General features: G+C 42.4%; 94 protein-coding genes and 7 pseudogenes (2 of these 101 running past the window's edge). 51 read left to right on the top strand and 50 right to left on the bottom strand.

What is annotated here, in order from left to right:
* From B1L02_RS20615 to asd, 5 genes are all read left to right on the top strand, one after another.
* Positions 1-6, top strand: the 3' portion of a protein-coding gene (locus B1L02_RS20615; RefSeq protein WP_010378710.1) for an energy transducer TonB. It extends 600 nt beyond the left edge of the window; the window shows 6 of its 606 coding nt (coding positions 601-606); its start codon lies beyond the left edge, outside the window; it ends in the stop codon at positions 4-6.
* Between the two features lie 21 nt (positions 7-27).
* The gene (locus B1L02_RS20610) at positions 28-1,338 is read left to right on the top strand and encodes a tetratricopeptide repeat protein (protein WP_088532643.1); all 1,311 of its coding nucleotides are present in this window, start codon (positions 28-30) and stop codon (positions 1,336-1,338) included.
* 191 nt (positions 1,339-1,529) lie between these two features.
* Positions 1,530-3,200: a hypothetical protein gene (locus B1L02_RS20605; protein WP_088532642.1), complete on the top strand. Its 1,671-nt coding sequence runs from the start codon at positions 1,530-1,532 to the stop codon at positions 3,198-3,200.
* A 77-nt stretch (positions 3,201-3,277) separates the two neighbouring features.
* Entirely contained in the window at positions 3,278-5,965 is a 2,688-nt protein-coding gene (locus B1L02_RS20600; RefSeq protein ID WP_088532641.1) for a TonB-dependent receptor domain-containing protein, read from the top strand.
* 444 nt (positions 5,966-6,409) lie between these two features.
* Positions 6,410-7,525, top strand: a complete 1,116-nt coding sequence (gene asd, locus B1L02_RS20595) for an aspartate-semialdehyde dehydrogenase (protein ID WP_069019193.1) — start codon at positions 6,410-6,412, stop codon at positions 7,523-7,525.
* Between the two features lie 179 nt (positions 7,526-7,704).
* Here the strand turns inward: asd and B1L02_RS24760 are convergent, their stop codons facing one another.
* Complete coding sequence (locus B1L02_RS24760; RefSeq protein WP_223192183.1) at positions 7,705-7,902, bottom strand: hypothetical protein; 198 nt, start codon at positions 7,900-7,902, stop codon at positions 7,705-7,707.
* A gap of 233 nt (positions 7,903-8,135) precedes the next feature.
* Here B1L02_RS24760 and B1L02_RS20585 point away from each other — a divergent pair, with 233 nt between their 5' ends.
* Entirely contained in the window at positions 8,136-10,130 is a 1,995-nt protein-coding gene (locus B1L02_RS20585; RefSeq protein WP_088532640.1) for a methyl-accepting chemotaxis protein, read from the top strand.
* A gap of 6 nt (positions 10,131-10,136) precedes the next feature.
* Positions 10,137-10,580, top strand: coding sequence for a GNAT family N-acetyltransferase (locus B1L02_RS20580; protein ID WP_088532639.1), 444 nt, complete (start codon positions 10,137-10,139; stop codon positions 10,578-10,580).
* Positions 10,581-10,982: 402 nt separating this feature from the next.
* Here the strand turns inward: B1L02_RS20580 and B1L02_RS20575 are convergent, their stop codons facing one another.
* The 4 genes from B1L02_RS20575 to B1L02_RS20560 form a co-directional block, all read right to left on the bottom strand.
* On the bottom strand, positions 10,983-12,209 hold the full coding sequence (locus B1L02_RS20575; protein ID WP_223192184.1) for an FG-GAP repeat protein: 1,227 nt from the start codon (positions 12,207-12,209) through the stop codon (positions 10,983-10,985).
* 212 nt (positions 12,210-12,421) lie between these two features.
* On the bottom strand, positions 12,422-12,922 hold the full coding sequence (locus tag B1L02_RS20570; RefSeq protein ID WP_088532637.1) for a DUF4240 domain-containing protein: 501 nt from the start codon (positions 12,920-12,922) through the stop codon (positions 12,422-12,424).
* 155 nt (positions 12,923-13,077) lie between these two features.
* The gene (ilvN, locus tag B1L02_RS20565; RefSeq protein ID WP_088532636.1) at positions 13,078-13,575 is read right to left on the bottom strand and encodes an acetolactate synthase small subunit; all 498 of its coding nucleotides are present in this window, start codon (positions 13,573-13,575) and stop codon (positions 13,078-13,080) included.
* Positions 13,575-15,296 carry an acetolactate synthase 3 large subunit gene (locus tag B1L02_RS20560; RefSeq protein ID WP_010605491.1) on the bottom strand — a complete coding sequence of 574 codons (1,722 nt, stop codon included), beginning with the start codon at positions 15,294-15,296 and terminating at the stop codon, positions 13,575-13,577. Before B1L02_RS20560 ends, ilvN begins: the two co-directional genes overlap by 1 nt.
* 365 nt (positions 15,297-15,661) lie before the next feature.
* On the opposite strand from B1L02_RS20560, the pseudogene B1L02_RS25245 reads away from it, so the two are divergent.
* Both B1L02_RS25245 and B1L02_RS25240 read left to right on the top strand, forming a co-directional pair.
* A pseudogene (locus B1L02_RS25245) lies at positions 15,662-17,952 on the top strand (immune inhibitor A domain-containing protein); the annotation flags it as partial.
* A gap of 15 nt (positions 17,953-17,967) precedes the next feature.
* Positions 17,968-18,633 carry a PKD domain-containing protein gene (locus B1L02_RS25240; protein WP_420541217.1) on the top strand — a complete coding sequence of 222 codons (666 nt, stop codon included), beginning with the start codon at positions 17,968-17,970 and terminating at the stop codon, positions 18,631-18,633.
* 15 nt (positions 18,634-18,648) lie between these two features.
* On the opposite strand, the gene B1L02_RS20550 is transcribed toward B1L02_RS25240, so the two are convergent.
* The 6 genes from B1L02_RS20550 to B1L02_RS20525 all read right to left on the bottom strand — a co-directional run bounded on the left by B1L02_RS20550 (position 18,649) and on the right by B1L02_RS20525 (position 25,990).
* Positions 18,649-19,656 carry an isocitrate dehydrogenase gene (locus B1L02_RS20550; RefSeq protein WP_010377116.1) on the bottom strand — a complete coding sequence of 336 codons (1,008 nt, stop codon included), beginning with the start codon at positions 19,654-19,656 and terminating at the stop codon, positions 18,649-18,651.
* Between the two features lie 196 nt (positions 19,657-19,852).
* Positions 19,853-21,544, bottom strand: coding sequence for a hypothetical protein (locus B1L02_RS20545; protein WP_088532635.1), 1,692 nt, complete (start codon positions 21,542-21,544; stop codon positions 19,853-19,855).
* Positions 21,545-21,699: 155 nt separating this feature from the next.
* Complete coding sequence (locus B1L02_RS20540) at positions 21,700-22,098, bottom strand: DUF3192 domain-containing protein (RefSeq protein ID WP_088532634.1); 399 nt, start codon at positions 22,096-22,098, stop codon at positions 21,700-21,702.
* A gap of 138 nt (positions 22,099-22,236) precedes the next feature.
* The gene (gene xni, locus B1L02_RS20535; RefSeq protein ID WP_088532633.1) at positions 22,237-23,007 is read right to left on the bottom strand and encodes a flap endonuclease Xni; all 771 of its coding nucleotides are present in this window, start codon (positions 23,005-23,007) and stop codon (positions 22,237-22,239) included.
* Between the two features lie 5 nt (positions 23,008-23,012).
* Positions 23,013-24,356: a nucleotide 5'-monophosphate nucleosidase PpnN gene (gene ppnN, locus B1L02_RS20530; RefSeq protein WP_088532632.1), complete on the bottom strand. Its 1,344-nt coding sequence runs from the start codon at positions 24,354-24,356 to the stop codon at positions 23,013-23,015.
* A gap of 101 nt (positions 24,357-24,457) precedes the next feature.
* Positions 24,458-25,990 (bottom strand): GGDEF domain-containing protein, encoded by a 1,533-nt coding sequence (locus B1L02_RS20525; protein ID WP_088532631.1) that lies wholly within the window; start codon positions 25,988-25,990, stop codon positions 24,458-24,460.
* Between the two features lie 178 nt (positions 25,991-26,168).
* On the opposite strand from B1L02_RS20525, the gene B1L02_RS20520 reads away from it, so the two are divergent.
* A complete protein-coding gene (locus tag B1L02_RS20520) occupies positions 26,169-27,947 on the top strand; it encodes a M61 family metallopeptidase (RefSeq protein ID WP_088533134.1) in 1,779 nt (592 codons plus the stop codon).
* A gap of 90 nt (positions 27,948-28,037) precedes the next feature.
* Here the strand turns inward: B1L02_RS20520 and B1L02_RS20515 are convergent, their stop codons facing one another.
* From B1L02_RS20515 to hisG, 11 genes are all read right to left on the bottom strand, one after another.
* Positions 28,038-28,586, bottom strand: a complete 549-nt coding sequence (locus tag B1L02_RS20515; RefSeq protein WP_045990127.1) for a YkvA family protein — start codon at positions 28,584-28,586, stop codon at positions 28,038-28,040.
* 195 nt (positions 28,587-28,781) lie between these two features.
* Positions 28,782-29,543: a glycosyltransferase family 25 protein gene (locus B1L02_RS20510; protein ID WP_088532630.1), complete on the bottom strand. Its 762-nt coding sequence runs from the start codon at positions 29,541-29,543 to the stop codon at positions 28,782-28,784.
* Positions 29,544-29,846: 303 nt separating this feature from the next.
* Positions 29,847-30,347, bottom strand: a complete 501-nt coding sequence (locus B1L02_RS20505) for a hypothetical protein (RefSeq protein WP_088532629.1) — start codon at positions 30,345-30,347, stop codon at positions 29,847-29,849.
* 221 nt (positions 30,348-30,568) lie between these two features.
* Complete coding sequence (gene hisIE, locus B1L02_RS20500; RefSeq protein ID WP_088532628.1) at positions 30,569-31,180, bottom strand: bifunctional phosphoribosyl-AMP cyclohydrolase/phosphoribosyl-ATP diphosphatase HisIE; 612 nt, start codon at positions 31,178-31,180, stop codon at positions 30,569-30,571.
* Positions 31,177-31,950 (bottom strand): imidazole glycerol phosphate synthase subunit HisF, encoded by a 774-nt coding sequence (gene hisF / locus B1L02_RS20495; RefSeq protein ID WP_088532627.1) that lies wholly within the window; start codon positions 31,948-31,950, stop codon positions 31,177-31,179. Before hisF ends, hisIE begins: the two co-directional genes overlap by 4 nt.
* Positions 31,932-32,666, bottom strand: coding sequence for a 1-(5-phosphoribosyl)-5-[(5-phosphoribosylamino)methylideneamino] imidazole-4-carboxamide isomerase (locus B1L02_RS20490; protein WP_088532626.1), 735 nt, complete (start codon positions 32,664-32,666; stop codon positions 31,932-31,934). The genes hisF and B1L02_RS20490 overlap by 19 nt, the downstream gene beginning before the upstream one ends.
* Before the next feature lie 12 nt (positions 32,667-32,678).
* Positions 32,679-33,269: an imidazole glycerol phosphate synthase subunit HisH gene (gene hisH, locus B1L02_RS20485; RefSeq protein ID WP_088532625.1), complete on the bottom strand. Its 591-nt coding sequence runs from the start codon at positions 33,267-33,269 to the stop codon at positions 32,679-32,681.
* Positions 33,266-34,327, bottom strand: a complete 1,062-nt coding sequence (gene hisB, locus B1L02_RS20480) for a bifunctional histidinol-phosphatase/imidazoleglycerol-phosphate dehydratase HisB (RefSeq protein WP_088532624.1) — start codon at positions 34,325-34,327, stop codon at positions 33,266-33,268. Before hisB ends, hisH begins: the two co-directional genes overlap by 4 nt.
* A complete protein-coding gene (gene hisC, locus B1L02_RS20475) occupies positions 34,324-35,391 on the bottom strand; it encodes a histidinol-phosphate transaminase (protein WP_088532623.1) in 1,068 nt (355 codons plus the stop codon). Before hisC ends, hisB begins: the two co-directional genes overlap by 4 nt.
* Complete coding sequence (hisD, locus tag B1L02_RS20470) at positions 35,384-36,679, bottom strand: histidinol dehydrogenase (protein ID WP_088532622.1); 1,296 nt, start codon at positions 36,677-36,679, stop codon at positions 35,384-35,386. The genes hisC and hisD overlap by 8 nt, the downstream gene beginning before the upstream one ends.
* 4 nt (positions 36,680-36,683) lie before the next feature.
* Complete coding sequence (gene hisG, locus B1L02_RS20465) at positions 36,684-37,583, bottom strand: ATP phosphoribosyltransferase (RefSeq protein WP_088532621.1); 900 nt, start codon at positions 37,581-37,583, stop codon at positions 36,684-36,686.
* Between the two features lie 335 nt (positions 37,584-37,918).
* On the opposite strand from hisG, the gene B1L02_RS20460 reads away from it, so the two are divergent.
* Positions 37,919-38,164, top strand: a complete 246-nt coding sequence (locus B1L02_RS20460; protein ID WP_088532620.1) for a hypothetical protein — start codon at positions 37,919-37,921, stop codon at positions 38,162-38,164.
* Between the two features lie 93 nt (positions 38,165-38,257).
* Here the strand turns inward: B1L02_RS20460 and B1L02_RS20455 are convergent, their stop codons facing one another.
* Positions 38,258-39,262, bottom strand: coding sequence for a tetratricopeptide repeat protein (locus B1L02_RS20455; RefSeq protein ID WP_088532619.1), 1,005 nt, complete (start codon positions 39,260-39,262; stop codon positions 38,258-38,260).
* Between the two features lie 278 nt (positions 39,263-39,540).
* Here B1L02_RS20455 and B1L02_RS20450 point away from each other — a divergent pair, with 278 nt between their 5' ends.
* The 4 genes from B1L02_RS20450 (at position 39,541) to B1L02_RS20435 (ending at position 43,075) form a co-directional block, all read left to right on the top strand.
* Positions 39,541-39,885 (top strand): hypothetical protein, encoded by a 345-nt coding sequence (locus B1L02_RS20450; RefSeq protein ID WP_088532618.1) that lies wholly within the window; start codon positions 39,541-39,543, stop codon positions 39,883-39,885.
* 334 nt (positions 39,886-40,219) lie between these two features.
* Positions 40,220-42,058 carry an ATP-dependent DNA helicase gene (locus B1L02_RS20445; RefSeq protein WP_088532617.1) on the top strand — a complete coding sequence of 613 codons (1,839 nt, stop codon included), beginning with the start codon at positions 40,220-40,222 and terminating at the stop codon, positions 42,056-42,058.
* Positions 42,048-42,734, top strand: coding sequence for a tRNA (adenosine(37)-N6)-threonylcarbamoyltransferase complex dimerization subunit type 1 TsaB (tsaB, locus tag B1L02_RS20440; RefSeq protein WP_088532616.1), 687 nt, complete (start codon positions 42,048-42,050; stop codon positions 42,732-42,734). Before B1L02_RS20445 ends, tsaB begins: the two co-directional genes overlap by 11 nt.
* A 44-nt stretch (positions 42,735-42,778) precedes the next feature.
* Entirely contained in the window at positions 42,779-43,075 is a 297-nt protein-coding gene (locus B1L02_RS20435) for a hypothetical protein (RefSeq protein WP_088532615.1), read from the top strand.
* A gap of 77 nt (positions 43,076-43,152) precedes the next feature.
* Here the strand turns inward: B1L02_RS20435 and B1L02_RS20430 are convergent, their stop codons facing one another.
* Positions 43,153-44,445, bottom strand: coding sequence for an alkaline phosphatase (locus B1L02_RS20430; protein ID WP_088532614.1), 1,293 nt, complete (start codon positions 44,443-44,445; stop codon positions 43,153-43,155).
* Positions 44,446-44,633: 188 nt separating this feature from the next.
* Here B1L02_RS20430 and B1L02_RS20425 point away from each other — a divergent pair, with 188 nt between their 5' ends.
* The 3 genes from B1L02_RS20425 (at position 44,634) to rnd (ending at position 48,559) form a co-directional block, all read left to right on the top strand.
* Positions 44,634-45,506 carry an alpha/beta fold hydrolase gene (locus B1L02_RS20425; protein WP_088532613.1) on the top strand — a complete coding sequence of 291 codons (873 nt, stop codon included), beginning with the start codon at positions 44,634-44,636 and terminating at the stop codon, positions 45,504-45,506.
* Between the two features lie 192 nt (positions 45,507-45,698).
* Complete coding sequence (gene fadD, locus B1L02_RS20420; protein ID WP_088532612.1) at positions 45,699-47,351, top strand: long-chain-fatty-acid--CoA ligase FadD; 1,653 nt, start codon at positions 45,699-45,701, stop codon at positions 47,349-47,351.
* Positions 47,352-47,428: 77 nt separating this feature from the next.
* Entirely contained in the window at positions 47,429-48,559 is a 1,131-nt protein-coding gene (gene rnd / locus B1L02_RS20415; RefSeq protein ID WP_088532611.1) for a ribonuclease D, read from the top strand.
* A gap of 82 nt (positions 48,560-48,641) precedes the next feature.
* On the opposite strand, the pseudogene B1L02_RS20410 reads toward rnd, so the two are convergent.
* Positions 48,642-51,709: pseudogene (locus B1L02_RS20410) on the bottom strand (efflux RND transporter permease subunit).
* A 1-nt stretch (position 51,710) separates the two neighbouring features.
* Positions 51,711-52,790 (bottom strand): efflux RND transporter periplasmic adaptor subunit, encoded by a 1,080-nt coding sequence (locus B1L02_RS20405; protein ID WP_088532610.1) that lies wholly within the window; start codon positions 52,788-52,790, stop codon positions 51,711-51,713.
* 100 nt (positions 52,791-52,890) lie between these two features.
* Between B1L02_RS20405 and B1L02_RS20400 the strand changes: the two genes are divergently transcribed.
* The 18 genes from B1L02_RS20400 (at position 52,891) to B1L02_RS20315 (ending at position 67,777) form a co-directional block, all read left to right on the top strand.
* On the top strand, positions 52,891-53,805 hold the full coding sequence (locus B1L02_RS20400) for a LysR family transcriptional regulator (protein ID WP_088532609.1): 915 nt from the start codon (positions 52,891-52,893) through the stop codon (positions 53,803-53,805).
* On the top strand, positions 53,771-54,091 hold the full coding sequence (locus B1L02_RS20395) for an MGMT family protein (protein ID WP_088532608.1): 321 nt from the start codon (positions 53,771-53,773) through the stop codon (positions 54,089-54,091). Before B1L02_RS20400 ends, B1L02_RS20395 begins: the two co-directional genes overlap by 35 nt.
* An 80-nt stretch (positions 54,092-54,171) precedes the next feature.
* Positions 54,172-54,744 (top strand): LON peptidase substrate-binding domain-containing protein, encoded by a 573-nt coding sequence (locus tag B1L02_RS20390; protein ID WP_088532607.1) that lies wholly within the window; start codon positions 54,172-54,174, stop codon positions 54,742-54,744.
* Between the two features lie 60 nt (positions 54,745-54,804).
* Positions 54,805-55,425, top strand: coding sequence for a sigma-70 family RNA polymerase sigma factor (locus tag B1L02_RS20385; protein ID WP_010377183.1), 621 nt, complete (start codon positions 54,805-54,807; stop codon positions 55,423-55,425).
* A complete protein-coding gene (locus B1L02_RS20380) occupies positions 55,422-56,072 on the top strand; it encodes a ChrR family anti-sigma-E factor (RefSeq protein ID WP_088532606.1) in 651 nt (216 codons plus the stop codon). Before B1L02_RS20385 ends, B1L02_RS20380 begins: the two co-directional genes overlap by 4 nt.
* 15 nt (positions 56,073-56,087) lie before the next feature.
* Complete coding sequence (locus B1L02_RS20375; protein ID WP_088532605.1) at positions 56,088-57,047, top strand: YbgA family protein; 960 nt, start codon at positions 56,088-56,090, stop codon at positions 57,045-57,047.
* A 2-nt stretch (positions 57,048-57,049) separates the two neighbouring features.
* Positions 57,050-58,429, top strand: a complete 1,380-nt coding sequence (gene phrB, locus B1L02_RS20370; RefSeq protein WP_088532604.1) for a deoxyribodipyrimidine photo-lyase — start codon at positions 57,050-57,052, stop codon at positions 58,427-58,429.
* 5 nt (positions 58,430-58,434) lie between these two features.
* The gene (locus tag B1L02_RS20365) at positions 58,435-58,860 is read left to right on the top strand and encodes a nuclear transport factor 2 family protein (RefSeq protein ID WP_088532603.1); all 426 of its coding nucleotides are present in this window, start codon (positions 58,435-58,437) and stop codon (positions 58,858-58,860) included.
* Entirely contained in the window at positions 58,857-59,573 is a 717-nt protein-coding gene (locus B1L02_RS20360) for an SDR family NAD(P)-dependent oxidoreductase (protein ID WP_088532602.1), read from the top strand. The genes B1L02_RS20365 and B1L02_RS20360 overlap by 4 nt, the downstream gene beginning before the upstream one ends.
* Positions 59,566-60,819 carry an NAD(P)/FAD-dependent oxidoreductase gene (locus B1L02_RS20355; RefSeq protein WP_088532601.1) on the top strand — a complete coding sequence of 418 codons (1,254 nt, stop codon included), beginning with the start codon at positions 59,566-59,568 and terminating at the stop codon, positions 60,817-60,819. The genes B1L02_RS20360 and B1L02_RS20355 overlap by 8 nt, the downstream gene beginning before the upstream one ends.
* 14 nt (positions 60,820-60,833) lie before the next feature.
* Complete coding sequence (locus tag B1L02_RS20350; RefSeq protein WP_232003233.1) at positions 60,834-61,547, top strand: DUF1365 domain-containing protein; 714 nt, start codon at positions 60,834-60,836, stop codon at positions 61,545-61,547.
* Position 61,548: 1 nt separating this feature from the next.
* Entirely contained in the window at positions 61,549-62,811 is a 1,263-nt protein-coding gene (locus B1L02_RS20345; RefSeq protein ID WP_088532599.1) for an SAM-dependent methyltransferase, read from the top strand.
* Entirely contained in the window at positions 62,783-63,307 is a 525-nt protein-coding gene (locus B1L02_RS20340) for a DUF2878 family protein (RefSeq protein WP_088532598.1), read from the top strand. The genes B1L02_RS20345 and B1L02_RS20340 overlap by 29 nt, the downstream gene beginning before the upstream one ends.
* 154 nt (positions 63,308-63,461) lie before the next feature.
* Entirely contained in the window at positions 63,462-63,737 is a 276-nt protein-coding gene (locus tag B1L02_RS20335; RefSeq protein WP_088532597.1) for an HU family DNA-binding protein, read from the top strand.
* Between the two features lie 150 nt (positions 63,738-63,887).
* The gene (locus B1L02_RS20330; protein ID WP_088532596.1) at positions 63,888-64,364 is read left to right on the top strand and encodes a hypothetical protein; all 477 of its coding nucleotides are present in this window, start codon (positions 63,888-63,890) and stop codon (positions 64,362-64,364) included.
* Between the two features lie 137 nt (positions 64,365-64,501).
* Positions 64,502-66,334 (top strand): protein translocase subunit SecD, encoded by a 1,833-nt coding sequence (secD, locus tag B1L02_RS20325; RefSeq protein WP_088532595.1) that lies wholly within the window; start codon positions 64,502-64,504, stop codon positions 66,332-66,334.
* A gap of 1 nt (position 66,335) precedes the next feature.
* A complete protein-coding gene (gene secF / locus B1L02_RS20320) occupies positions 66,336-67,247 on the top strand; it encodes a protein translocase subunit SecF (protein ID WP_088532594.1) in 912 nt (303 codons plus the stop codon).
* Between the two features lie 101 nt (positions 67,248-67,348).
* On the top strand, positions 67,349-67,777 hold the full coding sequence (locus B1L02_RS20315; RefSeq protein WP_088532593.1) for a hypothetical protein: 429 nt from the start codon (positions 67,349-67,351) through the stop codon (positions 67,775-67,777).
* A gap of 54 nt (positions 67,778-67,831) precedes the next feature.
* Here B1L02_RS20315 and B1L02_RS20310 read toward each other — a convergent pair whose 3' ends face one another.
* From B1L02_RS20310 to B1L02_RS24750, 4 genes and pseudogenes are all read right to left on the bottom strand, one after another.
* Positions 67,832-68,200 carry an MliC family protein gene (locus B1L02_RS20310; RefSeq protein WP_088532592.1) on the bottom strand — a complete coding sequence of 123 codons (369 nt, stop codon included), beginning with the start codon at positions 68,198-68,200 and terminating at the stop codon, positions 67,832-67,834.
* A 135-nt stretch (positions 68,201-68,335) separates the two neighbouring features.
* Positions 68,336-71,517, bottom strand: a pseudogene (locus B1L02_RS20305) (efflux RND transporter permease subunit).
* A 2-nt stretch (positions 71,518-71,519) separates the two neighbouring features.
* On the bottom strand, positions 71,520-72,449 hold the full coding sequence (locus tag B1L02_RS20300) for an efflux RND transporter periplasmic adaptor subunit (protein ID WP_232003232.1): 930 nt from the start codon (positions 72,447-72,449) through the stop codon (positions 71,520-71,522).
* Positions 72,450-72,481: 32 nt separating this feature from the next.
* Positions 72,482-72,694, bottom strand: coding sequence for a hypothetical protein (locus tag B1L02_RS24750; RefSeq protein ID WP_232003231.1), 213 nt, complete (start codon positions 72,692-72,694; stop codon positions 72,482-72,484).
* A gap of 203 nt (positions 72,695-72,897) precedes the next feature.
* Between B1L02_RS24750 and B1L02_RS20295 the strand changes: the two genes are divergently transcribed.
* Both B1L02_RS20295 and B1L02_RS20290 read left to right on the top strand, forming a co-directional pair.
* On the top strand, positions 72,898-73,821 hold the full coding sequence (locus B1L02_RS20295; protein ID WP_088532591.1) for a GGDEF domain-containing protein: 924 nt from the start codon (positions 72,898-72,900) through the stop codon (positions 73,819-73,821).
* 132 nt (positions 73,822-73,953) lie between these two features.
* Complete coding sequence (locus tag B1L02_RS20290; protein WP_088532590.1) at positions 73,954-75,660, top strand: alkaline phosphatase D family protein; 1,707 nt, start codon at positions 73,954-73,956, stop codon at positions 75,658-75,660.
* Positions 75,661-75,725: 65 nt separating this feature from the next.
* Here the strand turns inward: B1L02_RS20290 and B1L02_RS20285 are convergent, their stop codons facing one another.
* Positions 75,726-76,670: a hypothetical protein gene (locus tag B1L02_RS20285; RefSeq protein WP_088532589.1), complete on the bottom strand. Its 945-nt coding sequence runs from the start codon at positions 76,668-76,670 to the stop codon at positions 75,726-75,728.
* Between the two features lie 96 nt (positions 76,671-76,766).
* Positions 76,767-77,345 (bottom strand): annotated as a pseudogene (locus tag B1L02_RS20280) (alpha/beta hydrolase family protein); the annotation flags it as partial.
* A gap of 416 nt (positions 77,346-77,761) precedes the next feature.
* Between B1L02_RS20280 and B1L02_RS20275 the strand changes: the two are divergent.
* Positions 77,762-78,994: a DUF642 domain-containing protein gene (locus tag B1L02_RS20275; RefSeq protein WP_088532588.1), complete on the top strand. Its 1,233-nt coding sequence runs from the start codon at positions 77,762-77,764 to the stop codon at positions 78,992-78,994.
* 208 nt (positions 78,995-79,202) lie between these two features.
* Here B1L02_RS20275 and B1L02_RS20270 read toward each other — a convergent pair whose 3' ends face one another.
* Positions 79,203-81,899: an ATP-binding protein gene (locus B1L02_RS20270; RefSeq protein ID WP_088532587.1), complete on the bottom strand. Its 2,697-nt coding sequence runs from the start codon at positions 81,897-81,899 to the stop codon at positions 79,203-79,205.
* A 51-nt stretch (positions 81,900-81,950) separates the two neighbouring features.
* Positions 81,951-82,478, bottom strand: coding sequence for a hypothetical protein (locus tag B1L02_RS20265; RefSeq protein ID WP_088532586.1), 528 nt, complete (start codon positions 82,476-82,478; stop codon positions 81,951-81,953).
* A gap of 599 nt (positions 82,479-83,077) precedes the next feature.
* Between B1L02_RS20265 and B1L02_RS20260 the strand changes: the two genes are divergently transcribed.
* The 5 genes and pseudogenes from B1L02_RS20260 (at position 83,078) to B1L02_RS20240 (ending at position 85,631) form a co-directional block, all read left to right on the top strand.
* Positions 83,078-84,286, top strand: a complete 1,209-nt coding sequence (locus B1L02_RS20260; RefSeq protein ID WP_088532585.1) for a tyrosine-type recombinase/integrase — start codon at positions 83,078-83,080, stop codon at positions 84,284-84,286.
* Positions 84,287-84,322: 36 nt separating this feature from the next.
* Entirely contained in the window at positions 84,323-84,796 is a 474-nt protein-coding gene (locus B1L02_RS20255; RefSeq protein ID WP_088532584.1) for a response regulator, read from the top strand.
* 15 nt (positions 84,797-84,811) lie between these two features.
* Positions 84,812-85,027, top strand: a pseudogene (locus B1L02_RS25235) (winged helix-turn-helix domain-containing protein); the annotation flags it as partial.
* Positions 85,024-85,266 carry a hypothetical protein gene (locus B1L02_RS24065; RefSeq protein WP_088532582.1) on the top strand — a complete coding sequence of 81 codons (243 nt, stop codon included), beginning with the start codon at positions 85,024-85,026 and terminating at the stop codon, positions 85,264-85,266. The pseudogene B1L02_RS25235 and the gene B1L02_RS24065, both read left to right, overlap by 4 nt.
* Positions 85,209-85,631: a S41 family peptidase gene (locus B1L02_RS20240; protein WP_088532581.1), complete on the top strand. Its 423-nt coding sequence runs from the start codon at positions 85,209-85,211 to the stop codon at positions 85,629-85,631. Before B1L02_RS24065 ends, B1L02_RS20240 begins: the two co-directional genes overlap by 58 nt.
* A gap of 102 nt (positions 85,632-85,733) precedes the next feature.
* Here the strand turns inward: B1L02_RS20240 and B1L02_RS20235 are convergent, their stop codons facing one another.
* A complete protein-coding gene (locus B1L02_RS20235; RefSeq protein WP_088532580.1) occupies positions 85,734-87,287 on the bottom strand; it encodes a methyl-accepting chemotaxis protein in 1,554 nt (517 codons plus the stop codon).
* Positions 87,288-87,523: 236 nt separating this feature from the next.
* Between B1L02_RS20235 and hemH the strand changes: the two genes are divergently transcribed.
* Entirely contained in the window at positions 87,524-88,543 is a 1,020-nt protein-coding gene (hemH, locus tag B1L02_RS20230) for a ferrochelatase (RefSeq protein WP_088532579.1), read from the top strand.
* Positions 88,544-88,598: 55 nt separating this feature from the next.
* Here hemH and B1L02_RS20225 read toward each other — a convergent pair whose 3' ends face one another.
* The 4 genes from B1L02_RS20225 to B1L02_RS20205 form a co-directional block, all read right to left on the bottom strand.
* Positions 88,599-91,145, bottom strand: coding sequence for a putative bifunctional diguanylate cyclase/phosphodiesterase (locus B1L02_RS20225; RefSeq protein ID WP_088532578.1), 2,547 nt, complete (start codon positions 91,143-91,145; stop codon positions 88,599-88,601).
* A 175-nt stretch (positions 91,146-91,320) separates the two neighbouring features.
* On the bottom strand, positions 91,321-92,724 hold the full coding sequence (locus tag B1L02_RS20220) for a YfcC family protein (RefSeq protein ID WP_088532577.1): 1,404 nt from the start codon (positions 92,722-92,724) through the stop codon (positions 91,321-91,323).
* Between the two features lie 94 nt (positions 92,725-92,818).
* Positions 92,819-94,408, bottom strand: a complete 1,590-nt coding sequence (locus tag B1L02_RS20215; RefSeq protein ID WP_088532576.1) for a sensor domain-containing diguanylate cyclase — start codon at positions 94,406-94,408, stop codon at positions 92,819-92,821.
* 475 nt (positions 94,409-94,883) lie between these two features.
* On the bottom strand, positions 94,884-96,068 hold the full coding sequence (locus B1L02_RS20205) for an ectonucleotide pyrophosphatase/phosphodiesterase (protein ID WP_088532574.1): 1,185 nt from the start codon (positions 96,066-96,068) through the stop codon (positions 94,884-94,886).
* A 249-nt stretch (positions 96,069-96,317) separates the two neighbouring features.
* Here B1L02_RS20205 and B1L02_RS20200 point away from each other — a divergent pair, with 249 nt between their 5' ends.
* Genes B1L02_RS20200 through B1L02_RS20190 form a run of 3 tightly spaced genes read left to right on the top strand, consistent with a single transcriptional unit; the run spans position 96,318 to position 99,216 of the window.
* Positions 96,318-96,863, top strand: coding sequence for a GbsR/MarR family transcriptional regulator (locus tag B1L02_RS20200; RefSeq protein ID WP_010605404.1), 546 nt, complete (start codon positions 96,318-96,320; stop codon positions 96,861-96,863).
* Between the two features lie 15 nt (positions 96,864-96,878).
* On the top strand, positions 96,879-98,225 hold the full coding sequence (locus B1L02_RS20195; protein WP_088532573.1) for a cytochrome ubiquinol oxidase subunit I: 1,347 nt from the start codon (positions 96,879-96,881) through the stop codon (positions 98,223-98,225).
* Positions 98,218-99,216 carry a cytochrome d ubiquinol oxidase subunit II gene (locus B1L02_RS20190; protein ID WP_088532572.1) on the top strand — a complete coding sequence of 333 codons (999 nt, stop codon included), beginning with the start codon at positions 98,218-98,220 and terminating at the stop codon, positions 99,214-99,216. Before B1L02_RS20195 ends, B1L02_RS20190 begins: the two co-directional genes overlap by 8 nt.
* Positions 99,217-99,401: 185 nt before the next feature.
* Here the strand turns inward: B1L02_RS20190 and B1L02_RS20185 are convergent, their stop codons facing one another.
* Complete coding sequence (locus B1L02_RS20185) at positions 99,402-100,418, bottom strand: lytic murein transglycosylase (RefSeq protein ID WP_088532571.1); 1,017 nt, start codon at positions 100,416-100,418, stop codon at positions 99,402-99,404.
* Positions 100,415-100,696 (bottom strand): YcgL domain-containing protein, encoded by a 282-nt coding sequence (locus B1L02_RS20180; RefSeq protein ID WP_088532570.1) that lies wholly within the window; start codon positions 100,694-100,696, stop codon positions 100,415-100,417. The genes B1L02_RS20185 and B1L02_RS20180 overlap by 4 nt, the downstream gene beginning before the upstream one ends.
* A gap of 135 nt (positions 100,697-100,831) precedes the next feature.
* Between B1L02_RS20180 and minC the strand changes: the two genes are divergently transcribed.
* From minC to minE, 3 genes are read left to right on the top strand one after another with little or no spacing between them, the layout of a single operon-like run.
* The gene (minC, locus tag B1L02_RS20175) at positions 100,832-101,536 is read left to right on the top strand and encodes a septum site-determining protein MinC (protein WP_088532569.1); all 705 of its coding nucleotides are present in this window, start codon (positions 100,832-100,834) and stop codon (positions 101,534-101,536) included.
* A gap of 5 nt (positions 101,537-101,541) precedes the next feature.
* Positions 101,542-102,351: a septum site-determining protein MinD gene (gene minD / locus B1L02_RS20170; protein WP_088532568.1), complete on the top strand. Its 810-nt coding sequence runs from the start codon at positions 101,542-101,544 to the stop codon at positions 102,349-102,351.
* A gap of 1 nt (position 102,352) precedes the next feature.
* Positions 102,353-102,613 carry a cell division topological specificity factor MinE gene (minE, locus tag B1L02_RS20165; protein WP_010372964.1) on the top strand — a complete coding sequence of 87 codons (261 nt, stop codon included), beginning with the start codon at positions 102,353-102,355 and terminating at the stop codon, positions 102,611-102,613.
* A 133-nt stretch (positions 102,614-102,746) separates the two neighbouring features.
* On the opposite strand, the gene rluF is transcribed toward minE, so the two are convergent.
* The 9 genes and pseudogenes from rluF to glgB all read right to left on the bottom strand — a co-directional run.
* Entirely contained in the window at positions 102,747-103,733 is a 987-nt protein-coding gene (rluF, locus tag B1L02_RS20160; protein WP_088532567.1) for a 23S rRNA pseudouridine(2604) synthase RluF, read from the bottom strand.
* Between the two features lie 65 nt (positions 103,734-103,798).
* Positions 103,799-104,872, bottom strand: a complete 1,074-nt coding sequence (locus B1L02_RS20155; protein WP_088532566.1) for an ABC transporter substrate-binding protein — start codon at positions 104,870-104,872, stop codon at positions 103,799-103,801.
* Complete coding sequence (locus B1L02_RS20150; RefSeq protein WP_223192188.1) at positions 104,865-105,962, bottom strand: DUF418 domain-containing protein; 1,098 nt, start codon at positions 105,960-105,962, stop codon at positions 104,865-104,867. The genes B1L02_RS20155 and B1L02_RS20150 overlap by 8 nt, the downstream gene beginning before the upstream one ends.
* Entirely contained in the window at positions 105,962-107,179 is a 1,218-nt protein-coding gene (locus B1L02_RS20145; RefSeq protein ID WP_088532564.1) for an EAL and HDOD domain-containing protein, read from the bottom strand. Before B1L02_RS20145 ends, B1L02_RS20150 begins: the two co-directional genes overlap by 1 nt.
* Before the next feature lie 258 nt (positions 107,180-107,437).
* A pseudogene (locus tag B1L02_RS20140) lies at positions 107,438-108,972 on the bottom strand (glycogen synthase).
* A 16-nt stretch (positions 108,973-108,988) separates the two neighbouring features.
* Positions 108,989-110,263 (bottom strand): glucose-1-phosphate adenylyltransferase, encoded by a 1,275-nt coding sequence (glgC, locus tag B1L02_RS20135; RefSeq protein ID WP_088532563.1) that lies wholly within the window; start codon positions 110,261-110,263, stop codon positions 108,989-108,991.
* Positions 110,264-110,294: 31 nt separating this feature from the next.
* Positions 110,295-112,778 carry a glycogen/starch/alpha-glucan phosphorylase gene (locus B1L02_RS20130; RefSeq protein ID WP_088532562.1) on the bottom strand — a complete coding sequence of 828 codons (2,484 nt, stop codon included), beginning with the start codon at positions 112,776-112,778 and terminating at the stop codon, positions 110,295-110,297.
* Entirely contained in the window at positions 112,771-114,822 is a 2,052-nt protein-coding gene (glgX, locus tag B1L02_RS20125; protein ID WP_088532561.1) for a glycogen debranching protein GlgX, read from the bottom strand. Before glgX ends, B1L02_RS20130 begins: the two co-directional genes overlap by 8 nt.
* Positions 114,816-115,343 (bottom strand): annotated as a pseudogene (gene glgB, locus B1L02_RS20120) (1,4-alpha-glucan branching protein GlgB) (it continues 1,712 nt past the right edge of the window). The gene glgX and the pseudogene glgB overlap by 7 nt, the downstream one beginning before the upstream one ends.

Raw genomic sequence — 115,343 nt, 5'->3', positions numbered from 1 at the left:
GGCTAACCGCCATTAAGGATTGCGATTATGAAAATATTTAAAAAAATTACGTTAATAAGTGCGTTATTTAGCACAGGTTTAATAGCACCGAGTCTCATTTCGGTCATACCAAATGTTAATTTGGCAACGGCTTATGCAGACTCAGAAACTAAAACCAAGCGTGTGCCCGCGCTACGCGAAAAAGTGTATAGTCAACTGGCTCGCGCGCAAAAACTTGCAGACGACGGTCAAGTTGCAGAAGGCCTCGCCGCATTAGATTCGGTGAAAGAACGCGTTTCGAGTATGAATAGCTACGAAGTGGCCATGATGTATAACTTCTATGGTTTTATTTATTACAACGAGAACAAGCTCGACAAGGCCATCGAATCTTTCAAAGCCGTTATTGCTGAAGAATCTATTCCTGAGTCCCTGCGTCTTTCTACGACATTTAGTTTGGCTCAATTGGCCATGGCAAACAATGATTTTGAAAGTACATTATCATTCCTTGATCAGTGGAACGAAGTTAATACGCAGGCCCCAAAAAGTAACTTTTATATTTTAAAGGCGCAAGCACAATATCAACTAAAAAAATATAATGATGCGATAAACAATATAAATACTGCGATTGATTTAGTTGAAGCCGACGGTGAACTACCAAAAGAACACTGGTTAGTTCTTCAACGTGCGATATATTACTCATTAAATCAGCCGAAAAAAGTAGCGGATGTTTTAGAGAAAATGGTTACCCTTTATGACAAACCACAATACTGGATCCAGCTTGGTGGTATGTACGGTGAGATAGGTGCCGAGAAAAAACAGCTTGCAACATTTGAAACTGCGAAGCAAAGGGGCTTTATAAAATCAAAATCTGATTATATGCAACTTGCTCAAGTCTATTTAATGAACGCCCTGCCTTTTAAAGCAGCGGAAGCACTCGATAACGGAATAAAAGCAGGTGTCGTTGAAGACAGCGCCAAAAACTTAACTTTTATCGCAGAAGCTTTCGTTCAAGCAAGAGAAGATAAAAAGTCACTACCTTTTTTCCTAGCTGCAACTGAAAAAGTTGAACATGGCAATTTAGATCAGAGACTTGCAGAGATCTACTTAAATCTTGAAAAATATGATGAAGCCGCAGATCACGCCCGACTTGCGCTCAATAAAGGCGATTTAACGTTTGAGTCTAACGCCTATGTTGCACTTGGAATGGCACAGTTTAACCTGCAAAACTTTGATGCGTCTATATTGGCATTCGAACAAGCGGAAAAGCACAAAAAATCAGCAAACCTCGCTAAACAATGGATTAAATATGTGAAGCGAGAAAAAGTTCATGCTGAAACATTAAAACAAGCTTTATTATAATATTTTATAATCGCAACACCAAAGCCGCCTTCGGGCGGTTTTTTTATTTTTAAAAGTTCCAACTTTCATTATGAAGATTTAATTACAATCATTTTGTGTAATCTTCATGTAATAAAACCCCATTAATTTAGTCACATCATTTAAACACAGTAAAAAAATAATTTTTTAAAAGTCTACTATTGGAGTTAGCAATGGAACTAAAAAACCTCTTCAGAGTCTCTGCAATCGTCGCTGCTATGGCACTTACTGGTTGTGGTGGTGACATCGAAGTTACACCTACTGTAAACGATAACAGCACTAACAATTCAAACAATACAACAAACAATGGCGATTCAGGCGGTGATACAGGTGGCGATACTGGCACAACTAACCCTTGTACAACTCGCGCTGTAGGAAGCACTGAAGTTCAAGGTACGTTCCAAGCACCACACTGTGTATACGGCACTGACTTTGCTTCTAAATCACTAGAAGTACAAGCTGATGTGACATTCAAAAAACTTGAGAATGGCGGTGCTCACGTATTTAAAGGTGCACTTTTAATCGGTAAAGATTGTAACACGTCAACAGGTTGTACAATCGAGGCGAACGGCCCAACACTAACTGTAGAGCCAGGTGCAGTAATGGCATTCACTTCTGGTGAGTCTGTGGTTCGTATCGCGCGTGGTGCGAAAATCAACGCAGTTGGTACTGCAGCTGAGCCAATTCGTTTCACTTCAGCAGCAGAATTTGACGCATTTAACCTAGCAGGTATCGGTCCACAGTTTGCTGACTGGGGTGGTATCATGGTTAACGGTTTTGGTATCACAAACGAATGTACTGATGCAGAGCGTGATGGCGACCTTTGTAATGCAGATTCTGAAGGTGTAACAAGCTACTATGGCGGTAAAAACAACGCAGATAGCAGCGGTCAAATCAAATATGCACACATTTGGTATGCAGGTTCTGGTCCTCGTGATGGCGGCCCTGGGGACGACTTAAACTCACTAACACTAAATGCTGTGGGTTCTGGTTCAAGCTTTGAATTCCTTCACATTCACCAAGGTTTTGACGATGGTATCGAATTCTTCGGTGGTGCTGCAAACATCAAAAATATCGTAGTAACAGATACTCAAGATGATGGTATCGACGTTGATGCGGGCTGGCAGGGTAAAGGTCAGTTTATTGTTGTTAAACACGGTACGATTCAAACAAAGCGTGACGTTACTTATGCTGATGACAACGGCGACGCAGTACTAATTCCTGCTGGCACAGAAGGCTTCATGGGTAACAATGGTTTTGAAACCGATGGTGAAAAAGCAGCAGGCCCTGATTACAGCCAAGCACCAGCATCTACGCTTAATTTTGCAAACGTAACTGTGTTAACGACTGATGGTAACTCAATTCGTGATGATGACGAATCACAAGGTATGAAGTTTGACGATGCTATCCGTGGTATGTATTACAACGCATTAGTAGTTAAATCATCAGCTGCGAATGGCACTGAATGTTTAGAGTTTAAAGATGATAAGGCTGCTGCAAACGCTGAAGCTGATACGCTTAACTATGTAAGCTCTGTACTTGCTTGTGCTGCAAACTTTAAAAATGGTTCTGACCCATTACCTGCAGGTGAAGGTAAAGAGGACTGGTTTGTTAACGCAGGTTCTAACCAAATTCTAAACGGTGCAGCTGACGTACTTGCAGCAGACGGCTTCTCAACAAATTCAAGCTCTACCGCTATCACTGTTGAAGCAAACGACCTAAGCAGCCTAAATGACAACTTCTTCACGACTGTTGATTACATTGGTGCGGTATCTGATAAAGATACATCTTCTGAATGGTATCAGTGGGTTAAGAAAGCAATTGAGGCTTCAAACGCTGACTAATTATCCGTAATGACCTTAGTTATTACAATTAAGGCGCAGTCATTGCGCCTTTTTTATGATTTTTGGCAGGATTGCATATGGATACTCAAATGAAATTTAAAAAAGTTGCTTTAGCCATCAGTACGGCACTCACAGTCGCAACTTCTCTACCAAGTGTTGCAGAAGAAGAACAGGCAATCGAAGAAGTTGTTGCGGTAGGTACTCGTTTGCAAGGTAGTGCTGCGGCGGTAATTGAAGAACGTAAAAACCAAGCCTTCGTTGCGGATATCTTAGGCGCAGAGCAGCTATCTAGAACAGGTGATAGTGATGCAGCATCCGCGCTACGTCGAGTTACCGGCCTTACGTTAGTTGACGGCAAGTTTATCTATGTTCGTGGCCTAGGTGAGCGTTACTCAAGTGCTCGCCTAAATGGTGCCGCAGTACCGAGCCCGGACTTAACCCGAAACGTTATTCCACTCGATATTTTTCCAGCAAGCATTATTGAAAGTCTAGCGGTACAAAAAGCTTATTCTCCGTCAATGCCTGCTGCATTCGGTGGTGGTAACATCGATATCCGTACCAAGTCTGTACCATCGGAGTTCACCGCAGGTATTGAGGTAGGTATTGGCCAAAACTTTAATTCTGATAAAGGCTTTACCTACAGCGGAACCGCGGAAGGCATACCTCAAGTGCTACAAGATGCGGTTGTAAGATATCGTGGTAACTTTGACATCGGTGAAGTTGTAGACAAAAACGGGTTCAAAGATAAAGACGGACTAACACGTGCGGATCAAGCAATTGACGTGATCAAAGGTTTTGTGTCATCACTTCCACGCGATATTCAAGTCAAAGAAGAGTCGCTAGATCCGAACTTTGATGTAAAAGCCAACATTGGCAATAGTTTCCAAGAAGATTGGTTAGGCGGCACGGTAGGTTTTATGCTTGCGGGTTCCTATGACAACGACTGGAATTATAGTGACCGCACAACAGGCGTTATTGACGACACATTAGCTGAAAACTGTACTTCAAAACTAGAAACCGCAGAAGACACAGCCAATTCCTGTTATGTGACACTTAAAGAATCTAAAGTAACGACTGAGACTGAACGCCTAAATGGTGTATTCAATATCGGTTACCGCTTAGATCAGCATAGTATTACTTATTCTAAGATTTATCTCGAAGATAACGAAACCGAATCAGAGTTTTCCGTATTACAAAGCCCTAACGGCAGTACCGTTAGAACTATCGCGGGAACAGGCGCGGCACAGCGTTCACATCAGTTTGATTACGAAGAACGCACGTTGGATATCGACCAAGTGATTGGTCAACACACGTTCCTCGATTACTGGGGTATTGGCTTTGACTGGCAGTATACAGAGTCAAAAGCGCAAACCGATATTCCAACTGAAATCGACTTTAAGTTTATTGATAACTATAACGAAGATGGTTCTTACAAAAACTCCATCGTTACCGGTGATGATAACCGTATAACGTACGCCTTTACCGACATGGAAGACAACGTAAAGTCTTACAGCGGTAATGTCACCTTACCGTTAACCTTCGAGGGCATAGAAATTACCCTTAAAGGTGGTTATGACTTTATGGATAGAGCGCGTGTTTACAATACCAGTAACTTCGTTGTAAACAACAAAAGTGGTATATCCATCCCAGTAAACTTTGATGAGTCTGAGATCTATGGATTATCGGGTTATCTAGACGATGAGTTTTTGAACAACAACACTTTCTTGTTGACCTTCAACGAACCTCAGGCACCAGCGGCGGACGATTATATCGCGGCGCAAAAGATTGATGCGGGCTATGGTGAGTTTGATATCTTCTTCGACAATACCTGGCGTATTAGTGGTGGTATTCGTTACGAAGACTTTAAACAAGTGTCACTTGCAACGTCGAGTCTGATCTTCGACCGCATAACGATGGAAACGATTTACGATGAAGAGCGTATTTTAGCCGGTACAGTTAACGAAGATAACTTCTTTAACGCACTATCGCTAACGTACCTTTCAGACAGTAACTATCAAGTACGTTTTGGTTATGGTGAAACCACAGTACGCCCTGACTTACGTGAGTTAGTACCGGTTGCCTACTATGATCCACTAACCGATATCCGCACCTTCGGTGTAGCTGGCCTAAAGAGTAGCGACCTGAAAAACTATGACGCGCGCTTTGAGTACTATATGGATAATGGCGACAACTTCTCAGTTGCGGCATTCTATAAAGACATCACGGCACCAATAGAAACCATCTTACGGGTTGGTGATGAAGACTATACAGCAACCTTCGTAAATGGTGAGGAAGGCGAAGTATACGGTATCGAAGCCGAGTGGTTATATGACTTATCGGGCCTTGCGAGTGGCTTCTTTACGTCAGGTAACATCACCTTAAGTGATTCTGAAGTATCGATAGATCCTGCTCGTGCTGGTAACTTAACCAATCCAACAAAGCGTATGACGGGTCACTCAGAGTACGTAGTTAATATGCAATTAAACTATGATTCGGCTGATGGCCAACATAGTGGTTCATTAGTGTATAACGTCTTTGGTGAGCGTATTTTGGCTTCTGGGATTGGTGGTAGAGATGATGCTTATGAGCAACCATTTCACTCACTTGACTTAGTATATACTTGGTATCCAGACTTTAACTCTAAAGTTAAATTTAAAGTCAAGAACTTGCTAAATGAAGATCAAGAAGTAACTCAATCTGACGTGGTAGTAAGACAAAAAGATGTCGGCACCTCTGTTAGCCTGAGCTACAGCTACGAGTTCTAAAGAACAACTAAGCTTTAACCAAAGCCAAGGCATGCCTTGGCTTTTTTGATCTTTATCAATCTTCGAGATATTTTTTCCTACTAATTCATTATTTCATGGACTAAGTTCTGTAACTTTGTGTATAGTTGGTCTATATATAAAAATATATCCAAATACTTCAGTAGGTTACTAGGTTGTTAATATACTTGTCATATTTAACCAGTAACATTATTTAAGAGCTTTAAAAACAAAACCATAGCTCGTTACGTACCGAGTTCTTGTTGACGCAAATGCGTTTAATTAGGACAACCTTTACATGTTGTATCCAAACCCCGCCATGCGGGGTTTTTTATTTATTAAAATCCTCATTTCTAGCTAGTCCACCTCGTATTCTTTTGCTATGGTAGCCATCTAGACATACGACTCACGCAATGATCCGTATAATCAAGAATTAAGGCACATAACATGAAAAAAGTAGGACTCGTCGGCTGGCGTGGAATGGTTGGCTCCGTGCTAATGGAGCGTATGCAGCAAGAAAATGACTTTGATGTCATTGATCCACACTTCTTTACTACCTCACAAGCAGGTCAACTTGGCCCCGTTGTTAAAGGTGGTGGTGAGCCAAAGCCACTTCAAGACGCAAGCGACATTCAATCACTGAGCGAAATGGATATTATCATCTCCTGCCAAGGCGGAGATTATACCAAATCTGTATATCCTTCATTGCGTGAACAGGGCTGGGAAGGCTATTGGATAGATGCAGCCTCAGCACTTAGAATGGAAAAAGACAGTATTATTGTGCTTGACCCTGTCAATAAAGATGTCATTCAACAAGGTCTTGAACAAGGCGTAAAAACCTTTGTCGGTGGTAACTGCACGGTTTCTCTTATGCTACTTGCGCTTGGTGGTTTGTTCGAGCAAGACTTAATAGAGTGGGTGAGTCCAATGACCTATCAAGCGGCATCAGGTGCAGGCGCAAGAAATATGCGTGAACTCATCACTCAAATGGGTGAGATCCACAGCTCCGTTAAAGCACAACTCGACGACCCAAGCTCAGCCATCTTAGAAATCGATAAGCTTGTGGCAGAAAAAATCAAAGATGAATCTTTACCACAAGATCAATTTGGTGTGCCGTTAGCCGGCAGCTTAATTCCATGGATTGACGTTCCAATGCCGTCTGGTCAAAGTAAAGAAGAGTGGAAAGCACAAGTAGAAGCAAACAAAATCCTTGGCTCGTCAAAGCAGCCCATTCCTATCGACGGATTGTGTGTACGAATTGGCGCGATGCGCTGTCATTCACAAGCGCTCACCATCAAGTTACGTGAAAATCGAAGTGTCGAAGAAATAGAGGAAATTCTAGCGGCACATAATGAATGGGTTCGCGTTATTCCAAATGAGCGTGATATTACGGCAAAAGAGCTAACTCCGGTAAATGTTACTGGCACACTGAGTATTCCTGTAGGCAGGATAAGAAAGCTCACAATGGGTGAAAAATATATCAGTGCATTTACTGTCGGTGATCAACTTTTATGGGGGGCGGCAGAGCCACTTCGTAGAATGTTAAGGATCATTACAGGTTAATTTCTAAAGGCGCCTTCGGCGCCTTTTCTTTTTTAATCGATGACTTTTGTAAGACTGATTAAGGCGTTTTCATTCTCACCATCGTGACATCGAGTATCACCGCTGTCTCTATTTTCGATGACTAAGCGATATACGGTGCGGTATTTTTCACCTTCGCGGATAGCATCTAAAACCGGAGCCTATAGGTAGTGCTGTTCTGGATAAATAATAACAGGCTCAAGATCGACTCCGGACTCACGCTCAAACCTAACTTCGTAGCTATTATTACCATTTGAATAAAGGTCGTACACGATGCCTTTACACCTAAATACAACCGCATATGACTTCAACGAGATAAGCGCAAGGCTCACTAACATTAGTTTGATTAATCCTTTCATACATTCCTCTATTTAATTTTGACGCCAATACCATTATCAGCAACAAGAATGTAGCAACACTGCATTCCCATCTATTTTCAAAAAAATTACTTTAAATAACATCTATCATATCCTTACAACCTCGAAACGCTAAATCCATCACGAAGTTTGTTACAAAATATCTCACATTAATTTTGTTGGACTATAGTTACCTTGATTAAACAATAATCTACGCTCGCACTACGGAGAGACGAATGGGTATTTTGAAAAGATTTTCAATTATGCAACTCACGATGATAAGTTCTATCTCGTTACTTGCATTTTTACTATTTTTAGTTGGCAAAAACGTTTTAAATAATTGGAAACTGTACAATGCCGCCGATCAAAATATCAACTATGTCGTTTTACTCGACGCCATTGAGAAAGTAGCGCATCACCATGCGGTAGAGCGCGGCTTAACGGCTGGCTTCCTTGGTAACCCTACCAGTGATAACAAAAGAAAAGTCGACGAGCAACGAGAAATTGCCGATCAAACAATATCAACGCTTAAAAGTGTTCACTCTTCACTGTTTCTTAAAGATAAAAATGTAAAAAAGTGGCTTCCGTATATTTTTGAAGTAGAAGCCAACAAAAACCGCATAAGAGATGAGGTCGACAGAAAAAATGGCGGTAATGCCTTTGCTTACTACAGCAAACTCAATCAAGTTTCACTAAACACGGCTGCAAAAATTCAAGCCTATGTATCAGATAGGACCTTATCGTCGGAACTTTCCATTGCGTTTCTTATCGCACAGAGTAAAGAGCGCCTTGGTCAGATCCGTGGCAAGGTTAATGGAGCGCTTGCAAAGAAAGCAATGTCAAACACCATTAAGGACGATATTAAATACTATCGCCAACAGCTAGAGATGTCATTACATCAATTAGAAACTGCACTTGAAGGTACTCAACAAAACAATTTAAACGAATTTTTATCTTCAAGGGAAGCGAAAGAGTTCAAGCGTACTTTGGATAAACTCACCACTCAAGGGAACATTGATTTCGATGGGTTACCGTCAAGTAACGAGTGGTTCGCAACCGCATCTAATTTAATTGGCAAACTAAAAATCAAACTTGACTCGGTATGGGAAAAAACTGTTAAAGATAGTAAGCAGAACAAATCTGATATTGCCTTTGAAAGCAGTTTAACGTTCGTGCTCTTCGTCATCGTGCTTGGTTTTATCGTGCTGATCAATTTCCATTTAATCCGTTCGCTGAGATCTCAGCTCTCACAGTTAACGCACATATTAAAAAAGGTAGCGGAAGATGGGGATTTAACTTTGGATATGCGTTTAAACACAAGTGATGAGTTAGGACAGATTTCCGAGTCGGTATATAACACAATCAATGCTTTCAAAGACTTGATGGTAGGCCTGGCTAAGTCGGTAAAGGTAGGTACTAAGCTTGGCGAAAAGATGCATATAGCGGCCTCTAACGTCAATGAGGATGCACAAAAAACCCAAGGGATGGCATCTTCCATTGCGGTTGCAATAGAAGAAATGGCCGCAACTAGCCAAGAAATCGCAAAACTCGCGCAAGATACGCTTGATGCCAGCGACCAACTCAACATCGAATCACAGCAGTTACTTGCAGACAACCAAAAGAACTTAGACACCATGAAAACCCTCTCGACGAGTATGAACGCCGTCGACGAGATGGCCGCGAGTATGGAAAAGCAAGTGTCTGAGATAAATACTATCTTGGATTCAATTCGCAGTGTTGCCGAACAGACTAATCTACTTGCGCTCAATGCCGCAATAGAAGCAGCCCGCGCAGGCGAGCATGGTCGTGGCTTTGCAGTTGTAGCCGATGAAGTGCGAGGACTTGCAAACAACAGTAAACAATCTTCTGAGCAAATTTCCACACTGTTACTTAGCCTGTCAGAGATAAGCCAAAGCGTTGTTAAGTCAATCAAAGAAAATACACAGCTAACACAAAATACCATGAACGAAGTAGAAGAAACGCGTAAAATATCGCTCAAAGTAAACGAACACAGCGCACATGTTGAAAAACTCACGACCTCAGTTGCCACCGCAGCCTGCGAACAATCAGAAGTCGCCGCCGATATATCACAAAACACCGCCGCAGTGCTTGACGCTGCAAACCATGAATTAGATACATCGAAAGCGTTAAATGAGTTGTTTAAAGATATGAAATTAAACAGTGATACGCTGCAACGCACAATGGATATATTTAAAATTGATAAGAGCTAGCAACATATGAATATTCGAGAGTTCAGCGAGGAAGACTATCCAAGAGTTTTGGAGATCTATTCAAAATCTAAACTGGATGAGCTTCGTTTTGAGAAGAAGACATTTAAGCTCTTGCCCCTAGAAAATGATGAAAAGAGATTGTCTGCGCTTAGGGAATCAAAGATATACGTTTTTGATGATGGGAATATTCTTGGGTTTGGAGCAATATTTGGGTCAGAGATTAGAGCGCTATTTGTTTGCCCTAGTGCTAGAGGAAACGGAATCGGAAGACAAATACTTGAATTCCTTTTATCACAACTATGCGGCAGGGCTAATCTTTTTGTCGCCAAGACAAATGAGCCAGCAAAGAACCTCTACAAGGCTTACGGATTTGAAGTGTCTGATGAATTTCTCACTGAATATAATGGCGAGCCAGTGTATGCGAATGAAATGGTTCGTATAAATGGATAGTGCTAACAAGACAAAGTAATATGACCCTCAGATAGGTTGAACGTATACTTTAGCTTTTTAGCTAATGTGTGTCGCAAACGAAAGTTAGCGCTGATAAGGTCGCAGGAGTCAAGTATAAGTAAAGCAGAGCAAGGGAGTTCTAAAGCTTAAGGTCAAAGGCTAGTTAAGCCGGTTAGGTTAAATGTATAACAAACACATGAAATAAGTTCCCTATCGGTCGCCCGACGCGCAAAAAACCGTGAGCTTTTATGTGATCATACCGAATGTCTTCTTTAAAGCCTTTCTAGTTGCTTGAACGATTCAGAATGGCACCAAGCCAACAGTTAAATAAGAGTCTATCAATCAACTCTGACAGCCAAAGTCTGAGCTTAACAAGCCAAGCTCAGACATTACAAATCGCTATTATTCCACCAAATCCAGAATATAGGCGGCACCTGAGCCTTCTCCTTTGTCATCGCGGTGGGGAGTTGCGATGATGGCGGTGTTATTTGAAACCGCAATATTCCAACCAAACCTATCTTCTGGCGCGGCGTCATTGGCAAATATCTTAGACGCATATTGCCATTGGTCTTGTTGTTTTTTGTATAGATAAAGTGCCCCCGCGTTATTACCTTTTTCATCATGGTGCATCGCGGTGACAAACGCCATGTCCTTACTTAACGCAACACCGCGTGCAAATCTATCATCCGTTTTGGCGTCTGGTGCCACTAATTTTTGAATTTGCGTCCATTTATCATTTGTTCTCTCAAACAGATAAGCAGAGCCGGCATCTTTACCTATACCGTCGATATCATCTCTTCTAGCAGAAATAAGGGCTGTATCTCCAAAAATAGCCACGCGAACACCAAAAATATCGGTGTTTCCACCATCATTTGCCATTAGTTTTGCTTGCGAATTCCACTTTTTACCATCGAATTGATACACATAAACAGCACCAGCTTTTTCTGCTTTTTCATCATTCAAATCTGCGCCGACTAAAATGGTATCGCCATCTATTGCTACGCTAATTCCGAATAGGTCTCCATCAGCGCCATCCCTTGCCGTCAACTTTGACTGAAAATGCCAGCTATTGTTTTCTCTCGCGTATACATACGCTGAGCCTGAGTCTTTGTGTGGCGCATCGCTGTGTGGTGCACCGATCACTAAAAATTGCTCGGTGAGCGCAATACTTTGTCCAAAGGCATCACCCGCTTTTGCATCGTTGGCGGTTAAAATTTGTTTTTGTATCCAGCTATTTTCTGTGCGCTCAAAAGCAAACACCGCACCGGCATTTTCTCCTTTATCGTCCCGATTTATCGCACCAAGCATGGCAATATTATTCTTAAGGGCAACATTGCCGCCAAGCGTGTCGCCGGCATTGGCAGGCTGCGCGATGAGCTTTGCTTGTTGCTGCCAGCCAGACGCACCTAGCGTGTATAGGTAAGCCGCACCAGTATCCTGACTCATATTAGCATCCACTTTGTGGGCACCAACTAATGCAGTTGTGCCGTCTATCGCTACGCTATAACCAAACTGATCTTCTGCTTTACCATCATCGGCTAACAACTTTTGCTGCACAGCCATACTTTGACAGGCTATCACTAACGCTAAACTAGGGAAGTATTTTAAAATAGAGGGGGCTTTCATCATTATTCTTTTTGTTTTCGATATAGGGAATAAACATAGTATTCCACTGATCAAGACTTAACAAGAGGTTGTGTTTTAGCAAAGGCGTTTTGGTAAGTTAGCGAGAAGGATTGATGGGCTATATCGAGTTGTGGCATTTTGCGATGGTAATAATGAGTTTCAGCATCTAAAGCTAGAACAACCAAAACCCATCATATAAAACAATAAACTAAACCTTATCCAAGCCAATATTGACCAAAAAGTTGAGGTAGTTCAGCCTTTAACTGTTTTGGTTTATTTTTAAACTTTTTACCTTGCGGCGGAAAGTTCACGACACTGTGATACGGGAGTTCGTCCTGATTTTTTTCTTCAAAAAGCAACCCAGCAACTAAATCTAATTCGTCAATAAACGGGTAGGGCAGGTCGTCTTTATTGGGAATCGCAAACTTATTGGCTAATTCGTCTGGTTCCGCAGTAAGTACACTTACCGCTTCAGGGCCGCGACTGATGATCCAATTACAAAAGTCTAAAAAATCATATTCGCTATTACAGCCTGCAATCACGTAGGCCACTTTCCAGTTATCCCAGTGCCACAGAGCCCTTAGTTCTTTGGTATATAATGCATCGAACTGAGCAATTTCTTCTGAAATCAGCGGAGATAAACGCGTTTTTAAATATTCATTATCGTTTGAATGATCGGGGGCGGTGACAAGCTGCCAGAAGCGTTCGAGTTCCATGTGCATAATCTAACTTGATAAAAACGAGATTATAGCCAGTAACCTAATGAGAGTAAATCGAAGCCGCCATGCAAAATAACCGAAGCGGGTTGTACGTAAGACAACGTGCTCACCCGCGCAAAAAGATCACAGTGACAGCTAAAAGGTGAGTGGTTTTATCCTTTCAGTGCTTTGTCACCACGGCCAATACCTACTGCACCAGAACGCACAAGTTCAATAATGTCGCTTTCGTGACGTAATAGATCCAAGAAAGATTCAAGACGGTCGGCTGAGCTTACCATCTGTAATATATAACTTTGCTTGCCCATATCTATAATGCTGGCTTGGAACACCTCAGCAACACGATTGATAGCCGCTCGTGTTACTTCGTCTCTGGCATAGACTTTTACCAATAAAAGCTCTCTTTCAATATGCTGCATATCACTTAAATCTATGACCTTAAGCACATCCACCAGCTTGTTAACTTGCTTGGTGATTTGTTCAACAATGCGGTCATCGCCTTGGGTCGTGATGGTGATACGAGATAGCGTTTTGTCTGCAGTCGTACCCACAGTTAAGCTGTCAATGTTATACGCACGCTGAGAAAATAAACCCACAATACGAGAAAGAGAGCCTGGTTCATTCTCCAATAAAATCGATAATATTCTTCTCATTATGCTTTTACTCCTTTTTTCAACCACATCTCGTCTATCGCACCTTGCTTAATTTGCATTGGATACACATGTTCTGACTCATCGACCAAAATATCTAAAAATACAAGTCGGTCTTTAATCGACATTGCTTTTTCCAGCGCCGCATCAAGTTGTTCTGGTTTATCAACCCGAATACCGATATGACCATAACTCTCTGCAAGCGCAACAAAATCGGGCAGTGATTCCATGTAAGAACTCGCATGACGTCCCTCATACATCATATCTTGCCATTGGCGTACCATACCAAGCGAGCGGTTGTTTAACGAGATGACTTTGACAGCAAGGCCGTATTGCAAACAAGTTGAAAGCTCCTGAATATTCATTTGGATTGAGCCGTCTCCAGTTACGCACAATACTTCGCTTTGCGGGAATGCCATTTTTACGCCCATCGCAGCAGGTAAGCCAAACCCCATGGTGCCAAGTCCGCCTGAATTAATCCATTGACGAGGCGATTTGAACGGATAGTACTGCGCAGCAAACATTTGATGCTGTCCTACATCCGAGCAAACATACGCGTCACCGCTGGTCATTTGGTATAGCTTTTCGATAACCGTTTGCGGCTTGATTTTTTCTACACCCGCAGTAAACGACAAGCATTTCTGAGCGCGCCATGTTGTAATTGCTTGCCACCAATCTTCTTGTGCAGCGCGGTCGATGCGCTTCTCGCTTTTTTCGATACCGCGTAGCAATTGCTCCATCACCGTATCTAAGCAGCCCACAACAGGAATATGCGCTTGAATGGTCTTAGAAATTGAAGTTGGATCCACATCAACGTGAACAATTTTGGCATCCGGACAAAACTTCTTAACGTTATTGGTTACACGGTCATCAAAACGCGCACCTAATGCTAAGATAACATCGGCATTCGCCATCGCCTTATTCGCTTCAAGACTACCGTGCATACCTAACATGCCAATAAAGTTAGGATGTGTGCCACTGATCCCGCCAAGACCCATTAAGGTATTGGTGATAGGCGCATTTAGTTTCTCAACCAACTCAGTCAGTTTTTCCGAGGTATTCGAAAGAATAATGCCGCCGCCAGAATAGATAACCAAACGCTTCGCTTCAATAATGGCTTCGACCGCTTTGCGGATCTGCTTGGAATGCCCCTTTACACTCGGGTTGTAAGTACGCATATCAATCTGTTCAGGCATCTGATAATCGAATTTAAGCGCAGGGTTCAAAATATCTTTTGGCAGCTCAACCACAACAGGTCCTGGTCTACCAGAGTTTGCTAGATAAAATGCCTTAGCTAATACTTCTGGGATTTTTGTCGCGTCGCGGCAGTTAAAACTGTGTTTAACGATAGGGCGAGAGCAACCTACAATATCCGTTTCTTGAAACGCATCATCGCCGATTAGGTTTGAAGGTACTTGCCCTGAGAGTACGACCATTGGGATTGAATCCATATAAGCGGTCGCGATCCCTGTAATGCAGTTAGTGGCACCAGGGCCACTGGTCGCTAGGACAACACCGACGTCTCCCGTAGCTCTGGCATAACCGTCTGCCATGTGGGTCGCTGCTTGCTCATGTCTAACTAAAATATGTTCAATATCTGATTGCTGAAACAACGCATCATAAAGATCAAGAACCGATCCTCCGGGATAACCAAATATGTATTTTACCTTTAATGCGCTCAATGCTTTTACTACTAGCTCGGAGCCGTTGTATTGCTCTGCCATTACCTCATTCCTCGTTGACTGTGCGTGCCTGTTATATTTCTAAAATCAAAAAAAAACCCCGCTGGTTGCGGGGTTTGAGTATTTCTTTCAAGTAATAGCTCCCCGCTGAACTCTATGAAGAGACCAGTACCACCACGAGAACGATTAGCTGAAAGAAATTAGTCATTATCTTGCCTTTAAGTTGATTTCAAAGTTAGCCTACACAGTATTAGATATAAATTCCACCTTTCCACCTTTCAATTGTTGAAATATTACATTTCAATTTAAAATTCACCACCAATTAGATTTTTTATTTAGCAGAACTTATACGGGAACAAAGCGATAAAAATGCTAAACTTAATGCTCAATTAGACAGGGATTCTTAGATGAATATTTTTAAGCTAAGCGTATTGGCATCGACCATACTGCTATCAAGTACAGCGTCAGCGCAGGTACTCTATAAAGATCAGGTTATCTATTGGCAGGAGAAAAAGCTTGGCCGCACGCTCAGCGAATACGAGCGAAAAATTGCGCTTGAGCAATTTGTCAAAACAAAGCCCATTGCCAGCCAAATAAAAACACCTTATGCAATTAAAAACGTGCACCTTGGCAATACTAAGTTAGGCAAACAATTTGCGGTGGGTACAGCACAAACACTTAATGAAGCCAAAATTCTTGCTATTTTGGTCGATTTTCCCGACTTGCCTAACGACCAGAACCGACTAAACCCGGGTGATACGGATATGTACTACTCAAGCTATCCCGCGTCTCATTACCAATCATTATTGTACTCAGATAGCGGCTATAACGGACCGAACAATGAACCGTTACAATCCGTTACCCAGTTTTATCAAGCGGCCTCAGGCGGTAGTTTTAAGGTATCTGGCAATGCATTTGGCTGGGTAAGAGCCGCTCAAAATGCAGCCTACTATGGCGAACAAGAAGGCGATACCCGAGACTTACGACCGGAAGAGTTAGTGTTCGAAGCGGTAAGCAAAGCTGTAACTCAATTTAATATCGACTTATCTGAGTACGATAAAACAGATTTGAACGACATAGATGGTGACGGTAACCGCCTTGAGCCTGACGGCATTATCGACCATGTCATGTTATTTCATTCCAGTATTGGTCAAGAAGCGGGGGCGGCGTATTAGATACTGATGCAATTTGGTCACATCGCTTCTTCGTATTTGATGAAAACAACCAACCTAAGGCAATTCCAGATACCAACTACAAGATTTATAACTACACCATAAATCCTATTGATGCTGCAATCGGCGTAGTTGTCCATGAGTTTGGTCATGACCTCGGATTACCGGACGAATATGATTTAAATTCCAATGACATAGGTGAACCCGTTGCGCTTTGGTCAGTCATGTCTTCAGGCAGTTACTTAGGTCAATTAAGTGGCTCACAGCCCACCCAGTTCTCCCCTAAAAGCCTTGAGTTTTTACAACAAAATTATGCAGGTAATTGGTTAAAGCAAACTGAGTACACGTTTGATGATTTGAGTACAGAACAAACGGTAACGCTCACAGATATTGGGGTGAACAATGGTACCACGAATCAAATAAAGATAAATTTGCCAGCACAACTAGAGGAATTTATAACACCTCTGGATGGGAACTATCACTATTACTCTGGACAAGACGACAAACTCAATAACCAAGCAAGTTTTACCGTAAGCTTACCTAACGCAGCCGAAATTTCATTATCCATGCTTGCAAATTATAGTATCGAGCTTAACTACGATATTTTCCAAGTGGCAGTAAATGGACAGCCAATTGCTGGCAATACCACAAAATCGAATCATCCAAATTATACCAGTGTCACTAATTACATGGATGGCGAGTCGTCGGCTTTTGGGGCTAACCCAATTACGTTAGATTTTGATATCTCAGCGTACCGAGGACAAACAGTCACCGTAACATTCGTTTATCAAACTGACGATTTTGAAACACTTAAAGGGGTATTGTTAGATAACATCAAGGTGACAGCAGATGGTGCGCAAATCTATACTAATAACGCAGAGCCTACAAACGACCTTATCTACAACGGATTTCGTAAGATTTCAGGCTACAGAGCTAAACCAAGTAACGCTTACTACGCACATTTACGCTCATTTAGAGGGTTAGATGCTGGTTTGTCTTTGTCTGGTTACAATTCAGGTGTGTTGATGTGGTACAGCAACTATGGGCAAAGCAATAACTCCACTTCGTTACACCCCGGTTCTGGCGATATGTTGGTGATTGACCAAGACCAAAACCCAATTTTCAAAGCCGACGGAACAACACCTGCAACGAGTATTATTCAAATCAAAGATGCAACACTGCGTTTAGATACTCAAAAAGCAGGTCTTGGCGACCAACATCTCACGCCAATCAGTACGTTTGATGATACTCAGGATTACACCTTCTCAATCCAAAAGGAGTCAGGTGTTAGTTTGCCAGGTTTTGGTGTTCAACTTAGATTGAATACCATAGAAGAAGATGCGAGCAGCGCGCAAGTCGGTGTAGTTTATCTCAGCGACCCTAAAATTACTCACGTACAATCGCAAAACACCGTTAAGTTTAATGTCAAAGGCCTAGCATTAAACGAATCAGATAGTTTTTTGTGGAGCTTTGGCGATGGTCAAACAAGTAACGCGCTTTCACCTATACACAGCTATCAAGATACCGGCAATTATACGGTAATGTTCATACGCACCAAAGCTGACGGGAGCAGTTCAGCGTTGAGTTCTAATGTTAGCGTTGGCAACGTCGAGCCAATCCCGCTTACAGTCGGTGATGTCAAAGCAACTACAGTAGGGCAAGGCTTTGTCTTCAATGCCGAAATCATCGGTGGCAAGGCGCCTTATGAGCTTGAGTGGAACTTTGGTGACGGGACCACAGCAACATCAAACTCAGTTGAACATATCTATGAGCTAAGCGGCACATACATGGTAACGCTTAATGTAACAGATGCCGAAGGCGAGGCCGTAACTAAGTCAACCTCAGTGACGGTTGTTGTACCACTTACTATTGAAGCCACCGCGACCACATCTAACTTACAGGCAAGCTTTGTCGCAACTGCGGTAGGGGGAGATGGTAGCTATCAAGCTAATTGGGATTTCGGTGATGGCACGCAAGGAGCAGGTTTAACTGCATCACATAGCTATGCTCAAGCGGGCACATATAATGTCGTGTTAACCCTATCGGATGGCGCAGATCAAAGCGCTAAAGGCACTGTCGAAATCACCGTAACGGCACCAATAACAACACCGACGGACTCAGGTGATGGCGGATCGTCTGGAGGCAGTATAGGATGGTTTGCGTTAATCGGTGGTATGCTAATGGGGATAAGAAGAAGGTGGTGCTAGCGCACCACCCAAGGATTAAAGACGCTCAATTACCGCCTGTGTGAAATCGGTAGTGCCGTGGCTACCACCAAGATCGCGCGTTGTACGGTCGCCGCTCTTGATAACGTCAGCTACTGCACTGCGGATTTTTTCCGCTTTATCAGCTTCGCCTAAGTACTCAAGCATTTGAATTGAAGCTAAAATAACAGAAGTTGGGTTTGCAAGGTTTTTGCCAGCGATATCTGGTGCGCTACCGTGAACCGCTTCAAAGATTGCAGCGTCAGTACCAATGTTTGCACCTGGTGCCATACCAAGACCGCCAACAAGACCCGCGCAAAGATCAGAAAGGATGTCACCGAATAGGTTTGTTGTTACGATCACATCAAACTCTTCAGGAGTCATTACTAATTTCATACAAGTAGCATCAACGATCATTTCTGCTGATTCAATTTCAGGGTAACGCTCACCAACTTCACGAGCAACTTTAAGGAATAGACCTGAAGTTGATTTTAGGATGTTCGCTTTGTGAACCGCAGTTACTTTCTTACGACCTTCACGCTGTGCTAACTCATAAGCGAAAGTTACGATCTTTTCAGCACCTTCGCGAGTGATCTTTGACATTGCTTCCGCTTCGTTACCATCTTCAGAAACAACTTGACCAAGACCTGAGTACATACCTTGCGTGTTTTCACGTACGGTAATGATATCAATATCATCGTAGCGTGCTTTAGTACCTTCAAATGACTTAACTGGACGAACGTTTGCGTAAAGGCCAAAATGCTTACGCAATGTCACGTTGATTGACGTGAAACCTTCGCCAACAGGTGTAGTTAGTGGGCCCTTTAGCGTGATTTTGTTACGCTCAATTGCTTCTAGCGTTGCTGCTGGAAGTAATTCACCTGTTTTTTCTAAAGCAGCCAAACCTGCGTCTACGTATTCATATTCATAGTCGCAACCTACGGCTTTTAAGATCTCGATTGCTGAATCGATGATGCTAGGGCCAATGCCGTCGCCACGGATAACTGTGATGGTTTGCTGTGCCATGTTTTTTCCTTTATCAAAAGTTGGAATACACCCGAGAAGAATTGCAGACTAAGTTTAGTAGAAATTAACAAAGGTGTACGTTCGCTTGTTTAAGCCGCGTGTTATAGCAATTAATTAGGTCTTATTCCAGTATGGAATGAAAAAATAACATACATATGATTTATGCTTGTTATTGATAGTATTTATAGAATAAATATCACGCAATAGATGAGTAAAATCCGGTCTCTAGTAGCGCCAAATCAAACTTTTGTGCGGTAACAAAACGACTTTCAGTTAATACGTCGTCGACCAATTGTTTTTGCCACGCAGTTAAAACAAAGTTGGGGGATATCACTTTAAGTGCAATGAGTTTAACAAAAATAAACAGTTTACACTGCGCATTGGTCTGAGACTTTTTTAGCGTTTCGCTATCTAGCATTGCCTTATGAAGAATACTCTTTTCAAAGTACTGCTGATTAAAGTCTAGGTATTTATCTTTTGCTATTGCGCGGATCCCAAATAGGTTAGCAATTGATACTAGTTCTTCTGAATACTCGCGAGAATGGAGTGCTGTGGCATGTTGGATCTCTACCCCTTGTTTAGTCACTAAAAATACAATAACCGCTGCAAATGGAGACAACAAACGCTCAAATTGTTCACCATAACTTTCACCAACATATAAGGCGATGATTTGACTAATCACGCCATATTTATGCACGATATCTTCAGTGAAAGGAAGCTTATGGTTTGCTATGATTTGCTCAAGCAACACTCGCTGCGCCAGTAACCCAGCAGCATCAAGTCCTACCATGGCAAGAGAGTGCCTAACGGAGGCGGCTTTTAGATTTTCACGGTTATACTGCTTTGCTGCGATCTGCAATGCACTTGACACTGAATCGAACTCGCAAATCAGCTTTTCAAGTGCACGAATACTTTGAAATTGACTTTGAGATAAGGCTTTTACTGTTTCTAGCAGATGTAAATGTTCTGAGCCGAAAGGCATTACCGCAGGCTCAGCAGCTCGGTCCCAAATATTGTAAAGTAGCTTAGCATCTGTCGTCGCAGTTAAACCACAGTGAAACTGAAATTTACGATTGGCCTTCGCTAGCTTTTTGGTTTGCCCTTGTTTTACAACAGCAATTATTTTTTCACTACTGTTTTGTAACACCAAAAAGCCTACTTCACCTTTAATCTCACACAGCAATCCTGCGGGATATTTTACAAACGCCCCAGCAATTGCACTCAGCACTTTTAACGCAAAAGCGTAACTGAGTTTGCTATAAAGAAGCTTAATCGCTCTGTCTAAAACCACGCTTTTTTGCGTATGTGTAGGCGTTATTAAGCTTGCTAATCGGTGAGCAATTGCAACAATCAAAGAGGCATGGTCATTAAACCGCTGAGGGGTAGGAGCCAAGAGTTTGCTGTCGTAGTTTGAAAGGCGAGATAAAATTCGCAAACATTGCAAGTTCGGTGTTTGTCCATCGCTAAGTATCTTTACAGCCAGTTGATGCCGGACTTTCCAAAGCTTATCTTGCTGTGCATCTAACTTTTTACCTGCCGCGAGTTGGTCGCTTTCTCGGGCAACACATAAATAGTCTGCAAAGCTTGCAAGCAATAATTCTTCGGTTACGGCGCGTGAGAACTTTAAGTGATGACAGGCCATACAAACCATCACATTTTGGTTCATGACCAGATTGGTGTTGTAACCTAAGTTTTGCGAATACAGTCCAAGCTGACCGTGCATGCTACTGGGTGAGGACTCATAACAGTCCATATAAAGCTGCGCCAGTTTAACTAGGGTAGGATAGATAGAAGACCACTTTTCTTTGTAATAATAAAGCCGTGATACTTTGTGTGTACCTTGGGCTAACGCAAACAGCGTTTTACTAGTGACTATCCTTGCATCCATCTATTTTTACCAATTTTATTAAGTAAACGGTCTATTTTGGAGCGGGAAAATAGCCTTAGTAGCAAGACAAAAACTTTGCCATTTAGTTGCTCTAAATGAGGTGTCTTTATTAACGAAGCCAATATGGTATTTTGCCCTTCACATTGATTAGAGAATTAATCTAGTTGGTGTGGCACTTTATCAAATGTGACCCGCGCACCAGGCCCCCAAAGCTTTAAAATGCCATTTTCAAACAATAATCCAGTGCATTCATCTTCCGTAGTAATACCATCTGGTTTTACAAGCTGCGTACGGTAAAACACAATTTGTACAATCGTGTCGTCTTGTTTCTTCTTTACATATGTAAGGTCTGGACTACCCAAGGTATCCAACACGGTGTCTAACTCTGTCGGCTTTTCAAGGCTAAGGTTACGAATAAAACGGTTGTTAAACGCTTCCCGGTCCTGCCAAATCATTGCCTGTGGATCGTCTTTATAATAGTTGATCACGAGAAAAACCACAGTAACGTAAACCGCAAGGCCAAGAAATATGTACTGTAATATTTTCCTAATCATCTAACTGCTCAATAAAGAATGGGTAAAACGAATCTTGTATCTGCAAAACTGAGATACGCTTGTATGCAATATATCAAAGTCATCTACGTTCGCCTAGCGCTTAGCGACGATGTGATAAATTGTCAATCAAAAGCCCCTTCAAACCACTCGTATATCCTTCAAACTAAAACCAATTTCAATATCTCTTCTTAGTGTCACAAGCGCAAGACTGGTAACATAGTCGCTTGCCCCGGCCTCTAATTTCGCTTTAGCGGCAGGCTTTACTGTCTCGTCTGTTAGCATACTTTCAAAATCATCATGCTTTGTGACCAGCTCTTGCGCTGTCTTAACACCAATTCCTGCAACACCAGGGATATCGTTCGTCTTGTCACCACTTAATGCCCAAAACATCTCGAGCTTGCTTTGCGTGACTGAAAATCGACTTTTTATATCTTCAAGCGAGATTATCGACTTTTTGAAATAGTCGTAAACAGAGATAGCATCATTGATTAGCGGTAAGAAACCTTTATCAGTGGATACTATTGTGCAGTTAACATTGGCGGCAGCGGCTTTACAGGCAAGCGTTGCTATCACATCGTCAGCTTCATCATGTTCGGGATTAAATGATTTAACACCAACACTTGCAAAGGCCTCTGAAAACTTATCAATATTCTGATTCAGGAATTCGGGCATTGGCTGGCGGTTTATTTTATATTTTGGGTAGAAGTGATAACGCCAACTTTTATCACCATCAAAGACCGCAACTGCGTGTGTAGCCCCGGTTTTACGTAACAAGCTACGAGTAGCTTGCTCTACACGAAGACAAGAGGCCTTTATATGGGCCTCTTGTTCTTTACTACCTTTTGGTTGGTTAACAGCATAGATGCGCCTGATAAGGTTAAGCGCATCTATTAACAACAAATTATTCATTCACTCTAAGCTTTAATTTTATAACACGGTATATACTTGCTCCCAGGTAGCTTCATTCGCCCCTGAGTCACGAATGCACCTAGTAGCTTATCCATATCGGCCATCAGTGATTTATCACCACTTAATTCGTATGGACCATGCTGCTTAATTGCAGTGATACCTTCATCTTTAACGTTTCCAGCAACAATACCAGAAAAAGCACGCCTTAAGTTAGCGGCCAGCAATTGTTTTGGTTGCTCGAGGTGTAAATCTAGGCCCGACATATTTTCATGGGTTGGTGCAAATGGATGCTGAAAATCATTTTCAATCTTTAGCGTCCAATTAAAGTAATAGGCATCACCTTCAGACTTACGGTACTCTCGCACCGTTGCCATTGATTGTTTGAGCTTTTTGGCTACCAGTTCTGGATTGTCCACGATAATCTCGAACTTAGATAATGCTTCTTTCCCCAGTGTTTTTTCAACAAAAGCACTGAGCTCTTCAAAATATGCAGCCGATTCTTTAGGGCCAGTTAAGATCACAGGTAAACATTGCTTTTCGTTTTCTGGATGTAACAAAATACCCAGTAAATAAAGCAGCTCTTCAGCTGTTCCTGCACCGCCTGGGAAAATAATGATGCCATGTGCAATGCGTATAAACGCTTCTAGACGTTTTTCGATATCAGGCAAAATCACTAATTCATTAACAATTGGGTTAGGCGGCTCAGCGGCAATAATACTGGGTTCGGTAAGGCCTAAATAACGGTTATTCGAGATCCGTTGCTTGGCATGACCAATTGTTGCTCCTTTCATCGGTCCCTTCATAGCTCCGGGTCCACAACCAGTACAAATGTTTAGGCCGCGAAGACCGAGTTGGTAGCCTACTTCTTTTGTATATTTGTATTCGACCTCATTGATTGAATGACCGCCCCAGCAGACAATCATGTTAGGGTCTTTATTTACTTCAAGCGCATCGGCGTTACGCAGCATGTCAAAAACCATGTGGGTGATTTCTACCGGCGATTTATTCTCACCACGATATTTTTGACAAATAAAAAGTATGTCGCGGATCACTGAGAATATATGCTCATGAATCCCGGTAATTATTTGACCGTCGACAAAAGCTGACTCGGGGGGATTACTTAAGGCAATTTTTATTCCTCGCTCGCGTGCGAGTAATTGAATATCAAAATCTTCGTATTTATCGTAGATTTCAGAGCTGGAATCGGTATGACTACCTACATTCAATACCGCCAATGCACAATTTCTAAAAAGCCTATATCTCTCACTTGTGGTTGACTGCTGAAGTAAATCGACTTCCAATCTTGATAATAAGTTAAGAACCCCTGTTGGGTTTAGCTCTACTTGCATAGGCTTACTCCTTGTTTGTAATGCGCAGCGGGATTTTCTTGAGCAAAGTAGGAGCCAAGTACTAAGTCTTGCCACTCAACTTTGACCCGAGTTAATCCTATTTACTTAAAACACAATCTATCTCGCCCGCTATTCTTGGCTTCATAAAGCGCTGCATCAGCTCGGTCAAAGGCACTGAGCGCAGTATCCCCTTTGACAAACTGAGTAGCGCCGAGAGAAATCGTTATTTCGACTTCTTTTTCTTTGAATTTGAATGGTATAGATTTAATGACTTGCCTTACTTTTTCAAGCGGCTTTTGCGCATGGGTCAATGGCATGCCAGGCATTAGCAAGACAAATTCCTCGCCGCCGTAGCGCGCGATAAAATCGCTTTTTCTGATAGACTTTTTAAGGGCTCTTGCGATCACTTGCAAGGTTTTATCCCCCGCACTATGTCCATAACGGTCGTTGATAGATTTAAAGTGATCTACGTCGATAACAACCAGCGTCACATCTGAATCGTTTATCTCAAATAGGTGCATTTCATGGGTTAGACGCTCATCAAAAGCCGCTCTATTAGGTAACTTGGTTAAGCTATCCAATAGGCTTTTGAACTTTTGTTCGCTGAGTCGCTTTTTATAATTTGAAACTTTAGACTCTAAGGTGTTAATGCGATTATTAATTGCATCAAATGAGTCAAGCAGCGCCTCTCGCTCATTTTTTTCAAGCTTCTCGCGCGCTATCAAATCTGCACTCAGTAATTTCAACTCGTTGTCGACCAAAGCTTTTAGTTCTGTTATTGAGTTGGCGTTTTGGGTTTGCTGATTTAAGTTTTGAATTTTTGATTCAATTTTATTGTTTAACGATTGCAGCTCTTTAGATGTTGATTTTGAACGCGCCGTTGTTTCAACAATAGAGCGGTGTAGCTCTTCTAGTGTTTGATTTAATGAAACCAAAAAACCCTGCGCGGATTGACGCTCTTTGGCAATCGTTTGCGCAATAATTTTAATGATTTCTGTCGCTGCAGAATATAAATTATCTAAACTGTCGTTTTCTGCAACGCTCGCACGTATCCCTTTGACCTTTTCTATCACTTCGTCTTCGAAAATTAATTCGTTGATCAAAGCTTGAAGCTCAGCAGCTAGCTCAGGATGGCGGCTATGAGATGTTTCTTCAGTAATTTCTACTTTTGATTGTAAAACCGTATGGTAGATAGAAACCAAAGACTCCAACGCGGGGATATAAGCATTAGTAGAGTTGATATCTTCAAGTTCTACATCCAATAAGTGGCGCAACTTTCTGCGCGACTCATTTGGTAGTCCCTTTAGTTTCTGTAGTAACTTTCCACTTTGCTGAATTGCCGCTTGCAAAGCTTTTTGATTATTTGAATTGGTCACTTCTTGTGACTTTAGTGGCTCAGAAATGCCGTCAATAAAAGGCACAAGCAACTCAAAATCGACGCCTTTATTAAGTGCGATACGAAATTTAGCCAACTGATTGTCAAGTGAAACATCTTGCCCTTTGCAGGCTAGGGATAACTTTGCAGCAAACTGAGTAAGGAGTTCTACTTGTTGTTTTCTTGCATCCTCAAGCGTTTTTCTAGCCTCTATGGCTTGTTTTAATTTCTGCTCGAGCATCACGGCATTGTCAGTCACAGATTTCCAATCATAAAATAATCTCTTAGTTACTAAGTCTACAACAAATTACGCCGTTATGCGCAGAAATTTAACGTGGTAAAGTATCGGAGTTTGCTGTTTACTCATCGATATTACTTAGCGTGTAAGTCGCTGATTTGGTAAATTGATTTTATCTCGAATTACCAATACAAAAATGATGAAGAAAAGTCTTATTGCCTTAGCATGTGCAGCAACATTTAATGTTTATGCTGACGTCGACTACCGTATTTCAATTACACAGCCAGAGCACCATCTTGCAGAAGTAGAGGTTAAGTTTCCTAAGTCTTCACAATCAAGCATTGATGTGCAACTGCCAGATTGGCGCACAGGTCGCTACGAGATATTGGATTTAGCCAACGGCGTACGCTTTTTTGACGCTCAATCTCAAAACGGGAAAACGCAAAAGTGGGAAAAAATTGATAAAAATACATGGCGTGTACACCTTAGCGAACCTACCGAATTAACGGTTAAATATCAGATTTACGCCAATGAGTTAGGTCTTCGTGCCAGACACATTGACGACACTCATGCGTTTATCGACGCCTCTGGCTTTTTGATGTTTAATGAGTCTTTTAGGTCTGAGCCTGTTTCTGTTGAGCTAAACGTTCCTAAAGGCTGGCGCTCTGTCTCTGGTATGGACTTTGCCGATTCAAAACACAGCTTCAAAGCGGATAACTACGACATACTGTTAGACTCTCCAATTGAAACTGGTATTAATCAGCTGCACAAATTTGAAGTAGATGACCGCAAATATGAATTAGTTATTTGGGGCGAGGGCAACTATGATGTTGACCAAATGCTCACTGATCTCAAAAAACTCGTTCAAACCGGTACGCTTATTTGGCACGATTACCCTTATGACCGTTATGTCTTCATGGTGCATGCAACCAGCGGCCCACGAGGCGCAACAGAGCACTTAAACTCGACGATTATCCAAAGACATAGAGATAGCTTTAAAGAACGGGATGATTACATTGGTTTCATCTCTACGGCAGCACATGAATTCATCCACACTTGGAATGTCAAAAACTATCGCCCGGCGGGTATGGTTCCTTATGATTACGTCGCGCCGAATTACACAGACTTGCTATGGTTAGCAGAAGGCTCTACCAGCTATTTCGAGGACTATTTGCTACTAAGTGCAGGGATCACCACCAATGATGAATACCTTAAAATGCTTACGAAGCGTGTTAATCGTCATTTAAAAACACCAGGCCGCGATGTTCAATCTGTTGCTGCAACCAGCTTTGATAAGTGGATCAATCAAGGTGGCGATCATGGGATGAATTACAGTACTAATATCTATTCAGAAGGTGCGTTAGTATCGATGGCGCTTGACATTGATTTACTCGACAAGTCAAACGGCAAAATTAGCTACCGTGACGTTCACAAAGCACTTTACCAACAGCATAAATTGCCAAATAGCTTTACCAGCGAAGATGTTAAAGCCATCTTAAAAACACTTACAGGTCAAGACTACAGTGCTTGGTGGGATGAATATGTTGACACACCAGCTAACATAGATTTTGATAAGCTATTCGAAAAAGTTGGGCTTATTTATGATTACCCAGAGTCGGCGAAAATCATTGCCGGATTTGATGGTATGGCAAGACAAAAAGGTGAATTACTGGAGCTTACCCATGTAGCTCGAGATGGAAATGCATGGCAAGCAGGGTTAACAGCTGGCGATCTTATCGTTGCATTTGATAAACACCATGTTCGTAAGGATTTAAAAGCGAGCTTAGAAAACTTCGAGCCTGGTCAAACAATCGCGGTAGATTTTATCCGTCGTGATAAATTGATGAGTACGAAAATCAAGCTTGACCGCGACTATGATAAGCCTAAAAAGATAACATTCATACCTAACCCATCAAGCGAGCAAGCGCTACTTTATAGAGCATGGATGGGGATATCTCACCCTAATGAAGTAAAATAACGCGCTATTAAAAAGGCTGATAATTATCAGCCTTTTTTTGATCCGCAATCCTAAGCTTAATCGCAATCAGCTAACTTAGGGCGACTTAACTTACATAATACGAGAGAAGAAGCGTGAACGATTTTTAGAGCGGCTTCTACGCATAGAAGAGCGGATCTGAGAGCGTGTACCCGCAAGCCAGCTTTCACGGTCTACCTTAGCGTTATCGCCACGTCTTGCTTCTTCAGTGGCTCTAAAACCACAGAATTCACGGTATGCTTTTAAGTCTAACGATAGCTCTTGCAACACTAGCTCAATCATAATCGCATCATCAACATAACCCAATACAGGGATATGGTCTGGAACGATGTCTTCTGGCTCACTGAAGTAAGCAAGAGAAGCCATGATCTCGCGCTTTTCATCTTCAGGCATTTGCCATTCTTCGTCTAGCACTGCATCAATTAGCGTTTGTAAAGAAATTAGACGAGTGCTAACAAATTCAGGAAGGTTAGACTTTTCCATCGTTGCAACTAAATCACGCGCTTTTGCAATGATTTCGGCATCACTCACATCGCCACTTTTTTCGATCGCAGCTTTCATCATTCCACGGAAGTGTTCAAGATCTGAATCAGAGAGTTCAAAGTTGATTTCTATAGACACGTCTGTGCTCCCTCAACGTTGTTATTATTAATGGTTTAAGCAAAAAGTTAAACTTATTGCAATAATCTTAGATACTAGCATATCTTTTTCAGAAGTCTTCCCATTAATTACACTTTTAACACGAATTTTTCTCTATTACGTACAAGCATACAATCCATTGTTCAAAAGGCGCACAGCGGCTTTCATATCATATAACTAGAAGTGCTGATGATAGCGTTTGAGAACCAGTCCTCGATAAAACTTGTTTTTTACAAACTTATTTATTTGTAGCAATTGCTTGCGCCAAAAATAGCGCTTTGCTCCTGTAACACTCGGTGCTCTATCTATGGTACTCGCAAACTTTTCGCCATGACTAACTGGACAAGGACTCATTACAAATACACTCAGCTCTTTTTCCCAAAAATGTTGATAATCAATATCAATCGGTCTGCCAAAAGGGATTGATTTAGATAATATTTTCTTTGCACCCTCCAGGCTTACAAGCTGGGCGACGGTTCCCGCTGGTACCTTATTTTGCACAAATAACGATAAAGACTTATTCAGCGGGAAACTTGCTATCGGAGTACGTTTGTTTTTCTCAGATTGGAATAGTTTGATCATATCCCAATCAAATGGCAACACAGCAACCAGTTGGTCTATCTGAGCTAAGTCGTAGTGAAGTTGGAAATCATCTTCAAAGATAAAGGCGTAGGGCAGTTCTAACTCCACAATTTTGTTCAGTACTTTAATATGACTTAAATAACAACCTATCTCTCCCAACGTTAAAGGGCGAAAGTATTGCTTAGCGTTTTTAAGCTTACAATAGCTCATGCCCAACTCATCTGTGCTCAGCTCAGCACCTTTTATAGCGCTTACCCTCTCAAAAGAAAGTGAGAATTTATCAAATTGAAAAGTAGACTCTACAAGTCTATCAGTACAAGAGTCTAAATTGATGAGAAAAATATTCGGTTTGGTCACAATAGATCTTAAATCCGCTAAATGATTACATTTTGAGTGTGCGGTTTTTGTATGACAATGAAATGACGAAATTCTGACATAGAGTAGGGAGTAACCAGACTCTACTAAGAAGTACTACCTGTCGCTTGCTGCAATTTGACAAGATTTGGTGCTAACAACACTTACGTAAATCGACAATTCGAAATGAGTAAAACAATAAAGAACCTGTTAAAACTCAATAGATTAAGTGAAGGAAATTGAAGGTGAGTGAAATGCTAATAAATTGAGAAGCGGAGAAGCGGAAACTTCTCCTACCTTTGCGTTTTATTTTTCAGTCACATTAAACGTTACTACCCATGGCGTGACTTTGTCTAGGCCTTTGCCTAGTTCAATTGTGATTTTGCTAGTAGCGTTTGATGAACTAATTTGTGTATGCATTAGCGGACCATTCTGTTGGCTATCACCAACCCAAGAGTGATCTAAACATTGCTTTGCGAGACTCTGCGCATAATTATGGATTTTTACTGCGTTTTCATACTCTTTGAACTGCTCAGAACAGGTATATTTTGATTCACCAGAAGTGCTTTCTATGATTTGACATTTATTGCCAATTAAATGCGCCTTAGCCTGCCAAGAATTGATTAACTTTGCGCCGACTTCAGCGCCTTTAAGCGTAGAAAACCCGTTGGATGATGCACTTAGAAGTGCATTAAGCTTCTCACAATTAGACATATCGTCGAGCTTTTCTTGTTGCTTCGGGGTCAACGTTGAGCATCCGGCAGCAGTCAACCCTGCCAGCATTAGACCAAGTAATCTTGTTTTCATAAACCGTTCCATACTGTTCGCAATAGCACTATTAAAGTTAGACTAATATTTTGCCAGTGCATAGTTGTAAGACTATGAGAAGTTTACCTTATTTATATGAACAGGAGTTGATATTAATTACAGATTTTACCTCGATTGTAATAGGCTGGCTTGTTACAGCACGGTCTCTGTAACAAGCCAAGCAAGAGAACGACGAAGTGCTTGCTTATCCAAAACGCAAGTTACTTATGCCTATCTTTTAGCGTATTTACAACGTCACTGAGTGTAAGACCTTGTCTCTGTAGTAGGACGATAAGGTGATACAGTAAATCTGAGGATTCATTAAGCAGCTCTTCGTTGTCATTTTTCATCGCTGCCAGCGCCACCTCAACGCCTTCTTCTCCTACTTTTTGACAACTACGGCTTAAGTCTTTCGCGAATAAAGAAGCAGTATAACTGCTTTCGGGGGATGCATTTTTCCTCTGGGCTATCACGCGCTCAAGCTTGCCTAAAAATGCGAGTTCCGGCATGGTGTCCGCAAAGCAGCTTTCGCTGCCAAGATGGCAAGTTGGGCCCTGCGGTTTTGCATAGATCAGTAGGCTGTCTTTATCACAATCGGTATGCACTTCCACCAAGGTTAACACATTGCTTGAGGTTTCACCTTTGGTCCAAAGACGAGATTTAGAACGAGAATAAAAAGTTACGAGTTGCTTTTCCAGTGTCACTTCAAGGGCTTCTTTGTTCATAAAGCCCTGCATCAATACTACCCCAGTTAATACATCTTGTACGATAGCGGGAATGAGCGCTGATTTATCGAAATCTACTTCAGCAATATTTTGTTTATTAATTATCATTGTCGTGCCGCCACATCATTATTTATTAAGAACTGCTTGAGCTTTGGAATTTCAATCACACCCTTATGGAATACGCTTGCAGCCAAAGCACCGTCAACATTGCTTTGTTTAAATACCTCAACAAAGTCTTGCATACTGCCTGCGCCGCCGGAGGCGATAAGGGGTACTTTACACAGCGCTCTAATCGCGCTGAGCTGCTCGATATCATAACCGTTACGCACACCATCTTGATTCATGCAATTAAGAACAATTTCTCCAGCTCCAAGGTCTTGAACTCGTTTGACCCATTCTTGTGTTTTGTATCTAGTGCGACTTGCCGCATTCGGATCACCAGTTAACTGGTAAACTAAATACTCTTGAGTATGCTGGTCATAAAAGCTATCAACGCCAACCACCACACATTGTTTGCCAAATTCATCATGTAACTCTTTGATGAGTTCAGGCCTTGCAATCGCGGGGCTATTAATAGAGATTTTATCCGCGCCTTGCTCAAGCACTCTAGCCGCATCGGCCACCGATTTAATCCCACCTGCTACGCAAAATGGAATATCGATATGTCTGGCAATCTCCGCTACCCAATTCACATCGAGCAGACGCTTTTCTACGCTAGCACTGATCTCATAAAATACCAGTTCATCAGCACCGGCTTCACTATAACGCTGGGCAAGATCAAGAATATCACCCACCACTTCATGACCTTGGAATTTTACGCCCTTAACAACTTGGCCATTTTTTACGTCTAAACAAGGAATTATGCGTTTTGATAACATGCTAACGCCTCCTCAACGCTAAATGCACCTTCAAGGAGCGATTTGCCTAGTATCACTCCACCCACTTGTTGCTTTGCAAGTCGCACAATATCATCAAGGGAGCTCACGCCCCCTGACGCTTGCACTCTAATTTTACTGTTGTGATTAGTAATGTCTTCGTATAAGGAAAACGAAGGCCCTGTCATCGTGCCGTCCTTACTGATATCCGTGCACAAAAAATCATTCACACCTTGCTCAACATAAAAATCCAATAACTCGAAAAGGTCGACTTTTGCATCATTTAGCCAGCCATGAGTGGCAGGAGACCAGCCACTTACGGTTTTATTAACATCAAGTGCTATCACAAATTTATCAGCGCCAAACTCTTTTATCCACGCAGCAACGTCATGTTGCTTATCAACCGCCATTGAGCCTATCACCACTTGAGCAGCACCAGCTTCTAACCATTGCTTTATGTCGTCTATACTGCGAATACCACCGCCCACCTGAAAAGGTACAGATAAAGCCTTAGTCGCCGCTTGAATAGTGCGCCATTGCTTTTTACTCGGATCACGAGCACCTTCTAAATCCACCAAATGTAGCTTAGCTGCGCCTGCGTTTTGGTATTCCAGTAAACGCTCGGCTAAATCAAATGGGTAAAACTGTGCGGTTTCATATTTGCCTTGATACAAACGAACAATATTGTTCTCTAATACATCTAAAGCGGGAATAATCATTGTTCGTCCTTTTTATAGCTGCCAATTAATAAAGTTTTGTAAAAGCTGCGCACCGACCTTGCCGCTGCGCTCAGGATGAAATTGCATGCCGGCATAATTGTCGTTTGCGACAATTGCAGAAAACGGCTGGCCGTACTCACCCGACACTAATGTCGATTGATTGATGGTATGCGCAAAGCTGTGCACAAAGTACACTTGATCTTGTTCGTTGAGTCCGGCTGTTAAGGCATGAGGCTTCACTACTCGTAGATTATTCCACCCCATATGTGGTGCAGTTAACTCCTTGGTTTCTAATAACTCGACCTTACCTGAAATGCGGCCCAAACACTGAATATCACCTTCTTCAGTCGATTCACATAGCAGCTGCATCCCTAAACAAATACCCATTAAAGGTCTTTGATAGTCAGCTATTGCCTCTGCCCAGCCTTGTTCATTTAACCGCTTCATTGCCACATTGGCGTGACCAACTCCTGGTAAAATTGCCCGTTCAAAGCTAGCTAATTTTTCTGGTGCTGTGATCACCTCTGGTGTGACGCCGAGGCGCTCAAACGCGAAGCGCACTGAGTTAATATTGGCACAACCGGTATTAATAATTGCAATCATAAACACCCCTTAGAACTTGCCATTTGCTGTGATGCATCCGTAGAAATTGCCATACGAATAGCACGAGAGAATGCTTTGAATAACCCCTCAACTTGGTGGTGCGCATTGCCTTCACTCACGCTCAGAATTAAACTCACTGCGGCATTATCCGCAAAGGACTTAAAGAAGTGTTCAACCATTTGCACATCCAAGTCACCCACTTTATCTCGTGTAAAGTCAGCGTTGAGTACAAAGGACGCGCGTCCAGATAAATCCAACTGACACTCTGCTTTACATTCGTCCATAGGCAGCGCAAATCCATAACGTGCGATTTGTGATTTTGTGCCAAGCGCGGTCTTAAAAGACTGACCGAGAGCAATACCTATGTCTTCTACGAGGTGGTGTTCGTCTATATGTAAGTCACCGTTCGCCTGAATATTTAGGCCAAGATTGGCGTGGGTTCTGATCTGATCTAGCATGTGGTCAAAAAATCCAAGCCCCGTTGAAATCTCACCATTAGCTTGTTGATCTAGATTTATCGCCACTGAAATCTGCGTTTCTTTGGTATTTCTGACGATTTGTGCGCTGCGATTTAAGGTAGTCAACTGCGTCACAATGGCTGGCCAGTTGCCTTCGTAGAGAATGCCTTCGATACAGAGGTTTTCAGCAAGCTGAATATCGGTTTGTCTATCACCAATAACAAACGATTTGCTAAGGTCCACTTTGCCTGAACGCATCAGTTCAGTGAGTAAACCTGTTTTAGGTTTGCGACATTGGCAATTGTCTTCATCAAAATGAGGGCAGATCAGCACTTCTTCAAAACGGACCCCTTGGCTTGTTAAAATTTGCATCATCTTGTCTTGGGGCACGTCGAAATCAGCTTTAGGAAAGCTATCTGTACCGAGGCCGTCTTGGTTAGATACCATCACTAATTTATAACCAAATGACTGCAGTTGTAATAATGCTGGGATGACATTGGGTAATAGTGCCAGCTTATCAAGGCTATCTACTTGTTTATCGGTTATTGGCTCTTCGATGATTGTGCCATCGCGGTCGATGAATAAATAAGGGGCGCTCATGATACTTCCTCAGTGATTTGGCATTGTTTGAGCCAGTTTTCTACTTGTTTTAATTCTTGTTCGTTGCCAATGGAGATGCGCAACCAGTTATCCTCACGAAACAGCACAAATGGCCGCATAATTAACCCTTGACGCATCGCTTGCTGTACAAACTGTTTGTCGGTTAGCTGTAAAGTAACAAAGTTGCCTTCGCCGCATAATATTGCGCTTACGAACTCGCTGTCTTGTAGCCATTGTATAAGCTTCTTTTTTGCTAGGTTCAAAATAGAGACTTGCCGACGCATCTGCGTTATCGCATCTGACGTTAACGCAGTTGCTGCCATTTGTGCCACAACCGTTGAAACAGGGTAGGGCGCAATCACTTTTCTTACAGGAGCCAATAGTGCTTCACTCGCTAACATAAAGCCAACGCGAAGTCCTGCCAGTGCAAACGCTTTAGATAGCGTGCGTAGCACAACAACATTCGAGAACTCTTTGATAAGCCCGGCGCAGGTTTTTTCTTCACAGAACTCAATATACGCTTCATCAACGACCACGATTGCACGGCCTTTAAGCTTATCTGCAAGTGCAGCGACTTTGCTCGCAGGTTGAATTGCGCCGGTTGGGTTATTTGGATTGCACACAAATACCAATTTAGCGTCGCCAATTGCACTGATGAGTGAATCCATATCTTCGTCGGCAAGCTGATCTTGGCTTAACTCATTAATGGCGACGTTGTGGGTGTCAGCCGTTACTTTGTACATACCATAGGTAGGGGTAAAGATTGCAATGCTATCTTTGGCTGGTTCACAATAGGTGCGTACTAATAACTCAATGCCTTCATCAGCACCACGAGTCATCAGTACATTTGTTTGCTCGACCTTTGCGTAGCTTGCGTAGGCATTTATTACCACCTGTGGCTGCGGATCGGGGTAACGGTTTAAATTATCAAAACGCATTTCAAGCACACGAGCGTAGGGGCTTTCATTGGCGTTGAGCCATGTGGTGCCAGTCAGCTTTTCACTTTTTGCAGAGCTGTAGGCCTTAAGTTTTTCGATATTATTTGGTAGCGCAACATTAGTCATTATTATTCTCCAGCCTCACTTTAACAGCATTCGCGTGTGCATCTAAACCCTCAGCTAGCGCCAAAGGTAAAATTGCAGCACTTAATCCTCGCAGCCCCTCTTTGGTGATGGTTTGCACGGTGTAGGCCTTATAAAAATCCATCAGGTTTAAACTTGAGTAGGTTTTAGAATAACCATAGGTTGGCAATACATGGTTGGTGCCAGACGCATAGTCACCTGCTGACTCTGGTGTATAGTCACCAACAAACACAGAGCCTGCATTTTTGACTAGCGGCAGGAAACGCTTTGCATCTCTTATCTGTAGGATAAGGTGCTCAGGCCCATACTCTGCTGAGATCTCAAATGCTTGTTCTATGCTCTGGACTAAAATCAGCGTGCTGTTTTTAAGCGCGGCTCTGGCAATATCTGCACGACTAAGCACGCTTAGTTGACGCTCAATTGCAGCTTCTGTTTCTTCGATAAGTTTACTGTCGGACGCTAACAATATTACTTGAGAATCTTCACCGTGCTCCGCTTGAGAAAGTAGATCCGCGGCGATAAATTCAGGATTAGCGCCTTTATCTGCAATCACTAACACCTCAGAAGGACCTGCAGGCATATCAATCGCAAGTCCCGGCACGGACTGAGAAAGTAGCTGTTTAGCCATCGTGACAAAGCTATTACCTGGGCCAAAAATCTTGCTTACTTTTGGTACGCTGCTAGTTCCTAGCGCCATGGCAGCGATTGCACCTGCACCACCACATTCAATCACATCCGTGACGCCACACAGCTTAGCCGCATACAAAATCGCAGGATGTATCTGGCTATCGCCTTTTACTGGCGTGGCCAACACGATTGTTTTTGCACCGCTTAACTGCGCACATACGCCTTGCATCAATACAGAAGAAGGCAGTGGTGCACTGCCACCGGGTACATACAAACCCAGCGCTTCTATTGCTTGATATCGTAGCTCGCAGGTCACACCTGGCTGAGTCTCGATTTGTTTGCTTTGCGGTAACTGCAACTGATGAAACTTTTTAATATTGCTATATGCTTGGTCAATAGCATTTTTCAGCTCAGGTGTTAACGCAAATTCGCTTTCAATAAGCTCAGTTTCTGTCACCCGTATTCTTGGGCTAACACGTGCATCGAACTGCTCGGCGTATCCAAGTAATGCTTTGTCACCATTGAGAGCGACGTTATCGATGATTGTTTCAACCGCCGCTTTTACCTTGTCACCGACTTTTACCGCAGGGCGGCTTAAGCATTCGATGCGTTGCTCGCTGGTGGCTAACTGCCAATCAAACATGATATTACTCCATCATCTTTTCAATTGGCATGACGAGAATCGAGTTAGCACCAAGCGCTTTTAGCTCTTCCATTGTCTCCCAGAATAGGGTCTCAGAGCTAACCATGTGAAGTGCTACATATTCATCGCTGCCAGCAAGTGCAAGCAAAGTTGGTTGGCCTGTGCCTGGAAGTAAAGCACATACTTCATCTAACTTGCTCTTTGGTGCATGCATCATGATGTACTTGCTCTCTTTTGCCTGTTTCACCCCTTTAAGGCGTGGCATTAGCTTATCGATTAGCGCAAGCTTACTTTGGTCAGTCAATGCTGCATTTTGAATGAGGCAAGCATTAGATTCTAAGATGGTATCACCTTGCATAAGACCATTAGCTTCGAGCGTTGCACCCGTTGATACTAAGTCACAAATGGCGTCAGCAAGCCCTGCTCGAGGTGCAACTTCTACCGAGCCTGTCAACATGACCACGCTGGCGTCGATGTTCTCACGTTTTAAATATTGCTTTAAAATCTCAGGGTAGGTGGTTGCAATGCGTTTGCCGTTAAACCATGCTTTTTCCTGTTGACCTAGCTCTTGTGGCCACGCCAGCGCTAAGCGGCAAAAGCCAAAGTCCAGTTTTGAAAGCTTGGTGACTTCAGCAAACTGCTCGTTGCGAACACGCTCAGCTTGCGCTTCTTCTAAAACGTTTTCGCCGACAATGCCTAAATCACAAACGCCGTCCATTACAAGGCCCGGAATATCGTCATCACGCACTCTAAGTACATCAATAGGCATGTTAGTAGAGTGAGCGATTAAACGCTGTTCACGTAGGTTTAGTTTTACACCAAGTTGTTTTAGTAGGGCTTGGCAATCCTTTGAAAGACGGCCTGATTTTTGGATTGCGATTCTTAAACGGTTGCTGTTGCTCATTATTTATTTCCTAATTCTTTAAACGAAAAACCCCGAGGCGGAACCTCGGGGCGAAATAAACTTTGACTATCTTTTTGCTTCGCCGGAGGTTCCTTTCAGGAATAACCCACCAGCGAAATACCTGACAGGTTATCCCGTATGATGATGGTGATGATGAATTGCTGTCAGTGTCATTAGCATGATGTTACCTTTGTAATATATCTGCTGTTTAAAAATTTCATTTATAGATAAACATAATATTGTTCTATTTGGCAATGATTTTTTAACGCAAATTAAAGAATAGCTTATAACAGTCGATAATAAGCAATATCAACAATAGGTTAGCGGAGGAGCGTATGGACGCATTTAAACCTTTTTTAGGTCCAATCGTACGACTAGATGTAACCCATAAGTCTGCATTTCATGTGGCTGGTGTGCAGCACTATAAGATTGAAAAAGTTAAAAAAGATCTAAAAACCGATGTAGAACTTAAACGCCAAGCAGCTAAACATGAAAAAATTAAAGAAAGTGAAGACGAGGATGACGAAGAGGAAAAATCTCACGAAGAGCATAAGGGTGAAAACCTAGATACGTGGGCGTAAATATAATTCCTAGTTTTGGTCATTTGAGTACTTTTCAATACCAATGCTTATCTAATATTCAATATGAACTGCATTCGCTGTTTCAAACGCAGTTTATTGATCGTTTAATACAGCTAAAGCTTGCCTAATATCTCGCTTTATTGAGCGTACTTTGGTGAGATTCAATGCCTGAAGGTAGGTACTTCTAGCCTTTTCGTTTTGTTTCAGTTCACGGTATAGCTCAGCTTGAAGCATTAAATATTCTATATGTTGCTCATCCTTTACTCGCTCTTTTTTTAACAAACGCTCCATAGCATCAACAGCAAGTTGCTTATCACCATGTTGCTGAAGCGCTAAATAAGCAGATGAAACACAAGCATCTCTCCATGTTGGTAGTTGGCTTAATGCAATATGCTCAATCAGGCACCCGTTAGTGAATAAACGCTGCGCTGCGTCTTTCGCTGAAAAAGTCCACAATAAGTTAGCAGCCCGATGGATCAAAACGATATCTTGCGCGTAGCGTTGACGCACATAAGCTATCGTTTTTAGGGCTAACTCTTCATTTTGTGTGTTTTGTAAGTAGTCCATAAAAGCCAAGTTATAGTAACGGTCATCTATTGCTTTTAGTCTATCAACTATCGCTTTTGATGCTTTTTTTTCAGAATCCCAAAAGCCACTTTCTATGGCTAATGCCTTCGCTGCAGATACCAAATACTCAGGATTGTTTGGCGCCAATTCTGCAGCTCTTATAAAGTGCTTATTAGACTTTTCGACTAAGCTAAGTTTATTAAAAAGACTGGACTGCTGTTTGATTTGATACCATAAATTACCAGCAGTAAAATGCACCTTTGCGTTGTCTATATGACGCTTAATTAAGGTGTTTAACAGTGTTTCTTTATCAACATCATTTTGCGCGACCGCAACTGACACGGCCATTATTTCAGCATCAAGTTCTTTATCTTTTAGCGTGTTAAGGATTTTAGTGACTTGCTGATACTGACGATTATAAAAAGCAGACTCAAGCACTGCGATTGGCGAACTGTGTTGCTGTGCCTGTATTAAAGCACTATACGAAATGATAGCCAAGCAAGAGGCGTGCATAAGCGACTTAATAAACATGTTGTGTCCTTTTTAGTGTGTCCATTATCATTATTGTGTGTTTTCTAATGTAAGCTTAATCTGCAGTTTTGATACCAGCTTTTACTTTTTATATTTTTATTCATACAATCAATTAGGTGTAGGCTATTATCGCTTTACTCTTACTGTATTTTACGTGCCATTATCGATACACTCGCCCTGTTCTGTTTCGATACCGATACATTTGATAGTTCTATTTGTATTCAATAAATCAAACAAAGTTGCATAAATTAACGACCATTTATTTAAGGAGAAATAACATGTCGTATAAATCAGTAAAAAATCTCGTAGGTTGGTTCGTTGTAGGTCTGTCTGCGCTAGCGTTAGCCCCCGGTGTTGTGCCTGGTAGTATGTCTGTTTTGGCATTTTATTTAAGCCTTGCGCTCCTCCTAATTTCCTTGTTTACCATTTCTTCAACCAATCACCGCCACTTTCAATTGACAGCAATCATTGTCGGTGTCGGCATGTTGGTTTTGAACGATTACTTGCGTGTTGTCATGCCTTCGCCAGAGCCTACTTGGCCTAACCGCATCGCTTTGTATCTCTTGTATCTCACTATTTGTGGGATAGGTATGATTAAGATTAAACGACAACTTAATAGGTAATACCAGTTGTATTAAGTAAATGATCTATTTTGAAGCGGGGAAATAGCTTTAGTAGCTAGGCAAAAACTTTGCTATTTAGGGTTCTAAATGAGAAGTTTTTAACGAAGCTAATATGCTATTTCACCCTTCAAATTGATTAGAGAATTAATTCAATTGGTATCAACACTCAGTTATTGCCAAACAGCGGTTGCGATTTGGTGCTCAGCCACATACAATTTCGCGACCTGTCTGTTTGTAAATTTACATTACCTTGGCTGTATCTACGATTTTCTCTTCTACGGGGCCTTTAGCCCAGCATTTTCCGGGCTATCAACCAAGGCAGCCCCAAATCGATATGGCTACTGCGGTAGAGGAAACCATACAAAATGGTGGACAATGCATCGCTGAAGCGGGAACAGGGACGGGGAAAACGTTTGCCTATCTCATCCCTGCCTTTCAGTCTAAAGGTAAAGTCATCGTCTCAACCGGCTCTAAGGCCTTGCAAGAGCAATTATTCCATCGTGACGTGCCAACCCTAAAAAAGGTGCTTACCAGCGGTAAAAAAGTGACTTTGCTAAAGGGTAGGGCAAATTACCTTTGCCCTTATCGCTTGTCGCAGCATTTAAGCCATGTACCAACTGACGATCCAGATGTCATGCACCAACTTGCCATGGTTGCAAAGTTTGCATCTGAAACACAGAGCGGAGACCTAGCCGACTGTGTCGGAATCGAAGAAGACGCAAAGGTATTACCCTACGTAACATCAACCGCAGATAATTGTTTGGGAAAAGAGTGCCCTGACTACGAAGACTGTTATATCCGAAGGGCTAGATTAAAGGCGGTCGATGCTGATGTTGTAGTGATTAACCATCACCTATTTTTTGCCGATATGGCCGTAAAAGATTTAGGTTTTGCGGAGTTAATGCCAACCGCAGATAGTTATATCTTCGATGAAGCACATCAATTACCTGAAATAGCCAGTGACTATTTTGGTGAGACTATCAGCTCTAAGGCATTGCAAGCACTAATTAACGATTTAAGGGTGATCTACCGCGCAGATATTCCAGATATGTTGCAACTTGGCAAAACACTCAATAAATTGGAAACCAGTGTCGCCGATTTGCGTTTGGTATTTGGTGGCGATGGTGCTCGTGGTGATTGGCGTGAGGCGCTGGCGAATAAACCGATTTGCGATGCCATGCATCGAGTGATAGCTAACTTAGATTTTCTCTATAAAGTGCTCAAACTTTGTCTGGATAGAAGCGAAAAAATAGAACACCCATTTGAAAAGGTCATGACCTTTAAAACCCAGTTTGAGCGCGCCTTTGACACCAGTCAAACCGGGTTTAGTTATTGGTTTGAAACCACAAGGCGTTTTTTATCTATTCATATCACACCGCTTGATGTTTCAAGTAAGTTTGCACAAATCATCAAGACCACAGAGGCAAGCTTTGTGTTTACCTCAGCCACTTTGTCCGTTGATAACTCCCTTGAGCACTTTGGTCGTAGCCTAGGGCTAAAACCGACTTCACAATTTATTGTTGAGAGCCCATTTGACTATAGACAACAAGCCCTGCTATGCCTGCCACGCTATCTGCCAGAAACCCGTGATGATTTGATGCCACATGCACTGGTAAAGCTTGCCAAACAAGTGATTGAAGCCGCAAAAGGACGTACATTCTTACTTTTTACAAGCTACCGCGCTATGCACTTGGTATACGAAGGGCTGAACACTGCAATGCAATATCCCATTTTTATGCAGGGGCAGGCATCGAAACGTATTATCTTAGAGCAATTTGTTCGTCACGGTAACGCCGTATTACTTGGTACTGCTTCCTTTTGGGAGGGCGTGGATGTGAGAGGTGACACCTTAAGCTGTGTTGTCATTGATAAGCTGCCATTTGCTTCACCAGATGATCCGTTGTTGCAAGCGCGTATGCGAGACGCTGAAATGCGTGGACTAGAACCATTTGATGCAATACAACTCCCCCAAGCAGTTATCGCTTTGAAACAGGGAGTTGGGCGGTTAATTCGTGATGCTAACGATAAAGGTGTGCTGATTATTTGCGATAATCGCTTAGTTACGAGAAAATACGGCCAGACGTTTTTAAGTAGTTTGCCCGATATGTCTCGCACTAGAGACCTAAACAAGGCAATCCGATTTTTAGAGAATATTGATAAAAATGAAAAATAACCTGTTGGCCATAGACGCCTCTACCGAAGCACTCAGCATTGCATTGCATTATGAAGGCAAGTTTATTCGCCACTTTGAGGTTTGCCCACAACAACATAGCCAGAAGATATTACCATTAGTTGAGCGTATTTTGCGCGAGGCCGATATCACGCTTAGTGAACTTGACGGCATTGTATTTGGCCGAGGGCCAGGCAGCTTTACTGGGGTGAGAATAAGTACAGCGGTTGCGCAAGGCTTAGCGTATTCATCAGGTCTGAAGTTGGTTGGTGTTTCAACCCTACAGGCAATGGCGCAACAGGCATACATGGAAGCAGGCAAGACCAACGTAGTGTCGGCAATTGACGCACGCATGGGTGAAATCTACTTATGCCAATACAAAGGCGAAAGTAGTGGTGTGATTCAACCAAGTACCGAAGAAACGGTTATAAAACCTGAAAATATCGACTTTACGTCAAGTGGTGCGGCCGGTGTTGGTACAGGGTGGCAAGCATTTTCAACGCTTGCCACCCAGCTTGACTGCGAAGTCATTGACAGTATCGCGCTACCTGATGCTTATTACATGCTGTTTATAGCCGATGATACTTTCACACAAGGCTTATCTGTCGATGCAGCTGACGCCCAGCCACAATATGTGAGAGATACTGTGACGTGGAAAAAGTTGCCAGGTCGCGAATAAAGGCGTATTTTTATACAAGCACATCGTATTTATTGAGCTAAACCGTGAAACTAAATTCAGTCATTCAACAAGCAGGCACTTACCAAGTAAAACCACAGCCTAGAAAGGCGGTGAGTTCTGCTATTGAAGAAGGAAATACGGCCAAGCTCAATACCGCTCAGATTAAAACTAGTGAAAAGGGCATTGCGTTGGTGGAGCAGTTCCAATCGCAGCAGCGCTCTACGATATATGACCGTCCTAACTTTCGCACAGGACAAGCAATTAATGAATACAAAGCAATTGCGACAGAAGCAAGACGAGATGAAATCAAAAATTTAATTGGCGTTTCTGTTTACGCGTAATAGCTCTTTTAAGATTCGAAAATTAAGAAGGTCAGCGTTTGCTGACCTTCTTTATTTTTGATGGTAGATGAAAATTTTTACTTTCTAATAAATTCTATCAGCTTATCAGCAATTGCAGTATTATTTTGCGAGCCGATAAACGCTTCTTTGCCTTTACCATGGGCGAATACTTGTACATCGATAGCCGTGTGACCACCCGTTGTCCAACCAGTGTAAGACGCATCACTAATTGCCTCTTTAACGACAACACTTAGTGCTTTTGGACCTTGTAATAGCGCTTCTTTAACTTTTAACTCAGTCGCACTGTCATACTCAAGTCCTGTGAGTTTCTGCCACGTTGCTTTAACGTCTTTTGTCTTTGCAAGTGTTTTTGCTATCTCGCCGGCTGAACCGTTCACTTTAGCAATCACATCACGCTCCCAGCGATATTGCCCATTCGCGCCAAGCGTTAATCCACCGGTAGAGTGATCAGCCGTGATCACCAGGATAGTATCTGGATTGTTATCAACAAAAGCCTTTGCCAGCTTAATTGACTCTGCAAAATCGTCCATTTCATGCATAGCACAGGCAATATCATTAGCATGCCCACACCAGTCAATCTGACTACCTTCAATCATCAAGAAGAAGCCTTTATCATTTTGGTTTTCCAATAATGATAATGCCGTTTTAGTCATTTTAGTTAGGCGCTGCGGCTCTTCATCAATCGCGAATGGCAAGCCTACTTCTGCGAACAAGCCAATTGCAGGAATTTTATTCAACGTGTCAAGCTTTGATAAAGCATCAACGTATTGATATCCGGCGTCCTTGAACTCATTAACTAAGTTTCTATCATCACGAATGAAGTATTTAGTGCCACCACCAAGCATTAAATCTACCGGTAATTTTCCTGCGACTTTATTGTCTACGTAATCGTTGGCGATTTCGTCGTAGTTACGACGCGATTCGTTATGAGACGCGAAGCTTGCAGGGGTTGCGTGATTGATTTGTGATGTTGCAACAAGCGCGGTTGTTTTTCCTTTTCTTTTCGCCACTTCAAGCATCGTTTCTAAATGTTCTTTATGGGTATCTACCGCGATAGCACCATTGTAGCTTTTAGTTCCTGTACTTAAAGCGGTAGCGCCCGCGGCACTATCTGTTACAACCGTATCATCGTCTGGATAGGTATGCGCCATACCAACCAAAATAGAGTCGAAAACCGTTGGGTCAACGACTTTCGTTGAAGGGTCATCTTTAAAATAACGGTAGCCCGTCGTGTAAGCTGGCCCCATACCGTCGCCAATCATATAAATAATGTTTTTTGGAGCAGCCAATGTCGGAGCCGCAAATACTAATCCAACAAATGAGGCCAAAAGGCTAGTTTTGAAATTCATTGTTATTCCCGTGTACTTATCGTGATGGAGGTTTGTGATTCTCTACTATTTGATCGATTTAAAACACATTCATAATAGAATGGATGTTCGATAAAAATATTTTCAACAAATCAAAGTAGTAAGTTCAAATATGTCACGGTAAGATGATAAATCAATGATTGTACAATGAACACTAAAAGAATTCTTCGATGTCTCAATATGCGATAAAAGAACAAAAAATCGGGCCATTCTCCTACCAAAGCTGGGGAGAAGGAAAACAAACCGTTATTTACCTCCATGGTTGGCAAGACAATAGCAACAGCTTCGTGCCGCTTGCGCCATTTTGCAATACACAATACACACATATCGCACTTGACTTGCTGGGTCACGGACATTCAGATTGGAAAAGTGCAGACGCATGTTATTACTTTATCGATTATGTCTATGACCTAAAGTGCTTTTTAGATTTAGCACAGATCAAAGCGTGCCATATTGTTGGTCACTCTATGGGGGCGATGATAGCTAACTTGTTTGCAAGCTGCTATCCAGCACGTTGTTTATCTTTGGTATTAATTGAGGGAATAGGGGTTGTGAGCACCTCAGAAGGTGATACCAAAACACAGCTCATTAATGCGTTTAATTCTCGAGATAAATTAAATCAATCTGAACCAAGGGTTTATCCTGATATAAATACGCTTGCGCAACTGCGCAGCAAAGTTAGTGATGTTTCCGTAGAAATAGCAACAATGCTGATGGCAAGAAATACCCAACCGCATACTGATGGCGTACAACTTAGGTTGGACCCGCGACTAAAACATCATTCTGGATTTAGATATTCCATCTCTCAAGCAACATCAGCGCTTGATGGGATATCCATCCCAACTTTGTTGGTGTTAGCGGAGCAAGGCTATGACATGATTGTCAGACAATATAGTCAATTTAAGCGCTGTTTCGAATCACTCAAGCTTGAGAAAATACCAGGAGGCCACCATTGCCATATGGAAAACCCAGAAATTTGCTATAAGCTAATTGAAGCACACCAAAGCCGCAATAATACATTGCTTATAACTGAAGGAGCATAAAGAATAAACTAATCAAGGAAAGAAAAGTTCACAAAGAGCGCTAAAGCCCACGTTTCAATAGCATCTAGATTGTAAATCCTCAGATATTGTGGGAATATGGCGCTTTTAGAGTATTTGCTCAATTGTTAAAGTGCCTTACATCGTTTATGGTTTAGGGTGAATATAAAAATAACGAGAACACAGGAGCTAAGAGTGGAAAAAATCTGGCTTAAGCGCTACCCAGAAGGTATGCCTGAAACTATCGACCCAGAGCATTACAACTCATTGCTTGAATTATTTGAAAAAAGTTTTGCAGATTATGCCCAGTATCCAGCCTATACCAATATGGGTAAGACGCTGACTTATCAGCAAGTTGATGAAAAAACCAAAGCAGTTGCTAGTTATATACAAAATGAATTGAAACTTGGCCGTGGCGATAAAGTTGCGGTCATGATGCCAAACTTGTTACAAACCCCGGTTACCATTTTAGGTGTACTTCGTGCTGGTTGTACGGTTGTAAACGTCAACCCGTTATACACCGTGCGCGAATTAGAACATCAGCTAAATGACTCCGAGTCAAAAGCTATCTTTATTCTTGCAAACTTTGCCCACACACTAGAGCAGGCCTTGCCTAAGACGAATGTGAAGCACGTTGTGCTAACAGAAATTGGTGACATGTTAGGTGGCTTTAAAAAGCACTTGGTGAATTTTGTTGTTAAGCACTTTAAAAAAATGGTGCCCGACTTTAGCCTGCCAAATACCATCCCTTTCAAAGAGGTGATTGCTGCAGATCCTACAAAATATCAGAAACCTGATGTGACGCTAAGTGACCTTGCCTTCTTGCAATACACTGGCGGTACAACTGGCGTATCTAAGGGCGCGATGCTAACGCACGGCAACATGGTAGCAAACCTTGAGCAGGTCTCTGGCTGTTTAGACAAAGTATTGGATAAAGGAAAAGAGGTCGTTATCACGGCGTTACCGCTGTACCATATCTTTGCATTAACGGCTAACTGCTTGACCTTTATGAAGTACGGTGGTCACAATATCTTGATAACTAACCCGCGTGATATGCCAGCGTTTGTGAAAGAGCTGGCAAAGGTTCCATTTACCGCTATCACCGGTGTTAACACGCTATTTAATGGCTTGTTGAATACACCAGGCTTTGCCGACCTCGACTTTTCAACCCTGAAAATGTCTTTAGGTGGTGGTATGGCCGTACAACGCCCTGTTGCTGAACGCTGGCAGAAGGTGACAAAATCAAAGCTGATGGAAGGTTATGGCCTGACAGAGTGTGCACCGCTAGTGACTATCTGCCCACATGATCTTGAAGCTTACAACGGCTCTATTGGTTTACCTGCACCTAGCACTGACATTAAGATTGTTGATGACAATGGTAATGAAACCCCTAAAGGTGAGCCCGGAGAGCTGTGTGTTAAAGGCCCACAGGTGATGGCTGGTTACTACAATCGCCCAGACGCAACCGCTGAGTGTTTAAAAGATGGCTGGTTTGCAACGGGTGATATCGCAACTTATGACGATGATGGTTTCTTCTACATCGTTGATCGTAAAAAAGACATGATCTTAGTGTCTGGGTTTAACGTCTTTCCTAATGAAATCGAAGAAGTCGTTGCTATGCACGAAGGGGTATTAGAAGTGGCAGCGGTTGGCGTGCCACATGAGGTTAGTGGTGAGCAAGTTAAAGTTTTTATCGTTAAAAAAGACCCTTCTTTAACAGAAAAAGATATAATTGCGCATTGCCGAGATAATTTAACGAACTATAAAGTACCAAAACTAGTTGAGTTTAGAGATGAACTACCAAAAACTAACGTTGGTAAAATACTGCGTAGAGCGTTAAAAGAATAACAAATAGAGCCGGCACTAGCCGGCTTTTTTATAACTAGTCATGTCATACTAGTTATGTCAATTGCATGGGAGTAACAGTGCAGTATCAAGTTATTGAAAGCCAAACAGCACTAGATGAATTTGTCTTGTCTATTTCGAAAGCCAAAGTGCTTGCCGTCGACACCGAATTCATGCGTCGCCGCACCTTGTACCCAGAAATTGCTTTGTTACAAATCTTTGATGGTGACCATCTTGCCCTTATCGATCCGCTAGCCGATATGGATTTTAGTAGGCTTTGGACATTATTTGCCGATACCAGTGTTTTAAAAGTGCTTCACTCTCCATCAGAAGATATCGAAGTATTTCTAAAATTTGCAGGCTTTATCCCATCACCAATATTCGATACCCAGTTTGCTTTACAACTGTTAGGTGAGGGTAGTTGTATTGGTTTTGCTAATATGGTGAAGCAACTTAGAGACGTAGAAATTGACAAAAGTGAATCCAGAACGGATTGGTTACGCCGCCCTTTGACTCAAAGCCAATTAGATTACGCCGCCTCCGATGTATATCATTTACTGCCATGTTTTGAGACTATTCAAACGCGAGTAAACGAGAAGCAGTTATTTAACATAGTGCTTCAAGAGAGTGAGTTGCTTGCCCAAAAGAGAAGCTTCCGACAGCCTGATGAAGTGCTTTATCTTGATGTAAAAAACGTATGGCAGCTCAAACCTAGAGATCTTGCTGCCTTAAAAGAACTTGCAGCTTGGCGCAGAGCCAAGGCTGAGAAAAAGAACTTAGCGCTAAATTTCGTGCTTAAAGAACATAACATGGTAGAAATCGCTAAACGCCGCCCAAGCTCATTGGGCAGTTTACGCAATGTTCCAGGTGTTGAACCGATGGAAGTCAATCGCTCTGGTAAAGAAATTCTCGCCTGTATAGAAAAAACAAAAGAAGTGAGTGAACAGGATTGTCCACAACGCGTAAAAAGACTTATCGACTTTAAAGGGTATAAGGCAGCGTGCAAGGATATTAAACATATTATTTCCGAAATCGCCAAGGCTAATGACATCCCGGTTGATGTGTTTGCTTCGAAAAAACAAATCAATCAGGTGATCAGCTGGTCTTGGAAAAAGTCACCGGAAGAAAAGCAATTGCTGATGAAACCCGATCTTGCGTTAGGCTGGAGAGCCGAGCTTGTTGGAGATAAGCTAGACAGTTGGTGGCAGTAAAACTCTTCTTTGTTAAAAATGAAATTTAAGCTGTGAAAGCGATAATAATATCCACCTTCCGAAGAAGGTGGATATTACTCAACTAGTCTTTTGGTTGTTCGATACCAAAGTACACGCAATGTAGTACTGGTAAGACTATCAACGTCAGTATGGTCGCAAAACCAAGACCGAACATGATAGTGACGGCCATCGATTGGAAGAACACATCAAATAATAGCGGGATCATACCCAAAATCGTTGTAATTGCCGCCATAGACACGGGCCTTACGCGACTTACACCAGAGTCAAATACTGCTTGGTAAGGAGACTTACCAGAGTCGATTTCGATATTGATTTGATCCATTAATACGATACCATTTTTAATCAACATGCCGGACAAACTCAGCAACCCTAACAGTGCCATAAAGCTAAACGGTGCTTGCAGTATTACAAGCCCTGCCGTTACCCCGATAATTGCAAGCGGCACTGTAGACCAAATTACTAACGGCTTTTTCACCGAGTTAAATAGCAGCACAGTGATCATAAACATCGCTAAATAACCGATTGGTAATGAACCGAAAATGGCCTTCTGCGCTTTGCTTGATGACTCATATTCGCCGCCCCACTGCATCTCGTATCCTTGGGGAAGTTCAATGGCTTCGATATCCGCCTTTACTCTCGAAAATAACTTAGCAGGAGTTTCATCGCCTATCACGTCATGATCGGCCATTACCGTGATTGTACGTTTTCGGTCGCGGCGCATGATCAGGCTATCTTCCCAAGTAACACTAAAATCATCGACGATTTGCGATACCGGCACGTAAACGCTAAGTACAGGACTAAAAATTTGTAAGTCACCAAGATTCTCAACATTGAGTCTCTCTTCTTCAGGAGAGCGTGCAATGATAGGTAATAGTTGCGTACCATCTCGATATAACCCTACCTTGTTACCTGACACCGAAGTCAGAAGCAACTGGTCTAAGTCAGATTTACTGATCCCCAAGCGACGAGCCTTCAACTCGTTAAACTGCGGGCGGATCAACTTAGTTCTTTGGCGCCAATTGTCACGTATATTAAACGATTTATCGTCTTGGCTAATAATGCGTTTTGCTTCTTCAGCTAGTTGGCGTAACACGACAGGGTCTGGCCCCGAGAAACGAGCCTCGATTTTTGCGTCGGTTGAAGGACCAATTTCCATGCGCTTTATTTTGAGACGACCGTCTAGCTCATTGTTAAGCTCGTAGTCACGAAGCTTGGCAATCATAGCCACCACAGCTTCTCGGTCTTTTACACGCACAATTAACTGACCATAAGCGTCGTATTGCTTTTCAGGCGAATAGGTCAGCATAAAACGAGGTGCGCCCTGACCAATCGTCGTGGTTACTTCGCTAACCAGCGGATCAGCCAATAAGAACGACTCTATCTTCTCAACATTCTGCGCTGTACTGCGAATATCAGCACCTTGATAATGCCAGTAATCCACATAGAACATAGGTGTGTTTGATGCTGGGAAGAAGGACTGCTTAACCGATTTAAAGCCAACAACAGCAGCAACTAATAGCAGTATCATAGAAATAATGGTGATAGCGCGATTTTTAAGGCAGAAGGTCAGCATCGATTTATACACGGTGAAGATCACACCTTTATAGGGGTCGTCCTCTTCTTCGTTCGTATCTGATGACTTCTCCTTAGGTCCTTTAAACATCATATTGGCAAAGAATGGGGTCAGTGTGATTGCCGTTACCCAGCTTAGCAATAATGAAATTAATAACACCCAAAATAAAGAACCCGCAAATTCACCACTGGCGTCCGAGCTTAAACCAATCGGCGCGAATGCCGTGATCCCAATAACAGTTGCGCCAAGAAGTGGCCATTTTGTTTGTTCAACAATGTTCACTGCAGCTTTGATTTTAGATTGGCCCCGTTTAATATTAATCAAGATGCCTTCTGTTACGACAATGGCATTATCGACCAACATCCCCAGCGCAATGATCAAAGCCCCAGTGAAATACGTTGTAAATCAATGGCGAATATCTTCATAAAGATAAAGGTACCCAGCACGGTAATAAGCAAAATACCACCGATTAGAATACCGCTTTTTACACCCATAAAGATAAGTAAAACGATAATTACAATGGCAACGGCCTCTAAGAGACTAATAATAAAGCCATCTACCGAAGTTTCTACCTCTGTTGGTTGATTGTAAACCGTATTTATCGTGATACCGTATGGGCGCTGATATTCTAACTGCTGTAAGTGATGTTCAATTTCTTTACCCACCTCAACCACATTAACACCAGAGGTAAAAGAAACCCCAAGCAATAGTGCACGTTTTTGTGCAAAGCGCGTAATATGACTTGGCACTTCAGCATATTCACGTGTCACTTTTGCCACGTCACCGAGATAAATAAGCTCTTTGGCGCCAGGCGTTGAGATAAGTAAACCTTCAAGTTCTGAGACATCAGTAAACTCGCCAGTAGGGTGCAACCGAATAGACTCATCTCCAACACGTATCTTACCCGCATTAGAAACCGTATTTTGTGCTTGTAGCAACGAGAAAATGTGGCTTGGCGGTATGCCGAGTTGCGATAATTTCTGTGTTGATATTTCAACTATCACTTGCGCTTGCTGCTCACCTGCGACCGTAACCTTACTGACACCTTCAACAAGCACTAATTCACGCTTCAAGAAGTCAACATAGTCTTTTAACTCATCATACGAGTAGCCTTCGCCAGTAATCGCGTATAGCTCACCATAAACATCTGCAAAGTCATCAATAACACTTGGTGGCATCACACCTGGTGGTAACTTTGGCGAGAGATCATTTACTTTACGGCGCAACTCATCCCAGATCTGTTGTAAGTCTTTCTTACGGTACTTACTCTTCATCTCAACAGTGATCTGTGATTTACCTGGAGAAGAAATTGAAGTGACATAATCAACATACGGCAGAGACTGAATTGCATTCTCTATCGGGAACGTGACTTCCTCTTCCACTTGTTGTGGTGAAGCGCCAGGATACATGGTCACGACCATGGCTTTTTTTAGTGTGAATTCAGGATCTTCTAGCTGGCCTAAGCCCAAATAGGATATCGCCCCTGCAATAAGCAGGAGCAAGGCAAACATCCAACTGATGACCTTATTCTCAATTGACCATTTGGCTAAACTCATATTAAAGACCTCTTTCCTTAGTCCAAGGTCTCACTTTTGCGCCCTCTTGCAAGTAATGCACGCCCGCAGCAACAATTTCTTCACCGGGCTCAAGACCCGACAGTACCTCAATACCAGTATGATTGAGTTGGCCAACAGTTACTTGGCGTTTTGTCACGGTCTGTTTATCACTTTGATATACCCATACATAACTATTATCCTCTGTACTTTGCTTCTTATCTGAAAATACAGCTTGGTTAGGTACTATGATTGCCGAGCTCTCACGATTAGTGATTTTACTTGGGTCAACGTAGACATGGCCTGTCATACCTGCAAACAAGTTAAAGTCCTCAGGGATTGGTAGACTAAATACGACTTTGTAGGTTAAGGTTGCTGGATCTGCCTGCGTATCCCATTCCTTAATCGTAAGCGGGTAAGACTTACTTGGGTAACCATCAAAAACAACTGTCGGTTTATAATCCGAATCTTTATCAACACGCGCAACGATACGCTCAGGGACTTGAATAACTACATCCATCATATCGCGAGTTTCAAGACGAAGGATATTCTGCTTTGCGACCACGTTTTCGTAATTCTTGACAAATACCTTGGCAACCGTACCACTAAAGGGTGCTCTAAGTTCGCTATATTCAAGATTTGTTTTAGCGATTTTAAAAGCAGACTCAGCTACTTGTTTATCAGCATTTGCCTTATCGAATTCAGCTTTCGTTGCTATGCCTTTTTCGAACAGCGGTTTAATTCTAGATAACTGCGATTTAGCGAGTTCAAATTGGGCTTTACGTTGTTCATATTGCAGATTGAAATCTTCAGGATCGAGCTTTGCAAGCAATTGACCTTTTTGTACATCTTGGCCTGCGAGAACTGGAAACTCGATAAGTTCGCCATTCACACGAAAGGCAAGATAAGAGCCTTGGTTTGCCACCACTTCAGCAGGGAAACTGCGAAGCGTGCTGCTATTTGGATCAGAAACCGTGTGAATTTTAACCGGTCGGTTAGGGGTTTCTGTTGGGGCTTGTTCTGCTTGCTCTTGGCAACCCAACAATAGGGTAGCCAACACAATTCCAGAAAACACTCTTAACATATTGTTCTCCATGACAACGTCGATTTTAATGCGTGCAGAATAATGGAATTACATATAAAATAAAAATTATAAAACATTCTGCACTGCATAAGATTTATTTATGAAGATTTCGGACTTAGCAGCGTTTTGCACCGTTGTTGAAGCGCCAAGCCTTACCGAAGCGGCGAATAAGCTTCATAAGACACAGCCAGCGGTCTCTCAATCAATTAAAAGATTAGAACAATCTTTAGGATTTTCTCTTTTTGAGCGTGAGAAATATCGCAATGTGTTAACAGAGCAAGGTCGTCGATTTTATTTTGAAGCCGAAAAATTGCTTAATCATCATAGAGACTTGTCATTACTCGCGACTGAATTTGCAGCTGGTAATGAGCCAAGCTTTAACATCTGTTACGAACCGATCGTATATCAAAACCAAATTGATCAAGTATTGGGCAACGCCTTCATTAAGTTTCCGGCAACCGAAATGAATATCTCTAGTGGTAAACGGTTTTTTGCACTTGAACAAGTCACGCAGGGAATTGCGAATCTTGGTATTGGCCCTTGGTTTGACCTTTTCCATTCAACAGGCGACCTAGAGTCAATGCCGATTGGACACGTAAAATTAGGTTTGGTCTCACTAACAGGCTATATGCCACCAGAACTTAGCTTTTCGGAGCTTTCACAATACCCCTCCCTTGCAATGAAAGAAAGTAAATTCAAGTTTGACAGTGAACGTTTGGCATATCGCAACAGTAACAACGTTATGAAGCTCGATGATGCGCTGGCAATAAAAAGATACCTATTGCAAGGTATGGGATATGCCTTAATCGGTCTTGACCTTTGTAGAGAAGAGTTAGAGTCAGGTGTTTTGCAACAAGTGAGAGTGTTTGATAGAAAGGACGAGTTTGAAGCTGAAATTCACGCTTATCGTTTGCATATTTCCCACCATGGGCCAGTAGCGAGATATTTTTGGGACAAATTAAAAGAGTTAAATATTCGATATGAAAAGCAGCAATCCTCAACAAGAATTCGCTGAAAAAGTCTTCACCGTAATCGGTGGTATCCCGTTTGGAAAAGTTGCGTCTTATGGGCAAATAGCGAGATTAGCTGAATCTCCAAAACATGCGAGAACGGTAGGCCAATTACTAAAGCACCTACCACAAGGTTCAACGTTACCTTGGTACAGAGTAGTAAATAGCCAGCGGCGTATTTCGTTCCCTCTGGACAGTAGTAAATTTCACGAGCAAAAGGCTCGCTTGCAAGCCGAGGGCGTTGCCTTTTCAAATCGTAACGTGATAGCTAAACACTGTGTTTGGGAATAATCATAAATTTAGCGTGAACTGATCCAGATAGATAGAGCAGCCGTAATTATCGTTAGTTTTTTAGTGTTTGAACGGGAATTATGAAACTAGCTTTATTTCCATTGCCAATATTCTTGCTTCCAGGCGGGTTTACCCGTTTGCGGATCTTTGAGCAGCGCTATTTATATATGGTAAAAGAGGCCGCCAAAACAGAGCAAGGTTTTGTATTGTGTCCATACGCAGATGATATGCCGCACAATGTGCCGAAAGAAGGCGTGCACGTCAAAATCGTCGACTTCTCGCAAGACGATGATGGTCAGCTGCTTATCGATGTTGAGGCGCTATCGCGGGTCGAGATCAGCAATGTGGAAGTGGATAAGCAGTCTTTACGTTATGGCAAATGCGACATTATTGAAGGACCACCATGGCAATGCAGTGAAGAAGCATTTAGCCTAGTTGATGAAACCCTTATTGGTAAGCTACAGAGCGTTTTTATCGCGAATCCCATCCTCGATGATTTGTACCGCGACAAACATTTTACTCAGCCACTATGGGTTGCTTATCGTTGGCTAGAAATTTTACCCATCTCAATGACTCAAAAACTGAAAATAAAACAAGCACAAACATTTGAACAGGTGGCAGAGTTCTTACATACTGTATTAGATGAAAAATAGTGATCCATTCCGATTTGTACAGCGTACTAAAGTTCATAATTATAAATTGGAAGGTGAGCTATGTTAGGCCAACAGCAATCTACAGATTGCAATGTTCAGTCAGGAACTCGCAAAGCAGTGCAAGAAACACCCTCTCAAGCGTTATCGGACGCTTTAGTTAAGGTTGCAGAAAAACGAGATCGCAAAGCTTTTGCGTTCTTGTTCGAGTATTTTGCGCCAAAAATTAGGCGCTTCGGCGTGAAGCAATTTGGTAACGACGCTCAGGCGATGGAGCTCGTCCAGGACACGATGACTTCCGTGTGGCGCAAAGCACACCTCTATCACCACGATAAGGGTGCAGCCACGACGTGGATATACACTGTGATGCGCAACGCGTCGTTTGACGCATTGCGTAAAATGAAGAGTAATAAAGAAGAACACATAAGTGAAGACATTTGGCCGATAATTCAAGATTCTCAAGCTGACGATGATGGTTTTCAAGATCACTTGCAAACGGCACAAATTCAAAAGTATATTAATAAGTTGCCTCCAGCACAGCGAGACATAGTCAAAGGCGTGTACTTTCAAGAAATGTCCCAAGAGCAATTGGCTGAACATCTTAATATTCCGGTTGGTACTGTTAAATCACGTTTACGGCTAGCTTTACAAAAACTTCGCGCAGAAATGGGAGATCAAGCATGATTAAGCATCACCCTAATGACTCATTACTCAGTCAATTTGTTGAAGGCAACTTGCCTGCAAGCATCAGTGTCGCCATCGCAGCGCATGTCGAGTTGTGCCCTTGTTGTCAGAAAAAGACTCAACAACTCGAAGCGCAGGAGGCGAGTGTTCAGCTCGGAGGGAACAGCGACTCCGCACTCAGTGCCGATTTCGAGGCGATAATGCAAGCGATAACACTCGACGATGAAATCGACGAAGTTAAAGAATATGTTCAACCAACATTTAGCTATCAAGGCAGGAATGTTCAACTACCCCGCGCGATTGCGAATATCGACCGCAGCAAATTTTCAGGCGTAGGCAAAATCTTACGTTCGCGATTATTATTAGAAGATGGCGACTTGCGCTCAAGTCTCCTACAAATTGGTGCGGAAGGCGAAATCCCAGAGCACACCCACACCGGCTTTGAAATCACTCTGCTACTTGATGGCGATTTTGCAGATGAAGCGGGAGAATATGTACCGGGCGACTTTATTTGGCAAGATGGCGAACATAATCATTCTCCGCGCACAAAAGAAGGCTGCCTGTGCTTTACCGTAGTAAGTAGTGCACTACACTTTAATAGAGGCTTAAGTAAGCTGTTAAACCCAATTGGCAAATTGATTTATTAAGGGAATAGTTGCGAAATGAAATTTTCATCTCCAATAAAAATTGGCATTAGCGCGTGTTTAGCTGGAGACAAAGTACGATTTGACTCAGGCCATAAGCGTTCAAACTTTTGTATGGATGAATTCGCCGAACATGTTGAGTATGTGCGCTTTTGCCCGGAAGTTGCGATAGGCTTGCCAATTCCAAGACCAACCATTAGGCAGATCCGTGTAGGGGACATCATCAAAGTTAGTCGCCCAGACGGTAAAGAGGATGTCGCACCAAAGCTTAGAGAGTATGGCGAAAAAGTTGCCACCTCACAGACACAGAACCTTTCAGGTTTTGTATTTTGCGCCAAAAGTCCAAGCTGCGGAATGGAGCGTGTTAAGGTCTATAACGAAGCGGGAACTGGTAACACATCTGAAGGTATTGGTATTTTTGCTGAGCAAATCATGAAACATAATCCGCTCTTGCCTTGCGAGGAAAATGGTAGATTGAACGACATGCATCTCAGAGAAAACTTCGTGATGCGCGTGTTTGTCTATAAAAGTTGGCAAGAACTGAACCAATCTGAAAACATCGGTCTACACGAGTTGACAAATTTTCATGCTAAGCACAAATATTTGTTAATGAGCCATAACTATCAAGCTTATAAAGATTTGGGCCGTTTACTTGGTGACGGCAAACAGTTTGATAGAGAGGCACTAAAACATAAATACATTAGCGGCTTGATGTCAGCTCTGAGCAAGCCTGCCAATCGCAAAAACCAAGCAAACACGTTAACGCATCTGCAGGGGTATTTTAAGAGCGAGCTTTCAAGCATCGAGAAGCAAGAAATGTGCGGTGCGATTGAGCAGTATCGCAAAGGTATTGTGCCTTTATATGTGCCGTTGACCTTGCTCAAGCATCACCTTACTGTGCATCCTAAAGAATATTTGCAAAGCCAAGTGTACTTTGACCCATACCCCAACGAACTGCGTTTGAGATTCGGGATTTAATAATGAAAACAGCTTTTTGGTTTCGCCGTGACCTCAGAGTTTACGGCAACGAGGCTTTGATTGAAGCCGTGAATGAGGGCGCACGCGATGCGCTCTTTTTTTATTGCAAACCACAGTGGCAATCACACAACGCAGCCAGTATTCAACTCGACCTGCTTGAGCGTAGATTACTTGAGCTAGGCAACCAGCTTAGTGAATTTGGCATTACGCTGCATATAATAGAAGCAAGTACATTCGCTAAACTGCCAGAGCAGCTCAAAGCAGTTTGTGATGATAAGAGCATTGATTGCTTGTACGCAAATAAAGAATATGAAGTGAATGAAGTTGCGCGCGATGAAGCCTGTGCAACTGTGATTACATTAAAATTATTCGATGGCGACGTTGTTGCTAAACCTGGCTCAGTGCTTACGGGTTCAGGTGAAATGTTTAAGGTATTTACTCCTTTTAAAAAAGCATGGTTAAAGCTCTTTGTGGGGCAGCAATTTCACTTTTCTAGCTGGCCATTAGACAAACAACTCGATGCAAATTTCGAAAAGCCGACTTTCTTTGAGTCGACTAATGAGTCTGAAAAATGGCCAGCAGATGATAATGCCATTGTCGCGATTGTAAACCGCTTCATTAAAGACAAGCTAGAAGACTACCAAGATGACCGAGACTTTCCTGCAATCAAGGGGACGTCGGGACTCAGCCCTTATTTGGCGTTAGGTATTGTGTCGCCCAAACAGCTAATCGCACAGATCCAACTTCACTATCCTGAGGTGCTTGAAAACCCAAGTAAGCCGGAGTTTTGTTGGGTGAACGAACTCATTTGGCGTGAGTTTTATCGCCACCTTATCGTTGCCTTTCCGCGTTTATGTAAGCGTTTTAACTTCAATGATAAATATAACGCAGTCAGATGGCGTGACGATACCCAAGCATTTAAGCTATGGTGTTGTGGTAAAACTGGCTACCCGATTGTCGATGCGGCAATGCGCCAGCTCAATAAAACTGGCTGGATGCACAATCGACTACGCATGATTGTTGCCAGCTTTTTAACCAAACACCTGCTTATCGATTGGCGTGAAGGCGAAGCCTATTTCATGTCTAAATTAATAGACGGTGACCTGGCGAGTAACAATGGTGGCTGGCAGTGGGCTGCAAGTACAGGATGTGACGCGCAGCCTTATTTTCGTATTTTTAATCCCATCACGCAGAGCGAAAAGTTTGATCCCGATGGTTCCTTTATTCGTACATATGTGCCTGAATTGAAAAATGTTCCAGCAAAGCATATTCATTTTCCCCACGACTATTTAGCGGCATTTGGCGGAAAGGACGACTATGTAGAGCCGCTGGTTGATCATAAAGAAGCAAGGGCGAGAGCACTTGACGCATTTAAGGTTTAATAGGTATGGATCACAGAACGCAGCGATTCGTGGCAATTTATAATGAAATAGACAAATACTGCCTCGGTAAATTGGCTTCAATCTACACCGAGAACATCAGTTTTGTAGACCCTTTTCATAAAATTCAAGGGCTTGATGCGCTAACGAGCTATTTTCAAGGTTTGTATGAAAATGTCTCTGAAATCGAGTTTCGTGTTACAAACGCCTATCAAGTCGATGACGTTAGCTTCATCTACTGGACTATGTCATACCAACACCCAAAGCTAAATGGCGGTAAGCTTATTGAAGTCGATGGCCATAGTCGCTTGAGCTTTATTGGCGAAAAAGTAGCGCAACATAGGGATTACTTCGACAGTGCACAAATGCTGTATCGCCAAGTCCCACTGCTCGGTGGGGTTATTCGACTATTGGATAAAAGGATCACAGCATGAGTAATGTCTTAATTACCGGCGCAACATCAGGCATAGGTAAAGGCCTTGCTGAATACTATGCAAAACAGTCCCATCAAGTAACGGCCTGCGGCCGTAACACAGAAGTGTTAGGCGAATTGGAAAACAGCGTAGGTGTTAAGAGTAAAGCGTTTGACTTAACAAATCGCGATGAGATAGAACATAACTTCAAAGATATTAACGAGCTAGATCTCGTAATTCTCAATGCAGGTGGTTGTGAGTATATTGATAATCCCAACCAATTCGACGGCCATTTGTTTGAGCGAATAATGAATATCAATGTCATTTCAATCGGCCACTGTCTAGACGTATTACTGCCAAAAATTAAAGCCGGCGGGCAAATTTGTATTGTAAGCTCCAGTAGCGCATTTTTACCTTTACCTCGTGCTGAAGCTTATGGAGCTTCAAAGGCGGCTGTCAGCTATTTAGCGCGCACATTGACTGCAACATTAAATGACGTTGATGTAACCTTAGTCCACCCGGGTTTTGTAGAAACGCCGTTGACAGACAAAAACGACTTTCCGATGCCATTTATTGTGAGTGTCAATGAAGCTGTCGAGTACATTAGTAAAGGAATAGAGAAACGCAGCAAAGAAATACATTTTCCAAAAAGATTTACCTTATTTTTAAAACTTCTCAGGTTACTGCCGTTTGCACTGTGGTTACCTCTCGCAAAAAGGATAGCCCGTGGCTAAGATTGCAATAATTGGAAGCGGTATTTCAGGTATGACCGCAGCATACCTTTTAAGTCGTCAACACGACGTCAAGGTCTTTGAAAAAAATAATTATATTGGCGGACATACGGCAACCATCGATGTTGAATATCAGGGCGAAAAACTCGCAATTGATACCGGCTTTATCGTATTTAACGACAGAACTTATCCCAAATTTGAGAAGCTGCTAGCTGAAATCGGTGTCAGTCGCCAAGAAACTGAAATGAGTTTTAGTGTTCACAACAGTAGATCCAAATTCGAGTACAATGGTCATTCACTACGCACTTTATTTGCACAAAAGCGGAATCTGCTAAGGCCAACATTCTGGCGGTTGTTAAGGGATATAGTGCGTTTCAACAAGCTCTGTAAGTCCTTATATGAAAAAGACGACTATGATGGTGTTGAAACGCTTGGCAAACTATTACAGCAACACCAATTTAATGAATTTTTTAAGCTACACTATATCTTGCCGATGGGCGCTGCAATTTGGTCAACCAGCATCAAAGAGATGCTCGACTTCGAAGCCAAATTCTTTGTCCGGTTTTTCTTCAACCATGGATTATTGGACATTACTAACCGTCCTCAGTGGTATGTAATTCCGGGTGGTTCAAGGGAATACGTCCAACCATTGGTGGCAGAATTTAAGGACAATATTGTGCTTAATGCCGACATCGAGACGGTGACTCGTGACGAATCTGGTGTGACAATAGTCTTTAAGGATGGCAGCAACGAGTACTTCGATAAAGTCGTCTTTGCATGCCATAGCGATCAGGCATTGGCATTATTAAATACACCATCTAGTGATGAACAAGCGATACTAGGGGCAATCCCATATACAGCAAACTCAGTGGTGCTACACACAGATACCCGTTTATTGCCTAAGCGTCCGCTCGCATGGGCCAGTTGGAACTATTTGTTAAACGAAGCGACAGACAAAGCCGCTGTCGTCACCTATCAAATGAACATATTGCAAGGGCTTGATGCCAAACATCAATACTGTGTCACATTAAATCACGATGAAGGGATAGCTGAAGACAAAGTGATCCGCCGATTTGTTTATCATCATCCGGTATTTAATACCACCAGCATTGCAGCCCAAAAACGTAAAGCTGAAATTGATGGTAAACACCATAGTTATTTTTGCGGTGCGTACTGGTTCAACGGCTTTCATGAAGATGGTGTGAGAAGTGCGGTAGACGTGGCTGAACAACTGGGTATCTCATTTTGAATAGTGCAATACTGGTGGGCAAAGTTCGGCACCGGCGATTCGCCCATGCCGAACACGCATTTTCCTATCCCATGTATATGATGTGGTTAGATTTAAGTGAGATAGAAACACTCAATAGTATTTCGTCAAAGTTTGGTACATCCGGCTTAAAACTCCTTAAATTCAATCAAGCTGACTATATCCTCACGGAAGGGGAAAGCTTAGATGAGCGCGCACGTGCTAAATCAAATGCACTAGGCAAACCCGTTTCTTCACAAACAAAAGTATATTTAATGGCGCAAATACGCTGTTTAGGCTTTTACTTCAGTCCGGTTAATTTCTACTTTTTTGAAGACGAAAAGGGGGCTGGTTTCAGCCATATGCTTGCTGAAGTAAGCAATACGCCTTGGAATGAGCGACATTTTTATTTAGTTGAATTAAATAAAGAAGTGAACTTTAAAAAGGAATTTCACGTATCACCTTTTATGAGTTTGGATATGCACTACCATTGGAAAGTAAAACCACCTGGTAGCAACACGCTAATCCATATAGAAAATAGAAAAGGTGACGAATTGCTATTTGATGCCACGATGGCGCTCAAAAAGCAGGAACTCAACGAGGCAAATATTAATCAATTGCTAAAGCGGTTTCCTGCTATGACATGGAACATAGCTAAAGGCATCTATTGGCAAGCGTTGAAGTTATTTTTAAAAAAAGTGCCTTTTGTTGGGCATCCCGGAAGAGTATAAGATGGAAAATACCACGACAATATCCTCATCAATTTCGCTTTCTACATTCGATAGATTGTATAAAAAGCTCGTCTTTGGCGCGTTGAATACGTTAGAAACTGGAAAAGTGGTACTTGTCGAAGGCAACCAAAAATACTGTTTTGGTGAGTCTGAAACAAGTTTTAGCGTAGATATTCATGTGCATTCTGCGCAAATGTACAAGTTATTTGCACTTGGCGGTAGCGTAGGAGCCGGTGAGTCTTACATTCTTGGTCACTGGAGCTGCTCAGATTTAACTAGACTGATTGAAATTTTCGTCCTAAATCAAGCTCAGCTCGATGCGTTTGAAAATAAGTTTGCGGTTTTCTCTGGTATTGCTAACAAAATAAAGCATCTCAAAAACAAAAACTCAAAACAAGGCTCAAAGCGCAATATTGTGGCCCATTACGACCTTGGTAATGACCTGTATGAATCATTTTTAAGTGAAGAAATGCTCTATTCTAGTGCTGTGTACCCTTCAAAGGAGGCAACATTAGAAGAAGCCCAGCAACATAAGCTAGCAGCGATCTGCGAGCGCTTAGATCTTCAGCCAAATGACAAAGTAGTTGAGATTGGCACTGGGTGGGGCGCATTTGCTGTCTATGCTGCAAAAAACTACGGCTGTCATGTAACAACGACAACCATCTCAGAAGAACAATACGCCTATGTAACAGCGCTAATTGAAAGAGAAGGGTTGCAGCAACACATCACGCTATTAAAGAAAGACTACCGCGAATTGGAAGGCCAATACGACAAACTGGTGTCCATTGAAATGATTGAAGCAGTTGGGCACGCATATCTATCGGGCTTCTTTACCAAATGCAACGACTTGCTAAAACCGACCGGCGCAATGCTAATTCAGGCCATCACCATAGCCTGTCAGCGTTATCAACATTACCTTAAACAATCGGATTTCATTCAGCAGTATATCTTCCCTGGCGGTTGTCTTCCGTCCATCAGTGAAATGAGTAAGCAAATTTTAAATTCCACGGATATGGTTGTCCACGAACTCCATGATATCGGTTTGCACTACGCCAGAACGCTATATGACTGGCGTGTTCGGTTTGAAAAAGCTTGGCCTTCACTCGACGGTAAACGTTTCGATGAGCGCTTTTATCGCCTTTGGCAATTTTATCTGTGCTACTGTGAGGGCGCTTTTAAGCGTAGAGCCACCAGTGCCGTGCATTTAGTCGCCAGAAAACCGAGATATCAGTCAAATGCCTGTACTCAAACATTGGATTACTAACGCACTTATCTTCCAAAGCATTTGGTTTGCTGCATTATTTTTCCAAGCCGATGCGCTTTGGTACATGTTGATTGGCTGTTTAGTTATGCTCGCAGGGCACCAAAATATACGTCTCAATTTGGTGCTTGCATTGGTGGGCTCTATCATAGGGATTGGCATTGAATTCATTGCGGTCAAAACCCAGCTCATCAATTACCAAGGCAGCGAGTTACTTCCACTTTGGCTTTGGGTTTTGTGGATAGCATTGGTGCTAACGATAAACAATGCGCTTTCCAAACTGCTAACGCTGAAGGCTCCCTTGCTCTTATTGATATTTTTGGTTTGTGCGCCGCCAAGCTATCTTGGCGCTGCAAACTTTGGCGTAGTTTCTATTTCAAACCCTTGGTACGTTTTTTGGCCTACTTTTGGTGCACTGTGGAGTGTGGGATTCTATATGATAGTTAGTTTTAATCGCATTTTATGGGGTACAAAGCTTGCGCAGGTGCGAGCAAATTGATAGCGTTTGATTACAAACCCGCGGGATCCGGGGCGAAACGTAATAAAATAATAAATATTTCGTCGAATTTCGCAATTTTGGGGTTGCACATAAACGAAAAATACATAAACATAGGTTTTGCTTAGGCAAATTATAAAGTTATAGGAATCTAATAATGAATAAAGCTCAACTAGTTGAAAAGATGGCGGCAGACGCAGAGATTTCAAAAGCAGCGGCAACTCGCGCTTTAGAAGCGTTTACTGGCGCAGTAACTAACACACTAAAAGATGGCGGTTCTGTTGCTTTAGTTGGTTTTGGCACATTTACAGTAAAAGAGCGCGCTGCGCGTACTGGTCGTAACCCACAAACTGGCGCTGAAATCCAAATCCCAGCTGCGAACATTCCTTCGTTCAAAGCTGGTAAAGGCCTAAAAGACCAAGTAAATCCTTAATCCACTCGCTGGACAAGAAAAACCTCCCACGTTGGAGGTTTTTTTATGCCTATCTCATTCGGTATCATTGATATCGCGCTCTTGAATTTGCTACTATCGCCCCAATCTCGTGTTTATATCTAAATATAATAAGTTGTTTAATCAGTTTTCATGAAGCGTTCTAGCCTTTTTGCCGTTATATCATTACTCATTTTGCTATGGGTAACGGCTGCGTGCGCGACAGGAACCTCCGACAATAACTTTTCCCATACTGCTGATACGCACAGCACGAGCGTTGAAAACATCGCTCTGAAGCGCCTTGCTAACACGGAACAGTTAGCGAGTAAACCAAGTCCAGCGACTCCAATAAAGATCAGTGTTGAAACCACGCATCACGAAAAAGGCTTATTGCCAGAACGCGAGCGCACTAGCCATCCTAGTTACTTTCTACATCCTAAACAACAAGCCGAATATGCGCTTGTTTTTGAGCTAGCAGCAGAAAAATATGTGCCGGCCTCAGTCTATGACATCAATAGACCTAAACCTGTGCCTTGGTATATGTGTGATACTCGGCCAAATAATGGCTTTATCGACAACTGTAAGCCGGCAAACTTAACCTTCAAAGGCAGCCTAAGCTTCGCCTCTTAATCATTATCTATGACCAATAAAGTATCCAAATTTTAGGTTTCGAGTGCTATACCAACATCCTAACACCCGCATGACTGGATTTAGTCAGGTCACTTCGTTAGCAAATAGGTATCGCTCAGATAGATAATGAGAAAAATATGAAAGATATCAATTCGCCAGCGAGATTGTCAAACCCTCGTGGCACTACAGCGCGTGCAAAACGCTTTTTTACTGCGCTTATTGTATTCCTGTTGATTCTTTGTGCACTACCAAACTTGTATCCCAATAAGAATTTGATTCAAATTCAAGCAAGTAGTAACGAGGTTGTGCCTCTGTCACTGCCTGAGCTTAAATCTCAGCTAGAAGGAGAGGGATTCAAAGTTAAGCAAATTGAGTCTCATCAAGGTGGCTATTTAGTTGAACTTGAAAACCGCACGCTAACCGCCGAAGCGCGTGCTTATATGGCTGAGTCTCACTCAAAGCTAAGTGTTAAGGTTGTTAGTGCTTCAACAATGCCACAGTGGTTAGAAAGCACAGGACTCAAACCGATCAAGCTAGGACTAGACTTGGACGGCGGTGTGTTGTTCGTACTCAAGGTTGACACAGAACAAGCTGCACAAAATAAACTACAATCTCTCGCTGATGAAGCCAATAGCCTACGGATAAAAAATCGTTATCGTAACCTTTCTATCCCTCAAGTTATTAATAGTGAGCAGGTTGAGGTGATTGCTAAAGCACAAGGGCAAAATGAACTCGTTGCACTAACGGCGACACTGCGCGAGCTATACCCTCAATTAACCAATACAACCCATAGTCAAGGCAGTTTAATTAAAGTTAACTTCCGCTTTGCAGAAGCGAAAAAAGCGGAGTTCGATAAGCAGCTTATGACGCAAGCGCTGTCTACCTTACGTTCGCGTATTGAGGAACTCGGGATCACAGAAGCGGTTACGCAACGTCAAGGCACTAATTATATACGAATTGAATTACCTGGCGTGCAAGACCCAGAACAAGCCAAGCGTATTATCGGCGCAACAGCAAAGCTTTCATTTCATGCATTACAAGAAATGGGAGGTCAAAAATTAAAGGATAAGTCTGGCGCTCCGATTTCAGTCGACCCAGTTGCCATTTTTGGCGGGGATGAAATAGAGTCCGCAACAGCAGGAAGAGACGAATACGGAAAACCTTTAGTGGAACTATTCTTATCTTCTCAAGGTGGTGAAAAGATCAATCGATTTTCTAGAAACAATGTTGGTAAACCAATGGCTACTGTATTCAGCGAATATTACGCGGATCCAAAAGGAGAGATTAAGCGCAAAACGGAAGTGATTTCAGTAGCCACTATTCAACAAGTATTAAATACCCGATTCAGTATTACCAATATGCAAACTATGGAACGCGCGCAGGAGTTAGCATTATTGTTACGAGCGGGTTCTCTAGACGCACCAATCACCTTTGTGAAAGAGCAAACCATTGGTCCTTCATTGGGCGAAAAGAATATTGAAAGCGGCTTTAAAGCATTGGCTTTAGGGTTAAGCCTAACTTTGCTGTTTATGGCAATATGGTATCGCAAGCTAGGCGCAGTGGCCATTACCTCATTACTGGTAAACTTAGTTTGCCTGATTGGATTAATGTCGCTGCTTCCTGGTGTGGTGCTTACCTTGCCCGGCATTGCGGGCCTAGTCTTGACTATTGGTATGGCAGTCGACACCAATGTGATTATTTTTGAGCGAGTTCGCGAATTAAGACGTAAAGGCATCGGGATGGTTACTGCATTAAAGCAAGGTTATCAACAAGCCATGTCGAGTATTATCGATGCTAACTTAACCACGATGATAACTGCTCTTATCCTACTTGGTATCGGTTATGGACCAGTAAAAGGGTTCGCGATCACTTTGGCGCTGGGCATAGTAACCAGTATTTTCGCCGGTGTGGTCGTCTCCGGTATGTTATCAGAATCTCTTTATTCAAAATCACGTAAAGGCGTAAAGTAAAATGACAAGTAAAACGCAAAAGGCAAGATTCGTCGGGCTAATTTCTGGATTGTTACTTGTCCTTGCAAGTCTCATAGCCATCACCCAAAAAGGCATTGTATTAGGCCAAGACTTTACCGGCGGTTACGTTACGGTTATCGACTTACCCAAGCAAAAGAGCCAAACAGAAATGCAAAACAAGCTAGCCGAGCTTGATGTTCAAAATGCGCGAATTGATCTGCAAAACGATGGTAGCTGGCGAGTTTTCCAAACCCCTGAGTCCACCGACGAAGCACACGTCAAACAGTGGATAGAAGGACTTGAAACACAATGGCAAGCTAGTGTGTTAGACGCCAGTTATCTTGGTGCGCAGGTGGGTAATGAGTTAATAGAACAAGGTGGCCTTGCAGGTATATTCGCATTACTTAGTGTATTGATTTACTTGGCGTTTAGATTTGAGTGGCGCTTGGCAGCCTCTGCAAGTATCGCGCTTTTTCATGATGTGATTGTGACGCTTGGTTTGTTTGCAATAACGCAAGTAGAGTTTGACTTAACCGTGCTTGCAGCGCTGCTGGCGATTATTGGCTACTCTCTCAACGATTCCATTGTCATAGGTGACAGAGTAAGGGAGTTGTTGTTCGAAGAGCATTGGAAAACCAGCCCAGTGGGCAATACCATAGATCGAGCGATAAAAGACTCAATGAGTCGCACGCTGATCACCTCATTAACAACGCTCACAACGGTGTTGGCGATATGGTGGTTAGGCGGTGCTGGACTTAATAGTTTTGCCATGGCGTTATGTTGTGGCATTCTCATTGGTACTTTGTCTTCCTTGGCAATTAGCGCAACTTTACCGCAGTTTTTAGGTTTGTCGTTTAATAACTACCTAAAAGAAGAATCTGAAGCAGCGAAACAGCAACTCGCTGAGCCATAAGCTTTAAATACGATTTAGGTTAAAAAAGTAGCAATCGCTCTTTTTTAATCTTGTCGTGCTGATGTATAATCCGCACTTCGAAAGGAGCTGGATAAGGATTAATGTCAAAATATAGTTATCAAACTCGGTGCGGGAAAGTAACCCTCTGGACCGAGCAAAATATCCTCTTTGCCTGTTTCGAAGGAAATATTAATGAATCTATGATCCATTATTTTTCTAGGGCTTTAGAGCAATGTCGAGCTGAGATCCACGCATCGACATGGGGTTACGTGAGTTATTCAGAAAATGCCATCGCTGCAACACCAGAAGCATACAAGTTACTGGTAAACATAGCAAAGCGCTGTCTGCAGTTAGGCTGTGTTAGTGCTGCGTATGTGTTGAAGTCGGCAATTGCGAAAAGCCAGATTGAAAAAATGCGCAAGGAAATAGGTATGCCAGAGCCATTGGATAAAGTTTTATTTGCTGATGTAAGCGCTGCCATTGGGTTTGTAAAAAGTACTTTAGCTACGCCTGAAAAGTTGTCGGTATAAGACATCCTAATTCTATATATAAGTGACGTTGCCTATTGGGACGAGCATTTATAATCAGTTTGATTGCGCCTTCACTGTTAAGGCTTCATTGGGCCGCATCTCGCAACGTGCGACGATGCGGTTGTTTTTATCATCTTCCTGTCTAAGTAACATTCCTTCGTCGTTTTTTGTCCACCACACAAACCCATCACCTTGGTATTTTGCGCCGCTGGCTGAGCGAGCAATCTTCATCTTAACCACTTGTTCGTTAAAATGGACTGTTGCCTTATCACTGTCGTTGTAGTCAACCTTTATCACCGAATTATTATCGCATTGATACCGGCTAAGTGTTTCACTAAGCTCAATTTTACGATTTGAGATGTCCTCGCCACACGCACTTAGAACAGAGGTAAACAAAACGGCAAAGGCAATTTGAGATTTCACAAGCAGACTCCGGCAAGATAAAAACGGTATCTGGCAATATAGCGTAAGAGGATGAAGTTAAGGTGAATAGTGTGATTACAAGGCAATAAAAAGCAGCAAAAAAAGGCCCGATGGGCCTTTAAGCATGATTACAAGTTAATCCTTTACAGGAATACCATCGCGCGTACTCTGCGCTTCACGTATTTTTGGCGTGTAAAGCCGCTTGGTCATCGCCATAAAGAAAATTGGCGTAAACAATAAACCAAATAATGTGACACCTATCATTCCAGAAAATACCGCAATCCCCATGGTCTCACGCATTTCAGCACCCGCACCGGTTGCGAGTACCAAAGGTACAACCCCTGCGGTGAAGGCAATCGACGTCATAAGAATCGGACGTAAACGCAGCTTACATGCCTCAATAATTGACTCCAAATTAGTCTTGCCTTGTTCGTACTCTTCTTTGGCAAATTCCACCATTAGGATTGCATTTTTACATGCCAAAGCGACCAAAACGATGAGTGCAATCTGGGTAAAGATATTATTGTCACCGCCTGTTAGCCACACTCCAATTAGGGCTGATAATATGGTCATTGGTACAATGAGGATGATTGCAAATGGTAGCTTTAGGCTTTCGTATTGCGACGCCAAAACCATAAACACCAACAGCACAACCAGTGGGAAGATATACACCATCACGTTACCAGCGAGGATCTGCTGATAGGTGACTTCAGTCCATTCAAATGCCATGCCTTCACTAAGCGTTTCGTTTAGCACAGCTTCAATTGCTATTTGCGCTTGATCCGAAGAGTAGCCGGGCGCAGGGCTGCCATTTAACTCAGCAGTAGGATAACCGTTATAGTGCATCACACGATCAGGTCCTGTTGTCGGGGTGACTTTGAGTACCGCGCCAAGTGGCACCATTTGACCATAGTTGTTTCTTACTTTGTAAGACAGAATTTGTGCTGGATCTGAGCGAAAGTTAGCGTCAGCCTGTGCGGTGACCTGATAAGTGCGACCAAATAAGTTAAAGTCATTGACGTACATTGAACCTAAATAGATCTGTAATGCATTAAACACTTCCTCAAGTGGAACACCTTGCACCATGGCTTGCTCACGGTCGATATCAATGTCCATTTGCGGTACTTGGATCCTAAAGCTTGAGTAGAGTCCCATTAGCTCCGGTTGCTGCTGCGCTTTTGCGATCACCGCTTGTAAGTCCGAGAATAGCTTCTCAAAGCCTAGGTTGCCCCTATCTTCAATTTGCAGTTTAAAACCACCTGTCGTGCCTAACCCCTGTATTGGTGGCGGCGGGAAAACCGCGACAAACGCTTCATCTATGATGGCAAACTTCTGATTGAGCTGCGCTGCGATTGAAGACGCATACAACTCGGGCGATGTGCGATTTTCAAATTTGTCTAAGGCAACAAATACAATCCCGCTATTTGGGCTATTTGTGAAGCCATTCACTGAAAGGCCAGGGAAAGACACGGAATGTAAGACACCTGGAGTCTGCAGGGCAATTTGTTCCATCTCACGTACAACGGCTTCTGTTCTGTCCAAACTCGCAGCGTCTGGCAGTTGCGCAATCGCAACGAGATACTGCTTGTCCTGCTGTGGAATAAAGCCGCCAGGAATTGTGCTAAACAACTTAGTAGTAGCAAAAATTAACCCTAAATACACCACCAAAACAATGGTGCTCAGTCTAATGAGTTTTTTTACCAGTCCAACATAGCCGTGAGCTGCCTTATCAAAAAAGCGATTAAACGGTTTGAATAGCCATTGACCAAACAATTTATCTAACACGATTGTGAGTTTGTCAGGTTTAGCACCGTGCGGTTTTAACAGTAACGCAGCCAGCGCAGGTGATAATGTTAATGAGTTAAATGCCGAGATCAGCGTCGAAATCGTAATCGTAAGCGCAAACTGTTTGTAAAACTGGCCTGACAACCCGGTAATAAATGCAGTTGGAATAAACACCGCACAAAGCACCAACGCAATCGCTATAATAGGGCCTGTCACCTCTGACATCGCTTGTTTAGTTGCCTCAAAGGGCGCAAGGCCGTTTTCAATGTTACGCTCAACGTTTTCAACCACGACGATGGCATCATCGACTACGATACCGATAGCTAGTACCAAACCAAACAACGACAACGTATTGATAGAAACACCAAGCCACTGCATCGCGGCAAAGGTCCCAACTAACGATACAGGCACTGCCACGAGTGGAATAATAGAGGCGCGCCATGTTTGCAAGAATAAGATAACGACCAATACGACAAGTACGATGGCTTCTAATAATGTCGAAATTACCGCATCGATTGAACCGCGAACAAAAATAGTTGGATCATAAACGATATCGTATTCAACCCCCTCAGGGAAACGTGTCGATAACGCTTTCATGGTTTCACGCACCTGATCCGACAATTCTATTGCGTTAGAGCCGGGACGTTGGAAAATCGGCATTGCCACCGCTTCGTTGCCATCCAGCAAAGCTCTTAACGCGTAATTATCTTGTCCAAGCTCAACACGGCCAATATCTTTGAGCCGGGTTACCGCACCATCGCTCGATACACTAACAATAATATTGTCAAACTCACTGGTATCTGCCAAACGGCCTTTAACGTTTAAGAGAATTTGGAACTGATTTTCATTCGTTGTAGGCTGAGCACCTAAAGAGCCCGCTGCTACTTGGCGGTTTTGTTGTTGGATTGCTCGGACCACATCGCTTGCGGTTAAGTTTCTTTCAGCCAATTGCTCGGGGTTTAGCCATATCCGCAACGCGTATTTACCGCCGCCGAATAGCTTTACATCACCAACTCCCGGCAAACGCGCTATCTGATCTTTAACATAAATATCGGCATAATTAGAGAGGTAGCTTGTATCATGCGAGCCACTTGGCGATACCAAATGCACCACCATAGTGAGATCAGGTGACGCCTTCTCAGCCACAACCCCTAAACGTTGCACTTCTTGCGGTAATCTTGGAATAGCGCTATTCACCCGATTTTGTACTTGGACTTGGGCACGATCCAAATCAGTACCCAGCGCAAAAGTCACGGTAAGCGTTAAACGACCATCACTGGTTGCTTGAGAAAACATATAAATCATGTTCTCAACACCATTGATCTCTTGTTCAAGCGGTGTTGCAACCGTTTCAGCAATGACTTTTGGGTTTGCGCCGGGATAGGTTGCAGATACCACAACCGTAGGCGGTACAACTTCCGGATACTCACTCACAGGAAGCTGAAACAGAGAAATGGCCCTGCGATTAATATCACGAGCGACATCATCGCCGCAAAAATAGGGCGCTTAATGAAAAAATGGGAAAATTTCATTATTAGTTTAATCCTTGTGAAGAATCGCCTGGCGTCATAGCAACCACTTCAGTGGCAATGCTATCTGGCAAGGTAAGCGTCACTGAGTTTGGGCTTATCGGCATGCCTGGGCCTACACGCGCTGGACCATTCACAGCGATACGCTCTCCTGCGGCTAAACCCGACTCAACAGCACGAAATTCGCCATAGCGATTACCCAGTGTGATTAGACGATATTCAAGTGTATTAGCGTCGTTTACGACAAGAACAAAACGATTTTTAAGATCTGTACCCACTGCGCGGTCTGGAATTAATACTCGATCGTTTTGCTCACCGGAAGAAAGGCTCACTCGCGCAAACGAGCCTGGTCGTAGTTGCCTACCGTGATTGTCAAAAGAAGCGCGTACTTTTAGTGTTCCAGAGTGGTCATCAATAGCGTTGTCGATAAAGTCTAGCTTACCCATGACTGGTTGTGACTCTCGGCCGAGTAGCTGTAATTTCACAGGAAGCGGCTCACTTTCCGTCACTGATGCAAATTGGCTATTCCAAGTACGCTCGTCGATATCGAAGTACGCATACATCTTATCGGTTGCGACTATCGTAGTAAGTAAGGTGTCGTTTGCTCTAATGGTGTTGCCTTTAGTGACCTCAGCAAATGAAATTTTACCGCTGATTGGTGCTGTGACTTTGCTAAACTCTAGGTTTAGCTGAGCCGCTTTAAATGAAGCTCGAAGCGCATCAAGTTCGGCTTCACGCTGCGTGGTAAGCGAAACACGGGCATCGACTTCTTCTGTTGAAATCGCCTTTTGCTTACTTAAACGAAGCGCACGAGCGGACTCACTTTTTGCTTGCGTAAGGGCCGCCTCGGCGCGCTTTACTTGTGCACCAAGACTGGCAACCTCTGCCAAGAAAGTTCTGTCGTCAAGTTCAAATAGAACATCGCCTTGGCGCACTGTGTCTCCTTCTTTGAAATTTACCGAACTAATCACCCCGTAACGCGGGCGCGAAGTGCGACTTCGTTTGGAGACGAAAGGCGTGTTGTATAGGTATGCCAATCAGCAATGCTGATTTGCGGTGTTGCCGCTACATCGATCGCTTGCAGAGGCGGTGTTTGAGCTGTTGCCTGTTCAACTTCGCCACATGCACTTAGCAGTAGCAAAGCAGAAATAATCGTTGTGAGTTGCGTTGGTTTTAACATAGTTCCTCCTTTATGTATGGAGGTAACTATACGTTTCATTTGTTGCATTAAATATAAGTGAAATGGAATATTATTGGTGCCTAATTGGAATCAATCAATATAAAGAACGAAATCAAATTATCTTTTTTGTCTGATTTTCGTGAGATTTAAGATAGATCTTCTCGATTGACTTAAAATAACAAAAAGCCTAACGGAATCGAATTATGTCTAACGCTAACCATTTACAATCCCTATTAAGTAGCGTGCTCAATAAAAGCAACGATGCAGTTGCCATTCTTAGCAACAAGTCGGTATTTGAATTTTGCAATAAGGCTATGGCCAAGCTAATCGGACAATCTTCGTCTCACATAACAGGGCGCACACTAAGTAATATCTTCGACCCACAAACAGACGATACGTTTGATGACAGAATTGACGGCGATGAACTCACAGAGTGGTTTTTAGGCTTAGACAAAGGCTATGAATTAGACTACCCAGAAATTGAAATTGATACCTTAAACGGTGAATTTTTTAGGCTAAAATGCTTTTCATTGCAAGAAGGTGCGTTTGTAATCTACGGAGACAACATCACCAACACAAAAACCATACAATGTGAACTCAAGCATTTACGTAAAGAGCTTGATTTCATCGCCAAAACCGATCCACTAACTGGTGTCTCTAGTCGCAGGCAGCTAAGCGATAAGATCGATAGTCAAATTAGACTGTATGAACGCTACAAAATACCATTTAGCGTTATAATTACCGACCTCGATAACTTCCGAACAATCAACAAGCAGTTTGGGCATCATGCTGGGGACTTGTTACTCGTTCACTTTAGTACACTACTATCTGAAATGTTACGAGACACGGATTTGATAGCCCGGCTGGGTGGTGACGAATTTGCGCTGGTACTGCCTAATACCAGCTTAGCGGGTGCAATCCTAGTTGCTGAACGGGCTCGCAACTCTATAGCGCAAGCATCATTCCAAATTGCAGTAGGTGAGGAGGTTGATGTCACCAGCTCATTTGGGATCGCTGAATTTGGTGCAGGCGAGTCTGGCGTTGAGAGTATCATTCGCCGTACTGAAGCTATGTTACTTGAAGCCAAGAGCCGTGGTAGAAATCTAGTTGTTCCAAGTCCGCACTAATTAAACAGCAAAGAACAACCGCCACAACCAAAACGAATCGTAAAATTGTAATAATGCTTAACTAAGCTAGTTTCTCAAGTAGTAGATAAGTGCGCCCAATATGGCGCATTTTGCAGTTAAGGAACAATAATAATGGCAAGTTTTACCCGTCGAGATTTTATTAAAAGTGCGTTAATGGGCGTTAGCGCTGCCACCATTAGTGTCTCGTTAGTTGGTTGTGGAAGTAGTAATAGTAAAGCGGTTGCAAGCAACGATTTCGCTGTCGCATTTAACCATGGTGTTGCAAGTGGGGATCCTTTAGCTGATAGCATTATATTATGGACGCGAGTCACGCCTGAAGGTACAGCTAACAGTGTGGATGTCACTCTACAAGTATCAGAATCTGAAGATTTTGGTGTCTTACTCCAAAGCCACCAGCTGGCCGCATTAGCAAAAAACGATTACACCGTTAAAGTAGATCTTAATGGCCTGACGGCAAATAGCCGCTACTTTTATCGTTTCGTGACTAAGGAAACGCATTCACCCATAGGTAAATTCAAAACCTTACCCGTTAACGATGTAACTCAGGTAAAACTTGCCGTCATGTCCTGTGCAAATTATCCGGCGGGTTACTTTCACGTCTACGCAGAGGCCGCGAAACGCAGCGATTTAGACGCGGTGTTACATTTAGGTGATTATATATACGAATATGGTATGGGTGGGTATGCCACTGAAAATGCAGAAGCAATGGGACGAGGGCTTGATGCAGATAATGCGAACGAGATTATTTCATTGAATGATTATCGCCGTCGCTATGCAAAATATCGTACCGATCTTGGGCTGCAAGCTCTTCACGCCAGTACGCCATTTATTGCGGTATGGGACGACCACGAAGTATGTAACGACTCATACATCGATGGCGCAGAGAATCATAATGAAGGAGAAGGGGAGTACGCCGCCCGAAAGCTTGCTGCATTACAGGCCTATTACGAATGGATGCCAGTACGCCCGATGGTTAAAGATCAACTCGAGAGCCTCTATCGTAAATTTGAATTTGGTGACTTGTTATCACTCTATATGTTAGATACTCGTCATGAGAGCCGAGCTAAAGCACTCGACTATCAAGATTATATTGACCCTACAACAGGACAAATGGATTTTGCCGGATTTCAAGCAGACCTCACCGCACCTTCACAACAGCTATTGGGCGTAAATCAACTTACTTGGCTAACCGATAACTTGAAGACTTCTGCCGCTAAATGGCAAGTCCTAGGGCAACAAGTACTGATGACAAAAATGATGATCCCAGCCGAGCTGCTAATGTCTCTTGCTAATCCTTCTGCACAAATGTCGACGCAATTAACAGAGCTTGCTCAAATAAAGGGTAGACTGCTTGCTGGTGACTCAACGTTGTCAGAACAAGAAAAAGCGCGAGTCACATTTACCGCACCTTATAATTTGGATGCATGGGACGGCTACCCGGTTGAACGAGAAGTGATCTTACAAACAGCAAAAGCGACCAATAAAAACTTAGTTGTCGTTGCTGGAGATACGCACAATGCGTGGTCTGGCAAGCTCTGCGATGCGAGCGGAGTCGTCTGTGGTCAGGAATACGCGACAGCTTCTGTTAGCTCTCCGGGACTTGAGCATTACTTGCAATTAGGCGATGAGCAGGCGCTACAATTTGCTGAGGTATTGCAATTACTAGTCGATGACCTTGAATATGCCAATATTCATCAGCGTGGTTATTTAACGCTTAATTTCACCAAAGAGAAGGTGGAAAGTGAGTGGCACTTTGTCAATACAGTCAAGCAAGAGCAGTTTGAAAGCCACAACAAACAGAGCGAGCTTTTACTGTAAACAATCTAGGAAAGCCGCTAGCGCAGCGCTTTTGAGCTGCAACGTAAAAGGAGCGTAAAGGGGCTTTACAGCCCCTTACATTTAGCTATTTTATCTTGTGAAAGAAGTGGTGTTACCTTGAACGGCTTCTTTTTATCCCCCTTGACTTTAACCTTTGCAATATCTAAATATTGAAAATCTCCAGGGGCGTTAAGACGCCATAAATTCTTTGACTGTTCAGAAAAGCAAAACTCTCCCGTATCTCCATGTATCAACAACAACGGATAACTGAGCTGAGCGGCGTATTCTGCAAGTGTCTCTCGATATAACTGATAACCATCGCACTTAGCTTTCGAGTTTTTATCACATCGCCCAGAGTGCTTCTCTTTTTGATAGAGGTCGGCTTGTAAAAATATCACCGCGGCTTTATGGCTTGGCGTAAGCAAGCTATCTAGCCATTTAATATTCTCTATATCACGACGTAGGGACACAGCGTGCACTGCTTTTTTATCAGATAATAAGATTTGTCTGCGGCCATTGTTGGTGCCGGGTACATGTAAAGTCAAAAACTGTACGTCATCCACTATCCAAGATTGATTTTCAGGTACTGTTTGCTGACGTTTAAACTTTGGAAGGTCAGGTATTTGCACCGCAAAGTGTTTACGGATGAAATCCAATCTTTCTAACTCATCAAATCTAGGGTTCAGAGTTTCACGGTCGCAGTCTGTCCAATCATTGTCTCCAGGCGTGAATATAAATGGTTGACTACTCACACTTGAGATCAGAGCATAATTATCTTTAAGCAGCTGGTCTGTACAGGGCTCAGCACCGGATTTCATATCACCTACGTGCACCATAAAATCATGCTGTATATCGTTTACCTTTTCATGCAGAGCACCATTTGGCATCAGCATGCCTCTGTCTATCTCCGAATAGGGCATATCACCAAAGACTAAAAATGACGTTGCCGAGGCCTGAAATACACCGAGCATAGGCATCAACGCCATGGCGAATAATTTAACGAGCTGCACAATAATTCTCCTTTATGTTAGCCGCTATCATACACCAACTCTGTGACAGAAGAAGCCGTACTCTCAATAAAAAGCGCCGCTACTTGCGGCGCTTTGCTACTTAAGATGTTTTTCGAAAAAAGCTAAAAACTCAGTGAGCGTCTTCACTCTATGTGCTTGATAACTCAGATGATGGTTCCCATCCTCGAGTTCTATATATTTGAGCTTCTTATCATGATCTTCAAGTTCATCTGCCATGTCGCGACTATGATTCACCGGCACGACTTTATCGTCATCACCATGAATAAGTAACACGGGGCGGTTAATCTGCTTGGCGTAGTTAACCGGGGATTGTGCTTCAAGTTTATCAGTATCTTGTCCAAATTGATCGCGAACAAGCTCTTTGTTTGTGAAAAAGCGCGCGCGACTGACTATCGATTCTAAGTCTGTTACACCAGCAAAACTTGCTGCACATTGAAATGTTTCAGGATGTTTTACCACAGCCATTAGTGCCGCGTAACCACCGTAACTCGCGCCACCTATACAGATTTTATGTTTGAGCCCATACTTTTCTGCAACCAACCAGTTTGCAGCATCTTGTAGGTCATCTTGCATCTTTCCTCCCCAACCTTGATTTGCTTCATTAAAGAAGTCAAAGCCATAACCAAAAGAGCCTCTAAAGTTAGGTTGGAAAAGTTGAAGTGGGTCGCATAGGTATGGAGTTACTCTAGAGTAGGATTGCGTTCGGTCTGTAGCCCGCGAAGGATAGCTACAACTAGATTTTCATTACTACGATCAAACATCCATGGGTTAAGGTTAACTACTCGATTTGAAAACAATGAATTGGCTAGTTTCTTATCCAAGTCATAGGTTGAATAATAAAGTCACTGGCTTCTTGAAAGATCGAGTTGTTATTGATACCTACTTTTCACACCCAAAAACCAACACTAAAGTACTAACTTTTAAATCCATTTAGAGCCGCAAAACATCATAAAATCTGGTTTTTCGGTTATTCATTGACCGACAACCAAAAAGATACGACAATGGTAGTATATTTAGTAATGTTATTGTAAACAAAAAATTTACATTACCTCTATTTCATTGGAGTGGCTATGAAACTTAACTTTGCAACCTTAGCGTTAATGTCAGTTATTGGTACAGCAAGTGCTGCCGACAACCTAGTAGTTAACGGCTCATTTGAAACATCAGGCAACATTCCTGAAGATTGGGCGTTATTTGACAACCTCCAAGGTTGGAGTAGAGAAGGCGCCAAATTCGAAATTCAGAAGCAAAGCCTTGGTATTGTCGTGCCTCAGGACGGCAATCAATACCTAGAACTTGACTCAACTGCAAATTATACAATCTACCAGGATATCCCAACAACGGCGGGTAAAAAGTATAAAGTGAGTTTTTATTACTCGCCTCGAGTTAAAGACAATGACTCAACTAACCGAGCACGTGCATGGTTTGGCGATAACACACTAGTAACGATGAATGCGACGACCCTTGGTTGGACAAAGTACGAGTACACCGTTGAAGCGACAGGTAGTTCGACACAGTTGCGTTTTCAGGGTTTAGGTACTTCTGACTCATTAGGCGCGTTAGTAGACAATATAGTCGTGACAGAAGAGGAGGAAATTACACCTCCAGAGCCACCAGTCACCTGCAAAGTCGGTGTTTATGGCATCAATAGCTTTGGTGAAGATAGCAACAGCTATGTTTATCAATTCGATATAGACAGTGGTACCTATGCGTACGTTGAAGGCGTCGCTAACACAGCGTCAAACATTGCTGCACACAATGGCGCACTTTACTTTATGGAACAAAATGACAGTGCCTCTAAAGCATCATCACTTTGGAAAGTTTCATTAGATAGTGCAGCCCAAACTTTAGCTGCGAATACGGTTTCTTGGCCATTATATCGCTCAGCAGTAACGCCTGACGGTACTAAATTATTAGCCAGCAGCAAAACATATCTTTATGAGTTTGATATGCAAACAGGTGCAAAAACAGTGCTTGGTAAGCTGAGCTATACAGGTGACGACTTCTCACACGGTGATATCGCATATTCATCGGATACTAACGTTATTTACGTACTAACTGGAAAAGCACTTTATACGCTAGATAAAGGCGACATGACTTTAGACCTCATTGGTGAGCATGGCGTAAATTGGGCATCAGGTTTGGCAGTAAGCTCCGATGGTACATTATACGTCTCTGGCCGTAACTCAGGTGAAGACACGAAGATCTACACATTAGATCCAAATACTGCACAAGCGACCTATGTTATGGATGGTCCTGAGCACATCAACGACTTAACGTACGTTGCCAACTACTGCGAATAAATTAAGAAACTAAGTAGACTGTAGGCAAGGCGAGGGGAACCCCTCGCCTTTTTGTGTTTTTTCAAGCCAAAGTGAATATAAATAATTGTTATAAAATTAGAAACCTAATCAATATTAAGTTTTTCAAGACGTGGACGAAGACGTATTGACATTTCCAAGTAAGCTCACCAAAAAATCTGTAAAATAAAAATATATTGTTGGTGTATGTTTAATCCTGCAGTCTCTCTAACACCTCTTTTTGAATTTCTTCTTTACTCGGTCTGCCAATTTCCAAAAGCGGAAATACAAAATGAATAGAAGTTCCTTTTTTCGAACTTTTAATATTCAATTTAGCTTTATAGCTTTTCGCAATTTGTCTTATGGTATAGATCCCGACTCCGAAGTGAAGTCGTGAATAAAGCGCCATTCCCTTGCCATTATCAGAAATTAAAACATGAATTTGGTCTTGTTGTTTACTAAGGGACAGGCTGAGTTGTGTAGCTTTTGAATGTTTAAGCGCATTATCAATACAATGATAGGTTACACTGTATATGTCCTTTTCCAACTGCTTTTTAAGTTGTGTCTCGCCAATGGAGATATTGAATTCGAGCTCCATATCACTCATATATGAACAATGAACCTGCAACATACCGATAGCAACACTAAGCTTTTCTTTACCAAGTGCTGCATGACCTCTTGCCAGTGGCTCTAGCTTCAAAAGGGCTTGCTCAAGCTTAACCAAACCTTCTGAAATCATAGCGTCATTACCGCTACATAGCTTTTTAGCTTCGGTAACTTTAAGGACAGCATCACTCAGGTCTTCTTTTTGGTATTGCTGTTGATTATTTCTGAAAACTTTATGAAAACTCTGCACCCAAATATATATGTATGCGGAAATCGCTATCACCAAGATAAAGACCAAGGCAGCATACACTGAAATAGCTAAAGGTGTTGAATACCATGGAGCAGCCACGTTAAAAGTTAACGCAGTAACATCGCTGTAACGGCCCTTACTCTCAACTCTAAATAAAATTTCGTATCCACCTGGTTTTAGGTTGCTAAGTTGCATTCCCGCGGCTAACAGTTTTTGCCATCCGCTATTGTTTATATTTGCTTCAAACGAGTTGACATGCTGATCTATAAAATTGTAGTCACTAATCGTTATTTCAATAGCTGGATGCTGGCTAACCAGTCCAGAAAACTCCAAGTAGGTTTTACCATCGAAAGTGACACTTGTTATCTTTGGTGCATAAAGATCGACAGAGGGTGCTGTTGTGAGCTCAAATATAAAATCTGAACTGGCGGCATAAAGCTTGTCGCCCAAAACCTTAAGGCTTCCTATCGTAAAAGAGTGCGTCTTTGTACCAGGTACCAATTTTGTGTGGTCCGCCCCCCTTTCTAAAATGTGGACACCATTGTTGGTCGCTAAATACAGATTGTCATTAAACTCTACAAACTCCTTAACAAAATTTGGTGAGCTTAACTTTTGCCAAGCACCGCTATTGGGTTTAAACCAGACACCATTTCCATAAGTCGCTGCAAATAGGCCTTCCTCTGTAACATAACTATCAGTGACAACTACACCATCTTCAAATAAATTGCGCGTCCAGTCTTGTGTATCAACAACCAACAAACCTTGTTTGGTGCTTGCATAGATATAGTTACCACTATGATTTATGTCTAATACTTCTAAGCTTGGAAGCAATTGTCTAAGTTTTTTGTCTACTATTAATTCCAAGTTTGAATTAACTTCGACAACTCCATACCCATTTGTAGCGATATGCAACGTGTTATCAATCACTGAAAAATTAAGCACATAATCATCATGGACTTTTGTTGCCTTCTTACTCTCTAAATCCACGAAGTAGGTACCCATATCAGTTCCTATCGCGAGACCGCGATTAAAGAGTTGAAAGGCCGTTACCTCGAATGCCTGTGAAGATATTTGGTTATTTAACCAAGTTAATGGCTCAAAATGATTTCTGCCGGTCTTTTGAAAAATGCCTTTGGTAGTACCAATCCACAACTCTCCAGCAACGCCTTCAAGTACGTTGTACTTAGACCCTAAAGACAACTCAGAGGACTTAAGACCAACTTCAATTGGCTCAAACGTATTTAGGCCTAAACCCCACACCCGATTTTTGCCATCTACATGTAATTTGCTGTAGTTCTTCTTCTTAGTATTAATACCGGTTCTTGTAATATTTAGGTCTGTGAGTGTAACTTCATTGACACTTTCGTTATCTGTAAAATAGATAAAATAGGGGGCAGAAAATACGATATTATCAGCATTGTGTATTTCCATATTAGAAATAAGTTGCTGCTGTAGGGCAGAGTAGTAACTCAACCTATTATTAACAAAATAGACAACGCCATGAGGTGTTGCCGCTAAATTGCCATTATCAATGCTTAGTGCTTCAACGGTTTTTATTACGCCATCTTGTATTAAAAACACACCATCTCTGGTCATTAGGTAGGCTAAATTTGCAAACGCGTCAATGTCTAAAACTCGGCTTGAACTGCTGTATATTGTACTAACTACTCCAGAATCAAGATCAATCCTTTTAACATCATATTTTCCTAAAGTGAAAAGCGATGAGTTTGTTAAGGCAAGTTTTGTCGCTTCCACAGACGCTATTTTTTTAGATTCTAGACTTGTTAGATCCGTGATCCAAACGTCACCATTGGAATACAAAGAAAACAAAGTTTTATGTTGCAGTTTAATATCACGAACTAAACCGCTTGGTAATCCAGCTGCTTTACTTAAAGGAAGAAAATGACGACCATCGTATCTATATACTCCATTGTGCGAGGACAAATAAAAGTTATCATTTGAGTCATGAACGACACCATTTAGATGTTCAAATTGGAACGCTTGTAACTGCAACGAAAAGGCAGTGAGGAATAAAAATACGAAGACACGCATAGGACAATCCATTCTTTAAATACGGCCAACTACAAGAGCTGGCCTTACTTCCTAGTTGACTTCGTATGCATTGTGATCTCTTACGCCACAACCCGCTACGACAACAGGCAAATCGATTTTAGTATCATCAACTACCGTTTTATCAACTATATTACTGTCCATTGTAACACTCTTTAAGCTTTTGTTAAGTTTATGATTGTCGCTTTGTGTTTTATTCCAATCAAATTGCATTTCGCGCTCAGCGAGCACAAACAAATAGGTGGGTTTGCGAGGATCAGTTTCATTCTTTTTATTATTCCAAGAATGCATTACCGCTTCGCCGGCTTCAACCCCATACAAATGCGTGTAAGCTGCCGCCAATAGCTGGGCTCCAGAGTCACTCATTACCATCAGCGCCGTATTTTTATAGTCGCTACCACAATCGAACGACACATCCACGTTCAATGTAGAACCATCTGGCAACAGCAGATCTGCATTCATCCGAGAGACTCGAGCACGGTCTTCTAGTGGAGTTAGGGCATTAGCCGCACTAATACAAAACATAGTTGCAGCGATTAGAAGTAGTATCTTTTTAAACATAGAGATTTCCTTTTAGTCATGAAATGCGTCCCTTCACCAACAGTTCCAACCATTACGTCATCGAGTTATATCTAGGTACCAATGCCTATAATAATGGTAAGGCTTGTTTATGTCTTAGAAGGCCACGCTTCGGTGAACAGATCTCGCCTGAAAACATAACGTTGCGAGACCGCATCTACCATCTTATTGGCAGCTAAAATATCTTCAACTACAAAAACACAAAGAGTTCGATCGTTCAAGATCTCCTCGGTGATATTGTTGATCTGTAGACCGCCAACTGTAAACACTTAGTTAAGAAATAATTGTTTATTTTATAATATCTATCCAATGTAGACGATGCCTTTTACTAATAATTAGTACTACGGCCAAAAACACTAATAGTTTATGAGGACATGACACTGCATGGCTAGTGATATTAAGACTCAAGTAGCTGATGTAGTGCGACGCTGAAGTTAGAATTGAGTGGACAAAGGGCGGTCAAAATGTCTCACACCCACACATTTAACATAACGTAAATTATGGGCTTATTTGTACAGTATTGCATAACTCGTATCAGTATCACTATAATATGTCCAATACTAACCAATATCGGACTTATCATGATTTTACCACTGGTCGACACCTTAAAGCAGCTTAGGTATCAAATCGCCCATCTTGAAGATGATACGCTTGCGCACGAATATCCAGAGCTGGAAAGATTCCTGGCTAGTCATGGTAAATCACTACCGGTACATAGCGAGCTACAGTTCTTATTTCAGTTTTTGTATGTTTACGGTCGTAAGTCTGAAGCAACTTTTAACCGCTTCCGTAATGAGCTTGAACGTTTTTATTTATGGTCGTGGCTGGTTGCTGAGAAGTCAGTGTTTGAGCTAAAGCGCGAAGATGTCGAGGCATATGTGGATTTTGTGGTAGAGCCAGATAAAGCATGGACGCAAACTTCAGTGCAGTGGCGTTATAAGCAGAATCAAGGTATTCGTCAGGTTAACGAAAATTGGCGACCTTTTGTTCTCAAAGAAAACGGCGCTAGCCAGCAAACGTTGGCTGCGATGTTTACCGCGCTCAATGTGTTTTATAAGTTTGCCATTTTAGAAGAAAAGTCGTTTGCTAACTTTGTACCGGTGGTTAAGAAAAATAGCCCCTATTTAGTTGTTCAATCACAAATCAACCTTCCTGATACGCTGAGTGATTTGCAATGGGAATATGTTTTTGGTGTAACACGTGATTTAAGTGAACAGCAGCCGGACCTTGAGCGCAACCTCTTCGTATTAGCTTGTTTGAAAGGCTTGTATTTACGCATTTCAGAGCTGTCAGACCGCCCTCATTGGTCACCGGTAATGAGCCACTTTTGGCAAGATCAAGATGACTTTTGGTACCTTAGAATTATGGGTAAAGGCAATAAGCTAAGAGATGTGACGCTTAGCGAAGACTTTATCGGCTACTTAAAGCGTTATCGACAGTATCGGGGGTTAAGCGCCCTACCTCGCGTTGATGAGCCCCACCCAATTGTTCATAAACTAAGAGGTCAAGGTGGTATGAACGTTCGTCAATTACGCCGCATTGTTCAGCAAAGTTTTGACTTGGCAGTGGCTAAACTAAAGGAAGATGGCTTTACAGAAGAGTCAGAGCAGCTCGAAGCCGCGACATCACACTGGCTAAGACATACAGGTGCAACGCATGATGCGCAACACCGCCCGCTAAAACACCTATCTGAAGATTTAGGTCACGCTAAAATCGCAACAACAGATCAAATTTATATTCAAACCAATATTAAAGAGCGTGCCAAATCGGGGTTAAAACGGAAGATTTAGGCTCTGAGCGTTCGGTCTGGATTTTAAGGAGTATATTTGAGCTCTAGATCACTGGTAATAATTGAAGATGACTTAGGCCTTGCGGAACTGCTTAGGCGCTTCTTTGAAAAACATGGTTTTATCGTGAGTATCCAAAATGATGGAGTGAGTGGGTTGGCGCATGTGCTGCAACTTCAGCCAGATTTTGTATTGCTTGATTTGCTGTTGCCAAATAAAGATGATTTCGAGATCTGTAGATCACTACAAAACAGGTACAATGGTAATTTGATTCTGTTAACCGCGAGTCACGATGATATAGACGAAATTACGCTATTAGAAATGGGGGCTGATGACTTTATTCATAAGCCAGTCAACCCACGAATTATCCTAGCGAGATTTCGAAAACTAGTTCGCTTAGCGGAAGAAAGTGAGAATAAGCAGCAAAATGGGCACTTGATCCGTGTTGGCCCCTTCTCATTTAACTCATCGACAAGGCAAGCAAGCCAAGATGGTATACCGCTTGGTCTCTAAGACAGTGAATACACATTATTCCATTTTTTGGCGTCTAATGTTGACTCTATTTTAAGTCGCGACCAGAGTTCAACCCAGCTGTACGGCCGCTCATTTGATGGTTTCGATCGTACAGTTGACAATAAAATCATGAAGATAAGAAAGATTATCGGTGATGAAATGCCCTATCAACACCTCATCACTGTAAGAGGGAAAGGATATATTTTTGTAAATAGCAAGGAAACTGAATGACAAGCATACGTTTTGCATTTGCAAGCTTACTCTTTGTTAGTTTGTTTTTAGTAATAAACCCCCTTTTGACTTCTCTAGCTACAAGTTATTTCTCAAAAGAGCTGAAAAAGGATGTAGAGCTAGATTATCTAGCCTATGTTAATGCTTTAGATGCAGCTCGTCCTGGCTTGGATGATGCTCAGTGGCAAGCTTTGTTTGGGATATTAGTACGTTTTATGCTGGATCGTTACATCAGCTGACATCCGTTTATGCAGAGCCTGATAATAACAGGCCATATTATCTTAAAGACATTTATCTCCTAACCTCAAACGGTACTTTCAGTGCAGGCGAAACCTTTGCGTTGGCGATGTCTGCGCTCCCTCAAGTAACATTGGTAGGACGCGCTACGGCTAGTGCCACCTCCGATACTTTTCCACGGATGCTGCCTAATGGTTGGATTTATGAGCTTAGTAATGAGTACTATGAAAACAGTTTGGATTTAAATGTGGAGGTGCTAGGTGTTCCTGTTGACGTTGAAGTCGATCCCTCCGACATCACATTTAGAAAAGAGAACAAAGATGCGGCGATTGAAAAAGTATTGTCACTACCAAGCTATGAGCCTTAATTATGATAAAAAGGACATCCACTGATGTCCTTTTCATTATTTAAGTGGTTTAGCAAAAAAGTGATGGATCTGAGCGACTACATTTAAGTCAACTAAATAGCTTCACTTACGCTTAAAACGAACAATCAACTCGTGCATTTCTTTTGCGGTCGATTCTAGGTCTTTACTCTCTTGATGTACTTTGTCTGCGCTATCTAGGCTGTTGTTTGCAAGCTGTGCAATGTTTACGACTTGCTGATTAATATCATCAGACACGGCCGCTTGTTGCTCAACCGAAGTTGCAATTTGCATCGACATATCACTAATTTGGATAACAGCTTGGGTGATTTGTTGAAGCATATCGGTGCTTTGATTCAGCTGCTCAATACCGTGAAGCGATTCTTCTTGGCCTTGCTGAGCAATATCTACTGACGCTTGTGTGCTGCTGGTTAGCTCTTCAATAATTGCATGGATCTCTTTCGTCGACTCTTGTGTGCGCTGTGCTAGATGTCTAACTTCATCAGCAACTACTGCAAAGCCCCTACCTTGCTCACCAGCTCGCGCAGCTTCAATTGCTGCATTTAGTGCTAGCAAATTAGTTTGCTCAGCGATTTGTTCGATAATTTGTGCGGCTGCTGCAATTTTATCAGTTTGTTTAGAGACACCTTCAACAGAATTGCGGATGTCGGCAATGGTATTACTTAAATCACCAAAAGCAATCTTGGTTTTATTAGCGATCTGTTCTGTTTGAGAAGTCAAATCAAGGGAGTTCTGAGCATCTTTAGCACTCAGTTGCACGCTGTTAGAGACATCGTTGATGGTTGTTGTCATTTCATTCATTGCAGTGGCAACAAGCTCAGTCTCAGTTTGCTGCTTTTGTAAATCAGCATAGGTGGCTCGCGCTTCTTTACTCGCCGTATGCGCTCCTTTTGATACGTTTTGCGCCGCATGTTCAACACGCGTAAGAATTGTATCTAGGTGTGCCCTTTCGCTCTTTAAGCGTACTTGGATTGATGCCATGGTACCATCCCAAGTCGAATAAACTTGCTCAGATATCTCATCGCAAAAACTGTGCGCCAACTCAGATTCTAGTCTTCTCAGCTGTTCTTTATCGCGCCAAGTTGCATAGGCTGAATATGCCAGCATATTTGCCATTAACCAAAAAAACCCTGCAGACTCAGAAGCAAAATACCAAAGTGCCAGTGACGAGATGATGTTAAATACTGGCCAAACCACGCGTAATTTGGGAAGACCGAAACTGCTTCCTTTATTAGTATTTACGTTTGTATAAAGTTGACTTGCCCGTTCAACCGTAGCCCTATCTGGGCAGCTTCTAACCGACTCATAGCCAATGATTTTGCCGTTTTCTGTTATTGGCGTTACATAAGCATCTACCCAGTAGTGATCACCATTCTTACAGCGGTTTTTAACGATCCCCATCCATGGCTTGCCTGTTTTAAGCTGCGTCCACATTGTTTGAAACGCCAGAGGTGGCATATCTGGATGCCGAACTATATTATGAGGTTGACCAACTAACTCATCACGGGAAAATCCACTAACATCAATAAATGCTTGATTACAATCAACAATATTACCTTTCAGATCAGTGACGGAGATGAGTTTTACATCGGGAGAAAAGGTTTTCTCTCTTTGAGTTACTGGGTGGTTGGTTCTCATTAGACAAGTCCAAAACTAACAAAACATTGATTTTCCCTTAAAGATTTGCAGGAAAATACGCCCTCAATCCATGAATAGCAATAGAGAAGGGATTAATTAACGATAATTACAACTATAGTGTGATTTAATTTTAGGCACAAATTGATTTAAGCCAGTTTAGATCGAAATAAGGCTTACTCCCGTATAGGCTTTCTTGTAAAATAATTCTACTAAAATGATAATCTAAGGAGCGTTAGGTGTCTCGCTTTTCAGCCATTACAGATAATCCCCATGAAGGCCGATTTAATTCAAAAACGGGTATTCTTATTACAAATTTAGGTAGCCCAGATGCACCAACGGCAAAAGCACTTAGAGTTTATCTCGCGGAGTTTCTTTCCGATCCCCGTATTGTCGAAATTCCAAGGCTAATTTGGTTAATGATTTTACATGGGATAATTTTACGCGTTCGGCCTAAAAAATCAGCACACGCCTATCAATCAATTTGGACAGATGAAGGCTCTCCTTTGATAACCATTAGTAGAGCGCAAACTGACAAAATAGAGAAACAGTTGCGTCAGGAAGGTTTTGAAGATATCGAGGTTGAACTCGCCATGCGCTACGGCAACCCGTCGATTGAGTCGGGGCTTGAGAAGTTAAGGGAAAAAGGCACAACACGAATTATCATCGTGCCACTATATCCTCAGTATTCCAGTGCAACCACAGGCTCAACCTTTGATCAGATCTCAAAGGTGCTGCGCGGTTGGCGCTGGGTACCTGAGCTGCATTTTATAAATGGCTATCACAAACACCCGCTTTATATCGAATCTTTAGCTAACTCCATTAGAGAAGATCTCGAGACAAATGGGGAGCCGGATAGATTGGTTTTTTCATATCATGGTACACCGAAACTATTTTTAGATAGAGGTGACCCCTATCATTGTTTTTGCCAGCAAACGACTCGATTAGTCGTTGAAAAACTCAATCTTGATAAAGAAAAAGTAATGACGACCTTTCAAAGTCGTTTTGGTAAAGCTGAATGGTTGCAACCTTATACGGACAAAACACTTGAGAGTTTTCCGAGTCAAGGTATTAAAAACGTCGCTATTTTAAGCCCGGCTTTTAGTGCGGACTGCTTAGAAACACTCGAAGAGCTAGAAGTTGAAAACCGTGAGGTATTTGAGTCTGCTGGCGGCGAAAAGTATCGATATATTCCTGCACTAAACGACCGTGATGACCATATCAAAGCGATCACAGCGCTGATAAAGCCACTGTTGTAATAAAGACGCAGAAGCAATCGCTAATTTTGAGGTGTGATATAAAAATATCACACCTTTATTTTTCTAATGCACTTTGTGTTTGTTCAACAAAAGCGTCTGTCGTCAATAACTCAAGGCAGGCGTCTATCGGTTTTGCGGGACTGTAAAAGAATCCTTGAATGTGATGACAACCTAGCTCTCGTAACTTTTCGAGTTGAGTAAACTGCTCCACCCCTTCGGCTATCACACCAATTCCTAACTTATCACTGAGCTTAATAAGACAGTCTATCATTACTTGTTTGTTGTAATCACACATTAAGCTGTCGACAAAGCTCTTGTCTATTTTCAGGTAATCCACCTGATTTTCTATCAAGTTACTTAATGATGAATAGCCAGTACAAAAATCATCAAGTGAAACCTTAATACCATGATCTCTTAGTTGATTAAGCGTTTTCCAAGTGTAACGATTTGTGGCAAGCGATTCAGTTACTTCAATAGTAATTGCTTCATAAGGGATTTTCGCTTTCTCGATGGCACAGGTGATTAATTTCACCTGATTAATGCTGGCTTTAAATTCGCTAACAGAACGATTAATAGAGATCCCGACCTCTGTAAAACCAGCGTTGTGAATTTTAGCTAAGTCTTGGCAGCTACGCTCAAGCACAAACTGTCCTACTAAATGAATAAGGCCAAACTCTTCGGCGATAGGAATGAAAGTACCAGGTGATACCATCCCGTACTCATCATCAAACCAACGCACTAAGGCTTCAAACTTCGTGATGTGGTTGGTATCAGCATTAACGATCGGCTGATAATAAACGGTGAGAGCACCTTCTTTCAAAGCTTGTTTTAACTTGTCCTTGAGCTTTATTTTATTTAAATAGGCGTTTTGAATTGCCACATTGTGTAGCGCCACCTGTCCACGCTCAGTTTTTTTCACACTATTGAGCGCATGTGCTGCGTTTCTGAGTAAGTTAGCTGCGGTGATCCGAGAACCGGCCTCAAGCTGTGCGACACCTGTAGAACAAGTGACTTCTATGGTGATTTCATTAAACACATAGGGCTGAGAAAGCTTCTGTGAAAGTTTTTGAGCAATCTTAAGCGCACTTTCTACATCGCTATGGGTCAACAATAGCGCAAACTCGTCACCACCGTATCTGGCGATAATATCATTTTGACGAACTGCATTTTTTAATCGTTTAGCCACAGAAATGAGTACTTTATCGCCGATCTCTGGTCCAAAAACATCGTTAACTTCTTTGAACCTATCTAATCCGATAAATAATAAAGAGCAACTCGTATTTTTACTTCTAGAGCCTGAGATCTGCTCTTCCAAGCGCTGCATAAAGCTACGGCGATTCAATAATGCCGTTAATGGTTCATGGTTGGCGTAAAAGGTAAGCTGAGACTCGTTACGCTTCCATTCGGTAATATCTCTAAAAATGCCGACGTAGTTAGCAATTTTACCCTGCTCATCTTTGACTACACTCAGCGTTAATTCTTCTGGATAAATTTGACCATTTTTTCGGCGATTATGGATCTCTCCTTTCCAGTGACCAACCGTGCTCAACGAAGCCCACATCGCTTCGTAAAAAGATTTATCTTGTTTACCAGAAGAAAGCACCGCAGGGTCTTGGCCTAATAATTCATAGCCAGTATAACCCGTTAGTCGCTCAAAAGCGCGATTCACCATAATGATTTTATTTTCATTATTAGTGATCATGATAGCTTCTGTGGCGTGCTCGAAAACAACGTTGGTGAGTTCAAGCTGCTTATTAAGCGATGAAATGTAACTAATATCTTGTATAGTTGCGGTGAAGACTACTTCATCAATGTTTTGCTCATCGGGTTCAACTTGACCAATAATTCTTAATAACCCGTAATGTTCTGTCCTAGCGACCAACGAAACCTGCAAATCTATATTGCGAACAGCACCTAACCTTACTTTTTCTAATGCGATCCGCAGTCGCTCACTATCTTCTATCGCGAGTTTGTCGAGTAATAATGATAGAGATGGAGAATGAGCTTTTGTCTTGAGTAGATGATTAAGGTGAGAGGAAAAATAGTGTTTATTCTGTTTAAGTTGCCAAGTCCAAGTGCATAGGTCCGCTATTTGTTCTCCCTTTGCAAGTTGTTTGAGCAAAATTCCTTGTTTGCTTAGCTCTAAATTATGACTAAGCTCAGTCGATATTAGATGCCCTAACTCTTGAAACCACAGTTTTTCTTCACGGCTTACGTGTTGCTCTTTATTAAACAAACAAACCATTATTCCAATGGGTGTATGATCTAGTGCTCGTAAGGTTAAACCCAAGTAACCTTCGATACTTAATACGCGAAGGATCTCATCTTCTTCATAGAGTTGCTGCAAACCATTCGTAATACTACAAACCTCGTTACTCGCTTTAGCGTCGAAGCATGGCGTACCTTCTAGGTCATAAATAATATTGTCGACTTCTTTACCATCCGCGAGATACATCACGGTCTTTACGCGTTTATCGTTATCGATAAACTTACCCACAAAACAATGATCCGCATCAAAGCGTTCATACAACTGCTTCAATGCAAATTGGTATCGCTGATTGGTGGATGTTAAATTGTAAAAATGGCTAAACGTTAAATTCATAGAAGTCTGTATGGCTCATTCCCGACAAAGATTTTCGTGTTCAATAAATAATAATAGCTTATTAAACTACATAGAATATAAATACAGATCAATAAATTTGCTTTTTGAAGAGAAAATGAGTTTGGCAAAAGCAAGATAGCGCCGGTAGGCGCTATCTAAAAAGAAAATTGCGTATCTACAATTGCGGTTGTACGTCCAAACCATAACCAAACATAACAGCGAGTACCAATACCGTTGACGCTGCTAGCATGAGTTTCACCATTAACGGCATACAGAATCTAAACCAATGCGTATAAGGTACTCCAGCCATGCCGAGTATCCCCATTAATACCGCATTAGTCGGTACGATCATGTTTGAGAAGCCATCACCAAATTGATACGCAAGCACCGCAACCTGCCTTGGTACACCAACCAAGTCGCCCACAGGCACCATCAATGGCATAGTGACATATGCCTGGCCAGAGCCCGACGGAATAAACATGTTTAGAAGCGTTTGAATAAGTAGCATGCCTACAGCTGAAACTTCCGCAGCAACATAAGAAAGAGGTGTTGAAAGACCATGAACAATCGTGTGAAGGATTTGACCATCCTCAAGAATCAGCGCAATACCGCGAGCTACACCAATGAGTACAGCTGTAGTAACGAGATCTGATACCCCTTCGATAAAGCGGTTTGCTGCTTCATCCGCTGATAGTTTACCAAGGATTGAGATGACGACACCCCATGCGATAAATAAGCCACCTAGCTCGTAAAGATACCACCCCTGAGTCGCAATACCCCAAACGGCACAGACAAGCGTGACAATGAAAGTAAGTAGAATCGTTCTATGACGACCATTTAGTTGCGGATAGCTAGGAGCAGCCTGACCTGCCAGTGGGCATGGCACATCTTTCATCATCGAGTTTTCTGGATTTTGCTGTACCTTTTTGGTATAGCTCCATACATGATGAAAGCCAATCAGTACAAATGGAACAAAAATAGCAAATCTTAGCCAAATACCTGAATAAACTGGCACTTCAGCAATTTGCTGGGCAATTAATACCGTAAATGGGTTAAATGCTGACACACCATAACCAATCCCGTAGCCCGCGATGATCATGCCAACAGCTGTCATCGCATCCAATTTCATTGCTTTACAAAGCGCAACTAAAATCAGTACAAATGGGATATATTCACCCGCGGTGCCTATAGCACTTGACGCAATTGCAAAACAGAACACCACCATGAAAATCAGCTTTTGTGGTTTATCTCCATTTTTTTCAAGTAAGCGGCCAATTAGTGCATCTACAGTGCCTGTAGCGCGTGCAATAGCGAGTACACCGCCCACTATCATAACGAAAAAGATTACGTCTTGCGCAGCAGCAAATGCACGAGGGATCGCTTTTAGCAGATCCCAGGGGGTAAGACGTACTGACTCTTCAGCTATATGGTAGGTACCAGCAAGCACAACTTGCCTGCCAGAGTCCGTGGTTGCAGTATCAAAAAAGCCTTGTGGAATAATCCAAGTAGACAATAATGCAATTAGCATCATACCTAGTAGCAGGACTAGTGTATGAGGAACTTTCAATGTTTTTGCCATGGAAAGTACAGCTCCAAATTAGGTAATGAAAAAAATTGCAACGCATCTTACCGATATTCGGAGCAGATTTCACTTTTTAATATCAAATTTCCATTTATGCTACATTGTGATTGGCCAAAACGGCATGTTCCACACGGTTTCTGCCATTTGCTTTCGCCTTATATAGACTACGATCTGCAAGTTTAAGTGCGTGATGCAAATCCTCAGAGCACAGTGGCCAGTGAGAGATCCCAAGTGAAATCGTAATATGTCCGGCTTCACCAAACTCAGTTTCAGCAGTACATGCGCGCAAGCGCTCTGCAATTCTATCTGCTTTATCAATATCTACATGCGGTAGAAACATTAAGAACTCTTCACCGCCACTGCGGCATAAATGGTCCTGCTCACGCGCATTGGTGCGCATCAACTCGGCGAGTCGTTTTATTACCACATCACCAACATCGTGGCCGTAAGTATCATTAACTTGTTTGAAGTGATCGATATCGAGCGCAATAATGCTAAACGGAGTTTGTTGTTCATAGGCAGTCTCTAGCCACTTTTCCATGCCTCGCCTATTGAATAAATGAGTCAGCTGATCTTGTTTTCTCTCGTCGTCAAAGCGTTGGATCTGTGCACCTAAGTTCTTAACACTGCTATGCATTGCCTGGTACAACCATGCGGCTTCATAATACCATGTGGACACATGTGGAAAATCGATGTTTCTGCCATCTTGCACTTGCTCTGATAACTTAGCTAATCGCCACAAAGGCTTAGCAATTAAGGTTCCGAGTCCAAGCACACAAATCAACAGAAATACGGTAAATGGAATAGTCGTTTTCAAGACGTGCTGCATGGTGTTCGATAATTGTGACATCGTGACTTCTAATGGCCGCTGTGCCACGACTCCCCAACCACTTGTTGGCACAGAAGCATAACCTGCTAGCATTTCCACTCCCTGGGTATTGACTACTTGGGCGGAACCAGAAGTTTTGCTGAGTAATGATTCAACGACCTCATTTTTGGTGACATCTTGTCCAATGCGATGATCATCATGATGATAAATAAGTTTACCGTTAGGACCAGTAACATAAATATAAGTTTTGTCTTGGTGATGATGGTTTGCTAATAATCGGCCCAAGATATTGTCACCCTTAAGATAAATCCCGGCAGCGATAAAACCAACGAACTTTCCTTCTTGATCAAACATTGGATGAGTTGGGCTCACCATCAAATTCCCAGCGGGTGAAACAAATGGACCCACAATAAAAGGCGCTTTTTCACGGAGTGGTGATGTTTCGACTTCATTTCTGAGTGTAGCCCCAACCACACCAAGTGAGTCTGGCTGAGCACCGATAATTTCACCTTTGGCGTTGACTAACACGATAGAGTCAAAACTATGAGTTCTTGTGAGCATTTGACTCAGCTCTTTATTGACCGCCTCAGGGCTATCTAGCTGCGTCGCGATGGCTTCGCTCGACGCCTTTAGTTGCATCAATACTGATTGTAAAAAGAGATCAGTAACATCTGCTAACTTAGTCGCGTAAGCACGATTTGCTTCTAACGTATCTTTTACCATCACTTGTTTTTGAACTTGGTAGCTCGAAAATAATGCGTTTAGCAACGAAGTAAATACGCATAATGTGGCAAGAATGAGTATGAGCTTTTTGAGGTCTAACCAATGTTTTGCTTTATTTATTTGTACCACTAAGAATTCTCTTTAATGTACTTCCATGACATTTTAGCTATTCGTTTGAGTGAAACAGTTAATCTATATCAAACTCTGGTCAGACCAATAACGAATAAGAACGTTCATATTCTGTGTGCCCGTATTATAACCACATGGTCAAAAATATTTAGTTTTTTGAACGGATTATTGGTATTGTCTTAGCTATCAGGTGTAAAATAATCTGAACATAAATACAGCGAAGTTCTTAATGAAGAAAAAGACTACCAATCCACTAGTTGGCCACTTTACACTTGCTTGCCTTGCACTTGCGGCGATATGGATGTTTGTATCTGATAAAGATGCATTGCTTGTCCTTAATTCCTTGGTTCTTGTCTATATTGTCTTTGCTTTAGCAAAACGTCTAATGAAGCCTTCCAATAAAAAGTGAATTACTCTACTCACCTTGTTCAGAGCCAAGTTATTTATTAGCCCTGAACATCATGAATAGCCTGTTTTACTGCCTAACCAACTTCAGTAAGTTTTCTCCCTTACTATCAAGTTCATTAAGTGGCTTAAGTCCCATAATATGTACAAGTGTTGGGTAAACCTCCAAATTACTGGCTTGCTCTATTTTTACACCTGACTTGAAGGCTGGGCCACTTGCAACAAAAAATGCCGCCATATCGGGGGTTATTTCATATCCGTGAGTACCGTAATACCCTTGCTTACCTTGCTGCATAAAGACAATGGGTGCTTTTGCCTGCAAGATAATATCGCCGATGCGAGGAGAATCTCCGCCATTGAGTTGTCGTTTTTGCTCACTACTTAATACTTCATAACGACCATTCGCTTTTTCACGTAACTGCTGTGTAAGCGCCTCTGTTTCAAGTGCTTTATCGTTTAACGCATAAAGTGATACCCTAGTTCCGCTATTTTTTATAGTCCATTCTTTAGGTATATCTAGCTCTTCGAGGATCACGGCTTTATCTGGCTCTATATTTGCCATGCCATGATCAGAAACGAGTACTAGGTTCACTTTAATTTTGTCCTTTTTCAAAGCAGCAACAAACTCACCGATTAAGCCATCAACAAACTGTACTGCTTTTCTCGTTTTTTCATGGTCTGGCCCATATCCATGACCCATGGTATCCACGAGAGAGAAGTAGCTGGCAATAAACAATGGTTTTTCGCTTTTTGGTAATTTTAGCCAATTGTGTATTTCATTAAGGCGGTTTTTGTAATCGGCTTGCTTTGAATAGTGATAATAGTAGTCGGGTGTCATACCGTTGATTCTAGCGTCAGATTCAGGCCAGAAATAAGCAGCTGACTTATACCCATGCATTTTTACAAGATTCCATAAAGGAACACCACTTATCCACGAGCTATCCACTCTACCCATACCCATCTTATAGCACTCATCACGCTTCTTATCGCAAAAGTAATTGTCGACGATGCCATGATTGATGGGTTTTAAGCCCGTAACGATAGATAAATGATTTGGAAAAGTCTTAGTCGGATATTGAGGCCATAGCTTGGTCGCGCGGACGCCCTGCTTCGCAAGGTTTGCAATATTCTTTGCATCGTGTTTTTCAATGTAGTCCCATCTGAAACCATCAATGGAGATCAAAACGGTTGTCGCGCGCTCAGCAAAAGCTGTACAACTAAAAATAGTTAAGGTGAAAAGGAAGATTCTTAACATGTATAAATTCCCGTGTCATGTGAGTACCGCTGCAAAAGTAAGAGGCTGTGCAGCATAATCCGTGTGATTGCGGCCGCATTAAATCACAATGATTTGAAATTTATATTGATTTGCGGTCAGTGGATAGCAATTATAGATATTCGGGGAAGGTTAACTTTCACTATGTTGTAGTTGAGCTTAATTAATGCTTGATCTAAGTCAAAGTGACCTTTATATTAAAGTTTCAATAATTACTGAAAGTTTAAAACAATGAACTTATCACCAAAAATAGAAAATTTTGTACTTCATTGCGGCGAAATGGGAAGTCGCTGGGGTTTCAACAGAACTATAGGGCAAATGGTTGGTTTGTTGGTTATTAATGAAAAGCCATTAACAGCGAACGAGATCGCCGATGCGTTAAAAATTTCACGCGGTAACGTGAGTATGGGAATAAAAGAATTGCAATCTTGGCAATTGGTCAAAGTGCACCATATTCCAGGCGATCGTAAAGAATATTACTCTCCAAACGGCTCAATTTGGGATCTCGCTAACCGCGTATTTGAAGAGAGAAGAAAAAGGGAAATCGACCCAACGCTCACTCTACTTCGAGACCAGATTCTAGATAGCGCTAATTCACCAGAAGAAGTATATGCACAGCAGCAAATGCAGTCCATTCACGACCTGCTTGAAACCGTTACCAAGTGGTCAGCCGAGCTTCAACGCCTGTCACCAGAACAACTTCAGTCGTTAATGAAACTCGGTTCTTCCGTGAGTAAAGTAATAGATTTAAAGGATAAATTATTACGTAAGTCTTAAAGTGCGAGGTGCGTCATGCTTGATACGTTGTTGTTGTCGCGAATACAGTTTGCGGCAAATATTAGTTTTCACATACTCTTTCCCACGATAACCATCGCGTTAGCTTGGTTTCTGGCGTTTTTTAAACTCAAGTATGACCTAACCGAACACCCAGTTTGGTTAAGAGCGTATCGCTTTTGGGTCAAAATTTTTGCCTTGACCTTTGCACTTGGTGTCGTCAGTGGCATCACCATGTCGTTCCAGTTTGGTACAAACTGGCCTGGTTTTATGGAGAAAGTTGGTAATATCGCCGGCCCCTTGCTCGGTTATGAAGTACTGACTGCATTTTTTATGGAAGCAACATTTTTAGGGATCATGTTGTTTGGCATGAAGCGCGTACCACCTAAAGTACATACTTTAGCTACCTTTATCGTCGCCATAGGCACCACTCTTTCAGCATTTTGGATCTTATCTTTAAATAGTTGGATGCAAACCCCGACGGGCTTTGAACTTAGAGACGGTATCGTGTATCCAACGGATTGGTTTGAGGTTATATTCAATCCTTCATTCGGTTATCGTTTCTTCCATATGTTACTGGCAAGTGCACTTACGGCTTCATTTTTGATAGCGGGTGTCAGCGCTTATCGGATGCTAAAAAACGACGAAAAGCATGCCCCCAAAAAAGCACTAACTGTTGCGTTAACAGTTGCAGCCCTACTTACTCCACTACAAGCTTTTGTCGGCGATTTACACGGCCTAAATACGCTAAAGCACCAACCGCAAAAGATTGCCGCTATGGAGGGGGTTTGGGAAACAGAGAAAGGTGCACCGCTATTACTATTCGCAATTCCGAATGAGGAAGAAAGACGCAACGACTTTGCGCTTGGTATTCCTAATATGGCAAGTTTTATTCTTACCCACGACGTTAACGGTGAAATTAAGGGGCTTAATGAATTTAAAGGTGAACACCCACCAGTTAAGCCCGTCTTTTTCGGCTTTAGAATCATGGTTGGGATGGGGATGCTGATGATCTTAGTTGCGTTTGTTACTCGTTTTACATTATGGAAAAAGGGTGAGTTACCGAAGTGGCAACTGAAAGCGCTTGTGGCGATGACTTTCTCAGGCTGGGTAGCTACCCTGGCCGGGTGGTATGTCACAGAAATTGGCCGCCAGCCATATATCGTTAGTGGTATCTTAAGAGTTGAAGATGCAGTCACGACAATAGCTTCTGAGAATGTGTTGTTCACGCTCATTGGCTATCTCACCATATATGCAATCTTACTCTACGCTTATATTCGCACTTTGTTCCACACTGCCAGCAAGGCTGTTGAAGTGGAAGAATACGACATGAAGGAATTTGCTGAGGAGGTGACTCGTGTTTAATCCAGAATATCTATCTCTTATCTATGCGGGTTTGATGGCACTTGCGGTACTGGTTTATGCAATATTAGACGGTTACGACCTTGGCGTTGGTATGATGATCCCACTGGACGATAAAGAAACAGCGGACACGATGATAGCCTCGATCGGTCCTTTTTGGGATGCTAATGAAACGTGGTTAGTCTTGGCTGTCGGCCTTGCATTTATCGCATTTCCTCAAGCCCACAGCATGATCTTGCAAGCTCTCTATATTCCCGTTGTGTTCTTACTCTTTGGTCTAATTATGCGTGGCGTTGCCTTTGATTTCAGAGCAAAAGCGAGGGTTAAACGCCAAAGGCGGTGGGACAAAGTGTTTAAATTTGGATCGCTACTCACCTCATTTGCTCAAGGATATATGCTGGGTCTTTATGTCATAGGCTTTGAAAATACCCTACTTGCCCACGCATTTGCTGTCTTTAGCGGAATTGGTGTTGTCTGTGCGTACGGCTTGATCGGTTCAGCATGGCTAATCATGAAGTGTGAGGGGCAATTACAGCAGGATGCGATTAACTGGTGTAAGAAATTTGCGAGAGTTGCCTTTGTTGGTGTATTACTCGTTTCTATCATCAACCCAGCTATTAATGAGTGGATCTATGAACGCTGGTTTGACCTACCTATGGCACTTGTAGTACTACCAGCTCCGATTATTTGCTTGTCGCTCTTTGTGATCTTAGAGTTTGTGTTACAGAAGCTACCAAAATCACCGGATAATGGTGCTTGGTTACCATTCCTCATTTCAGCTTTTATCTTTGTACTTTGCTTCTTCGGCTTAGTCTATAGCTTCTACCCTTTTGTAGTACCGGGCAAGCTAACTATCTTTGAAGCGGTTGCTGATGCATCGGCACTTACCTTCTTGTTATATGGCGTCGTGATTGTGGTACCGACCTTAATTGCATATACGTTATTTTCGTACCGAGTCTTTTGGGGCAAGGTTCAGCCTTTGTCCTACTATTGACACTTGCATACATTAGCCCAACCAAAAGGCAGCGAGTTGGACGCTGCCTTTTTTATTGCATTAAAAATAATGCTCAGCCCAGCGACATAACTAGGTCAAGTTTAATAGCATTCTTAGCAAGCTACATTCACTAAATACGCATAAAAAAACCCGTTACTAGAACGGGCTAAATATGATTTTAGCGACTAAATCTTTGGATAACCAATACGGTCAGATAAGTACCCTACACTTGTTGCGAAGTAGTAAGATCTATTCCAATTCATTAGGGCCTTATAGTTGTCATAAGCCAGATACATACGGCCATTGACGTCATCGGGCATCACTAAAGCTGCTGTGATATTGACTTGAGGTAAGTCACTCCCATCCATTCTGCGCAGTCCCAACTCTTGCCACTGTGCTAGTGAGCGCTCTGACTTACGCCATTCATTTAGCCATTCTTTGTGTGACTTGGTGCCACGCTTTAAAATGTAAGTGCTGTCAAAACCCTCAGGTAACTTTACTTGGCGGCCCCAAGTAAGGTCATCGTTCCAGCCTACACTTTTCAGGTAATTGGCAATAGACGCAAAAGCATCCTCTTGTGTAGTCCAAATATCCTTGCGACCATCTTTGTTATAATCAACAGCATAAGAAGTAAATGATGTTGGCATAAACTGAGTTTGGCCCATTGCTCCTGCCCAAGATCCTTTGAAATCTTCGACACCGATGTGCCCATCTCTTAAAATATCAAGCGCAGCCCACAACTGTCTTTTGTACAAAGCTTCTCGACGACCATCAAAAGCAAGCGTAACCAACGCACTAATGACTGGATAGCCGCCCTGAATACGACCAAAGTTACTTTCAAGACCCCAAAGCGCTACAATAAAACGAGCCTGTACGCCATATTCTTTTGCTATTCTTTCCAAAGATTCTTGGTGCTCTTTATAGAGTTTGCGAGCCTGTTGGATTTTCCACTCAGGGACGCGCTTTGGTAAATAAGTTTCTAGGGTTTCGACAATTTCTGGCTGGGTTTTATCAGCCTTAATCACCTTTTCTTTAAATACTGCGGTAGCAAATGCATCATCAACTAATTGTTGCGCGTAGCCCTTCTCAATCGCTTCTTGTTTTAAGTTTTTGAGGTATTCATCAAACTTCGCCTGGGTGTTAGCAAAAACTGATGTGGACAAGCAAACTGAGGCTACTAATAGGGAAATTTTTTTTATCACGAATCTGTTACTCCGTTTTGCTTTCTAAATTCATCAAGCAAGCTTTCGTTATGCGGTGGAAGCTGCAAGTAAAACCCATCGTCAGTTAATTTTTGCTTAACCGTCTCAAGATCAGCAATCCCCAATTTTGTTCTTTTCGCAAGGTCAATGATCATGACATAGGTAGGAGTGCCGAAAGTTTCCATTAACGGTGCAGGCACATTGGAAAAATCATCTCTTTTAGATACAAAAAGATAGGTATCCGCTTTTTTTGGACTTTTGTATATGGCGGTGAGCATTATAAGCCTATAAAATCTTGCTAATCATGGGCGGTCACTATACCATGCTAATAGTAAGTTGTGGAAAGTTTTACTACGCGCTAAAGTCAGCTAAATAAGGCTTTAGCGGCGGTTGTAACAGAAATTTGAGTACATATGGCAAATCAAACATTCGAACTAAAAGGAAATCTATTTACACTCTCAGTGCTGCAGTTGTTTTCTTTAGATCTGACTAAGTTAAGGCAAGATCTTGATAGCAAAATTTCACAAGCACCTAAATTTTTTCAAGGTGCACCAATTGTGGTTAATTTAGCTGATGTTCAGGAGCAAACTGTAGAATTCAATGAGTTAAAGCAAACACTGGTCGATTTACAACTCAATCCGGTGGGTGTGTGTAGCGGTACTCAAAGTCAGCACGACTTAGCCAAAGAAGCCGGGTTTTCTGTACTAAACTATTCAAGGGATGTGCAACCGAGTACCCCATCGCAATCTCAAGCTGCGGAAGTAGTAGAAAAACAAGTTTATCTTCCTGCTCAAATTGTGAACGGAACAGTACGTAGTGGTCAGCAAATTTATGCTAAAGACCGTGATCTGATCGTGCTAGGTGCTGTAAGTCATGGTGCAGAAGTTATTGCTGATGGTAACGTGCACATTTACGGTACTTTACGTGGTCGTGCAATCGCTGGTGCGCAAGGCCAAGAGGACACTAGTATATTCTGCCAGCGCTTAGAAGCTGAGCTAGTGTCTATAAACGGGAGTTATTGGATCAGTGATTCGTTGCAAGGCGAACACTGGGGTCAAGCTGCTCAAATAACACAACAAGACGAATCATTAAAAATTACAGCTTTGGTCAAAGGATAAATCAGATGGCAAAAATTATTGTCGTAACTTCAGGTAAAGGCGGTGTAGGTAAAACAACGTCAAGTGCAGCAATTGGTACTGGCTTAGCGCTAAAGGGTTATAAAACAGCCATTGTCGATTTTGATATTGGCCTCAGAAACCTCGACTTAATCATGGGATGCGAGCGTCGCGTTGTTTATGATTTTGTCAATGTGATTAACGGCGAAGCAAATCTAAATCAAGCATTGATTAAAGATAAGCGCGTTGAAAAACTTTATATTCTTCCAGCCTCTCAGACTCGTGATAAAGACGCCCTAACTCGAGAAGGGGTTGAGCGTGTGTTAAATGAGATGAAAGAAGAATTTGATTTTATTATTTGCGATTCACCAGCAGGTATTGAAGCAGGTGCAATGATGGCATTGTACTTCGCAGATGAAGCAGTGGTTACTACTAACCCTGAAGTTTCATCCGTTCGTGACTCAGACCGTATTTTAGGCATTCTACAAAGTAAGTCAAAGCGAGCAGAGATGGGCCTAGAGCCTGTAAAAGAACACCTATTGCTAACACGTTATAACCCAGAGCGTGTGGATAGTGGTGAAATGTTATCGGTAGACGATGTTAAAGAAATTCTAGCGATTGATTTACTTGGTGTAATACCTGAATCAAAAGCGGTACTTAATGCGTCCAACTCAGGTCAACCGGTTATCTTAGATCAAGATTCAGACGCAGGCCAAGCATATAGCGACGCAATCAACCGCTTGCTTGGTGAAGTCGTCGATTTCCGTTTCTTACAGGTTGAGAAGAAAGGTATCTTCAAACGGATCTTTGGAGGGTAAGGTGTCATTACTAGATTATTTTCGTTCTGAGAAAAAAAATAGCGCTTCACTAGCGAAAGAGCGACTGCAAATCATCGTTGCGCATGAACGCTCAAAGCGTGGTACACCAGACTACTTACCACAACTTAAGCAAGACATCCTTGATGTTATTCGTAAATACGTAAAAGTAGATTCGGATGCGGTCAACGTCCAGTTTGAGCAAAACGAGGATGATTTAGCAGTATTAGAATTGAACGTTACTCTACCAGATGATGAAAAGTAACTGTTTGAGTAAGTGAAAAAAGGGCTATAAAAAATAGCCCTTTTTATTTCGTTTGACTCGTCCTAAACAACCTGTCAGGGGGCTTTACATTGATCCATTCTGCTAGGAAGGCATTATTTATCCGAAGTTCAGGTTACTTGCTTTTATTCAAGGACAAAGTACCCTTGACTCTTTTTGCTGGCTTAGCATTTGGTTTAAGGCTTGATTTGCGATTGTTGTTACCGTGATTTTGTTCACCACTTCGCGTTTTTGACTTTGGCTTAACGCTATTTTGCTTGTCGAGTTCAGTTGTTCGATCCTTTCTGTTATGCGCTCGCCCATCTTGCTTTGGGCGACTAACCTCGCCTACTTCACTTCTAGGCTTATCTTGTAGCTTTCCTGCGCCTGCACCTGCTGATGCTTCTTGCGTTTTACTTGATGACTCAGTGGCTAAATTAATCGCTCGCATTTCGTCGTCATTGAGATGACGCCACTTGCCAGAACTAAGCCCCTTTAGGTCGATATTCATGATCCGAATACGCTTAAGGTGTGTTACTTCAAAACCTAGATATTCACACATTCTGCGAATTTGACGATTTAAGCCTTGGGTCAAGACAATGGTAAATGACTTAGCACCGGTTTTACGAACTTTACATGGTTTAGTCACAGTTCCAAGGATTGGAACACCTGCGGACATACGTTTTACAAATCGCTCATCAATGGGTCTATTGACCACAACCTCATATTCTTTTTCATGGTTATTACCGGCGCGAAGGATCTTATTGACCATATCGCCTTGGTTGGTCAGGAAAATTAATCCTTCAGATGGGCGGTCTAGGCGACCAATGGGGAAAATACGTTCGGGGTAATTAATCGCACTAACAATATTACTTTTGATTTTACGTTCAGTGGTACAAGTTACACCAACAGGTTTATTATAAGCAATAAATACAGCCCTTGGCTTAGCTTTCAGAGGCTTACCATCAATAACGATGGTATCAGCATCTGACACTTTGGTGCCCATTTCTGGTAGAATTCCATTTACTTTGACACGGCCTGAGGCGATTAAGTCATCAGCTTCACGACGACTGCAGTATCCAGTTTCACTGATGTATTTATTGAGGCGCTTTTGCTCTGTCACGATACAACCACTTTGAGTAAAAACCCGTATTGTAATCGCTTCAACCACTTTACACTACTGCATTTCTACTTTTGCAAACTTTTTCTTAATAACTCGGGAGAAAAGTGGTACTGCTCTTTAGGTTTTCCTTTGAGGCTCATTGCCTTGTAATCGATAGATTGCCAGTTTTTTTCCGACTTTATCCAGTAGTAACTAGCTAGGTTTTCCTTCGTGATCACGCTTAAGTCAAACGCAAGCTCAGTGTTATTCTTCCAAAAAGGATGACCATAATAGTGATCGTACGCCGAAATCAATGCCCATGCGCCCATCATGAAGTGTCCACCAACAGATGCTTGCATCTCATTATGTTCAATAAGATCAAAAGTATCTGACAACCAATCAAATCCGCCAAAAACGATTTTTGAGGTCTTAGACGCAGCTGCTGTGATGGCCCCCATCGCCATTAAGTCTGAAGCACTCCAGATAAGATTTGTTTGTGGGTAGCGACTCAATAGCTTCTTGGTTTTATCAAAAGCTTGTTCTTTCGACCAACCAGCATAAACAGTTTGCTGAACGGCTACGCCAACTTCATCAAAAAAGCGCTTTGCACCGTTGCTTCTTATGTCTGATTCTGTGCCATAGTGACCATTGATAGCAATTGGATAAATCGTTTCATGACCGTTGGCTTTAGCCTGTTGGTATAGCTGCTTAGCCAAATCGTAGCCTGCTTGGTCATTATCGTGATGGACTTCGCCTAGCCAATACTTATAGTGTTCTTTTGGATTACCAATAGCCTGTCTTTCGGGTCCTGAGATTGTTTCTTCTAACGTAATATGGTTAATCCCATACTTTTCTAGGAGTTTCAGACTCTCTTCAGCACCGCCAGGATAATTAATGAGGATAACGTAATCAGGTGTAACGCGATAACTCAAATATTTTTTAAGTTCAGCAAGCTGAATAATTCGATTTCCTTCTCCAAAGATCACATCCAATCTAATGTCGAGTTGCTCCGCAGCCGCTTCTGTAATACCTTGGACGCGCTGCCAAAATGGGTCCCCTGGCACAGAGGGGTTCACAAACAAGACATTTAATGACTGTTTAGCATCAACACTAAAACACACTATCCATAGCACTAACACAATTAGAACTTTTTTAATCATAGCAGGCTCTTCTTAGCACTAGCACCTTCAATAACGTCTCAAATGGACCTTGCTTAAACAACTTACAATAAACAACTGCAAGTACTAATTGGATTATAGACGCAATTACAAATGCTGAGAAATAATCCACTCGATCCCAAGTGCTGATAGCACTCGGATTTATGAGGTAAAAATAGCTTACAAATACGATTGACTGAAGAAGGTAAAACGAAAGCGCAAGACGCCCAACACATTGTAAACTCCAAAGCTGATGCTTCGCACCTCGCATCGCCGCCTTGATTACAACGATATAAAACAACGCTACTGGTACAGCAAGGATCCAATTGACCCCTTCAAAAAACTCCACACCTAGTCTACGCTCAAGAACAAAACCAACAAATGACAAAACAATAGCAATCACGGCAAACAAATTAATTTTATGAACAGGTTCAGCACTATCTAAATCAAACATTCCACTTCGATATAAACGCATACCGAGTAGCATTAACCCAGCGGTATACCACAAAGTAATAACCGGTATAAGTAAACTGATAATGATAAAGTAGAGGCCGTTTAGCGTGAGCAGCTCTAGGTAGTTTGCTGGAATTTGCTGCAAGAATTCTAGGTAAGTGTCAGAGGCTCTATTTATCTGTGCTTCAGGATCAATTAACAGCAGTAAGCTGATAGCAATAGAAGGGACTAGAATGAATCCTATCGCATAGCGGTTTAACTTTTTGTCGTTTGCGTCAATAAATTGCAGTGCGACAAGCCCACTCAGCGCATAATTAAATAAAATATCTCCAGGCCAAATGAGCACACCGTGTAACACACCAAAGACCATCAGCCATTTTAATCGATGTCTTGCAAAGCTCTGGCCATTCGCCTTTGCCACCTGAATACACAATGCCGCCCCGAATAACATAGCAAATAAGGTTCTAAAACGACCATCAAAGAAAATGCTATTAACCAGCGCAAAAAACGGATCAAGATAGTGAACAACTTTGGCTGGTACATAGCCCAACTCAAAATTGGCCATATGTACCATATTCATGGAAAGTAAGCCAAGCAGCGCGAACCCTCGGATCGCATCCATTGCAATAATTCTATTCATCAATACACACGGTTTTTATACATATCAGCCCAGTTTATCGCAGCAGCATGAAAATCAGGAAGGTTTTCGTCTTTATAGTTTAGATAACTGCACGCATCCTGTAATGTCCACCAGCTACCAGACTCATAGGCTCTAACGATATTTAAAATATAATATAGCGTGTTAGGTTTGCCTATCAGGGCATCATGGAGCTGTTCAGGAAAAGGCAACTTGTTTACAACCTGCTCCATTGGCCTGTCAAGAATGGCATCAAGCAAAGAAAACAACCCAGTCATAAAGCTCATATTGGCAAGTCCTGGCGAAATTTGCTGTGCGATAAGTTCACAAAATCGCGAACGTACAATAGAAAGGCGTGTTAATTCGGTTGGCTTTCCCTCGGCTACGTGTGCTGTCATGATTAAGTTTACAAACTTTTTGACACGCTCGTTTCCTAAATAAACCAAGGCCTGCTTCAATGACTCGATGCGGCTTTTGATCGGGAATACACCTGAGTTAATCAACCTTAGCAGTTTATACGCAAGCGCTGTATCTTGAGCAAATAATTCGGCTAATCGTGTAATACTCATATTCGGTTTGAGTGCTTCCTCATAAATGAGCATGGCGATCACGTAATTGATAGTAATGTCTTTTTGCTCAATCATCTTTGGTTTTGCAAAGAAGTAGCCTTGAAAGAACTGAAATCCCATCTTTTTAGCTTGCTCGAACTCAGCTTCGGTTTCGACTTTTTCAGCAAGAAGTTTGATGTTCTTTCGTTCTTTGATCATATCAATCACTGGCACTATGGTGTCCAGCGGATTTTCCATGACGTCGAACTTGATAAGCCTTACGAGCTTTAAGAAGGGTTCCCACTCTTTTGAGTATTCAAAATCGTCGAGGGCAAGCCTAAAGTTGCTGTGAAATAAACCTCTTATCCGTTCATAGTTTTGTTTTGTTGGTGGAATAGTCTCCAACAGCTCCAAAATCACATCATTTGCTGGGAGAAATTCACACAGCTCCTGACGTAAAGAGTCTGGACCAATATTAATTAGCGCTTTCTTTCCCGAAGTGAGATATCGCATGCCGAGGTTAAGTTGATTATTCATTATCAGCTTGGCTGTCGCTGCATCATCTGCAATATTTGGAAAGCTATTTTTTACACCATCGCGAAACAACAATTCGTATGCAACAACTTGTTTTTTACGATTAAATATGGCTTGGCGGGCCACAAAAACCTTCAAACAAAAACTCCTTCGTACCTAAAGTGAACAATCGCACTTTTGGTTTAGCAATTTTTTGATTTTAACCCTTTATGATGATAAAGAAAATCAACCTAAGCTATTAAGAATCAAAATAATAGCTTAAAAGATAATGCAAAATGATAAAAAAGAAAGGTCAAAGCTGTCTTTTGACACCTTTGACCTAGTTTTTTGTGTAGCAATTGAGCTAATTGATAAATACTTAACACAGATGTGCAAATTTTTTTATCTAAATCTGCGCTATCTATATAATTGTTCGCAGTATTTTTGTGCAACGTCAGACCAGTCGAAGCGCTGCATTCGAGCTTGCTGCCTGAGTTGTTGATATTTCTCTCCATCGCCCATCAGATCAGCAAGCGCTAATTCAAAAATCGCAACAAACTGACTGCCTTGCTCAGCGAGCGTTTCCCCTTCAAAACAATAACCGGTTTCATTGTGCTTCACCGTATCGGATAACCCACCCACTTTATGCACGACACAAGGCTGCCCAGCACGCATCGCAAGCATTTGACTTATGCCGCAGGGCTCAAAGGAGCTTGGCATCAAAAACAAATCACCTAGCGGGTACAGTTGCTCACCGAGTGCTTTACCATAGCCATTTAAAAACAACACATTGCTATGACGTGCCATGACCTCGGTAAATAGCTGCTCTAGGTATGGGTCTCCAGACCCGACAATCACAATACGTGCTTCTTGTTGCTTGGCAATTGTCGCGATGTCATCTAGTACAATACCTGATTGGGTCGGCTGTCTTAAAATGAGTGCTTTTTGATCTGTGAGACGACCAACACTGGTGATTAACTTGCCACTGAAAGCTTCGTCACGCCACGCGAGTATGCGTTGGTGCGCAATGTAAAACCGAGATAATACTTGGCTTGATTTTGCCATCCATTGAAACACATGTTGCTCGGCTAGCGCCAAATAGTCGGTAAAATTAGGTGTTTCTACGATATCCGGTTCTTCATACACGCAACCATTTAAAATACCCACTAACCGTCCTTCATGGGAAGCATGCTGCATGTCACCCTCTAACCCTTCGCCACCAAAAAACCCCAACTCTGGATGACTTGGGATCATCACTTCTTTGGCATAGTTAGGAGAAACAACGTGCACTTTATCTGAAAGATTAATAGCAGCTCGCATCGGATTAAAACAGTGAGGATATGTTGGATCGCAAATACTGAGCCCATCATAGGTAAGCGTGGGAAACCAAGACTCAAGACTAGAAAAGTCTTGGTTAAAAGGCCGGATCCCTTGAAGCGCAAGGTTGTGCACCGTGTAAACCGTCCTTAGCGCCTTTAAACGTTTGAATCTTGGACTAAACTGACGTAGCACTGCAACGACAGCGGCATGCCAGTCGTGTAGATGCACAACATCTATATCCGCAATCAACTCATGCTCAATAAGTTCGGCAACTGCAGCACTAAAAAACGCGAAACGATTAGCATCCGTGGCAAATGGCTGGTGGGGATCATTACAATAAATAGCACCGTGATGCTCACTAAACAGCGAGTGTGAAATGACATACTGGGTAACATTCTCGCTTTCTTCAACAGACCAAAGCGTCGCCGTCTCTAAGTATTGACGGAAAGGGACGGCAATATCAGCGACTAAGTTTCGATCTAAGGCAGCTTGACCATAATCAGGCGTTACCACCGATACTTTAATGCCAAGCTGTGCCAATGCGTAAGGAATGTCGCGTATTACATCTGCGACGCCCCTACCTTACATTTTGGCAACCGATCGTTTTCGGCTGCCACTACAATTACATGCATAGTACCTCTACATGGATCATTTATTATTTTTTTCCGCAAGCTCTGCGAGCATATCTCGGGTCACCAATACGATCCCTTTATTCGACACTCTAAAGCCATTCTCTTTGTCTAAGTCAGTATCATAACCAATTGTCATCCCTTCTGGTATTTGACAACTGCGGTCAATGATTGCATTTTTGATTTTGCAGTTACGTCCTATTTTGGCGCCTGGCAGAACAACGGCTCCCTCAATTTCACAATATGAGTGAACATGCACATTGGAAAACAGTAATGAACGCTTCACCTTAGAACCAGAAATAATACAACCACCAGATACCGTCGAGTCAACGGCCATACCACGTCTATCATCATCATCAAAAATAAATTTAGCCGGCGGCAACTGTTCCTGATAAGTCCAAATTGGCCAATGAGGGTCATAAAGGTCAAGCTGTGGTTCAGGAGAAACCAACTCCATGTTTGCTTCCCAGAATGAATCTAGCGTACCTACATCTCGCCAATATGGCTGCCCTTCGTGTGAAGGGTCACTAAATGGATACGCATACACATTATGCTCTTCTATGATGGATGGGATAATATCATGACCAAAGTCACGCCCCGACCCTTCTCGCTCCGCGTCCTTTTTCAACTGCTCGAATAAAAACTCAGTATTAAACACATAGTTCCCCATAGACGCCAAACATACACCTGGCTTTCCAGGGATCGAAGTCGGATCTACCGGTTTTTCATCAAAGCGACGTACCCGATTGCTTTCATCAACGGTCATTACACCAAAGGTTTTCGCTGCTTCTTCACAGGGCACTTCAATACAACATACAGTCATGTCTGCGCCTGTCTCTACGTGCTTTGCAAGTAAGCCACCATAATCCATCCTATAGACATGATCACCAGATAAAATCATAACGTACTTGGGCAGCTCATGACGAATAATATCCATATTTTGGAATACTGCGTCTGCCGTACCGCAGTACCACTCATCACCATAACGCTGTGATGCTGGTAATATCTCTACGGATTCTCCCAGCTCCTTTTTAAAATGACCCCATGCACGATTAACGTGGCGAATAAGTGAGTGCGACTTATACTGCGTGGCAATGCCAACCCGACGGATCCCCGAGTTAATGCAATTAGACAGTGGAAAATCGATAATTCGATGTTTACCGCCAAAATAGACTGCAGGTTTCGCTCGCCAATTGGTGAGCTCGTGAAGGCGCGAACCTCTTCCACCCGCAAGTATTAAAGCATATGTTTCTCGAGTGAGGGTACTAATATAACGATTCGCATAATTAGGCATTATTTCTTCTCTCCATAACTTTTTGCGGTGACTACTGCATCGGGCTCAAGCGCCAAATATCATCGCTGTAATCTTGAATTGTTCTATCACTAGAAAATTTTCCACTTGCTGCGGTATTGAGAATACTCATGCGCAGCCAATGTTCCTTGTCTTTATATGCTTGAGCCGCATGCTCTTGGCTCTCAACATAGGAAGGAAAATCTTGTGCCACTAACCAAGGATCGGTACTACTCTTAATTGAGTTAATTACGTCATCAAAGATATTAGGCTCAAATAGGTTAAAGTGCCCACTTTCGAGCAAAGCCATAACACGTTTTAGGTCATTGCTACTTTCTATTATCTTAAGGGGCTGATAATTTTGTCGCACTTGCTGTGCTTGTTCAGCAGTTACACCAAACAAGTAAAAATTGTCTGCACCAACACATTCTCGTATTTCGATATTCGCCCCATCGAGAGTGCCTATGGTAATAGCACCGTTCATCATGAACTTCATGTTGCCTGTACCAGACGCTTCTTTTCCAGCGGTTGAGATCTGCTCTGACAAGTCCGTTGCAGGGCAAATCACTTCCATTTTTGACACATTGTAATTGGGCATGAAAGCCACTCGAAGATAGGGCTTAGCCGCAGGGTCATTATTGATAACATTGGCAACGTTATTGATTAATTTAATGATCTTCTTCGCCATGTAATAACCAGGTGCAGCCTTACCACCAAAGAGTACACAACGAGGAACGAGCTCTGCCACATCACCACGACAGATCCGATCGTAAAGATGGATAACGTGCAACACGTTAAGCAGCTGACGCTTGTATTCATGAATACGCTTAACCTGAACATCAAACATCATAGCTGGGTCAAACTCGACCTGACATTCACGGGCGATTAGTTCTGCAAGGCGTTGTTTGTTGTTTTGTTTTACTGTCAACCACTGCTTTTGGAAGGCATGATTATCATAATAACGACGTAGTTCACTAATTTTAGAAAAATCCGCTTGCCACCCGTCGCCAATTTTATCGCTAATCAATTGCGCCAGTTCTGGATTACAGTGCGATAACCAGCGTCTTGGCGTCACACCGTTGGTTTTATTATTAAACTTCTCTGGGCAAAGTTGATAGAAATCGTTGAACAAGCCAGCTTTTAATAACTCGGTATGTAAAGCCGCAACGCCATTGACAGAATAACTGCCTACAATCGCAAGATACGCCATGCGAATTTGAGGATGACTGGACTCCTCAATCAGCGACAGCGCGCGCTGCTTTTCCATATCACCAGGCCATTTAAGTGCGACTTCCGAGAGAAAGCGGGCATTGATCTCATAGATAATTTCGAGCAACCTAGGTAACAAGCGCGCAAATAGACTCACCGACCATCGCTCTAATGCTTCAGGCAATAAAGTATGGTTGGTATATGCCATGGTTGATGTCGTTATCTTCCACGCGGCATCCCACTCCAGCTCGTAATCGTCTAATAAAATGCGCATTAGCTCAGCTACAGCAATACTGGGATGGGTATCATTGAGTTGGAATACGTGATAATCCGCAAAATCACTGAAATCTTCGCCGTATTGCTCAACCCAAGTTGCGATCACGTCTTGCAAGCTCGCGCTGGATAAAAAGTACTGCTGCCTTAGTCTCAGTTCTTTACCATTTTCACTGGCATCATTGGGGTACAGCACCATCGTTATCTGCTCTGCGAGATTCTTCTTCGCCACCGCTTCTGAATAACTACCGGCGTTAAATTCGTTGAGGTCAAACTCATCGGTCGCCTCTGATTTCCATAGCCTTAATGTGTTAACGACCTCATTACGATATCCAGGAACAGGAACGTCGTAAGGCACTGCAAGAATATCTTGCGTATCAAGCCACTCTCGATGCTGCCTACCATTTTTGTCGGTGTGCACCTCAACATGACCAAAAAATTTCACTCTGCGGGCTTGCTCGGGCGCGGCAAGCTCCCATGGGTGGCCTTCACGAAGCCAGTTATCTGGCTGTTCGACTTGATGACCCTGCTCACAGGTTTGGTTAAACATCCCAAATTCGTAACGCAAACCGTAACCAACAACAGGAAGAGCTAATGAAGCACAGCTATCCAAAAAGCAAGCTGCAAGGCGGCCTAAACCACCATTTCCAAGACCTGCATCATGTTCAGCCTGGGCGACCTCTTCAAGCTCGGTACAGTATTCTTGTAATGCCGCTTGCACTTGTTCTTCTAAATCTAGATTCAATACTGCATTAGACAGCGCCCGACCCATTAAAAACTCCAACGAAAGATAAGCTGCTTTGCGCGTCTTTTTACTCTTAAGGTGTTCTTTGGTTGCCCGGCAGCGGGCGACTAAGCGGTCACGAATAGTCAAGGCTAATGCATGGTATAAATACAGTCGCGACTCTCCTACTTTGTCTCGACCTAAGGTGTAATAAAAGTGACGAGTCAAATCATCACTCAAGGTGTTTTCATCTATCTTTGGTGCATCTTGCCAATGTTTAACGACGCATACTGGCGCACTTTTATTAGCCATGCTTTTCATCCCCTTTGATTGATGTAAATATCCATGCTGATTTAGCTGGAACCTGTAAATAAGAATCTAACTCTGGTCTTTGCGGTTCAACCGCGGTGGTGATTGCTTGCTGCCAATGAGACGAAAATGCGCTAAACGGCAGCTTTATTTGCAGCGCACTCTCACTGGCGTTCAGTATTATCAATAAGCTCTGCCCTAACCGTTGATCGGTGATGGTATAACTCAACCATTTGCGGCTTGGCTCTCGCCATTGGTCAGGCGATAACGGCTTTGCTTGTTCATTAAACCAATTCACGGCAAAACGACTGTCACTGTCATGGACATAAAATGAATGAGAAAACGCGGCAAATTGCTTCCGAAGCGCAAGTAAATCTTGGATAAAGAAAGTTAACGCATGGTGTTGCTGGTGGTTTTTCCATGCCAGCCAGCTAGTGCAGTTGTCTTGGCAGTAAGCATTATTGTTGCCACTTTGCGTATGTGCCATTTCGGTTCCCGCACAAATCATCGGGATCCCTTTGGATAAAAACAAAGTGAGTAATGCATTTTTCTGCATACTGAGACGCAATTCATTGATTTGAGGGTCTGCACTGAACCCTTCTACCCCACAATTAAATGAAAAGTTTTCACTGTGGCCGTCTCTATTTGCCTCACCGTTTGCTTCATTGTGTTTATGCTCGTAAGCCGTCCAATCAAACAATGAGAAGCCGTCATGACTGGTAAGAAAATTTATGGAGTTCAGAGGACCACGTAAGTTATGTTCAAACAAGTCACTGGAGCCATGAATACGCATCGCAAGCTCTGGCAATACTCCCTCATCGCCACGCCAGAAGCGCCTAACGGTATCTCGATATTTATCATTCCACTCACGCCAAGGAGAAGGAAATTGTCCAAGTTGATATCCACCTGGACCAATATCCCAAGGCTCAGCTATCAGTTTTACTTTGCTAAGCACTGGATCTTGATGGATCGCTTGCAAAAATGCATGTTGATTTGAAAATCCCGAGGCTTGACGAGCAAGGATCGTCGCCAAATCAAAGCGAAAACCGTCCACCCCCATGTATTCTACCCAATAGCGCAAGCTGTCCAAGACAAGTCTTAATACCACTGGGTTCGAGATATTCATTGTGTTTCCACAGCCAGTGTCATTAATGTAGACATTGGGCTTACTCGGCAAGGTGCTGTAATAGGTCAGGTTATCAAACCCTTTAAAGCTAATTGTCGGGCCATCCAAACCACCTTCAGCAGTATGGTTAAACACCACATCCAAAATAACTTCAATACCGGCTTGATGGAGCCGCTCTACCATTTCCTTAAATTCGTTGATGTCGTCGTTGACGAGATAACTTTTGTGTGGTGTAAAAAAGTTGAGGCTGTTATATCCCCAATAATTTTTTAGTCCTTTGGTCGTCAGAAACTGCTCATTGATAAACGCATGAACAGGTAGCAGCTCAATCGCAGTAACACCTATATGCTTTAGGTGATCGATAAAAGTTTGTTCAGCAATCCCTAAATATTTTCCTTGGTGTTTACTTGGAATATCGGGGTGTCGAACAGTTGCCCCCTTAACATGACATTCATAAATCACCGTTTTACTCCACGGAGTCTTGGGCCGTTTTCCTTGATACTTCTCAATCGCCGTTACTTTACTCTTTGGCATATCACAGGCGTTATCAGAAGGATTTAAATGGCCCACTGGTAAATGGCAAAAATGCCGTTCACTCCAAGTAAACTCACCAAAAAAGTCGCGGCAATATGGGTCTAAGAGTAACTTATTAGCATTGAAAAGCAGCCCTTTTTCCGCACTATATTCTCCATCTACGCGATAGCCGTACAAGTCTCCGACTTTTGCTCCCTCGATAAACAGTGACCAATTTCCGCCTTCATGCCGAAACATCCCTATCCGATTCACTTCGCTATGGCCGCTTTTGTCGAACAGACACAGGGTTACGCGTTTCGCTTTGGGTGCATAAACACAAAAGTTAACGCCTTTATCACTGGCCGTTGCACCCAATAATTGATGATCGCCGCGATAACTGGTTAGCATGTGCCACCAGAGATCAGCTGCAAATACACGGTTGCCAAAGGCGGAACGGTTATATCAATACTTTGCTCAAGACCATGGCTTGCTATGTTTTTCGATTCAATGAGTTGTTGTTTATGTGCAACAACTCCAACGCCGCTCCCCCAAAACGCTTTGTCATCCGTGTTTAAGATAACTTGATACACACCCGCTGACGGCACGCCTAAACGGAATTGAAAATGGGTTTGTGGCGTAAAGTTTGCTATCACCACCAGCGGTGTGACACCATCTCGTCCGTAGCGTACAAAACTAAATATGCTTTGCTCTGCATTCCCCCCATCAACCCAGTTAAACCCGGTTGATTTGTTATCGCACTCGAATAATTGCGGCGTTGATTTATAGGTCGTATTGAGCGCTTTGACACACTCATACACGCCTTGGTGCGCTTCACTTTCAAGCAACTTCCAGTTGAGTTGTTGGTTATGATCCCACTCCTCTCGGGGGCAAGTTCAGCGCCCATAAACAGCAACTTTTTACCTGGGTGA

Source organism: Pseudoalteromonas piscicida, assembly GCF_002208135.1.
GTDB classification, from domain to species: Bacteria; Pseudomonadota; Gammaproteobacteria; order Enterobacterales; family Alteromonadaceae; genus Pseudoalteromonas; species Pseudoalteromonas piscicida_A.
Note: the sequence above shows the minus strand (reverse complement) of the source record. Positions and strands in the feature narration are given on the sequence as shown.

Bases quoted from the DNA above. Each gene is read 5' to 3' on its own strand.
- B1L02_RS20365 (WP_088532603.1), top strand. From the start codon at position 58,435: ATGGATCACAGAACGCAGCGATTCGTGGCAATTTATAATGAAATAGAC.
- B1L02_RS20455 (WP_088532619.1), bottom strand. From the start codon at position 39,262: ATGTTTATTAAGTCGCTTATGCACGCCTCTTGCTTGGCTATCATTTCG.
- secF (WP_088532594.1), top strand. From the start codon at position 66,336: ATGACAAGTAAAACGCAAAAGGCAAGATTCGTCGGGCTAATTTCTGGA.
- B1L02_RS20155 (WP_088532566.1), bottom strand. From the start codon at position 104,872: ATGATTAAAAAAGTTCTAATTGTGTTAGTGCTATGGATAGTGTGTTTT.
- xni (WP_088532633.1), bottom strand. From the start codon at position 23,007: ATGAATAATTTGTTGTTAATAGATGCGCTTAACCTTATCAGGCGCATC.
- B1L02_RS20580 (WP_088532639.1), top strand. From the start codon at position 10,137: ATGAATATTCGAGAGTTCAGCGAGGAAGACTATCCAAGAGTTTTGGAG.
- B1L02_RS20395 (WP_088532608.1), top strand. From the start codon at position 53,771: ATGAAAAGCAGCAATCCTCAACAAGAATTCGCTGAAAAAGTCTTCACC.
- B1L02_RS20490 (WP_088532626.1), bottom strand. From the start codon at position 32,666: ATGATTATTCCCGCTTTAGATGTATTAGAGAACAATATTGTTCGTTTG.
- B1L02_RS24750 (WP_232003231.1), bottom strand. From the start codon at position 72,694: ATGTTAAAACCAACGCAACTCACAACGATTATTTCTGCTTTGCTACTG.
- B1L02_RS20460 (WP_088532620.1), top strand. From the start codon at position 37,919: ATGGACGCATTTAAACCTTTTTTAGGTCCAATCGTACGACTAGATGTA.
- B1L02_RS20425 (WP_088532613.1), top strand. From the start codon at position 44,634: ATGTCTCAATATGCGATAAAAGAACAAAAAATCGGGCCATTCTCCTAC.
- B1L02_RS20505 (WP_088532629.1), bottom strand. From the start codon at position 30,347: ATGAAAACAAGATTACTTGGTCTAATGCTGGCAGGGTTGACTGCTGCC.
- B1L02_RS20430 (WP_088532614.1), bottom strand. From the start codon at position 44,445: ATGAATTTCAAAACTAGCCTTTTGGCCTCATTTGTTGGATTAGTATTT.
- B1L02_RS20570 (WP_088532637.1), bottom strand. From the start codon at position 12,922: ATGGAACTCGAACGCTTCTGGCAGCTTGTCACCGCCCCCGATCATTCA.
- B1L02_RS20180 (WP_088532570.1), bottom strand. From the start codon at position 100,696: ATGCTCACCGCCATATACAAAAGTCCAAAAAAAGCGGATACCTATCTT.
- hisD (WP_088532622.1), bottom strand. From the start codon at position 36,679: ATGTTTGATTGGCAGTTAGCCACCAGCGAGCAACGCATCGAATGCTTA.
- B1L02_RS20335 (WP_088532597.1), top strand. From the start codon at position 63,462: ATGAATAAAGCTCAACTAGTTGAAAAGATGGCGGCAGACGCAGAGATT.
- B1L02_RS20450 (WP_088532618.1), top strand. From the start codon at position 39,541: ATGTCGTATAAATCAGTAAAAAATCTCGTAGGTTGGTTCGTTGTAGGT.
- B1L02_RS20585 (WP_088532640.1), top strand. From the start codon at position 8,136: ATGGGTATTTTGAAAAGATTTTCAATTATGCAACTCACGATGATAAGT.
- asd (WP_069019193.1), top strand. From the start codon at position 6,410: ATGAAAAAAGTAGGACTCGTCGGCTGGCGTGGAATGGTTGGCTCCGTG.
- B1L02_RS20610 (WP_088532643.1), top strand. From the start codon at position 28: ATGAAAATATTTAAAAAAATTACGTTAATAAGTGCGTTATTTAGCACA.
- hisIE (WP_088532628.1), bottom strand. From the start codon at position 31,180: ATGATAATTAATAAACAAAATATTGCTGAAGTAGATTTCGATAAATCA.
- B1L02_RS20605 (WP_088532642.1), top strand. From the start codon at position 1,530: ATGGAACTAAAAAACCTCTTCAGAGTCTCTGCAATCGTCGCTGCTATG.
- B1L02_RS25240 (WP_420541217.1), top strand. From the start codon at position 17,968: ATGTTCATACGCACCAAAGCTGACGGGAGCAGTTCAGCGTTGAGTTCT.
- B1L02_RS20275 (WP_088532588.1), top strand. From the start codon at position 77,762: ATGAAACTTAACTTTGCAACCTTAGCGTTAATGTCAGTTATTGGTACA.
- hisH (WP_088532625.1), bottom strand. From the start codon at position 33,269: ATGATTGCAATTATTAATACCGGTTGTGCCAATATTAACTCAGTGCGC.
- B1L02_RS20315 (WP_088532593.1), top strand. From the start codon at position 67,349: ATGTCAAAATATAGTTATCAAACTCGGTGCGGGAAAGTAACCCTCTGG.
- minD (WP_088532568.1), top strand. From the start codon at position 101,542: ATGGCAAAAATTATTGTCGTAACTTCAGGTAAAGGCGGTGTAGGTAAA.
- B1L02_RS20360 (WP_088532602.1), top strand. From the start codon at position 58,857: ATGAGTAATGTCTTAATTACCGGCGCAACATCAGGCATAGGTAAAGGC.
- B1L02_RS20340 (WP_088532598.1), top strand. From the start codon at position 62,783: ATGCCTGTACTCAAACATTGGATTACTAACGCACTTATCTTCCAAAGC.
- B1L02_RS20575 (WP_223192184.1), bottom strand. From the start codon at position 12,209: ATGATGAAAGCCCCCTCTATTTTAAAATACTTCCCTAGTTTAGCGTTA.
- B1L02_RS20225 (WP_088532578.1), bottom strand. From the start codon at position 91,145: ATGAATTTAACGTTTAGCCATTTTTACAATTTAACATCCACCAATCAG.
- B1L02_RS20380 (WP_088532606.1), top strand. From the start codon at position 55,422: ATGATTAAGCATCACCCTAATGACTCATTACTCAGTCAATTTGTTGAA.
- B1L02_RS20550 (WP_010377116.1), bottom strand. From the start codon at position 19,656: ATGGCACAGCAAACCATCACAGTTATCCGTGGCGACGGCATTGGCCCT.
- glgC (WP_088532563.1), bottom strand. From the start codon at position 110,263: ATGCCTAATTATGCGAATCGTTATATTAGTACCCTCACTCGAGAAACA.
- B1L02_RS20235 (WP_088532580.1), bottom strand. From the start codon at position 87,287: ATGAGAACCAACCACCCAGTAACTCAAAGAGAGAAAACCTTTTCTCCC.
- B1L02_RS20270 (WP_088532587.1), bottom strand. From the start codon at position 81,899: ATGCGTGTCTTCGTATTTTTATTCCTCACTGCCTTTTCGTTGCAGTTA.
- phrB (WP_088532604.1), top strand. From the start codon at position 57,050: ATGAAAACAGCTTTTTGGTTTCGCCGTGACCTCAGAGTTTACGGCAAC.
- B1L02_RS20205 (WP_088532574.1), bottom strand. From the start codon at position 96,068: ATGTTAAGAATCTTCCTTTTCACCTTAACTATTTTTAGTTGTACAGCT.
- B1L02_RS20445 (WP_088532617.1), top strand. From the start codon at position 40,220: ATGGCTACTGCGGTAGAGGAAACCATACAAAATGGTGGACAATGCATC.
- B1L02_RS20290 (WP_088532590.1), top strand. From the start codon at position 73,954: ATGGCAAGTTTTACCCGTCGAGATTTTATTAAAAGTGCGTTAATGGGC.
- B1L02_RS20150 (WP_223192188.1), bottom strand. From the start codon at position 105,962: ATGAATAGAATTATTGCAATGGATGCGATCCGAGGGTTCGCGCTGCTT.
- B1L02_RS20600 (WP_088532641.1), top strand. From the start codon at position 3,278: ATGGATACTCAAATGAAATTTAAAAAAGTTGCTTTAGCCATCAGTACG.
- B1L02_RS20375 (WP_088532605.1), top strand. From the start codon at position 56,088: ATGAAATTTTCATCTCCAATAAAAATTGGCATTAGCGCGTGTTTAGCT.
- B1L02_RS20260 (WP_088532585.1), top strand. From the start codon at position 83,078: ATGATTTTACCACTGGTCGACACCTTAAAGCAGCTTAGGTATCAAATC.
- B1L02_RS24760 (WP_223192183.1), bottom strand. From the start codon at position 7,902: ATGAAAGGATTAATCAAACTAATGTTAGTGAGCCTTGCGCTTATCTCG.
- hisB (WP_088532624.1), bottom strand. From the start codon at position 34,327: ATGAGCGCCCCTTATTTATTCATCGACCGCGATGGCACAATCATCGAA.
- ppnN (WP_088532632.1), bottom strand. From the start codon at position 24,356: ATGCAAGTAGAGCTAAACCCAACAGGGGTTCTTAACTTATTATCAAGA.
- B1L02_RS24065 (WP_088532582.1), top strand. From the start codon at position 85,024: ATGACAAGCATACGTTTTGCATTTGCAAGCTTACTCTTTGTTAGTTTG.
- B1L02_RS20330 (WP_088532596.1), top strand. From the start codon at position 63,888: ATGAAGCGTTCTAGCCTTTTTGCCGTTATATCATTACTCATTTTGCTA.
- B1L02_RS20560 (WP_010605491.1), bottom strand. From the start codon at position 15,296: ATGGCAGAGCAATACAACGGCTCCGAGCTAGTAGTAAAAGCATTGAGC.
- B1L02_RS20545 (WP_088532635.1), bottom strand. From the start codon at position 21,544: ATGGATGCAAGGATAGTCACTAGTAAAACGCTGTTTGCGTTAGCCCAA.
- B1L02_RS20405 (WP_088532610.1), bottom strand. From the start codon at position 52,790: ATGTTAAGAGTGTTTTCTGGAATTGTGTTGGCTACCCTATTGTTGGGT.
- minC (WP_088532569.1), top strand. From the start codon at position 100,832: ATGGCAAATCAAACATTCGAACTAAAAGGAAATCTATTTACACTCTCA.
- ilvN (WP_088532636.1), bottom strand. From the start codon at position 13,575: ATGAGAAGAATATTATCGATTTTATTGGAGAATGAACCAGGCTCTCTT.
- B1L02_RS20345 (WP_088532599.1), top strand. From the start codon at position 61,549: ATGGAAAATACCACGACAATATCCTCATCAATTTCGCTTTCTACATTC.
- B1L02_RS20540 (WP_088532634.1), bottom strand. From the start codon at position 22,098: ATGATTAGGAAAATATTACAGTACATATTTCTTGGCCTTGCGGTTTAC.
- B1L02_RS20130 (WP_088532562.1), bottom strand. From the start codon at position 112,778: ATGGCTAATAAAAGTGCGCCAGTATGCGTCGTTAAACATTGGCAAGAT.
- glgX (WP_088532561.1), bottom strand. From the start codon at position 114,822: ATGCTAACCAGTTATCGCGGCGATCATCAATTATTGGGTGCAACGGCC.
- B1L02_RS20385 (WP_010377183.1), top strand. From the start codon at position 54,805: ATGTTAGGCCAACAGCAATCTACAGATTGCAATGTTCAGTCAGGAACT.
- B1L02_RS20195 (WP_088532573.1), top strand. From the start codon at position 96,879: ATGCTTGATACGTTGTTGTTGTCGCGAATACAGTTTGCGGCAAATATT.
- tsaB (WP_088532616.1), top strand. From the start codon at position 42,048: ATGAAAAATAACCTGTTGGCCATAGACGCCTCTACCGAAGCACTCAGC.
- B1L02_RS20390 (WP_088532607.1), top strand. From the start codon at position 54,172: ATGAAACTAGCTTTATTTCCATTGCCAATATTCTTGCTTCCAGGCGGG.
- B1L02_RS20200 (WP_010605404.1), top strand. From the start codon at position 96,318: ATGAACTTATCACCAAAAATAGAAAATTTTGTACTTCATTGCGGCGAA.
- hisG (WP_088532621.1), bottom strand. From the start codon at position 37,583: ATGAGCAACAGCAACCGTTTAAGAATCGCAATCCAAAAATCAGGCCGT.
- secD (WP_088532595.1), top strand. From the start codon at position 64,502: ATGAAAGATATCAATTCGCCAGCGAGATTGTCAAACCCTCGTGGCACT.
- B1L02_RS20520 (WP_088533134.1), top strand. From the start codon at position 26,169: ATGAAGAAAAGTCTTATTGCCTTAGCATGTGCAGCAACATTTAATGTT.
- B1L02_RS20295 (WP_088532591.1), top strand. From the start codon at position 72,898: ATGTCTAACGCTAACCATTTACAATCCCTATTAAGTAGCGTGCTCAAT.
- B1L02_RS20265 (WP_088532586.1), bottom strand. From the start codon at position 82,478: ATGTTTAAAAAGATACTACTTCTAATCGCTGCAACTATGTTTTGTATT.
- hisF (WP_088532627.1), bottom strand. From the start codon at position 31,950: ATGTTATCAAAACGCATAATTCCTTGTTTAGACGTAAAAAATGGCCAA.
- B1L02_RS20400 (WP_088532609.1), top strand. From the start codon at position 52,891: ATGAAGATTTCGGACTTAGCAGCGTTTTGCACCGTTGTTGAAGCGCCA.
- B1L02_RS20220 (WP_088532577.1), bottom strand. From the start codon at position 92,724: ATGGCAAAAACATTGAAAGTTCCTCATACACTAGTCCTGCTACTAGGT.
- hisC (WP_088532623.1), bottom strand. From the start codon at position 35,391: ATGACTAATGTTGCGCTACCAAATAATATCGAAAAACTTAAGGCCTAC.